This is a genomic window from uncultured Parasphingorhabdus sp. (assembly GCF_963677535.2).
In the GTDB taxonomy this organism is placed as follows: Bacteria; Pseudomonadota; Alphaproteobacteria; order Sphingomonadales; family Sphingomonadaceae; genus Parasphingorhabdus.
Map to the genome: position 1 here is coordinate 742,434 of NZ_CAXXUT010000001.1, position 113,447 is coordinate 855,880.

Annotated in this window: 112 protein-coding genes, 3 tRNA genes and 2 other RNA genes (2 of these 117 cut by a window edge); 58 read left to right on the top strand and 59 right to left on the bottom strand. The window is 58.5% G+C overall.

From position 1 onward, the window contains the following. Positions 1–144, top strand: the final stretch of a protein-coding gene (locus ACHZCJ_RS03540) for a urate hydroxylase PuuD (RefSeq protein WP_321323950.1). The gene continues 420 nt to the left of window position 1, outside the view; the window shows 144 of its 564 coding nt (coding positions 421–564); its start codon lies beyond the left edge, outside the window; it ends in the stop codon at positions 142–144. A 48-nt stretch (positions 145–192) separates the two neighbouring features. On the opposite strand, the gene pspF is transcribed toward ACHZCJ_RS03540, so the two are convergent. After that, on the bottom strand, positions 193–1,239 hold the full coding sequence (gene pspF, locus ACHZCJ_RS03545; protein ID WP_321323952.1) for a phage shock protein operon transcriptional activator: 1,047 nt from the start codon (positions 1,237–1,239) through the stop codon (positions 193–195). A 158-nt stretch (positions 1,240–1,397) separates the two neighbouring features. On the opposite strand from pspF, the gene ACHZCJ_RS03550 reads away from it, so the two are divergent. From ACHZCJ_RS03550 to ACHZCJ_RS03595, 10 genes are all read left to right on the top strand, one after another. Beyond that, positions 1,398–1,574 (top strand): hypothetical protein, encoded by a 177-nt coding sequence (locus tag ACHZCJ_RS03550; RefSeq protein ID WP_159642375.1) that lies wholly within the window; start codon positions 1,398–1,400, stop codon positions 1,572–1,574. 149 nt (positions 1,575–1,723) lie between these two features. Then, entirely contained in the window at positions 1,724–2,398 is a 675-nt protein-coding gene (gene pspA / locus ACHZCJ_RS03555; RefSeq protein ID WP_321323954.1) for a phage shock protein PspA, read from the top strand. After that, positions 2,398–2,706 (top strand): envelope stress response membrane protein PspB, encoded by a 309-nt coding sequence (pspB, locus tag ACHZCJ_RS03560; protein ID WP_100094848.1) that lies wholly within the window; start codon positions 2,398–2,400, stop codon positions 2,704–2,706. The genes pspA and pspB overlap by 1 nt, the downstream gene beginning before the upstream one ends. Beyond that, a complete protein-coding gene (gene pspC / locus ACHZCJ_RS03565; protein WP_100094849.1) occupies positions 2,703–3,086 on the top strand; it encodes an envelope stress response membrane protein PspC in 384 nt (127 codons plus the stop codon). The genes pspB and pspC overlap by 4 nt, the downstream gene beginning before the upstream one ends. 24 nt (positions 3,087–3,110) lie before the next feature. Beyond that, positions 3,111–3,410 carry a hypothetical protein gene (locus tag ACHZCJ_RS03570; RefSeq protein WP_159642371.1) on the top strand — a complete coding sequence of 100 codons (300 nt, stop codon included), beginning with the start codon at positions 3,111–3,113 and terminating at the stop codon, positions 3,408–3,410. Next, on the top strand, positions 3,410–3,739 hold the full coding sequence (locus tag ACHZCJ_RS03575; RefSeq protein WP_159642369.1) for a hypothetical protein: 330 nt from the start codon (positions 3,410–3,412) through the stop codon (positions 3,737–3,739). The genes ACHZCJ_RS03570 and ACHZCJ_RS03575 overlap by 1 nt, the downstream gene beginning before the upstream one ends. Positions 3,740–3,752: 13 nt before the next feature. Continuing rightward, positions 3,753–4,007 carry a hypothetical protein gene (locus tag ACHZCJ_RS03580; protein ID WP_159642367.1) on the top strand — a complete coding sequence of 85 codons (255 nt, stop codon included), beginning with the start codon at positions 3,753–3,755 and terminating at the stop codon, positions 4,005–4,007. Between the two features lie 32 nt (positions 4,008–4,039). Then, positions 4,040–4,300 carry a hypothetical protein gene (locus tag ACHZCJ_RS03585; protein WP_159642365.1) on the top strand — a complete coding sequence of 87 codons (261 nt, stop codon included), beginning with the start codon at positions 4,040–4,042 and terminating at the stop codon, positions 4,298–4,300. A 30-nt stretch (positions 4,301–4,330) separates the two neighbouring features. Next, positions 4,331–4,561 carry a hypothetical protein gene (locus tag ACHZCJ_RS03590; RefSeq protein WP_089134678.1) on the top strand — a complete coding sequence of 77 codons (231 nt, stop codon included), beginning with the start codon at positions 4,331–4,333 and terminating at the stop codon, positions 4,559–4,561. A 124-nt stretch (positions 4,562–4,685) separates the two neighbouring features. Next, positions 4,686–5,096, top strand: coding sequence for a SufE family protein (locus tag ACHZCJ_RS03595; protein ID WP_321323963.1), 411 nt, complete (start codon positions 4,686–4,688; stop codon positions 5,094–5,096). Between the two features lie 146 nt (positions 5,097–5,242). Here ACHZCJ_RS03595 and ACHZCJ_RS03600 read toward each other — a convergent pair whose 3' ends face one another. The 6 genes from ACHZCJ_RS03600 to ACHZCJ_RS03625 form a co-directional block, all read right to left on the bottom strand. Further along, positions 5,243–5,779 carry a J domain-containing protein gene (locus ACHZCJ_RS03600; protein WP_089132466.1) on the bottom strand — a complete coding sequence of 179 codons (537 nt, stop codon included), beginning with the start codon at positions 5,777–5,779 and terminating at the stop codon, positions 5,243–5,245. 50 nt (positions 5,780–5,829) lie between these two features. Then, on the bottom strand, positions 5,830–7,482 hold the full coding sequence (locus ACHZCJ_RS03605; protein ID WP_321323966.1) for a caspase family protein: 1,653 nt from the start codon (positions 7,480–7,482) through the stop codon (positions 5,830–5,832). A gap of 46 nt (positions 7,483–7,528) precedes the next feature. Next, positions 7,529–7,885: RNase P RNA component class A (rnpB, locus tag ACHZCJ_RS03610), an RNA gene on the bottom strand. 6 nt (positions 7,886–7,891) lie between these two features. Further along, positions 7,892–8,584, bottom strand: coding sequence for an N-acetylmuramoyl-L-alanine amidase (locus tag ACHZCJ_RS03615; protein WP_159642359.1), 693 nt, complete (start codon positions 8,582–8,584; stop codon positions 7,892–7,894). 21 nt (positions 8,585–8,605) lie between these two features. Beyond that, positions 8,606–9,247, bottom strand: coding sequence for a histidine phosphotransferase family protein (locus ACHZCJ_RS03620; protein WP_159642357.1), 642 nt, complete (start codon positions 9,245–9,247; stop codon positions 8,606–8,608). Positions 9,248–9,271: 24 nt separating this feature from the next. Next, positions 9,272–9,703 (bottom strand): Mov34/MPN/PAD-1 family protein, encoded by a 432-nt coding sequence (locus ACHZCJ_RS03625; protein WP_394700023.1) that lies wholly within the window; start codon positions 9,701–9,703, stop codon positions 9,272–9,274. 16 nt (positions 9,704–9,719) lie between these two features. On the opposite strand from ACHZCJ_RS03625, the gene ACHZCJ_RS03630 reads away from it, so the two are divergent. The 4 genes from ACHZCJ_RS03630 (at position 9,720) to ACHZCJ_RS03645 (ending at position 12,706) form a co-directional block, all read left to right on the top strand. Then, positions 9,720–10,673: an RluA family pseudouridine synthase gene (locus ACHZCJ_RS03630; protein ID WP_321324984.1), complete on the top strand. Its 954-nt coding sequence runs from the start codon at positions 9,720–9,722 to the stop codon at positions 10,671–10,673. Positions 10,674–10,747: 74 nt separating this feature from the next. Then, positions 10,748–11,659 (top strand): RNA polymerase sigma factor RpoH, encoded by a 912-nt coding sequence (gene rpoH / locus ACHZCJ_RS03635; protein ID WP_089134681.1) that lies wholly within the window; start codon positions 10,748–10,750, stop codon positions 11,657–11,659. Positions 11,660–11,744: 85 nt separating this feature from the next. Beyond that, a complete protein-coding gene (gene mtgA / locus ACHZCJ_RS03640; RefSeq protein ID WP_321323973.1) occupies positions 11,745–12,410 on the top strand; it encodes a monofunctional biosynthetic peptidoglycan transglycosylase in 666 nt (221 codons plus the stop codon). 26 nt (positions 12,411–12,436) lie between these two features. Then, positions 12,437–12,706, top strand: coding sequence for a hypothetical protein (locus tag ACHZCJ_RS03645; RefSeq protein WP_321323974.1), 270 nt, complete (start codon positions 12,437–12,439; stop codon positions 12,704–12,706). A 34-nt stretch (positions 12,707–12,740) separates the two neighbouring features. On the opposite strand, the gene clpX is transcribed toward ACHZCJ_RS03645, so the two are convergent. Together clpX and ACHZCJ_RS03655 are read right to left on the bottom strand one after the other, a co-directional pair. Then, the gene (clpX, locus tag ACHZCJ_RS03650) at positions 12,741–14,003 is read right to left on the bottom strand and encodes an ATP-dependent Clp protease ATP-binding subunit ClpX (protein ID WP_159642349.1); all 1,263 of its coding nucleotides are present in this window, start codon (positions 14,001–14,003) and stop codon (positions 12,741–12,743) included. 137 nt (positions 14,004–14,140) lie between these two features. Then, entirely contained in the window at positions 14,141–14,764 is a 624-nt protein-coding gene (locus tag ACHZCJ_RS03655; RefSeq protein ID WP_159642347.1) for an ATP-dependent Clp protease proteolytic subunit, read from the bottom strand. Between the two features lie 244 nt (positions 14,765–15,008). Between ACHZCJ_RS03655 and ACHZCJ_RS03660 the strand changes: the two genes are divergently transcribed. Next, the gene (locus ACHZCJ_RS03660; protein WP_159642345.1) at positions 15,009–15,629 is read left to right on the top strand and encodes an ATP-dependent Clp protease proteolytic subunit; all 621 of its coding nucleotides are present in this window, start codon (positions 15,009–15,011) and stop codon (positions 15,627–15,629) included. A gap of 107 nt (positions 15,630–15,736) precedes the next feature. Here the strand turns inward: ACHZCJ_RS03660 and tig are convergent, their stop codons facing one another. From tig to gatC, 5 genes are all read right to left on the bottom strand, one after another. After that, entirely contained in the window at positions 15,737–17,293 is a 1,557-nt protein-coding gene (tig, locus tag ACHZCJ_RS03665; protein ID WP_321323978.1) for a trigger factor, read from the bottom strand. A gap of 57 nt (positions 17,294–17,350) precedes the next feature. Beyond that, positions 17,351–17,435 (bottom strand) — tRNA-Leu (locus ACHZCJ_RS03670). A 91-nt stretch (positions 17,436–17,526) separates the two neighbouring features. Continuing rightward, positions 17,527–19,014, bottom strand: coding sequence for an Asp-tRNA(Asn)/Glu-tRNA(Gln) amidotransferase subunit GatB (gene gatB, locus ACHZCJ_RS03675; RefSeq protein ID WP_321323981.1), 1,488 nt, complete (start codon positions 19,012–19,014; stop codon positions 17,527–17,529). A 2-nt stretch (positions 19,015–19,016) separates the two neighbouring features. Next, positions 19,017–20,501 carry an Asp-tRNA(Asn)/Glu-tRNA(Gln) amidotransferase subunit GatA gene (gene gatA, locus ACHZCJ_RS03680; RefSeq protein WP_321323983.1) on the bottom strand — a complete coding sequence of 495 codons (1,485 nt, stop codon included), beginning with the start codon at positions 20,499–20,501 and terminating at the stop codon, positions 19,017–19,019. Then, positions 20,501–20,788: an Asp-tRNA(Asn)/Glu-tRNA(Gln) amidotransferase subunit GatC gene (gene gatC, locus ACHZCJ_RS03685; protein WP_321323985.1), complete on the bottom strand. Its 288-nt coding sequence runs from the start codon at positions 20,786–20,788 to the stop codon at positions 20,501–20,503. Before gatC ends, gatA begins: the two co-directional genes overlap by 1 nt. Positions 20,789–20,916: 128 nt before the next feature. On the opposite strand from gatC, the gene ACHZCJ_RS03690 reads away from it, so the two are divergent. From ACHZCJ_RS03690 to ACHZCJ_RS03705, 4 genes are read left to right on the top strand one after another with little or no spacing between them, the layout of a single operon-like run. Further along, complete coding sequence (locus ACHZCJ_RS03690; protein WP_321323987.1) at positions 20,917–22,041, top strand: DUF3089 domain-containing protein; 1,125 nt, start codon at positions 20,917–20,919, stop codon at positions 22,039–22,041. Continuing rightward, a complete protein-coding gene (gene ruvX, locus ACHZCJ_RS03695; RefSeq protein WP_159647886.1) occupies positions 22,038–22,502 on the top strand; it encodes a Holliday junction resolvase RuvX in 465 nt (154 codons plus the stop codon). Before ACHZCJ_RS03690 ends, ruvX begins: the two co-directional genes overlap by 4 nt. 22 nt (positions 22,503–22,524) lie before the next feature. Beyond that, positions 22,525–23,517, top strand: a complete 993-nt coding sequence (locus ACHZCJ_RS03700; protein ID WP_321323989.1) for an aspartate carbamoyltransferase catalytic subunit — start codon at positions 22,525–22,527, stop codon at positions 23,515–23,517. Next, on the top strand, positions 23,514–24,734 hold the full coding sequence (locus ACHZCJ_RS03705) for a dihydroorotase (protein ID WP_321323991.1): 1,221 nt from the start codon (positions 23,514–23,516) through the stop codon (positions 24,732–24,734). The genes ACHZCJ_RS03700 and ACHZCJ_RS03705 overlap by 4 nt, the downstream gene beginning before the upstream one ends. A gap of 30 nt (positions 24,735–24,764) precedes the next feature. On the opposite strand, the gene ACHZCJ_RS03710 is transcribed toward ACHZCJ_RS03705, so the two are convergent. Genes ACHZCJ_RS03710 through ACHZCJ_RS03720 form a run of 3 tightly spaced genes read right to left on the bottom strand, consistent with a single transcriptional unit; the run spans position 24,765 to position 27,651 of the window. Next, complete coding sequence (locus tag ACHZCJ_RS03710) at positions 24,765–26,198, bottom strand: SPOR domain-containing protein (RefSeq protein ID WP_321323993.1); 1,434 nt, start codon at positions 26,196–26,198, stop codon at positions 24,765–24,767. Between the two features lie 59 nt (positions 26,199–26,257). Beyond that, the gene (locus ACHZCJ_RS03715) at positions 26,258–26,911 is read right to left on the bottom strand and encodes a hypothetical protein (protein WP_321323995.1); all 654 of its coding nucleotides are present in this window, start codon (positions 26,909–26,911) and stop codon (positions 26,258–26,260) included. A gap of 17 nt (positions 26,912–26,928) precedes the next feature. Beyond that, complete coding sequence (locus ACHZCJ_RS03720; RefSeq protein WP_159642325.1) at positions 26,929–27,651, bottom strand: ParA family protein; 723 nt, start codon at positions 27,649–27,651, stop codon at positions 26,929–26,931. A 252-nt stretch (positions 27,652–27,903) separates the two neighbouring features. Between ACHZCJ_RS03720 and ACHZCJ_RS03725 the strand changes: the two genes are divergently transcribed. Further along, positions 27,904–28,920, top strand: coding sequence for an SPOR domain-containing protein (locus ACHZCJ_RS03725; RefSeq protein WP_321323999.1), 1,017 nt, complete (start codon positions 27,904–27,906; stop codon positions 28,918–28,920). A 7-nt stretch (positions 28,921–28,927) separates the two neighbouring features. Here the strand turns inward: ACHZCJ_RS03725 and serB are convergent, their stop codons facing one another. Further along, positions 28,928–29,809, bottom strand: a complete 882-nt coding sequence (gene serB, locus ACHZCJ_RS03730; RefSeq protein ID WP_321324001.1) for a phosphoserine phosphatase SerB — start codon at positions 29,807–29,809, stop codon at positions 28,928–28,930. Between serB and miaA the strand changes: the two genes are divergently transcribed. The 6 genes from miaA to ACHZCJ_RS03760 all read left to right on the top strand — a co-directional run bounded on the left by miaA (position 29,802) and on the right by ACHZCJ_RS03760 (position 37,232). After that, positions 29,802–30,737 carry a tRNA (adenosine(37)-N6)-dimethylallyltransferase MiaA gene (gene miaA / locus ACHZCJ_RS03735; RefSeq protein WP_321324003.1) on the top strand — a complete coding sequence of 312 codons (936 nt, stop codon included), beginning with the start codon at positions 29,802–29,804 and terminating at the stop codon, positions 30,735–30,737. The genes serB and miaA overlap by 8 nt on opposite strands. Before the next feature lie 116 nt (positions 30,738–30,853). After that, a complete protein-coding gene (locus ACHZCJ_RS03740) occupies positions 30,854–32,599 on the top strand; it encodes an acetolactate synthase 3 large subunit (RefSeq protein ID WP_159642317.1) in 1,746 nt (581 codons plus the stop codon). Further along, the gene (gene ilvN / locus ACHZCJ_RS03745; protein WP_159642315.1) at positions 32,599–33,114 is read left to right on the top strand and encodes an acetolactate synthase small subunit; all 516 of its coding nucleotides are present in this window, start codon (positions 32,599–32,601) and stop codon (positions 33,112–33,114) included. The genes ACHZCJ_RS03740 and ilvN overlap by 1 nt, the downstream gene beginning before the upstream one ends. Positions 33,115–33,200: 86 nt before the next feature. Then, positions 33,201–34,220, top strand: coding sequence for a ketol-acid reductoisomerase (ilvC, locus tag ACHZCJ_RS03750; protein WP_089132485.1), 1,020 nt, complete (start codon positions 33,201–33,203; stop codon positions 34,218–34,220). A gap of 302 nt (positions 34,221–34,522) precedes the next feature. Continuing rightward, a complete protein-coding gene (gene leuA / locus ACHZCJ_RS03755; protein WP_159642313.1) occupies positions 34,523–36,181 on the top strand; it encodes a 2-isopropylmalate synthase in 1,659 nt (552 codons plus the stop codon). Between the two features lie 79 nt (positions 36,182–36,260). Beyond that, positions 36,261–37,232 (top strand): nitronate monooxygenase family protein, encoded by a 972-nt coding sequence (locus ACHZCJ_RS03760; protein ID WP_159642311.1) that lies wholly within the window; start codon positions 36,261–36,263, stop codon positions 37,230–37,232. Positions 37,233–37,310: 78 nt separating this feature from the next. Here ACHZCJ_RS03760 and ACHZCJ_RS03765 read toward each other — a convergent pair whose 3' ends face one another. The 7 genes from ACHZCJ_RS03765 to fabD form a co-directional block, all read right to left on the bottom strand. After that, positions 37,311–38,324, bottom strand: a complete 1,014-nt coding sequence (locus tag ACHZCJ_RS03765; protein ID WP_321324010.1) for a TIGR00341 family protein — start codon at positions 38,322–38,324, stop codon at positions 37,311–37,313. A gap of 45 nt (positions 38,325–38,369) precedes the next feature. Beyond that, complete coding sequence (mltG, locus tag ACHZCJ_RS03770) at positions 38,370–39,341, bottom strand: endolytic transglycosylase MltG (protein WP_321324012.1); 972 nt, start codon at positions 39,339–39,341, stop codon at positions 38,370–38,372. A gap of 4 nt (positions 39,342–39,345) precedes the next feature. Then, positions 39,346–40,602 (bottom strand): beta-ketoacyl-ACP synthase II, encoded by a 1,257-nt coding sequence (gene fabF / locus ACHZCJ_RS03775; RefSeq protein WP_321324014.1) that lies wholly within the window; start codon positions 40,600–40,602, stop codon positions 39,346–39,348. A 171-nt stretch (positions 40,603–40,773) separates the two neighbouring features. Beyond that, entirely contained in the window at positions 40,774–41,010 is a 237-nt protein-coding gene (locus tag ACHZCJ_RS03780) for an acyl carrier protein (RefSeq protein ID WP_089132491.1), read from the bottom strand. A gap of 98 nt (positions 41,011–41,108) precedes the next feature. Continuing rightward, positions 41,109–41,645: a hypothetical protein gene (locus tag ACHZCJ_RS03785; RefSeq protein WP_159642303.1), complete on the bottom strand. Its 537-nt coding sequence runs from the start codon at positions 41,643–41,645 to the stop codon at positions 41,109–41,111. 12 nt (positions 41,646–41,657) lie between these two features. After that, complete coding sequence (gene fabG, locus ACHZCJ_RS03790) at positions 41,658–42,401, bottom strand: 3-oxoacyl-[acyl-carrier-protein] reductase (RefSeq protein WP_159642301.1); 744 nt, start codon at positions 42,399–42,401, stop codon at positions 41,658–41,660. Between the two features lie 43 nt (positions 42,402–42,444). Next, positions 42,445–43,380, bottom strand: a complete 936-nt coding sequence (fabD, locus tag ACHZCJ_RS03795; protein ID WP_321324021.1) for an ACP S-malonyltransferase — start codon at positions 43,378–43,380, stop codon at positions 42,445–42,447. Between the two features lie 200 nt (positions 43,381–43,580). On the opposite strand from fabD, the gene ACHZCJ_RS03800 reads away from it, so the two are divergent. Together ACHZCJ_RS03800 and ACHZCJ_RS03805 are read left to right on the top strand one after the other, a co-directional pair. Further along, positions 43,581–44,906, top strand: a complete 1,326-nt coding sequence (locus ACHZCJ_RS03800; RefSeq protein WP_321324023.1) for a phosphotransferase family protein — start codon at positions 43,581–43,583, stop codon at positions 44,904–44,906. Further along, the gene (locus tag ACHZCJ_RS03805; RefSeq protein ID WP_321324025.1) at positions 44,903–46,180 is read left to right on the top strand and encodes an acyl-CoA dehydrogenase family protein; all 1,278 of its coding nucleotides are present in this window, start codon (positions 44,903–44,905) and stop codon (positions 46,178–46,180) included. The genes ACHZCJ_RS03800 and ACHZCJ_RS03805 overlap by 4 nt, the downstream gene beginning before the upstream one ends. 45 nt (positions 46,181–46,225) lie before the next feature. On the opposite strand, the gene ACHZCJ_RS03810 is transcribed toward ACHZCJ_RS03805, so the two are convergent. Then, positions 46,226–48,475 carry an EAL domain-containing protein gene (locus ACHZCJ_RS03810; RefSeq protein ID WP_321324027.1) on the bottom strand — a complete coding sequence of 750 codons (2,250 nt, stop codon included), beginning with the start codon at positions 48,473–48,475 and terminating at the stop codon, positions 46,226–46,228. Positions 48,476–48,834: 359 nt separating this feature from the next. Between ACHZCJ_RS03810 and rpsF the strand changes: the two genes are divergently transcribed. The 3 genes from rpsF to rplI are packed head-to-tail and all read left to right on the top strand — an operon-like array spanning position 48,835 to position 50,091. Next, positions 48,835–49,197 (top strand): 30S ribosomal protein S6, encoded by a 363-nt coding sequence (rpsF, locus tag ACHZCJ_RS03815; protein ID WP_159642291.1) that lies wholly within the window; start codon positions 48,835–48,837, stop codon positions 49,195–49,197. Between the two features lie 20 nt (positions 49,198–49,217). Then, positions 49,218–49,442 carry a 30S ribosomal protein S18 gene (rpsR, locus tag ACHZCJ_RS03820; protein ID WP_089132498.1) on the top strand — a complete coding sequence of 75 codons (225 nt, stop codon included), beginning with the start codon at positions 49,218–49,220 and terminating at the stop codon, positions 49,440–49,442. Positions 49,443–49,452: 10 nt separating this feature from the next. After that, positions 49,453–50,091 carry a 50S ribosomal protein L9 gene (gene rplI, locus ACHZCJ_RS03825; RefSeq protein WP_159642289.1) on the top strand — a complete coding sequence of 213 codons (639 nt, stop codon included), beginning with the start codon at positions 49,453–49,455 and terminating at the stop codon, positions 50,089–50,091. Positions 50,092–50,288: 197 nt separating this feature from the next. On the opposite strand, the gene folE is transcribed toward rplI, so the two are convergent. From folE to ACHZCJ_RS03855, 6 genes are all read right to left on the bottom strand, one after another. Continuing rightward, positions 50,289–50,909: a GTP cyclohydrolase I FolE gene (folE, locus tag ACHZCJ_RS03830; RefSeq protein ID WP_236553821.1), complete on the bottom strand. Its 621-nt coding sequence runs from the start codon at positions 50,907–50,909 to the stop codon at positions 50,289–50,291. A 117-nt stretch (positions 50,910–51,026) separates the two neighbouring features. Then, positions 51,027–51,103: transfer RNA gene (locus ACHZCJ_RS03835), tRNA-Arg, on the bottom strand. A 177-nt stretch (positions 51,104–51,280) separates the two neighbouring features. Then, a complete protein-coding gene (gene ppdK, locus ACHZCJ_RS03840; protein ID WP_236553820.1) occupies positions 51,281–53,959 on the bottom strand; it encodes a pyruvate, phosphate dikinase in 2,679 nt (892 codons plus the stop codon). A 220-nt stretch (positions 53,960–54,179) separates the two neighbouring features. Next, positions 54,180–56,537, bottom strand: coding sequence for a glycine--tRNA ligase subunit beta (gene glyS, locus ACHZCJ_RS03845; RefSeq protein ID WP_321324033.1), 2,358 nt, complete (start codon positions 56,535–56,537; stop codon positions 54,180–54,182). Beyond that, a complete protein-coding gene (locus tag ACHZCJ_RS03850; RefSeq protein WP_321324035.1) occupies positions 56,537–57,451 on the bottom strand; it encodes a glycine--tRNA ligase subunit alpha in 915 nt (304 codons plus the stop codon). The genes glyS and ACHZCJ_RS03850 overlap by 1 nt, the downstream gene beginning before the upstream one ends. Positions 57,452–57,665: 214 nt before the next feature. After that, positions 57,666–59,765, bottom strand: a complete 2,100-nt coding sequence (locus ACHZCJ_RS03855; protein WP_321324037.1) for a molybdopterin oxidoreductase family protein — start codon at positions 59,763–59,765, stop codon at positions 57,666–57,668. A 159-nt stretch (positions 59,766–59,924) separates the two neighbouring features. On the opposite strand from ACHZCJ_RS03855, the gene ACHZCJ_RS03860 reads away from it, so the two are divergent. The 7 genes from ACHZCJ_RS03860 (at position 59,925) to ACHZCJ_RS03890 (ending at position 66,655) form a co-directional block, all read left to right on the top strand. Continuing rightward, on the top strand, positions 59,925–60,896 hold the full coding sequence (locus ACHZCJ_RS03860) for a TraB/GumN family protein (RefSeq protein ID WP_321324039.1): 972 nt from the start codon (positions 59,925–59,927) through the stop codon (positions 60,894–60,896). A gap of 52 nt (positions 60,897–60,948) precedes the next feature. After that, positions 60,949–61,863 carry a TraB/GumN family protein gene (locus tag ACHZCJ_RS03865; RefSeq protein WP_159642279.1) on the top strand — a complete coding sequence of 305 codons (915 nt, stop codon included), beginning with the start codon at positions 60,949–60,951 and terminating at the stop codon, positions 61,861–61,863. Positions 61,864–61,875: 12 nt separating this feature from the next. After that, positions 61,876–62,673 carry a thioesterase family protein gene (locus ACHZCJ_RS03870; RefSeq protein ID WP_321324041.1) on the top strand — a complete coding sequence of 266 codons (798 nt, stop codon included), beginning with the start codon at positions 61,876–61,878 and terminating at the stop codon, positions 62,671–62,673. A 124-nt stretch (positions 62,674–62,797) separates the two neighbouring features. Beyond that, positions 62,798–63,463, top strand: coding sequence for a 50S ribosomal protein L25/general stress protein Ctc (locus ACHZCJ_RS03875; protein ID WP_159642275.1), 666 nt, complete (start codon positions 62,798–62,800; stop codon positions 63,461–63,463). Between the two features lie 109 nt (positions 63,464–63,572). Next, a complete protein-coding gene (gene pth, locus ACHZCJ_RS03880; protein ID WP_321324044.1) occupies positions 63,573–64,142 on the top strand; it encodes an aminoacyl-tRNA hydrolase in 570 nt (189 codons plus the stop codon). 120 nt (positions 64,143–64,262) lie between these two features. Next, positions 64,263–65,363 (top strand): redox-regulated ATPase YchF, encoded by a 1,101-nt coding sequence (gene ychF, locus ACHZCJ_RS03885; protein WP_321324046.1) that lies wholly within the window; start codon positions 64,263–64,265, stop codon positions 65,361–65,363. A gap of 47 nt (positions 65,364–65,410) precedes the next feature. Continuing rightward, complete coding sequence (locus tag ACHZCJ_RS03890; RefSeq protein ID WP_321324048.1) at positions 65,411–66,655, top strand: ectonucleotide pyrophosphatase/phosphodiesterase; 1,245 nt, start codon at positions 65,411–65,413, stop codon at positions 66,653–66,655. Positions 66,656–66,676: 21 nt separating this feature from the next. Here ACHZCJ_RS03890 and ACHZCJ_RS03895 read toward each other — a convergent pair whose 3' ends face one another. After that, complete coding sequence (locus ACHZCJ_RS03895; RefSeq protein WP_321324050.1) at positions 66,677–67,147, bottom strand: hypothetical protein; 471 nt, start codon at positions 67,145–67,147, stop codon at positions 66,677–66,679. Positions 67,148–67,241: 94 nt separating this feature from the next. Continuing rightward, on the bottom strand, positions 67,242–69,047 hold the full coding sequence (mutL, locus tag ACHZCJ_RS03900; protein WP_321324052.1) for a DNA mismatch repair endonuclease MutL: 1,806 nt from the start codon (positions 69,045–69,047) through the stop codon (positions 67,242–67,244). A 151-nt stretch (positions 69,048–69,198) separates the two neighbouring features. Between mutL and ACHZCJ_RS03905 the strand changes: the two genes are divergently transcribed. The 6 genes from ACHZCJ_RS03905 (at position 69,199) to ACHZCJ_RS03930 (ending at position 74,924) form a co-directional block, all read left to right on the top strand. Beyond that, a complete protein-coding gene (locus ACHZCJ_RS03905; RefSeq protein WP_089132514.1) occupies positions 69,199–70,236 on the top strand; it encodes a rod shape-determining protein in 1,038 nt (345 codons plus the stop codon). Between the two features lie 49 nt (positions 70,237–70,285). After that, positions 70,286–71,188, top strand: coding sequence for a rod shape-determining protein MreC (mreC, locus tag ACHZCJ_RS03910; RefSeq protein ID WP_321324055.1), 903 nt, complete (start codon positions 70,286–70,288; stop codon positions 71,186–71,188). Further along, positions 71,188–71,703, top strand: coding sequence for a rod shape-determining protein MreD (gene mreD / locus ACHZCJ_RS03915; protein WP_321324057.1), 516 nt, complete (start codon positions 71,188–71,190; stop codon positions 71,701–71,703). The genes mreC and mreD overlap by 1 nt, the downstream gene beginning before the upstream one ends. After that, a complete protein-coding gene (gene mrdA, locus ACHZCJ_RS03920) occupies positions 71,700–73,676 on the top strand; it encodes a penicillin-binding protein 2 (RefSeq protein ID WP_159642259.1) in 1,977 nt (658 codons plus the stop codon). Before mreD ends, mrdA begins: the two co-directional genes overlap by 4 nt. 2 nt (positions 73,677–73,678) lie before the next feature. Then, positions 73,679–74,791, top strand: a complete 1,113-nt coding sequence (gene rodA, locus ACHZCJ_RS03925) for a rod shape-determining protein RodA (protein ID WP_321324060.1) — start codon at positions 73,679–73,681, stop codon at positions 74,789–74,791. 57 nt (positions 74,792–74,848) lie between these two features. After that, positions 74,849–74,924, top strand: a tRNA-Lys gene (locus tag ACHZCJ_RS03930). Between the two features lie 157 nt (positions 74,925–75,081). On the opposite strand, the gene ACHZCJ_RS03935 is transcribed toward ACHZCJ_RS03930, so the two are convergent. The 12 genes from ACHZCJ_RS03935 to ACHZCJ_RS03990 form a co-directional block, all read right to left on the bottom strand. Next, positions 75,082–76,494 carry a dihydrolipoyl dehydrogenase gene (locus ACHZCJ_RS03935; protein WP_321324062.1) on the bottom strand — a complete coding sequence of 471 codons (1,413 nt, stop codon included), beginning with the start codon at positions 76,492–76,494 and terminating at the stop codon, positions 75,082–75,084. A 1-nt stretch (position 76,495) separates the two neighbouring features. Further along, positions 76,496–77,875: an NAD-dependent succinate-semialdehyde dehydrogenase gene (locus ACHZCJ_RS03940; protein ID WP_321324064.1), complete on the bottom strand. Its 1,380-nt coding sequence runs from the start codon at positions 77,873–77,875 to the stop codon at positions 76,496–76,498. A 47-nt stretch (positions 77,876–77,922) separates the two neighbouring features. Further along, entirely contained in the window at positions 77,923–78,606 is a 684-nt protein-coding gene (locus tag ACHZCJ_RS03945; protein ID WP_321324066.1) for a hypothetical protein, read from the bottom strand. A 308-nt stretch (positions 78,607–78,914) separates the two neighbouring features. Next, positions 78,915–79,178, bottom strand: a complete 264-nt coding sequence (locus tag ACHZCJ_RS03950) for a DksA/TraR family C4-type zinc finger protein (RefSeq protein ID WP_321324068.1) — start codon at positions 79,176–79,178, stop codon at positions 78,915–78,917. Positions 79,179–79,438: 260 nt separating this feature from the next. Further along, the gene (locus tag ACHZCJ_RS03955; protein WP_089132522.1) at positions 79,439–79,714 is read right to left on the bottom strand and encodes an HU family DNA-binding protein; all 276 of its coding nucleotides are present in this window, start codon (positions 79,712–79,714) and stop codon (positions 79,439–79,441) included. Positions 79,715–79,954: 240 nt separating this feature from the next. Further along, the gene (gene lon, locus ACHZCJ_RS03960) at positions 79,955–82,300 is read right to left on the bottom strand and encodes an endopeptidase La (protein ID WP_394700054.1); all 2,346 of its coding nucleotides are present in this window, start codon (positions 82,298–82,300) and stop codon (positions 79,955–79,957) included. Positions 82,301–82,482: 182 nt separating this feature from the next. Continuing rightward, positions 82,483–82,818, bottom strand: coding sequence for a YbaB/EbfC family nucleoid-associated protein (locus ACHZCJ_RS03965; protein ID WP_321324072.1), 336 nt, complete (start codon positions 82,816–82,818; stop codon positions 82,483–82,485). A gap of 2 nt (positions 82,819–82,820) precedes the next feature. Continuing rightward, positions 82,821–84,536, bottom strand: a complete 1,716-nt coding sequence (locus ACHZCJ_RS03970) for a DNA polymerase III subunit gamma/tau (RefSeq protein WP_321324073.1) — start codon at positions 84,534–84,536, stop codon at positions 82,821–82,823. A gap of 151 nt (positions 84,537–84,687) precedes the next feature. Continuing rightward, positions 84,688–84,782, bottom strand: an RNA gene (gene ffs, locus ACHZCJ_RS03975) — signal recognition particle sRNA small type. Between the two features lie 37 nt (positions 84,783–84,819). Further along, positions 84,820–85,161 (bottom strand): 2Fe-2S iron-sulfur cluster-binding protein, encoded by a 342-nt coding sequence (locus tag ACHZCJ_RS03980; RefSeq protein WP_321324074.1) that lies wholly within the window; start codon positions 85,159–85,161, stop codon positions 84,820–84,822. After that, positions 85,158–86,261 carry a cysteine desulfurase family protein gene (locus ACHZCJ_RS03985; RefSeq protein ID WP_321324075.1) on the bottom strand — a complete coding sequence of 368 codons (1,104 nt, stop codon included), beginning with the start codon at positions 86,259–86,261 and terminating at the stop codon, positions 85,158–85,160. Before ACHZCJ_RS03985 ends, ACHZCJ_RS03980 begins: the two co-directional genes overlap by 4 nt. 9 nt (positions 86,262–86,270) lie before the next feature. Then, on the bottom strand, positions 86,271–87,344 hold the full coding sequence (locus ACHZCJ_RS03990) for an aminotransferase class V-fold PLP-dependent enzyme (RefSeq protein WP_321324077.1): 1,074 nt from the start codon (positions 87,342–87,344) through the stop codon (positions 86,271–86,273). 143 nt (positions 87,345–87,487) lie between these two features. On the opposite strand from ACHZCJ_RS03990, the gene ACHZCJ_RS03995 reads away from it, so the two are divergent. After that, the gene (locus ACHZCJ_RS03995) at positions 87,488–88,144 is read left to right on the top strand and encodes an alpha/beta hydrolase (RefSeq protein ID WP_089132528.1); all 657 of its coding nucleotides are present in this window, start codon (positions 87,488–87,490) and stop codon (positions 88,142–88,144) included. 8 nt (positions 88,145–88,152) lie between these two features. Here ACHZCJ_RS03995 and ACHZCJ_RS04000 read toward each other — a convergent pair whose 3' ends face one another. Then, complete coding sequence (locus ACHZCJ_RS04000; RefSeq protein ID WP_321324080.1) at positions 88,153–88,356, bottom strand: hypothetical protein; 204 nt, start codon at positions 88,354–88,356, stop codon at positions 88,153–88,155. Positions 88,357–88,529: 173 nt separating this feature from the next. On the opposite strand from ACHZCJ_RS04000, the gene ACHZCJ_RS04005 reads away from it, so the two are divergent. Further along, positions 88,530–89,291 carry a hypothetical protein gene (locus tag ACHZCJ_RS04005; protein ID WP_321324082.1) on the top strand — a complete coding sequence of 254 codons (762 nt, stop codon included), beginning with the start codon at positions 88,530–88,532 and terminating at the stop codon, positions 89,289–89,291. A gap of 7 nt (positions 89,292–89,298) precedes the next feature. On the opposite strand, the gene ACHZCJ_RS04010 is transcribed toward ACHZCJ_RS04005, so the two are convergent. Then, the gene (locus ACHZCJ_RS04010) at positions 89,299–90,894 is read right to left on the bottom strand and encodes a phosphoenolpyruvate carboxykinase (RefSeq protein ID WP_159642203.1); all 1,596 of its coding nucleotides are present in this window, start codon (positions 90,892–90,894) and stop codon (positions 89,299–89,301) included. Positions 90,895–91,132: 238 nt separating this feature from the next. Between ACHZCJ_RS04010 and ACHZCJ_RS04015 the strand changes: the two genes are divergently transcribed. The 8 genes from ACHZCJ_RS04015 to ACHZCJ_RS04050 are packed head-to-tail and all read left to right on the top strand — an operon-like array spanning position 91,133 to position 96,735. Continuing rightward, positions 91,133–91,837: a response regulator transcription factor gene (locus ACHZCJ_RS04015; RefSeq protein WP_159642201.1), complete on the top strand. Its 705-nt coding sequence runs from the start codon at positions 91,133–91,135 to the stop codon at positions 91,835–91,837. After that, on the top strand, positions 91,809–93,395 hold the full coding sequence (locus ACHZCJ_RS04020; protein WP_321324086.1) for an ATP-binding protein: 1,587 nt from the start codon (positions 91,809–91,811) through the stop codon (positions 93,393–93,395). The genes ACHZCJ_RS04015 and ACHZCJ_RS04020 overlap by 29 nt, the downstream gene beginning before the upstream one ends. Then, positions 93,392–93,847, top strand: a complete 456-nt coding sequence (locus ACHZCJ_RS04025) for an HPr kinase/phosphatase C-terminal domain-containing protein (RefSeq protein ID WP_321324088.1) — start codon at positions 93,392–93,394, stop codon at positions 93,845–93,847. The genes ACHZCJ_RS04020 and ACHZCJ_RS04025 overlap by 4 nt, the downstream gene beginning before the upstream one ends. After that, on the top strand, positions 93,844–94,779 hold the full coding sequence (rapZ, locus tag ACHZCJ_RS04030; RefSeq protein ID WP_159642197.1) for an RNase adapter RapZ: 936 nt from the start codon (positions 93,844–93,846) through the stop codon (positions 94,777–94,779). The genes ACHZCJ_RS04025 and rapZ overlap by 4 nt, the downstream gene beginning before the upstream one ends. A gap of 4 nt (positions 94,780–94,783) precedes the next feature. Further along, a complete protein-coding gene (locus ACHZCJ_RS04035) occupies positions 94,784–95,188 on the top strand; it encodes a PTS sugar transporter subunit IIA (protein ID WP_159642195.1) in 405 nt (134 codons plus the stop codon). Further along, a complete protein-coding gene (locus tag ACHZCJ_RS04040) occupies positions 95,185–95,463 on the top strand; it encodes an HPr family phosphocarrier protein (RefSeq protein WP_321324089.1) in 279 nt (92 codons plus the stop codon). The genes ACHZCJ_RS04035 and ACHZCJ_RS04040 overlap by 4 nt, the downstream gene beginning before the upstream one ends. 4 nt (positions 95,464–95,467) lie before the next feature. Continuing rightward, the gene (locus tag ACHZCJ_RS04045; protein WP_321324090.1) at positions 95,468–96,271 is read left to right on the top strand and encodes an RNA methyltransferase; all 804 of its coding nucleotides are present in this window, start codon (positions 95,468–95,470) and stop codon (positions 96,269–96,271) included. 50 nt (positions 96,272–96,321) lie between these two features. Further along, on the top strand, positions 96,322–96,735 hold the full coding sequence (locus ACHZCJ_RS04050) for a hypothetical protein (protein WP_321324093.1): 414 nt from the start codon (positions 96,322–96,324) through the stop codon (positions 96,733–96,735). Positions 96,736–96,738: 3 nt separating this feature from the next. On the opposite strand, the gene ACHZCJ_RS04055 is transcribed toward ACHZCJ_RS04050, so the two are convergent. Further along, a complete protein-coding gene (locus tag ACHZCJ_RS04055) occupies positions 96,739–97,803 on the bottom strand; it encodes a DNA recombination protein RmuC (RefSeq protein WP_321324095.1) in 1,065 nt (354 codons plus the stop codon). Positions 97,804–97,874: 71 nt separating this feature from the next. Here ACHZCJ_RS04055 and ACHZCJ_RS04060 point away from each other — a divergent pair, with 71 nt between their 5' ends. Continuing rightward, positions 97,875–98,156 (top strand): hypothetical protein, encoded by a 282-nt coding sequence (locus ACHZCJ_RS04060; protein WP_321324097.1) that lies wholly within the window; start codon positions 97,875–97,877, stop codon positions 98,154–98,156. Between the two features lie 153 nt (positions 98,157–98,309). Here the strand turns inward: ACHZCJ_RS04060 and def are convergent, their stop codons facing one another. The 3 genes from def to recR all read right to left on the bottom strand — a co-directional run bounded on the left by def (position 98,310) and on the right by recR (position 102,749). Continuing rightward, positions 98,310–98,876, bottom strand: coding sequence for a peptide deformylase (def, locus tag ACHZCJ_RS04065; protein ID WP_321324100.1), 567 nt, complete (start codon positions 98,874–98,876; stop codon positions 98,310–98,312). 220 nt (positions 98,877–99,096) lie between these two features. Further along, positions 99,097–101,826: a TonB-dependent receptor domain-containing protein gene (locus ACHZCJ_RS04070; RefSeq protein WP_321324101.1), complete on the bottom strand. Its 2,730-nt coding sequence runs from the start codon at positions 101,824–101,826 to the stop codon at positions 99,097–99,099. 320 nt (positions 101,827–102,146) lie between these two features. After that, a complete protein-coding gene (recR, locus tag ACHZCJ_RS04075; RefSeq protein ID WP_159642181.1) occupies positions 102,147–102,749 on the bottom strand; it encodes a recombination mediator RecR in 603 nt (200 codons plus the stop codon). Between the two features lie 142 nt (positions 102,750–102,891). Here recR and fmt point away from each other — a divergent pair, with 142 nt between their 5' ends. Both fmt and truA read left to right on the top strand, forming a co-directional pair. Then, on the top strand, positions 102,892–103,797 hold the full coding sequence (gene fmt / locus ACHZCJ_RS04080) for a methionyl-tRNA formyltransferase (protein WP_321324987.1): 906 nt from the start codon (positions 102,892–102,894) through the stop codon (positions 103,795–103,797). Further along, complete coding sequence (gene truA / locus ACHZCJ_RS04085; protein WP_321324104.1) at positions 103,794–104,537, top strand: tRNA pseudouridine(38-40) synthase TruA; 744 nt, start codon at positions 103,794–103,796, stop codon at positions 104,535–104,537. The genes fmt and truA overlap by 4 nt, the downstream gene beginning before the upstream one ends. An 87-nt stretch (positions 104,538–104,624) precedes the next feature. Here the strand turns inward: truA and ACHZCJ_RS04090 are convergent, their stop codons facing one another. The 7 genes in view from ACHZCJ_RS04090 to ACHZCJ_RS04120 are tightly spaced (at most 35 nt apart) and all read right to left on the bottom strand, a layout consistent with a single transcriptional unit that may run on beyond the window. Further along, a complete protein-coding gene (locus ACHZCJ_RS04090) occupies positions 104,625–106,520 on the bottom strand; it encodes an XrtA/PEP-CTERM system amidotransferase (RefSeq protein ID WP_321324106.1) in 1,896 nt (631 codons plus the stop codon). A 9-nt stretch (positions 106,521–106,529) separates the two neighbouring features. Further along, on the bottom strand, positions 106,530–108,092 hold the full coding sequence (gene xrtA, locus ACHZCJ_RS04095) for an exosortase A (protein ID WP_321324108.1): 1,563 nt from the start codon (positions 108,090–108,092) through the stop codon (positions 106,530–106,532). Then, a complete protein-coding gene (locus ACHZCJ_RS04100) occupies positions 108,089–109,315 on the bottom strand; it encodes a TIGR03087 family PEP-CTERM/XrtA system glycosyltransferase (RefSeq protein WP_394700055.1) in 1,227 nt (408 codons plus the stop codon). Before ACHZCJ_RS04100 ends, xrtA begins: the two co-directional genes overlap by 4 nt. Next, on the bottom strand, positions 109,312–110,385 hold the full coding sequence (locus ACHZCJ_RS04105) for a FemAB family XrtA/PEP-CTERM system-associated protein (RefSeq protein ID WP_321324112.1): 1,074 nt from the start codon (positions 110,383–110,385) through the stop codon (positions 109,312–109,314). The genes ACHZCJ_RS04100 and ACHZCJ_RS04105 overlap by 4 nt, the downstream gene beginning before the upstream one ends. Continuing rightward, entirely contained in the window at positions 110,382–111,278 is an 897-nt protein-coding gene (locus ACHZCJ_RS04110) for an XrtA system polysaccharide deacetylase (RefSeq protein WP_394700056.1), read from the bottom strand. The genes ACHZCJ_RS04105 and ACHZCJ_RS04110 overlap by 4 nt, the downstream gene beginning before the upstream one ends. Next, complete coding sequence (locus ACHZCJ_RS04115; protein ID WP_321324116.1) at positions 111,259–112,560, bottom strand: XrtA/PEP-CTERM system-associated ATPase; 1,302 nt, start codon at positions 112,558–112,560, stop codon at positions 111,259–111,261. The genes ACHZCJ_RS04110 and ACHZCJ_RS04115 overlap by 20 nt, the downstream gene beginning before the upstream one ends. Before the next feature lie 35 nt (positions 112,561–112,595). Then, on the bottom strand, positions 112,596–113,447 hold the 3' portion of the coding sequence (locus ACHZCJ_RS04120) for a hypothetical protein (RefSeq protein WP_321324118.1). It continues 771 nt past the right edge of the window; only the last 852 of its 1,623 coding nucleotides appear in the window; its start codon lies beyond the right edge, outside the window; the stop codon is at positions 112,596–112,598.

The window sequence follows — 113,447 nt, forward strand, 5'->3', positions numbered from 1 at the left end:
AAGCAGAAGAAAGTTCTCGGCATTGTCGAAGCGACAGCAGACGAGAAAGCCGCAGCGGGCAAGGTTGCACTGATGGCATCGCGCACCAATGTGCTGCTTTCGCTGCCGATGTTCTACACCATGGTAAACGCCAACGCCGGATAGAAATGGAAGAATTGGAAGCATGTGAAGGGGGCCCGGGAGCCCCCTTTTTCATGTGCCCAGAAGGTCGTGCCGCTTCAGCGAATGGCGCAGCTGGTCATAGGTCAGGTTGAGCGCCTTGGCCGTCTGCCGCTGATTGTAGCGCGACCTCGCCAGCGCTGCTTCCAATATCCGTTTCTCGAAGGCCTCCACTGCCGCCTTCATGTCGTCGACTCCGTCGAGGGCAAGACCGGATACTGGAGTCTCGACGCGCGCCGGCACCGCTTCTGCAACGGACTCTTCCGTCGCTTCACTTTTCCGTTTAGCCTGCATTTCTCGTGGCTTCCATGGTGACTCGAACGGATCGAACACTATATGATCGACCGGTCTGCCGTGATCATTCCACTGGTAGACGGCGCGCTCAGTCACATTGCGAAGTTCGCGGACATTGCCCGGCCATTCGTGCCGGTTCAGCGCTTCCGACGCCAGCCGTCCGAAGCCCGGCCACGACGGCCATTCCAGTTCCGCCGCCATCCGCCGACCGAAATAATCAGCCAGCACCGGAATGTCGCCTTCGCGAACGCGCAACGGTGGCAGGGTGACCACCTCGAACGATAGCCGGTCGAGCAGGTCGGCGCGGAATCTGTTGTCCTCCGCCATTTTCGGCAGGTCGGCATTGGTGGCAGCGACAATGCGGACATCAACCCGCTGCGGCCGTGACGACCCGATCCGCGTAATTTCGCCATATTCCACCGCCCGCAAGAGCCGCTCCTGCGCGCCGGTGGACAGGGTGCCCAGTTCGTCGAGAAACAGGGTGCCGCCGTCGGCCTCTTCAAACCGCCCTACCCGCGCCTTGGTGGCGCCGGTAAAAGCGCCGGCTTCATGCCCGAACAGTTCCGCCTCGATCAGCGTTTCCGGCATAGCCGCGCAATTGAGCGTTACAAATGGTCCGTCCCACCGCATACTGAGCCGATGCAGGCGTTCCGCGATCAGCTCCTTGCCGGTGCCTCGCTCGCCTACTACCAGCACCGGACGGTTAAGCGGCGCCGCGCGGCTGGCTTTTTCCACGGCGTCGAGAAAAGCGCCCGATTCGCCGACAAATTGACCTTCGCGTTCCATAGCCAAGATATAGTGGGAATTCCCACTAAATAGCAATTAATACTATGCGATCCATGCCAAGAAAAATCCTTTATCTATATATTACAGTATCTTAATGAAGTTGGCACGGCTTCTGCAATGTTGGTTTCATATACGCAACACAACTACTGGAGAACACCATGCCAGCCCTGAACAAAATGAGCCGCACCGATATTTCCGCGATTGTCTCGATCCTGCTTTTCAGCGCGGTCATATTGATTAGTGCCGTCGGCCCCGCACAGGCCGAAGGTACGATGGTGAAAAACCAGCCCGAGTCCCCCGCTGTCAGCTTCGTTAACCTAGGTTATCCGGCGTGACAGACAAAATGGCCGGGACCCCTTCTTTCCCCCTTGTCGAAGTCAGGTCCCGGCCACCTTTTGAAATTCACCAGGTTGATGTAGAGCAGGATCGGAACGAAGGTTCGAACAAGTTCAATCACAACCGCAGACCTAACCGGAGTATGTACATGGCAGGTATTTTTTCAAGAACACGCGACATCATCGCCGCCAACGTCACAGACATGCTGGACAAGGCCGAAGATCCGTCGAAGATGATCCGGATGATCATCCTCGAGATGGAGGAAACCCTGGTCGAAGTTCGCGCCTCTGCCGCGCGCACCATCGCTGACCAGAAGGAAATGCGCCGTCATATCGACAAGCTCGACCATCTGACCGAAGACTGGAGCGAGAAAGCCCAGCTCGCGCTCTCCAAGGATCGAGAAGACCTGGCCAAGGCAGCCCTCGTCGAGAAGCGCAAGGCTGCCGACATGGCCGATCAGTTGAAAGCGGAAATCCAGACCCTTGATGATTCGCTTCGGTCATCCGAAGGCGATATCGCCAAATTGCAGAAGAAACTGCAGGAAGCCCGCTCGCGCCAGAGCAGCCTGGTCAACCGGCTGGAAAGCGCAGAGAACCGCGTGAAGCTGCGCGAAATGTATAATGGTGAAAAGGTCCACGATGCCTTCTCCCGGTTTGAATATCTCGAACGCCAGGTCGATTTTGCCGAAGGCCGCGCCGACGCGCTTGGCATGGGCGGCGAACCGCAGAGCCTGGAAAACCAGATCGCGGCGCTGGAATCCAGCGACAAGGTCGATGAAGAACTGGAAGCCATGAAGGCAGCCATGAAGAAAAGGGACGCATAATGCAGGAAGAACTGATCATCATTCCCATCGTCATGGGAACATTGTTCATCGGTCTCCCCTGGTTGATTTTCCACTATGTGACCAAATGGAAAACCGCCGCGACCATCACCAATGAAGACGAACATTTGCTGGAAGAACTCCACCACATGGCCCGCCGTCTGGACGACCGGATGGAAACCATCGAACGGATCATGGCAGCGGACAACCCCGACTGGCGGCAATCCGCCCTGCCGGCTTCGAAAGCCGAACAAGCCCCAACGCTCGAAAATTTTGACGAGCTTCTGAAGAAGGAAAGGCACCCCTCATGAGCTCCTCACGCACGAAATTCTATCTCGACAAGCAGCGCGCAAAATGGAGCGGTGTCTGCGCCGGGATCGCCGACTATACCGGGATCAATGTCGCCTGGGTCCGGCTCGCAGCCATCATCGCGACCGTGACCTTCGCCTTTCCGTGGACGCTGGTCGCTTACTGGGTCGCGGCAAAAATATCCGAACCGAAACCGGTCGGCATGTATCTGAGCGATCCGGAAGACACGAAATTCTGGCAGGGCGTGCGCCAGTCACCGCGCCGCACGACCCGCGATATCAAGTCGCGCTTCCGGGAAATCGACCGCAAGCTGGCCGACATGGAACTTTACTACACCAGCAAGAACACGACTCTGTCGAACGAAATTGAAAATCTGCGCTGAACCAGCGGAATAGGGAGAAAGACTATGGATTGGGGAAGCCCCGAATTCGTTATAGCGATCATCGCCATCAGCACCGCCGGGTGGATCGTCAATAACTGGATACGTGCCAAGCACGGATATGAGCTGGAAGACGAGTGGGGAGGAAAAACCACCAGGACCAACCCTGACGAACAACGCAAGATCGAACTGCTTTCCAGTGAAAACGAAACCTTGGTCGGCAAGATCGACCGTCTGCAGGAGCGGCTGCAGGTCCTCGAACGGATCGCTACCGATCCCGCCAAGCGCACCGCTGACGAAATCGAAGCCTTGAGAGAGGAAAACTGATGGATCCCGATAAAATTGCCCTGCTCACAACTCTCGCCCCCATGATTGCAACGGTCACGGCCATAGCCGTCGGCGGCTGGGTCCTGACCACCTGGATGCGGATCAAGAACGGCTATCCGCTGGAGAACCAGTGGGGCAAATCGGTCTATCCAAAAACCGACCAGGAGGCGGTCGAACGAGTCAAGCTGCTGACCAACGAGAATGCCGAACTGCGCGCCGAAATCGGCTCGATGAAAGACCGGCTCGCCAATGTAGAGCGGATCGTCACCGACGACAGCCACCGCCTGACGCAGGAAATCGAACAATTGCGCGACAAGCGCACGAATTGAAGGGAGAGAGACAATGGAAGGAATAATTGCCCTGCTGATACCATTTGGCGCCTTTGCGGTAGCGGGATTTGCCATCTGGACCGGCCATCAGCGCAAGCTGATCAAGATGCGGGGCGAGTTTCCCGCGAGCCATGACGCCGATGCGGAGAGAATGCGCGAGGAGCTCAAATATCTGAAAGACCGCGTTGCGGTTCTGGAGCAGATCACGACCGATGGCCACAGCACGCGGCAGCTGGAAAGCGAGATTGAACAATTGCGCAGCCGCTAACGGGGCCTGCGAAACGTAGAGGGAATGAATAAATGAATCCGTTTGAAATGGTCGTTGCCATCATCATCGTCATAACGATCGGAAAAGTGCTGAGTACCCGTTATCGGGCGAAGCATGGCATTATCGAGGATCAGAACGGCAACGAGATCGCCGCCCCGAGCCAGGGCACTGGCCGCCTGCAGGAAGATGTCAAATATCTGAAAGAGCGTGTGGCGGTACTCGAGAAGATCGCCACCGACGATCGCGGCGCCCGGGAACTGGAAAACGAAATCGAGAAATTGCGGGACCGCTAGGTCGGTCCGGAAAGTGGAAGGACAAGCATGATGCAAGAACCTGCTTTTTATATGATCACTGCGGCTTTTTCGCTGATTGGACTGACGGTCGTGGCGCTGGTTGCCCTGCGGGGCTGGCGTGACTGGATCGCGCTCAAGTCCCGCGAGATCGAGCAGCGGCGCGAGGACAATCCACCAACCGCAACATCGCGGATCGAGGTTGCCGACCTCAAGGAACGTATCCGCAAGCTGGAAGCCATTGCCGCGGGGGTGGAGCTTTAGTAACGCGGTAGAAGACCCGTTTGCGCCGAGCGAAATTGAGACACGCAAGAGCTTCGCGACTTTGCTCAAGGCGGACGCTTAAAACGGGTGACCTTGGCCGCCGACCCTGCTAACCGCCCTGCCCATGAGCAAAATTGACGACCTGATCGAAGAATATGAATTTCTCGAACCCGATGACCGCTACCGCCTGCTGATCGATCTCGGGAAGCAGCTCGATCCGATGCCGGACGCGCTGAAAACCGATGCGACGCTGGTGCGCGGCTGCTCTGCCTCGGTCTGGGTCTATCCCACGCAATTGGATGACGGCCGACTACATTTTCTGGCCGACAGCAATGCCGCCATCACCAAGGGTATTATCGCACTGGTGCTGGAAACCGTGCAAAACCAGACGGCCGAGAAAATTACCGAAACGGACATAGCAGCGCTGCTGGAACCGTTTGACCTGAAGAACCAGCTCAGTTCGAACCGCACCCAGGGCATTCCCAATATGATCGCGCTGATCCAGCAGACCGCGTCGCGGTTGCGGAGCAACTAGTTCTCCTGCGGATGCAGGGATCCGTCTCCCGGTCTCGAACTTGGAGACTTTGACCGGTTCACGCGCGTTGATAGTCTGGTGGCCTAACGGAGCCCGTAATCGTCCAGACGGTAGGAGATGGTTCCCCCTTCGCGGGAGAACAGGGCCTAGACCGGTTTCCAGACGCGCCGCTCTTCGGCGATACGCAGAACGTCGAACGCAGCTTGGGCGGCCTGGAATTTCTTTGCCGCTTCTTCGTCGCCCGGATTGACGTCCGGATGATATTCCTTTGCCATCGAACGCCACGCCTTTTTCACCGTCTCGAATTCGACATCGGGGGTCAGGTCGAAAATCTCCAGCGCGGTCATTTCATCGCGCGAACGGCTGCCGTCGCCGGACCCCATCCAGCTGTAATGCTTGGCTTCCTGATAGGCATTGGCATCGCGCTGTTCATCGGCTTCGCGCTTCTTGCGCTCTTCCTTGTCAAGACCTTCGAAATAGTCCCAGCCCCGGTTATATTCAGCCGCGTGAGTCTGGCAGAAATACCAGCGCTCCGGACTGTTGGGGGATTTCGGCGCAGGACAATTGCCGGGCTCGTCACAACCGTGGCGGTCACAAATCTTGACCTGCTGCGTTTCTCGGGAGCTTTCATAGCTTCCCCAGCGGGGAAAACCCCAGTTATCGGATCGTTTTGCTTTGGGCATGATTGTGACTCTATCAAAGACTGGAGTTAACTGCCAGCTTCTTCGAGCGGCTAGTCACTGGACAAGATATTGGCGGTGACGCGGACCAGATCGGGTCGCTGCTCGAGCTCCGCCTGACTGCTCGCCAGTTTCGCCCAGTATCGCGCTTCACCCGGCGACCGGGGAATGCCCTGCCCGGAATGATGCAGCTGCGCCCATATTGCCCTTGCCCCGGCATAGCCGCCGCGGGCGGCAAGCGAACAATCCTGGGCCACCTGATCCGCACGTCCCTGCTGATAATGCAGTTCGCATATCCAGTTATTGCCTTCCACATTACCGCCATCGGCGAGCGAGCGCAGCTTTCGCAGGGACTCTTCTATCTGCTTTCCATAGATGCCGAGCGCGTAAGTTGCATAGGGATGCCCGCGATCAGATGCGTCGCGGAACAGTGCAATCGCCCGCTCTTTGTCGACAATACCGAATTTCCCCTCCCATAGGGCGAAGCCGAGGTGTGATTGCGCTTTCGCATATCCTTGCGCAGCCGCCAGCAGGTATAATTCCAGTGCGCGGCTTGCCTTGTCAGGCTGATTTTCCTGAAAATACCAGGCCAGTTCCGTCTGTCCGGCCGGGTGTCCCTGCGCCGCGGATTTTTCCAGCCAGACCAGCGCCTGTTCGAGATCCCTGCGCACGCCGATGCCCAAATGGTACATGAACCCCAAAAACGATTGCGCGAGCGGGTCTCCCACTGTCGCCAGCCGCGTCAGGTCGGCGAGACCGACCTCACCAAGAAGCTCGCCCACCAATATGGTTTCGTCTTCGATCGCCAGACGGTCCATCGGAATATTCAGTGTCGACGGGGATGAACCCACCGGCAAAGACGATGTGCTACCGGGAGTGTCCGAAGATACACCAGGTTGATTGAGATAATAATCATCAAACCAGCTGCCATAATGGAAAGGTTGTTGCGGCCCGAAATCCAGTCCTCTGGTATTGGAATAGACTTCCCGCGACACCAGCTTGAAATAGTCCGAAAGTTCGAGACCGGGAATGGCAAGCTTGTTTGCGATCGCCTTGGCGAAAGGGCTGGTCGTGGAATCCACTGGCGCCGCATCCAGTGCCGGCTTGCCTTTGGCGGTAGAGTAAAAGACAGCGCCCTGCGTCATCTCGAGCAACCCCATCGGCGACACATCGCCGTCGGGATCGTCGCTGCTCAGGTCTTTCAGGCGCACAACGGGATCCGGAGTCCGGCAGGCATCCATGAAGAACAGGTTGAACTTCCTGGCCTTCGAGGCTGCTTCCAGCATTTTCTCGAGCGGCAGGAACTCGGTATCCAGTTCGTCTCTGGAGGCGAAAGCCGGCGCATCGACCGGCACCATGAAGTTGCGACCATTATATTCAAAGCCGTGGCCGGCATAATAGACGACGGCGCTTTCGGCTCTGGATGCTTTGGATGCGAACGCCTCGGCAGCGCTGTTCAATTCTGCAATATTTGCATCGCGCACGTCGATGATCTCGAACCCTGCCTTCGCGAAGGCGGTGCAGACATGGTCTATGTCATTGACCGCATTCGCCAATATCGGCCAGTTGAGACCGTCATAGGCGCTGATCCCGATGAGCAACGCAACCCCGCGCTCACCCTGGACGACTGCACATTTCGCCTCTGCCTGGTGCTCGACACCGAACAGGCCGACAAAGACAATACAGCTGAGCAGAAATTTTTTCATGGGTCAGTTTACCACCGACCGCTTGCTGTTCAACGATCAAATTGAAAATACCAGAGGGTCTGTAAGCCGGGTTCTGTCCATCCGCCGAAACGGAATAGCCAGCCATTCATCTGGGCCATGCATTGCTGCGTGGCTCAAGCAACCAACCCGGGCAGCAAGCCGAAAAAGCCATATGCCGCCCCTATTTGGTTTTGCTCCAGGTGGGGTTTACCATGCCAGGCCTGTTGCCAGTCCCGCGGTGCGCTCTTACCGCACCCTTTCAATGTCACGTGACCGAAGTCGTCGCGACCTGCTTTCTGTTGCACTTTCCCTAGGGTTTCCCCCGCCGGACGTTATCCGGCACCTTCTAATCGTGGAGCCCGGACTTTCCTCGACAAACTGCCGCGGCTGGCCGACCCTCTGGTCCGCCCTATTTAGTGATTCCACGCTCTCTGTCCAACATTAAAGACAAAAGCAGCGAGCGGCACTCGCCATCGATCACGCCGTCGATATTTGCCGGACGGAAACGGCGCTGAAACGCAACAACGGCGGCCGTCTGGTCGGATATATCATAGCCGAACCGTTCCAGCGCCAGCATGAAGCCGCCGTCGGTCCAGGGCGGGTCGTTCAGCTTCACCGCCGGTTTTTTCAGCGCGATACCGTGGCGCGCCAGGCGGTCCCAGTCGAACAATTCGCCCGGATCCTGCTTGCGCGCCGGAGCAAGATCGCTGTGGCCGATAACATTGGAGGCGGTGATATTGTGCCGTTGCACGATCTCATGCGCAAGACGGGTGACGGCATCCATCTGCTCTTCCGGGAAGGGCACATAACCCCATTCATGCCCGGGATTGACGATTTCGATACCGATGCTGGCGCTGTTCACATCACTGATCCCGCGCCAGAAGCCGCGGCCCGCGTGCCAGGCCCGCTTCTCCTCTTCGACCATCTGGACGATCTGGCCATCCTCGGTGACCACATAATGGGCCGAAACCTTGGCTTCGGGATTGGCCAGCCAGCTGATCGCCGAAGCCGCGTCCTTCATGCCGGTATAATGCATCACAAGAATGCTTATCGGCAGCTGGCGTTCGTCAAAATTGGGAGACGGCGTCCATATCGCATCCATGAAAGGCCCTTCCATTGAAGCTCAAGCGGTGACAATAGCACCCAAAAGCAATTCTGTCGTCGATGGTGGAGAAATTCGCAAATCGCCGCCATTTTCCAACGTCAGTTCCCGGGTCATCCACGCGCCCGCGGTCCGTGCGCTGAGATCGGTCTGCGCTATCGTACCATCCAGGGCAGATCGTATTCCCTCGTCTAGCGCGATCTTGTCCCCCTCTGCCCTGATAACGACCTCGACACCGAGATCCCCATGCTCGGCACCGACATCCAGCCGTCCGCCCCGCACCAGGGATTCCTTGGCAATCAGCGCGAGATTGAGGAGAATCTTGATCGCTTTCTTGGGCAAGGCCTCGCCCTGCAAGGCCCAGCCAAGGGTGATCTTTCCCGAATCGCCGAGCAGCGATTCGATCAGCTGGCGCGCTTCTGCCGGATCGACATTGTCGCCGAAACCGCCGGCAGCACCAAAGGCGAGCCGGAAATATTTCAGCTTGTTGGCCGATACTCTGGCGCTGTCCGCGAGCAGATCCATGCAGCGATCGCGCATCACCGGGTCAGTTTCGCCTTCCAGCAATTCCAGTCCGTTGTTGAGCGCTCCGACCGGACTGAGCAAATCGTGACATATTTTCGAACACAGCAATGCTGCCAGGTCAACTTCGCTATTCGACATATAAACACGCCCTTAACTATCATTTCATTCTGCGGCTGTTTGGCCTTTTGCACCGGTGCAATCAAGTGTGATCGCGTTGAAGCGGCCATAAATATCGCCGTTTTCAACCGCATGCCATGCTGCGGCTTTCTGGCCGTTCAAAATCAACCAGATCCGGCCATCGGCTGCGGCGCACCCCGCGTCAATCGCAGAAGGCCGCACGCTGCCGCCGGGATGGGAATGATAATAGCCGGCGATGGTATCACCGCCATCGCGCTGATCCCGCTCGGCGGCGATCAATAGTGCCGGATCAATTTCGAAATGGCGCAGCGGATCGGCGGCAACATTTGGTGCTGGGCGATAGGTGCTGACCCGCCCGTCGTCACCGAATAATATTCCGCAAATTTCATGCGGTTTCCCGGCTTCGGCCAGTCGCTGGAGTTCCGCCAAGATGGCGCTTGATATAAACAGTTGCATGGCCCACATCTACGCGATGAACGCGGGGCAATCTACCATATCCGGAACCTTACCGGAATCACAGAAAAAGCAGCGTCTGGATGCCGCCCTCACAGAGGTGGTGGACGGGCTTTCGCGCGAGCGGGTGAAATCGCTGATCGCTGGCGGACATCTGCTGGTGGAAGGAACGGTCTTCACCGACCCCTCGGCCAAGAAGCTGGCCGGCAAACCATTCGCGCTCACGATACCCGAACCGATCGAAGGGCCGGCCCAGCCACAGGATATTCCTCTCGACGTCGTGTTCGAGGACCCGCATCTGATCATTGTCAACAAGCCGGCGGGGCTGGTCGTCCATCCCGCCGCCGGTCATGCTGACGGTACACTGGTCAACGCGCTGCTCCACCATTGCCGGGGCGAGCTATCAGGCATTGGCGGCGTTTCCCGGCCCGGAATTGTCCACCGGATCGACAAGGATACGTCAGGACTGATGGTCGCGGCCAAGACCGACGCCGCGCACCAGGGACTTAGTGCCCTGTTCGCCAAACATGATATCGAGCGGCGCTATCTGGCGATTGTCAACGGCCGGCCCAATCCGCCCATGGCGACGATCGAGGGAAGCATCGGCCGGAGTAACGTCAACCGCAAGAAAATGGCGGTTGTCGGAGACGATCGCGGCAAGACGGCAATGACCCATTATACGGTCAAGGAAATGCTCGACGGCGCTGCGCTGGTCGAATGTACGCTGGAAACCGGGCGCACCCACCAGGTAAGGGTTCATATGACCCATATCGGCCACAGTCTGATTGGTGACCCGCTCTATGGTGCTGGTCGAAAATCATTACTTTCCCGGCGAAAAGATATTCAATTTCGACGTCAGGCGCTGCATGCTGCTAGTCTTGGATTTGTTCACCCGATAACGGACGAAAAATTGATGTTTTCTATCGATTTTCCGGACGATATGCAGGAACTATTCATGAAGTTGCGTGTATAGGTAACACACCTTATATCGCTTTTGACCAAAGGGTGCTTGATGAGGCCCGGAGGCACAACAAAGAAGGAACGAAAATGGCTAATGGTAGCAATGTTCCGGCAAAAATCCCAGCCTTAGGGGGGGACGCAAGCCTGAACCGGTATCTCTCGGAAGTCCGCAAATTTCCTATTTTGACTCCCGAACAGGAATATATGCTGGCGAAACGCTATTCTGAGCACAAGGATCAGGAAGCCGCCGCCCAGCTCGTCACCTCGCACCTGCGGCTCGTCGCGAAAATCGCGATGGGCTTTCGCGGCTACGGCCTGCCCGTCTCGGATCTGATTTCCGAGGGCAATGTCGGGCTGATGCAGGGCGTGAAGAAATTCGAACCCGACCGCGGTTTCCGCCTCGCGACCTATGCGATGTGGTGGATTCGTGCGTCGATCCAGGAATATGTGTTGCGTAGCTGGAGCCTCGTGAAAATGGGCACCACCGCCGCACAGAAGAAGCTTTTCTTCAATCTGCGCCGGATGAAGAATAATCTCGATGCGTTTGAAGACGGTGATCTGTCGCCGGAAGATGTGCAGAAAATTTCCACCGATCTGGGCGTGGCCGAGCATGAAGTGGTCAATATGAACCGCCGTATGTCGATGGGCGGCGATGCCTCACTGAACGTGTCGCTATCGTCCGAAGATGGCGACAGCGGCCAGTGGCAGGATATATTGGAAGATGACGGCCCGCTGCACGATGAAGCGATTGCAGCCTCTCAGGAAGCCGACTTCCGTCATGAAATGCTGACCGAGGCCATGGGCTCGCTGAACGAGCGCGAGCAGCATATTTTGGCTGAACGCCGCTTGTCGGAAGATCCCAAAACGCTGGAAGACCTGAGCAAGGTCTATGAAGTCAGTCGCGAGCGCATTCGTCAGATCGAGGTTCGCGCGTTCGAAAAACTGCAGAAAGCAATGCTGCGGATTGCCGGTGAAAAACAGCTTCTTGCCGCGAACTGATCAGAAATCCTGACCAAGGCATAAAATAGCAGAGCGCCCCGAAACAGAAATTGTTTTCGGGGCGCTTTGCATTTAGGCTCCGGCTATGGGGCTGATCAAATTTCTCTTCAAGTTCATGATTTATTTCATCCTGATCACAGTCGCGTGGGTCGGGATCTATGCAATTGTGCCGCCGCCAATAACCGCAACCATGGTTCTGGATGAAAACGGCAGTACCAAGGACTGGACGAGTTTCAGCGACATCTCCCCCAATATGGCACGCGCCGTCATTGCCGCCGAGGACAGCAAATTTTGCAGCCACAACGGTTTTGACACCGAAGCAATCCAGAAGGCGATCCAGCGCAACGCCCAGGGCGGGCGGATACGGGGTGGTTCGACCATATCCCAGCAAGTCGCCAAAAACGCCTTCCTCTGGCAGGGCGGCGGGTTTTTCCGCAAGGGGCTGGAAGCCTATTTCACCTTCCTGATCGAGACGATCTGGAGCAAGCGGCGGATTATGGAAGTCTATCTCAATATCGCCGAGACCGGTATCGGCACCTATGGAGTGCAGGCGGGTGCGCAGCGCTATTTCAAAAAGGACGCGAAGGATCTGACCAAGATCGAGGCGGCGCGCATCGCGGCGGCCCTGCCCCTGCCCAAGAAACGCGCTGTCAACGGCGCCAGCGGCTTTACCCGGCGCTATGGCAACACGATTGCGGCGCGGATCAATGTGGTGCGGAACGAGAAGCTGGACGGGTGTATTTATAAATAGATCGAATGGAAGGTGCTACCTGCGTCATGGTAGTTGAAACTGCCACTCTTCTCAGTCTGGCCTTTGGGTTTGTTGTCGGCATCGTAATAACAAAGCCAAAACTGGGTTGCGCAGCACTCTTGCTAGGTCCGATTGCCATGATCGCGTATATCAGCGCGTGGCAGCAACAGAACCCCGAACTCATTCGTTCAACCAGAGGATTGGATTTTCTCTTTGTTCCATTTTGGCCAAGCGTTGGCGCACTGTGTGGTTTCACTGCCGGCTTGGTATTGAGGACCCTAGACGAAGAAAAATAGGCTAAACAAAGACGCTTCGATTATTCTGCTATTTCTACGCCGCATCTTCCTTCTTCGCCTTGGCGATCACCTTCACCGGGTCTTTTGTTCCCGCGACCACATCCTTGTCGATCACGATCTCGTCCACGCCCTCCAGATCGGGCAGGTCGAACATGGTGTCGAGCAGGATATTCTCGACAATGGACCGCAGGCCACGGGCACCGGTCTTGCGCTCGATAGCCTTGTTGGCCACCGCGACCAGCGCGTCTTCGGTAAAGGTCAATCCGACGTCTTCCAGTTCGAACAATTTGCGATATTGTTTCACCAGCGCGTTTTTCGGTTCCTGGAGGATGGTCACCAGCGCGTCGACGTCGAGATCCTCGAGTGTTGCGATTACCGGCAGACGGCCGACAAATTCAGGGATCAGACCGAATTTTAGCAGATCCTCGGGTTCGCCCTGAGCGAGCAGCTCACCGACCCGGCGTTCTTCCGGCGCCGCAACATGAGCGCCGAAGCCAATCGATTTTCCTTCGAGACGGTCACCGATGATCTTTTCCAGACCGGCGAATGCGCCGCCGCAAATGAACAGGATATTGGTAGTGTCGACCTGCAGGAATTCCTGCTGCGGATGCTTGCGGCCGCCCTGCGGCGGAACGCTGGCTGTGGTGCCCTCCATCAGCTTGAGCAGTGCCTGCTGGACGCCTTCACCCGATACATCGCGGGTGATCGACGGATTTTCCGCCTTGCGGCTGATCTTGTCGATTTCGTCGATATAGACAATGCCGCGCTGGGCCTTCTCGACATTATAGTCGGACGCCTGCAACAGTTTCAGAATGATATTCTCGACATCTTCACCGACATAGCCGGCCTCGGTCAACGTGGTCGCGTCGGCCATGGTGAAGGGCACGTCGAATGTCTTGGCCAGCGTCTGCGCCAGCAAGGTCTTGCCGCAACCGGTCGGCCCGACCAGCAGGATATTCGACTTGGCCAGCTCGATGTCGCCGGATTTCGCAGCGTGGTTGAGGCGCTTATAGTGATTGTGGACGGCAACCGAGAGAACCCGTTTCGCGCGGTTCTGGCCGATCACATAATCGTTCAGAACATCGCAGATTTCCTGCGGCGACGGCACTTCGCCGTCCTTGCGACCGGTGACGGCGCCCTTGGTCTCCTCGCGGATGATGTCGTTGCACAGCTCGACACATTCATCGCAGATAAAAACCGTCGGTCCGGCAATCAGCTTGCGGACTTCATGCTGGGATTTTCCGCAGAAGGAGCAATAAAGGGTGCTCTTCGAATCAGATCCCGTCAATTTCGTCATAAAAAGTCCTTTAAACCGGCGATTATTGTAATCTAACCGTCAAATTCCAAATTGCCACAGCTTTTTACCCGCCCTTTCGGCGTATATGCAAGCCTGTCAACCATATTGCTGATGTCTACCCGGGTGAGGCAACGCGCTTATTTGTCCCCGTCGCTTGGCACCGGGCGCTTGTCATAGACTTCGTCGACAATACCGAACGCCTTGGCCTCGTTCGCTTCCAGGAAGGTATCGCGATCCATGGCCTTTTCGATCTCTTCTACCGATTTGCCGGTATATTTCGCGTACAGCGCATTCATGCTCGACCGGATACGCAGGATTTCCTTAGCCTGGATCTCGATGTCGGAAGCCATGCCCTGGGCGCCGCCGGACGGCTGGTGGACCATGATCCGTGCGTTGGTGGTCGCCATGCGCATGCCCGGTTCACCCGCAGCCAGCAGGAAGCTGCCCATCGATGCCGCCTGACCGACACAGACCGTGCCAACGCGCGGACGGATATATTGCATCGTGTCGTGGATCGCCATGCCGGCGGTCACCACGCCACCGGGCGAATTGATGTAAAGATAGATATCTTTCTTCGGGTTTTCGGATTCCAGAAACAGCAGTTGCGCGGTGATGATCGATGCCATCCCGTCTTCGATCGGACCGGTGACAAATACGATCCGCTCGCGCAACAGCCGGGAAAAAATGTCAAAACTGCGTTCGCCACGGTTGGATTGTTCGATAACAACCGGGACTAGAGCGTCTGTGATCGGATCATGCATGTTGTAGGTCGTCCTGTTTTTATCTCTTTTGCGCTTCTCTTCAGCGTCGGCACTACATCGGGATTATCGCCGGATTGTTCAAGGGCTTTAACGATCTTGCACGAGAATGATTGCCGCCGAGAAAAAATTGCTCGCCGGCACGACGATCATTGCGCACTATCCCGGCTATCCCTACATGTTCTGCAAGGCAACGCTGATCCTTCCGTGATCGGTGCTCGTTAAATTTCCATCTGCGGAGTCAAGAATGATAACCAACAACAGCCCAATCACCCCCTTATCCAATGAAGAGGACGAGGACGAGAACAAGTCCGGTGGCCTGCCCGGAGCCATGATGACCAAGTTTCTCGAAGCCCGCACGATCATGATTTTTGGCGGCATCGACCAGAAACTGGCAGAGCGTGTGTCGACGCAGCTGCTCTATCTCGATCATGTCAATAACGATCCGATCCGCATTTTCCTGAACTCCCCGGGTGGCCACGTTGAATCCGGCGACACGATCCACGATCTGGTTCGCTATATAAGCTCACCCGTCGCGATGATCGGAACCGGCTGGGTGGCCAGCGCCGGCACGCATATCTTTCTTGGCGTTCCGAAGGAACAGCGTTTCTGCCTGCCCAATACGAGATTCTTGATCCATCAGCCATCCGGCGGCGCCGGCGGCAAGGCATCGGATATCGCAATCCAGGCACAGGAAATCGTCAAGATGCGCGAGCGTCTGGCCCGGATCATTGCCGAGGAAACCGGACAGGATGTCGAGCGGGTCCGTAAGGATATCGATCGCGATTACTGGATGAGCACCGAAGAAGCCAAGGAATATGGCATTCTCGGTACGGTGATCGACAAGGCTAGCGAGGTCATCATCTAACCAGGGCTGGCGCTCTCACTCGACAACTATATCTGGTTGATCGCAGCCCATAAAAAAGCCGGACAGGTTCACCCTGCCCGGCTTTTTTAATATCCCGATGGGATAGATTATTTCTTGGCTGGTGCCTTTTTGGCAGCCGGTTTTTTCGCGGCCGGCTTCTTGGCCGCCGGTTTTTTGGCTGGTGCCTTATCGGCAGCGGCCTTGGCCGGAGCTTTTTTCGCTGCAGCCTTCTTGGCCGGTGCCTTTTCGGCATCGTCCTTCTTGGCGGCGGTTTTTTTCGCAGCGGCTTTCTTGGCTGGCGCCTTTTTCTTGGCAGCCGGCTTCGCTTCGGCCTTGTCTTCTGCCTCGATCGCAGCTTCCAGCTCTTCACGCGTTACCTTGCGGTCGGTGATTTCGGCTTTGTCAAACAGGAAGTCGACAACCTTGTCTTCATACATCGGTGCACGAAGCTGGGCTGCAGCCATCTGGTCCTGCTGGATATACTGGACGAACCGGTCGCGGTCTTCCGGACGATATTGCTGGGCCGCCTGCTGGATCAGCATGCCCATTTCCTGCTGGCTGACTTCGACGCCATTGGCCTGGCCGATTTCCGAAAGCAGCAGTCCGAGGCGAACGCGACGGACGGCAATCTCGCGATATTCGTCCTTCTCGTCTTCCATTTCCTTGCGAGCCGCTTCCGGATCTTCTTCCTGGGCCGCTTCCTGCTCCAGCTGCTGCCAGATCTGGTTGAATTCGGCTTCGACCATACCCGGCGGCACTTCGAAATCATGATTGGCGGCGAGTTGATCCAGTAGCTTGCGCTTCATATGGGTGCGGGTCAGGCCGTTCAGTTCCTGCTCGATCTGGCCCTTCAGCAATTCGCTGAGCTGGTCGATACCTTCGAGACCCATGGATTTGGCCATTTCGTCGTCGGCTTTCGCAACCTTCGGCTTCTGCACTTCGGCAACAACCACGTCGAAAGTGGCGTCTTTGCCCTTCAGGTCTTCAACATTATAATCGTCGGGAAAGGTTACCTTGACGAGCACTTCGTCATTGGCCTTCTTGCCGATCAACTGGTCTTCAAAGCCCGGGATCAGGCGGCCGGAACCAAGTTCGATCGCCATGCCTTCGCCCTTGCCGCCTTCAAACGGCACACCGTCAACCTTGCCTTCAAAGTCGATCAGCAACTGATCGCCTTCTTTCGCCTTGTAGGATTTCGCGGCAGTTTCGAACTGCTTCTGGCTTTCCGCGAATTTCTGCAGCGCTTCGTCAACGGTTTTCTCGTCCGCTTCGACCTGAAGCCGCTCGAGTTTCAGGCCGTCGACCGATGGTGTCGGAACGTCCGGCAGAATTTCCAGATCCAGCTTCACATTCGCGTCCTTGCCGGGCTCATAGCCTTCATCAAGATCGACGTTCGGCTGCATCGCCGGACGGAGCTTGTTGTCCGCGAGGGTTTTCTCGATGCTTTCCTGGATCGAGCTGGTCAGCGCGTCCTGCATCAGCGCATCATTATGCATCTTGCGCACCAGGTTGGCCGGAACCTTGCCTTTGCGGAAACCGGGCATATTGACCTGAGGAGCAAGCTTCTTGACCTCGGCATCAACGCGTGATTCGATATCTTTCGCGGTTATCTTGATTTCATAGGCCCGTTTCAGACCTTCGTTCAGCGTTTCAACAATCTGCATGACTATCCTTTGGTGCCTTCATATTCGGTGTTATTTCGATAAATATTGCGACTAACTTGGTGCGGGCGAAGGGACTCGAACCCCCACACCCGAAGATACCAGAACCTAAATCTGGCGCGTCTACCAATTCCGCCACGCCCGCCCAGCTAAGTCGTCAAAACCCTATCGAAGTACGATTGACCCGCGCGCCTAGCCGAAAGGCGCGTTGAGGGCAAGTGGGGTTTGTGAACGAATCAACCCAGCGTCTTCTTGAGAAGTTCATTCACCACCTGCGGATTGGCCTTGCCCTGCATGGCTTTCATTGTCTGGCCGACGAAGAAGCCGAACAATTTGTCCTTGCCGTCGCGATACTGGGCGACCTTGTCTTCATTGGCGGCCATCACGTCGGCGATGACTTTCTCGATCGCGCCGGTGTCGGATTCCTGCTTGAGCCCCTGTTCCTCGACGATCTTTTTCGCGCCGTCGCCGGTTTCGAGCATGATCTCGAAGACCTGCTTGGCGATCTTGCCGGAGATGGTGCCATCGGCAACCAGACCAAGCAATTCCGCGGCCTGTGCGGGGGAAACCGGACTATTTTCAATGCTCAGACCCATGCGGTTGAGCGCCCCGAAAAGTTCGGAAGTCACCCAGTTGGCCGCGCTGCTGGCGATTTTTTCCGGCTCGTCGGTGGTTTCGAGCAGTTCCTCGAACCACAGGGCCGTTTCATGCTCTGCGGTCAGGACCGCGGCATTATAGGCGCTCAGGCCGAGGACATTCTTGTAGCGCGCGCGCTTTTCATCCGGTAGTTCCGGCAGGCTCGCCTTGCAGTCGAAGATGAAATCATCTTCCAGTTCCAGCGGCAACAGGTCGGGATCAGGGAAATAGCGATAGTCGTGCGCATCTTCCTTCGAGCGCATCGACCGCGTTTCGCCCTTGTCCGGATCGAACAGGCGGGTTTCCTGCACGACGGTACCGCCATCCTCTATGACATCGACCTGACGCTGGGCTTCATATTCGATCACCGCCTGGATGAAGCGCATCGAGTTGACATTCTTGGTCTCGGTGCGGGTGCCGAGTTCGCCGCCCGGCTTGCGCACGCTGACATTGACGTCGGCGCGCATAGAGCCCTGTTCCATATTACCGTCGCATGCCCCGACATAGCGCAGGATCGAACGCAGCTTGCGAACATAGGCCGCGGCTTCCTTGGGCGAAGTCATATCCGGCTTGGACACGATTTCCATCAAGGCTACGCCGCAGCGGTTGAGATCGACATAAGACATGGTCGGATGCTGGTCATGCATCAGCTTGCCGGCATCCTGCTCGATATGGATACGCTCGACACCAATCGCCTTGCCATGGGCGTCGGGATCTTTCTCGTCGAGCGAAATCTGGATCACGCCCTCGCCCACGATCGGATGGTAAAGCTGGGAAATCTGGTAACCCTGCGGCAGATCGGCGTAGAAATAATTCTTGCGGTCGAAGCGGGAATATTTGTTGATCTTCGCATTGATAGCAAGACCGGTGCGCACCGCCTGACGGACGCATTCGGCGTTCAGCGTCGGCAACATGCCGGGCATGGCGGCGTCGACCAGGCTGACCTGCGTATTCGGCTCAGCGCCAAATTCGGTCGAGGCCCCGGAAAAGAGCTTCGATTCGGAGGTGATCTGGGCGTGGACCTCGAGGCCGATCACGACCTCCCATTCGCCGGTTCCGCCCTGGATACGATATGTTGATTCAGTCATTTCTACCACCACTGCTCAGGCTTGGCGACGAAGCCAGCCCGTTCTTCGATCGCCAGTCCGGCGTTGAACACGCTCTGCTCGTCCAGTGCCTTGCCGATGATCTGCAGGCCGAGCGGCAATCCCTTGCCGTCAAGTCCGGCGGGCACCGACATCGCGGGCAGTCCGGCCAGCGAGCTGGGTACGGTGAACACGTCGTTCAGATACATGGCCAGCGGATCGTCGCTTTTCTCGCCCAGACCAAAGGCCGCGCTTGGCGCGGTCGGGGTCAGCAGCAGATCGCAGCTGTTCCAGGCCTTGTCGAAATCCTGCGAGATCAGCGTTCGGACCTTCTGCGCCTGCGTATAATAAGCGTCATAATAGCCGGCGCTCAGCACATAGGTGCCGATCATGATCCGGCGTTTCACCTCGTCGCCGAAACCGGCTTCGCGGGTTGCGGCATACATGTCCTGCAGCCCTACTCCGTCAGGCAGATCGCGCAATCCGTAGCGCACGCCGTCATAGCGGGAAAGGTTGGACGATGCTTCGGCCGGCGCGATGATATAATAAGCCGGCAGCGCATATTTTGTGTGCGGCAGCGAGACATCGACGATGGTCGCGCCGGCATCTTTCAGCATCTCGATGCCTTTCTGCCAGAGCGCATCGATATCGGCCGGCATATTCTCGACCCGATATTCCTTGGGAATGCCGATTTTCTTGCCCGCCAGATTGCTGCTCAGCGCCGCTTCCCAGTCGGGGACGGGCAGGTCCAGCGAAGTCGAATCCTTGGCATCGAAACCGGCCATGGATTCGAGCATGATCGCGCAATCGCGGACATCATGGGCCATCGGCCCGGCCTGGTCGAGCGAGCTGGCGAAGGCAATCGTGCCCCAGCGCGAGCAGCGTCCATAGGTCGGTTTGAAACCGGTGATGCCGGTGAAGGCGGCAGGCTGGCGAATCGAGCCACCAGTGTCGGTGCCGGTGGCGGCTGGCGCGATGCGTCCCGAAACCACCGCTGCGCTACCGCCCGAAGAACCACCCGGCGTCAGATCTCTATTGCCGCCGTCGTTGCGGCGCCAGGGCGAGATGACATTGCCGAAAGCGCTGGTCTCGTTCGACGAGCCCATGGCGAACTGGTCCAGATTGAGCTTGCCGAGCATGCCGGCGCCGGCCTTGAACAGGTTGGACGACACGGTCGATTCATATTGCGGAACGAAGCCCTTCAGGATGCCGCTGGCCGCAGTCGTCTCGACGCCCTGCGTACAGAAGAGATCCTTCATGCCGATCGGAACGCCGGCCATCTTGCCGAGGGTTTCACCGGCCGCCTTGGCCTTGTCGGTCGCTTCCGCCGCCGCCAGCGCATGGTCCGGCGTCTCGACCAGAAAGGCATTCAGTGGCTTGGCCGCGCTCACCCGCGCGATGAAAGTCTCTGCCACTTCCTTCGCGGTGAATTCGCCGTCCGCAATTCCGTTGCGGATATCAGCGATGCCCATTTCAAATATTGCGGTCATTATTCAATCACCTTCGGAACAGCAAAGAAGCCATGGTCGGCCACGGGCGCGTTGGCCAGTATCTTGTCGCGAATCTCGCCGTCAGTGACGACATCCTCGCGCAGCCGCAATTTGTTCGGGATCACCGCCGTCATCGGCTCGACCTTCGAACAATCCACTTCGCCCAGTTGCTCGACCCAACCCAATATCTGGTTCAGTTCGGGCACGAAGGCATCCGCTTCGGCTTCGGTAATCGCGATCCTCGAGAGGCTGGCGATCTTTTTGACGGTTTCCTTATCGATTGACATGACTCATTCTTTTCAGGTTCATCTTTTTTCGGGTATTTTGGATTTATATTGTGTACCGAGCGCCGCTAGCACTGGCGCGGAGCGGCTTCAAGCGGATTGAGGCAGCAGCATATAGGTTGGAGTGTCATTTGGCCCGTAAATTTCTCTATTTTGTCGCAGGCATGGTCATTCTCGTGCTCGCCGGCGCATTTGTTTATCAGGTCTATGGCGACGATCTGATGGAAGTGGCCTTTGTGCCCGACACCGAGTTCACTGCGCAGGACGTGCTTGAAAATAACGTCTATGCCGATACGTCAATGTGGCTGGCGCGGCCTGAACTGGTGGAGGGCAATCCGGCGCTGTGGCTACCGCAAGGCTATGAAGACAGCGAACCGCCGCTGTCCGAATCCGGAAAGGCTGCCGTTTTCTTCGTCCATCCGACGTCCTTCCTGAAAAAGGACCACTGGAACGCGCCGCTCAATGATCAGGAATCGCAAGATCGGGCACGCATTTTCCTGCGCGGGCAGGCCAGCGCCTTCAATGCGGTCGGCCAGGTCTGGGCCCCGCGCTATCGCCAGGCGACCCTCGGCGCGTTTCTGACCGAAAAGCCGGAAGGCCAGCGGGCGCTGGACGCAGCCTATCAGGACGTGCTGGCTGCCTTCGATTATTTTGTCGGGGAAATTCCAAGCGATCAGCCGATCATTCTGGCCGGGCACAGCCAGGGCAGTCTGCATCTGACCAATTTGCTCAAGGACCGGGTCGCGGGCACACCGCTCGCCAACCGGATTGTCGCCGCTTATGTCGTCGGCTGGCCGGTCTCGGTAGACAGCGATATTTCAGAAATGGGCCTCGATATCTGCGAAACGCCCGAACAGACCCGCTGCATCATGGCCTGGCAAAGCTTTGCCGAGCCGGCAGATTATGGCCGGATTATCAAGGTCTATGACATGACCATCGGCTTCAACGGCGAGCCGCGAAAAGATACAAAATTACTGTGCAGCAATCCGGTCAACGGCGACGTCAACTCGTCTTCTCCGGCCTCGGCCAATCTCGGCACGCTTATCCCGAACGACGATCTGAGCGAAGCAAGCGTCACCGTCGGATCGGTTCCGGCAAAATGCGATCCGCGCGGTTTTCTGCTGATCGGCGATCCGCCGGAAATCGGTCCCTATGCCCTGCCCGGCAATAATTATCATGTCTACGACTATAGCCTGTTCTGGGCCAATGTCCGGGCAGACGCGCGCCGGAGGGTAACAGCATTTCCGGCACGCTGATCTCCGATGATGTTGCGGCCTTTGCCGCTGTGTTGCCCGATGGCGGGCGGCTGCTGGGGCTGGATATCGGCACCAAGACCGTGGGCATGGCCCTGTGCGATTCGCACTGGACCTTCGCGACGCCGGCGGAAACCATCGAGCGGCGCAAATTCTCCAAGGATCTGGAACGCATCAAAACGGTCATTGCCGAACAGAATATTGTCGGACTGGTCGCTGGCCTGCCGCTCAATCTCGACGGTAGCCAGAGCCCGCAGACCCAGGCCGCACGCGCCTTTGCCCAGAACCTCAAACCACTCGGTCTGCCGATTCTCCTGTGGGACGAACGGTGGAGTACCCAGGCGGTCACCCGCGACCTGATCGCCTCCGACGTCAGCCGGAAGAAACGGGCCAAGGTGGTCGACAAAATGGCCGCTGCCTATATTTTGCAGGGCGCCATCGACAGGCTTGCCGCACTGTCATGATGGCACTATAGAACCCGCTTTAATGACATCGCAAAAAACCGCATCGTCGCAGACCTTTCCAGCCGGATCGGATGCTTTTCCTCATCGTCATCTATTGGGTATCGCCGGGCTGCAGCCCTGGGAGATATTATTCCTGCTGGAAGAGGCCAAGCAATGGGTCGATCTCAACAAGAAATCCAGCAAACATGCAGACAAGCTTGATGGCCTGACCGTCATCAATGCCTTTTTCGAGAATAGCACGAGAACGCTGCTGTCCTTTGAAATTGCCGGAAAGCGGATGGGCGCGGATGTCGTTAACATGCACGCGGCGCAATCGAGCATCAAGAAGGGCGAGACGCTGATTGATACCGCGGTTACGCTCAACGCAATGAAGGCCGATGCGATTGTCATCCGCCACGGCAGCTCCGGCGCGGTGCAGCTGATTGCCGACAAGGTTGACTGTCCGGTGCTTAACGCCGGGGACGGACGGCACGAGCATCCGACCCAGGCTTTGCTCGACGCGCTGACCATCCAGCGCCGCCGGGGAGAGATCAGCGGGCTAACCGTTACCATCTGCGGTGACGTGATGCACAGCCGGGTGGCGCGGTCCAATATCTACTGCCTGACCACATTGGGCGCCAGGGTCCGGATATGCGCACCGCCGTCCCTGCTCCCCGCCGCGCTTGACCGGTTTAACGTCGAGGTGTTTACAAATTTCGACGAAGCGCTGAAGGGCAGCGATGTGGTTATGATGCTGCGGCTGCAAAACGAACGGATGAACGGTGACTTCATTCCCAGCCCGCGCGAATATCACTATCTCTATGGCCTGACCCGCGAGCGACTGGAACTCGCCAAGACCGACGCGTTGATAATGCACCCTGGCCCGATGAACCGCGGCGTCGAAATCGACAGCGATGTTGCAGACGATCTCGAAAATTCCGCGATTACCGAGCAGGTCGAAATGGGCGTGGCCGTGCGCATGGCCTGTCTGGATATCCTGACCCGCAAATCGCGCGGTGTGGAGGGCTGGTCATGAACAGGAATTTTGGCAATGCCCGTCTGGTTCTGCCGGGCGAACAACAACCGGTAGAAGGCAGCCTGTTGGTCGAAGGAGACCGCATCTCCACGATCAATACTGGTGCTGACGATCGCTCAGACGGGGCAATCGACTGCCAGGGCAGACTCCTCGCGCCGGGCATCGTCGATCTCGGTGTTTTTGCGATCGACAAACCAGCGTTCCGTTTTGGCGGGATAACCCGGGCAGCGCTGATGCCGGATCAGGCCCCGATCCTCGATCTACCGGCGATGATCAAGCATAATGCCGTCGACGGGAAACCGGATCTCTGGTCACATCCGATCGCCGCGGCCACCAAGGGCCTTGAAGGACAGCAGCTCGCGGAAATCGGATTGATGCAGCGGTCCGGTGCGAAGGCGGTGGCAACCGGCCGGCAATGGATTGCCGACAGCGGCATCATGCTGCGCCTGCTGCAATATTGCAAATCGCTTGATCTGCCGCTGATCGTGCACAGCGAGGATGCCGGGCTCACCGGCGACGCCGTCGCGACCAATGGCGAGACCGCGACGCGTCTCGGGCTGGCCAGCGCCACGGCCGCGGCCGAATCGCTGTCAATTGCGCGGGATATCGCGCTGGTTCGCGAAACCGGTGCCCATGTGCATTTCCGTCAGGTGACCACGACCGACGGGCTCGAGCTGATCCGGGCGGCCAAATCGGAAAATCTGCCGGTATCTTGCGGGATCACCCCTGCCCATCTTCTGTTGTCTGATATCGCGATCAGCGATTTCCGGACATTTGCCCGGCTGAGCCCGCCGCTGCGGAACGAGGCGAATCGCCTCGCCTGCATCGAAGCCGTCAGAGATGGCACCATTGATGTGATTTCTTCCGGTCATGATCCGCGCGGCCCCGAGGACAAGCGCCTGCCCTTTGCCGAGGCCGCACCGGGCATGGCGGGGGCGGAAACCTTGCTGGCCCTGTCGCTCACGCTGGTTCGTGACGGCATCATCCCGATCGGACGTCTGTTCGAGCTGTTGTCCACCAATCCGGCGAAAATACTCGGGGTTGAAGCAGGCTCGCTGACACCAGGCTGTGAAGCGGATTTCATCCTGATCGACGAGGATGCGCCCTGGCGTGTCGATGCACGGAAAATGGCAGCCGCCGCCGGCAATACCCCGTTTGATGGTTTGCCGGTCCAAGGCCGGGTCACGGCCATATATAAAGGCGGCAGAGCTTATTAGCCCACCGCCTTTATCGCATGGCAGGATGATTTAGCGCGAAGCGAGTTTCTTCGGAGCCTGACTGGCCATGCGCGTTGGCACGGCCTTGCTGACGCCCTTTGCCTGGCGGACAATGCAGTTGCCGCCTTTGGCCTTGATGCCGGAACACATGGCTTCGGCCGTCTGCGCATTGCCGAATCCGACGGCTGCGAGGCGGTAGAGCGTCCGTCCTTTTACGTTGACCCGCGAACTAGCATATTGGAACGATTTCAGATCGCTGTTCCTGGCGGACAATATACCCCAGGCGCGCTTGGCGCTGGCCGCCGAGGAAAAGGCTCCGAGCTGAACCAGATGCGTCCCGGACGTCGGAATTACGGTCTGCGATACTGGCTGATAAGCTGTTTTCTGCAAAACAGGCTTGTCAGCCGGAATGTTCTGCACCGCGGCCGTCTTTACCTGCGCTGGCTGGTTGCGCTCGACGACGAGATTGGCGGGAGTCGGTTTGGCGGGCGTTGTGGCAGCGGCCGCACTGGCCACTGATTTTGCAGCCGCGCTGCTGGCTGGCAACGCCACGGAAGCCACTTTCACGTTATTTTCCTTGGCGAGGAAATCAGCCTCATTCCCGGCTTTTGGTGCAGGGCCAACAGCCGGAAGCGGAGTGTTCCGGTCAAAGCTGGCAACTTCACGGCCATAATCCTGTTTCGGAGATGAGGCGACATCGCTCGGAACAACGTTCGCACGGAGCGCCAGTTGCGCCGGCTGACCCGGATCATTGGCGACCGGGGTCACGTTCAGCACAGTGGCGATGCGGGCCTGATAGGCTTCGGGACGCGCCATCTGTGCCCATTGCATCACCCGATCATTGACCGTTTCCGGTGCAACATCCTGCATCGCCATCAGCTTGGCTTCTTTCCAGCGACCGTCCAGAGCATAGGCCAGCCCCAGATTCTGGCGGGTGCGGCCGGTAACATTGGATTCACGAATCGCCTGTTCGAGAACCGTGATCGCGGTCTTGCTGTCACCAGCCAATGCCAGCGCCAGCCCATAGTCGGAAGCCGGAATATATTGACGGTTATTGACGATAAGCGCCTTGGCCTCGGACGCTTTGCCCTGGCCCAGTTTTGCGAGGCTGAGACTCAGAATCGTACGTGCGTCCGACTTGCCGAGTTCCATGGCATCCTCGAAACTGCGTTCTGCCGAAGCCATCCGACCGGCAGACAGATAGGCCTGGCCGAGAAGCGCCCGTGTTTCCGGATCGCTACCCACGCCGGCGACCGAACGTTCGGCATAAGCAATTGCAGCTTCGAGATCACCCTTGGCCAATGCCTTTTCAGCCTTCTTGGCATATTTCGCACCGTCCTTGACGGTTGCCGGCTTGCTGGACAGGGAGGCTACCGAGCCGCCGCCAAGGGGGCCGCAGCCTGTCAACACGGTGGCAAACACCATGGAGGATGCAGCCATTTTCAAAATTACATCGCGTTTCATTTTTATGCCCTCGCAATAAAAGTCAGTCGTTTCCGTTCAATATTCTTTTCAAGCCTGATTCAGGCGGCTCCGCGCGACGGAACGCGTTCGGCCAGATCGTCCAGTTCGGGAATGGTCTTCAGATATTCGTCCACGGCCCTGGTTACCAATTGCTGAGCCGAGACATTCTTGACCGCCGTTGCCAGACGCAATTTCAGATGCCGTTCCGGATCCAGCCGCAGCGTGAATGCGGTTTTTGCCTTGCGGGTCCGGGATTTTGTCGCCGGGCGCGGCTTCTTGGCCTTGCTTTTTCCTATTCTGGCGGATTCCAGCACCGAAGGCTTTTCAGCCAGTGGTTTGGCTTCCGTCGATAGCGGCAACGCTACCGGCGCCACGCCGGGTTTTTCCGCCTCATCTTCGCTAACGCCTTCATTCGATGGCTTCACACCCAGTTTGGCAGCAATTTCTTCCTGCTGCTGCCGGACCGCGACACCCGGATTCGGGATGGCACCAGCCAGCGGATTGTGGACATGTTCAATCGGATGCGCATTATGGTCAGGGTCGACATCATAGCCCATGTCATCCCAGCCCAGATCCTCGTGGATTTCGCCACCCGAGCCAGCGCCTTGGTCGCCAAAATTCGCAAAGCCCTGCCGACGCATGGCCGGCTTTGCGCCACCTTTGCGAGCCAGCAGGCTGGACGAAAGGGATGCTAGGGGTTTTGGGTCGCTCATTTTCTCAGCCTCCCCCATCACGAACCAACAACACGGCGGCCGAAATTGCCGCCAGCCCGCTGGATGCCCGGATTGACTTTCTGTGCCATCGCGGGTGCGCTGAAAATCGTCCGGCGGAAGTTTTTCTCAAGCCGGTCGGAAATATAGGACCAGAGATGGACGACTTCCTGGGCCGAACGGCTCTTCGGATCGACTTCCATCACGGTACGGCCATCGATCATCGAGCCGGCAAAATCGGTGCGGTGATGGACGGTAATCGGTGCAACGGTGCCGTGCTGGGACAGCGCGACCGCCGCTTCAGAGGTTATCTTCGCTTTCGGAGTCGCACCATTGACGACGAAGATCAGGGGCTTGCCTGCCCGTTCACAGAGATCAACGGTGGCCCCGACAGCCCTGAGATCGTGTGGACTTGGACGGGTCGGAATGACAATCAGTTCGGCAACCGAAATCACGCTCTGGATCGCCATGGTGATTGCCGGCGGTGTATCGATGACCGCCAGTTTGAAACCCTGCTGACGCAATATCGCGAGATCCGCAGCCAGGCGCGAAACTGTGGTTTGCGCAAAGGCCGGCAACTCGGCTTCCCGCTCGTTCCACCAATCGGCCAGCGATCCTTGAGGATCGATGTCGATCAGGACGACAGGGCCAGCACCGGCCAATTGTGCCTGCACAGCCAGATGCCCGGACAATGTCGTCTTGCCGGAACCGCCCTTTTGCGAAGCCATTGCTAGAACTCGCACGCTCTTCCCCTTGTTCAATCGTGGCAATATTTGCCTGAAAATCTCTAATCTGCGGCTTTTGTGACAGAACAGGGCTAAAATAGGGTTAACAGCATCGAGGGGAATTTTGCGTTGGCGAAATTATCGGTTACATTCGTTTCGCAGGGGATTCCCGGGCCAGCTTGCCAGTTTTTACTAGACCTGAAGAGTTTCAGGGGTTTAGCAAATCATTCACGGCTGATATTGTTGAAATTTGATTATCGAGGATACTCCATGAAAAAGACCCGTAAACATTTTGCTCCTTTGCTCGGTCTGGCGTTGACCATGGCTGCCGCACCGGCGCTGGCGGATGTAAAGGACGGGGTCGATGCCTGGGGGCGTGGCGATTTTCAGACGGCTATCAACGAATGGCGCGGCCCCGCCAACCAGGGCGATGCCGATGCCCAGTTCAACATGGGACAGGCCTACAAGCTCGGCCGCGGCGTTCCGCAGGATCTGGCGCAAGCCGGGAATTGGTACAAGAAGGCTGCCGACCAGGGCCATTTGCAGGCCAATGACAATTACGGTCTGCTGTTGTTCCAGAACAATCGCCGGAGCGAAGCCCTGCCCTATCTGCAGGCTTCGGCAGAGCGCGGCGAGCCACGGGCGCAATATGTGCTGGGAACCGGTCACTTCAACGGAGATTTCGTCGAGAAGGACTGGATCAAGGCTTATGCATTGATGACCCGCGCATCAGCGCAGGAGCTGCCGCAAGCGACATCCAATCTCGCGCAGATGGATCGCTTCATCCCGGTCGAGGACCGGCGGCGCGCGGTTGAACTGGCCGGCCAGATGGAACAGGATGAAAAGCGGATCAGGACCGCCCAGATTGGCGGTCTGAGACCAACACCATCAAGCGGTCCTGTGCAGACAGCGCAATTGCCCCCGTCCCGTCCGGCTTTACCCGATCCGGTTCCGGCTCCCGGCCCGGTTACGCCTGGCGTGACTTACGCCCCTGCCCCGCAACCTGCACCGACCGCCCCTGTTGCTGCGGCAGCGCCGGTGCGCGCCACGACGACGGGCAACTGGCGGGTGCAACTTGGCGCGTTTAGCGACGAGAACAAGGCGAAAAGCCTGTGGAGCAGACTGGAGGGCAGCGTTTCGGCGCTCGCCGGACTACAGCCTTATCTGGTCAGGGCGGGCAGCATCACGCGCTTGCAGGCCGGGCCGTTCGGAACCCGTGCGCAAGCCGATTCGACCTGCGGCCAGGTCAAGGCATCGGGCAATGACTGTATCGTCAAACACCGGTAACCCCGGTCTATTGCGTGACCCACTGGTCGGCAGATATTCCCTGAATATACAGGAGCGCCGTCAGATCATTATATCTGATCGCGACATCGGCGGCCTGCGCCGCCTTGGGCTTGGCGTGATAGGCGACGCCCAGCCCAGCCCTTTGCAGCATCGGGATGTCATTGGCACCGTCACCGACGGCCAGGCAGGATTCGAGCGTTAGCCCGCCTTCCCGCGCAGCGGATTGCAGCAACTGCTCCTTGCGGGCTGAATCGACGACAGGGCCATCCAGCTGGCCGGTAAGCAGCCCGGCAGATTCGGCCAGAACATTGGCATGAAATGACCCAAATCCAATGGCTTGCGCGACGGGGCTGGCAAATTTTGTGAATCCGCCGGAGACCAGAATTGTCGTTCCGCCGTCCCGGACCATGGTCCGGACAAGGGTTTCTGCACCCGGCATGATCCGGACCCGTTCATCCAGGCAGAGCTGGATCGCCGCGACTTCCAGTCCCTTGAGCAGCGCCACTCGACCGCGTAGCGCCTCTTCGAAATCCAGTTCGCCCTGCATGGCCCGTTCGGTGATCGCCGCGATCTCGGTCTTGATGCCGGCATAGTCGGCCAGCTCGTCGATGCACTCAACCGTGATCATGGTGCTGTCCATGTCGGAAATCAGCAGTTTTTTGCGCCGGTTTTCTTCCGGCTGGACGGCGATGTCGATATCGCCTTCAACCGTCTCCAGACAGGCCCGCGCCGCACCGGGATCGCCCTCGAAGAAAATATCCAGCACCCGCCCGTCAATCAGACCGGACTGGCGCGACACAGTGGCACCGGCCCGACCGAGGCTGGCGACCGCCGATTGAATATCTCTCTCATTCAGGGATTCTTTTGCTATGAGCGTGGCGATGAACATGATTTCTCCGAAACAGAAGCAGAATGTTGCGCTGGTCATAGGCCCCACGGCCAGCGGCAAGTCCGCCTTGGCACTGGATATCGCCAAAAAGCAACCCTCGGTGATCATCAATGCCGACAGCGCCCAGGTCTATCACGATCTCACCATATTGAGCGCGCGTCCGACCGAACAGGAAATGGAGGGCATCGACCATCAGCTGTTCGGCTATATCGACGGCGTTGAAGCCTGTTCCGCTGCACGCTGGGCCCGTGACGCCAAGACGGCAATCGCCGCCGCGCATGAACGCGATCTCCTGCCGATACTGGTTGGAGGGACCGGACTTTATGTCCGGACCTTGCTCGATGGCATCGCGCCGATCCCCGGAATCCAGCCGGCTGTCCGGCAGGAAATCCGGAAAATGGAAACATTGGAAGCATATCGCGCGCTTCAGCGGCTGGATCCGCTTTCGGCCGAGCGGCTGCACGCGACCGACACAACCCGCGTCCAGCGGGCGCTGGAAGTAGTCCGCTCGACCGGAAAGGCGCTCGACCATTGGCACAAACACAAGACAGGCGGGATCGGTGACCGGATCACCTTGCATCCCTTGTTGCTGCTGCCGCCGCGGGAATGGTTGTACGAACGCTGTGACCGGCGGTTTGACGAGATGATCGAACGCGGAGCCAGAGAAGAGGTGGAGCGACTGCTGTCCCGCAATATCCCAGAAAATCTGCCGGTCATGCGGGCTATCGGGGTTGCCGAAATCGCGGCCTGGATCGCGGGTGACATCAGCCGGGCCGAAGCGGTGGAACAGGCGCAAACCGCCACCCGACGATATGCAAAACGGCAATATACCTGGTTCCGTAACCAGACCCCGTCCGATTGGCACAGGATTGAAGAGGTTTATAATATCAATATAGACCATATATTTGATATTATATTTCGCATTTAGGCCTTGACATAACATATTCAGATATGTAGCCAGCCCCGAATTGATAAGCCTTGCCTATTGTGCTGCAGTGCATCATGGCGGGCGAATATGCGTAACAGACATTGATGGAGCATGATGTGGCCGAAAAAAGCGGCGCCGATATATTGGTTGAGACCCTGCTGGATCTGGGTGTGGATACCGTATTCGGTTATCCGGGCGGCGCAGTGCTTCCCATCTATGATGCGCTCTACGAGCATCCCAAGATCAAGCATATCCTGGTTCGGCACGAACAGGCAGCCACCCATGCGGCCGAAGGCTATGCGCGCTCTACCGGGAAACCGGGCGTGGTGCTGGTCACTTCTGGGCCGGGTGCAACCAATGCCGTTACCGGAATCACCGATGCGCTGATGGACAGCATCCCGATGGTCGTCTTCACCGGACAGGTTGCAACCAATCTGATCGGTTCAGACGCGTTCCAGGAATCCGACACGGTCGGCATCACCCGGCATTGCACCAAGCATAATTATCTGGTGAAGAAACCGTCCGATCTGGCACCCGTTGTCCAGGAAGCCTTCCACATTGCCACCCAGGGCCGACCGGGTCCGGTCGTCATCGACATTCCGAAGAATGTCCAGGTCGCCGCGACCGAACATGGCAGCAATCGCGCCCGGACCAATACGCGCTATCAGCCGCAGACCGAGGGCGATTTCAAGGCAATCAACGCCGCAGCCGAAATGATCATGGCTGCGAAAGCGCCGGTCCTCTATACTGGCGGCGGGATTATCAACAGTGGGCCGAAAGCCAGCGAAACATTGCGGGAACTGGCGGAATTGCTGGGCTGTCCGGTCACGTCTACCCTGATGGGGCTGGGCGCATTTCCGGCCTCTTCGGACAAATGGCTGGGCATGCTGGGCATGCACGGAACTTTTGAAGCGAATATGGCGATGAACAAGGCCGATCTGGTGATCTGCCTTGGCGCCCGTTTCGATGACCGGATCACGGGACGGCTCGATGCCTTTTCGCCGAATAGCAAGAAAATCCACGTCGATATCGACCGGTCGTCGATCAACAAGACCGTCCGTGTCGATCTGCCGGTTATCGGCGATGTCGGCCGGGTGATGGAACAGTTGATCGCCGTGCTCAAGGGGCGCCGCTTTGCCACGCCCGAACTGGGCGAATGGTGGGCCCGGATCACCGGTTGGCGGGCAACAAACTGCCTCGACTATCCCGAAAACAAGACCGAAATCATGCCGCAGGAAGCGATCCGCAAATTGTGGGAAGCCACCCACAAGCGCGAACCGATCATCACCACCGAAGTCGGCCAGCACCAGATGTGGGCCGCCCAGCATTTCGATTTCGAATCGCCCAACAAATGGCTAACCAGTGGCGGCCTCGGCACCATGGGCTATGGCCTGCCTGCCGCGATCGGCGCGCAACTGGGCAATCCCGATGCGCTGGTCATCGATATTGCCGGCGAAGCATCGATCCAGATGAATATCCAGGAACTCGGGACCGCCACCCAATATCGGTTGCCGGTAAAGATTTTCGTCCTCAACAACGAATATATGGGCATGGTTCGCCAATGGCAGGAACTGACCTATGAAAGCCGTTATTCAAATAGTTACAGCGACAGTCTCCCGGATTTTGTGAAGCTGGCGGAAAGCTATGACTGGACCGGTATCCGGATCGAGGATCCTGCCGATCTGGAATCCGGCATCCAGAAGATGATCGAAACCGACGGACCGGTGATGGTCGATTGCCGCGTCGCCAAGCTCGCAAACTGTTTCCCGATGATCCCGTCGGGCGCTGCCCATACCGAAATGCTTCTTACCGAAGCCGATGTGAAGGGTACGATGGACGACCAAGCAAAGGCCCTTGTCTGATGCATATCCACGAAGAAGCCGTTGAACGTCATGTTCTTGCCGTTCTTGTTGACAACGAAGCGGGCATATTGGCCCGGATCGCCGGCATGTTCACCGCTCGCGGCTATAATATCGACAGCCTGACCGTGGCGGATATCAGCGAAGACCATGCGGTCAGCCGGATCACCATCGCCACCAACGGGCCACCGCATGTGATCGAGCAGATCATTGCCCAGCTTGACCGTCTGGTGCCGGTACATAGCGTTCGCGACCTCACCGAGTCCGGACCGCATGTCCAGCGCGAACTGGCGCTGGTAAAAGTCGCCGGCAAGGGCGAGAACCGCATCGAGGCTATGCGTCTGGCGGATATTTATCGCGCGCGGGTTGTCGATGCGACCACAGAAAGCTTTATCTTCGAAATTACCGGTGCTCCGGAAAAGATCGAGACGTTCGTTGGCCTGATGCGCGAGGTCGGACTGGTGGAAGTCGGTCGGACCGGCGTGGTCGCGATTGGCCGGGGACCGGAACCGGCATGAACCGCGCAAATCCTCTATAGGCCGGTTTTTCAGGCTATAGAGCCAGTCAAAATCTATTCGCAATCCTCTGAATATAAGGAAGAAAAATGAAAGTTTATTATGACGCCGACGCAGATCTCGGCCTGATCACCGGCAAGAAAATCGCGATTGTCGGCTATGGCAGCCAGGGCCATGCCCATGCCCAGAACCTGCGCGACAGCGGCGTCAAGGAAGTGGCCATTGCCCTGCGCGCCGGTTCGGCGACCGCGAAAAAGGCCGAAGATGCAGGCTTCAAGGTGATGACCAACCAGGAAGCCGCGGCATGGGCTGATATTGTGATGATCCTAGCGCCCGACGAGCATCAGGCCGCTATTTATGCCGACGACCTGCACGCCAATATGAAAGAGGGCGCCGCCCTCGCCTTCGCCCATGGCCTGAATATCCATTTCGGCCTGATCGAAGCGCGCGAAGATCTCGACGTGATCATGATTGCGCCAAAGGGCCCCGGCCACACGGTGCGCAGCGAATATCAGCGCGGCGGCGGTGTCCCCTGCCTGATCGCGATCGACCGTGACGTATCGGGCAATGCCCATGATGTAGCGCTGGCTTATGCGTCCGGCGTTGGCGGCGGCCGCTCCGGTATCATCGAAACCAATTTCCGCGAAGAATGCGAAACCGATCTGTTCGGCGAGCAAGCCGTGCTTTGCGGTGGCATCACCCATCTGATTCAGGCGGGTTTCGAAACCCTGACCGAAGCAGGCTATGCGCCGGAAATGGCGTATTTCGAGTGTCTGCACGAAACCAAGTTGATCGTCGACCTGCTCTATGAAGGCGGCATTGCCAACATGCGCTATTCGATCTCCAACACCGCGGAATATGGCGATATCACGACCGGCCCCCGGATCATTACTGCCGATACCAAGGCGGAGATGAAGCGCGTACTAGCCGACATCCAGTCAGGCCGCTTCGTCAAGGATTTCGTTCTCGACAATCGCGCCGGCCAGCCGGAACTGAAAGCGGCCCGCAAGCAGGCTGCCGCCCATCCGATCGAGGAAACCGGAGCCCAGCTTCGCGCCATGATGCCCTGGATCGGTGCCAACAAACTGGTCGACAAAGAAAAGAACTAGACCATATCGACGGTCGGGAAACGGGCGGTGGAGACTATCTCCGCCGCCTTTTTCTTTACCGCCAGGCGTGCCTCGCCAGATAAATTTATCGCCGAGGTTGCTTTTTTCATCATTCTGGATAGATAGCATTGCATGACCCGGTCCAAAGCTCTCCTGCTGCTACGACTTATACGCCCTTAGGCGTACCAATGCTGCTGCCCGCATGGCGCAGCGCCCCGCCTAAGGGACGATTTTCCAGATATTATAAGCAATCCCCGGAATTGTGCCTTGCGCGCAATTTCCAGCAGCATAAGAGTGAAAAGATGCACAAGAACCCGTCACAGAAATATCGCCCGTTTCCGCAGATCGACTTGCCCGACCGGCAATGGCCTTCGCGCACGATAGACAAGGCACCGCGCTGGCTTTCGACCGATCTGCGCGATGGCAATCAGGCGTTGATCGATCCAATGGATGCGCAGAAAAAACAGCGGTTTTTTGATCTGCTGGTCAAGATCGGTATCAAGGAAATCGAGGTCGGTTTCCCTTCCGCCGGCGCCACCGATTTCGACTTTATCAGCGGGCTCGTAAAATCCGGAAAGATACCGGATGACGTCATGGTGCAGGTCCTGACCCAATCCCGCCGCGATCTGATCGAAACCAGCTTTGCCAGCCTCGCCGGTGCGCGGGCCGCGATCGTTCACCTGTATAACGCCGTTTCCCCCGCCTGGCGCGATGTCGTGTTCCGGCTCGACAAGCAGGGCGTCAAAGATATCGCCCGCGAAGGCGCAACCATCTTGCGCGAGCAGGCCGAAAAATATCCCGACACCGACTGGCATTTCGAATATTCGCCGGAAACCTTCTCCACCGCCGAACTGGATTTCAGTCTGGAAGTGGTCGAAGCGGTAATGGAAATCATCGAACCGACCGCGGACAAACCGTTGATCCTGAACCTGCCCGCAACGGTCGAGGCCTCGACGCCCAATATCTATGCCGATCAGGTCGAATGGATGTGCAAGAATATCAGCAAGCGCGACCATGTCGTGATCAGCCTGCACACCCATAATGACCGGGGGTCGGGCATCGCCGCATCCGAACTGGGCATGATGGCCGGCGCGGATCGCGTCGAAGGCTGTCTGTTCGGCAATGGCGAGCGCACCGGCAATGTCGATCTGGTGACACTGGGTCTGAACCTCTACACCCAAGGTGTTGATCCGAATATAGATTTCTCCAATATGGACGAGATCGTCAAGACCGTCGAATATTGCAACCAGCTGCCGGTTCCGGCCCGCCATCCCTATGCTGGCGAGCTGGTGTTCACCGCTTTCTCCGGATCGCACCAGGACGCGATCAAGAAAGGCTTTGCCGCCCAGGAACAGCGCAACGACGAAATCTGGAACGTGCCCTATCTGCCGATCGATCCGCGCGATCTCGGCCGCGACTATGAAGCGGTGATCCGGGTCAACAGCCAGTCCGGCAAGGGCGGCATCGCTTGGATATTGGAGCAGGACCACGGATTGAAACTGCCGAAGCGGCTGCAGGCCAATTTCAGCCGGACGGTGCAGGAACTGGCCGACCAGACAAGCCGGGAACTGTCGTCGGAAGATATCTGGGATGCCTTCCGGAAACGCTATCACATCGACGGCAGCGGTCGCTATGAGCTGGTGGACTATGAAGAACGCAGGACTGGCACCGATCGGATTTTTATCGGAAAGATCAAGGGCCCTGATGGCGAGATATCGGTCAGCGGGCGTGGCAACGGCCTGATTTCAAGCGTCGTGGATGCTGTTTCCTCGGCTATGGGGATCCATCTGGAAATCAAGGATTATTCCGAACATGCGCTGGGATCTGGCAAGGATGCTCAGGCCGCAGCCTTTGTCGAGTGCAAATCCGATGACGGCAGAGAATTTTACGGAGTCGGCATAAACAGCGACGTTGCCCGGGCTTCGGTCGAGGCTCTGCTCAGCGCCGTGAACCGAATTTAAGCGTTCGGTTAAAATAATAGTAGAATATGCCACCGTATCGGTTATTGCGGTGGCATATTCTTTTAAATCGGGGTTCGCCATGACTTTACCAGCCATTTTCGACAATCTTCGCCTGCCGCTGATCGGTTCTCCCCTGTTCATCGTATCCGGACCGGAACTGGTCATCGCGCAGTGCAAGGCCGGTATCGTCGGCAGCTTCCCTGCCCTCAACGCCCGCCCGCAATCGATGCTCGACGAATGGCTGCACCAGATTACCGAAGAACTGGCGGCGTGGAACCGCGACAATCCGGACAAGCCGGCCGCCCCCTTCGCGGTCAACCAGATCGTGCACAAGTCGAATGACCGGCTCGACCAGGACATGGCGACCTGCGCGAAATGGAAAGTGCCGATCGTCATCACCTCGCTGGGGGCGATCGAGGATCTGAACACCGCGGTCAAGGGCTGGGGCGGAATCACGCTGCACGACATCATCAACAACCGCTTCGCCCACAAGGCGATCGAGAAAGGCGCGACCGGTCTGATCCCGGTGGCAGCCGGTGCCGGTGGCCATGCCGGAACGCTCTCTCCCTTCGCGCTGATGCAGGAAATCCGCGAATGGTTTGATGGCCCCGTCGCGCTCTCCGGCTCGATCGGCAACGGCGCTTCCATTCTGGCGGCCCAGGCCATGGGCGCTGACCTCGGCTATGCCGGTTCCGCCTTTATCGCGACCAAGGAAGCCAATGCGGACCAGGGCTACAAGGAAGGCATTGTCGAGGGTCAGGCCTCCGATATCGTCTATTCCGACCTGTTTACCGGCGTGAAGGGCAATTATCTGCGCCAGTCGATCGAAAATGCCGGCCTTGATCCGGACAATCTGCCCGAGGGCGATTACAAGACCATGAACTTCGGCTCCGGCGGCAATACCGAGAAAAAGGCCTGGAAAGACATCTGGGGCTGCGGCCAGGGCATCGGCCTGATCAACGACGTGATGAGCGTGCAGGATATGGTCGACCAGTTCACCCGCGAATATCGCGAAGCGCGCGAAAGCCTGAAAGAACGGTTCAACTATTAGGGCCGCAAAGCCCGAGGCTGGCTGAAAACCGGTCAGCCCGGGCTGGAAAGCTGTGATATTTTGTCGGAAACCGGGACCTTAGCCGGCTCCCAGGGCGATGCGTCCGCCAACCAGACCAACGAACAGCATCAGAACAAGCAGCCAGATCACGAAGATGCCGCTGGTCAGGCGCCAACTTCTTGGCGGGAGCCCCTGCACCAGAAAGGTCGCGATCCCAGCGACGTTGATGCACACGAGATTGGTGGCCAGCAAAAATAGCGCGCTCAACCCAAGAGACTCTTCACCGCTGCCGAAAAACAGGCCCGCTGCGGCAATCGGCGGCACCAGCGCTACCGCGATCATGACACCGACCAGCGACAGCGACGCACCCTGGCTGAACGCCAGAACACCCGCTGCACCACAAGCCAGCGCCAGGGCAATATCCGCCGGCTGCACGATCGTCCGGTTTCTGAGTTCGGGGACCAGCGGATCGACCTCGATGAACAGGCCGAGCACATAGGTAAACACCAGAGCGGCCGATATCCCGGTGACAAGGGTGATCATTGCCCTGCGGCCGAGCCGCCTGTCTCCCACAGTTGCTGCCATTGCCATCGCCATGGTCGGCCCCAGCAAGGGTGCAATGATCATTGCACCGATCACCACCGCTGTCTGGCCGCTCCGCATGCCGAGGGCTGCAATGAGCGCGGACAGGATCACTGTCAGCAGATAATTGGGACGCAGTTCCAGGCTGGCCTCTATATCGTCATATAATTCGTTGGTGCTGATCCGGTCGCGGGTGAAAAAAGCTTCCAACCTGGTTGGCGGCTTCCGGTTGCCGGCAGTCGGCGGCGCAATCTCCTGCAGCTCCGGAATTTCCGGCAGCACCGCCTCGACCTGCAGGACGAGAACGGAAAATCCGGCCGTCCCCCTGAAATTATCATCCAGCGTGGCGATAAGCAACTCGATCGAGCGGCTGGGCACGACGCAGGAAAATTTCTCGAGCCCGTCGGGTACCGGCTCCTGCCAGAAACGGCTGCAATGCTCCGCAATGAGAGCCTTCGCCTGCGCCACGCCGGCGTCCGGAACGATTATCTCAACCAGTCTTGCCGACATCAGCTGCTCTTTCTCCCCCCGATCTGACCGCGAGGCACCATGATATCACATTTCGCCGCGTGCGCGGCGAATAGCGAACCATTTCTCGACATTGCGATTATGCTCTTCCAGCGTCTCGGCGAAGACATGGCCGCCACGGCCGTCGGCGACAAAATAGAGCGCATCGGTCTTCGCCGGGTTCAGCACCGCTTCGATGGACAGGCGCCCCGGATTGGCAATCGGCCCCTTGGGCAGGCCAATCATCGCATAGGTATTATAATCGTTGACCTGGGCGATTTCCGATTGGCGGATGCGTCGGCCCAGCGGCTTGCCCCTGGTGATCGGATAAATGATCGTCGGGTCGGCCTGCAGCATCATATTCTTGCGGATCCGGTTGCTGTAGACACCCGCAACTGTCCGGCGCTCTTTTGCCAGCGCCGTCTCTTTCTCGACGATCGCGGCAAGGGTGATCGCTTCATGCGGCGTTTTGGCGACGCTGGCCTTGGAGCGCTTCGGCCACAGCTCGGCGATAGTATCCGTCATCGCCTTCTGCATCCGCGCCACGACGGCGGCGCGCTGCTCGCCACGCTCGAAACTGTAGCTGTCCGGCAGGATCGATCCTTCAGCCGGTACCGGAATATCGCCCTTGAGCAACTTTTCGGCCATCAGGGTTTCGTGCACGATGATCGACGGCGTGCCCTCCGGCACGGTGATCAGGCGCTGCACCGCCTTGCCACCTTGCAAAATGGACAGAATCTGCGCGTTGCTCGCGCCGGCAGGAATTTCGAATTCGCCGGCCTTGATCGGTTCGGAACCGCCCAAGATCTTGGCCCGCGTCAGGAAATCGTCAGCGGATTCTATAACCCCTTCCGATTCCAGATCCTGCGCTGCCATCGCGAGACTCGAGCCCGATTTGATCAGGACCGTGCGCTGTGCTTCCAGAGGCCCGCTGGCGTTCCAGCCATAAAGAAAGCTGCCGCCCAGCAGGACTGCAATGACCGCCGCTGCCACCAAGATCAGGCAAACGAGACGGCGCATGATTTTAGACCGCTTTCATAATGATGCTGGCGTTGGTTCCGCCAAAGCCGAAACTGTTGCTCAGCACGGCTTTCACTTCCCGCTTTTTCGCAACATGCGGCACCAGGTCCACGCCTTCGCACCCTTCGTCCGGGTCGTCGAGATTGAGCGTCGGCGGCACGATCTGGTCACGCAGGGCGAGAATGCTGAAAATGCCTTCGACAGCGCCGGCACCGCCCAGAAGATGGCCGATTGCCGATTTCGTCGAGCTCATCGACATGGTTTTGAGATCATCGCCGAACAGACGCTTTACCGCCGCCAGTTCGATCGTGTCCGCCATCGTCGAGGTACCGTGGGCATTGACATAGTCAATGTCGGCGGTCGTCAGACCCGAGCGCTTGAGCGCCATTTCCATCGAGCGATAGGCACCGGTTCCGTCCGGATGCGGTGCCGTCACATGATAGGCGTCACCGGACATGCCATAGCCCACCACTTCGCAATAGATATTCGCGCCGCGAGCCCTGGCATGTTCATATTCTTCCAGAACGACAACACCGGCGCCCTCACCCATCACGAAACCGTCGCGGTCCTTGTCATAGGGACGGGACGCAGCCGTCGGGTCATCGTTACGCTTGGTTGACAGCGCCTTGGCCTGCGCGAAGCCGGCAATGCCGATCGGACAAATGGTCGCTTCGGCGCCACCGGCCAGCATGACATCGGCATCGTCCAGCGCGATCATCCGCGCCGCGTCGCCGATGCTGTGGGCACCGGTCGAGCAGGCTGTAACCACGGCGTGATTGGGACCCATCAGGCCATATTTGATCGACACCTGACCGGAAATCAGATTGATCAGCCGTCCATGGACGAAATGCGGGCTGACCCGGCCCGGACCGCGCTCGGCCAGAATCAGCGATTCTTTCTCAATGCCCGGCAGTCCGCCGATACCGGAGCCAATCGAACAGCCGGCGCGCAATTTGGCTTCATCGGACATCTCCGTAAGTCCGGCATCCTCGAGCGCCTGCCCGGCGGCATCGATGCCATAGACGATGAATGGATCAACCTGGCGCTGGACCTTGTGGTCGACGCGCAAATTGGGATCAAATCCATATTCATGATCCGCAGGCTTTACCTCGCAGGCGATATGGCATTTCTGATCGGATGCATCAAAGCGGGTAATCTTCCCGGCGCCCGACTTGGAAGCCAATATATTGCTCCAGGTCGTTTCTACATCGCCACCCAGCGGCGTTACCAGGCCCATTCCGGTTACAACTACACGGCGCATATCATGCCTCTCCTTGCGGGCTTTCTTTGCCCAAAATCAATATCCTGCTCACAATCAAAAAACGGCCACCGAATCGGGATGTTCGTCCCGGGCCGGTGAGCCGCTTTGCGATATTTCAGCGATCATTGGCCCTGAGGCGCGCCCGTATTGCTGGCAACACCCCAAAATCAATTAGCCCTTGTTTTTGTCGATAAAATCGATGGCGTCTTTGACGGTGCCGATTTTTTCAGCCGCATCATCAGGAATTTCAACGCTGAATTCTTCTTCAAATGCCATGACCAGCTCAACAATGTCGAGGCTGTCAGCGCCCAGATCATCGATGAACGCAGCTTCTTCGGTCACTTTGTCGGCTTCAACGCCCAGATGCTCAACAACAATCTTTTTTACGCGGTCTGCAGTCTCACTCATGAGAGGTCCTTTTTGTTAGGATTGAATTTCCATTTCGTCCTAGTGCGGTGGCGCGCACCTTGCAAGAGGGCACGAACAGCTTTGTTCGGCCAGATACCCTATCGCCCCAGAATGCCGTTGCGAAAATCATCCTCGATCATTCGCAAAGTCCCGCGCCACTCCCAATAATCATGTGCCAGTCTGCGCAATTCAGGGTCTTCGGGATATCCCGCTTCGGTCAACTCCCTGTCGACCTTTCCGGAACGATAGGCTGCCTCCAGCAGGTGGCGGCCGTCCGGCGCGGCATTGTCAGTATAAAATTTGTCGAGAAACGGCATGAAGTCACCCAGATTCCGGATTTTCTCGATCAGATTCTCGTGTAACAACCAACCGTCCATCAGCGCAACGCGGAACGCATTGCGCGTTTCCAGATCCGTCCATTGATGCGCCTGCTGGCAAGGGCGAGTCGCCTCGCCCGCGGCCAGAAACGCGTCCCGCTCCCGCCCGTCCCGGGTCATGTCATAATAGATCTGTGCCTTGTCCGCCGGGATATTGCTGCTGACACAGTCGAGATTTTCAATCCGCAACAGACCGTCTGTCGGTCGGCCTTCCTGTGGCATGACCGCAATGGACAGAAGCAGCAGTCCGGAGAGCATCGGAATGAATCTCTAGCTGATCATCGCCATGCCGCCGTTCACGTGCAGCGTCTGGCCGGTAACATAGGCGGCTTCGTCGCTGGCGAGATAGACAACAGCAGCACCAATATCCTCGCCGCTGCCCATTTTTCCGGCCGGAATCTTGCGGTTGATCTCGTCTTTCTGGGCATCGGTCAGTTCATCGGTCATTGGCGACGCAATGAACCCCGGTGCCACGCAATTGACGGTGATCCCGCGCGAAGCCAATTCCTGCGCTAGCGCCTTGGACATGCCGACCAGACCGGCTTTCGAGGCGACATAATTGGCCTGGCCGGGATTGCCGGTCGCGCCGACCACCGAACTGATCGAAATGATCCGGCCGCCACGCGCCTTCATCATCGGCCGCGCTGCAGCGCGGATCAGGCGGAAAGCCGATTCCAGATTGACCCGGATCACGTCGGCGAAATCCTCGTCCGACATGCGCATCACCAGCCCGTCGCGGGTGATGCCGGCATTGTTGACCAATATGTCGAGCTTGCCGAGCTTTGCCACTGTGTCGGGTATCAGCGCGTCGACTTCATCCGGCTTGGAAAGATCGCACGGCATGACAATATGGCCTTCCCCCGGCAATTCCGGGATCATTTCCATCAGCACGAGCTTGCGGGTGCCCGAAAGCGCAACGGTAGCGCCCCGTTCGGCGAGCGATCTGGCAATCGCCGATCCGATTCCACCGGAGGCACCGGTTACCAAGGCGGTCTTTCCGCTTAAGTCAAACATTGCTAATTCCTTCAAAAATACAAATTCGGGTCATTGATCGCGGCTAGAGACTTTTCAGAAATGCCTCGATGTCATCCATGGAGACCAGGCTGACCTTTTCGGCATCCGGCGCAATGCGTCCGACCATGCCGGTCAGCACCTTGCCACCAAATTCGACAAATTGCTCGACTCCGGCTTCCGCCATATTGTCGACCGATTCCCGCCAGCGAACCGCGCCGGTCACCTGCTGGACCAGCAACTCCCGTATTTCATCCGCATCCGACACCGCAGCCGCCGTAACATTGGCAAATACCGGCACGACCGGCGGAAAAATGCTGGCTTCTGCCAGCGCCTCTTCCATTGCCTCGGCGGCAGGCGCCATCAGTGAACAGTGGAAGGGCGCGGAAACAGGCAGCAGCATACCGCGTTTGATGCCGTGCTCTTTGGCCGCAGCAATGGCCCGCTCGATAGCCCCGATATGGCCGGAAATCACAACCTGCGTGGGATCATTATCGTTGGCAACGGTGCAGATTTCACCCTGGGAAGAGGCATTGGCCAGCGCAGACGCCTTTTTGATATCGGCGCCGAGCAAGGCTGCCATACCGCCCTCGCCCACCGGCACGGCTTTCTGCATCGACTGGCCGCGCAGCTTCAGCAGTTCCGCGGTCGTCGTCAGGTCCAGCGCCCCGGCAGCACAGAGCGCGCTATATTCGCCAAGGCTGTGGCCCGCCACATATGAGCAGATCTCTCCAATTGATTTTCCGCCCTCTTTCTCCGCCACTCGCAAAGTGGCGACCGCATTGGCCATGATCGCCGGTTGCGCATTTTCCGTCAGGGTCAGTTCGTCGATCGGTCCGTCGCACATCAGCTTGAACAGATTTTGCTCGAGTGCATGATCGACTTCCTCAAACACTTCGCGAGCGGTGCTGCTCGCCTCGGCAAGCGCCTTGCCCATGCCGACGGCCTGGCTGCCCTGTCCCGGAAAAATGAATGCACGCATGATGACCCCCAGATTTTCAAATATGATTGGGGGAATTAGGCACGAATGGCCGGTCATGCAAGCGCCGCACGCATCGGCTAAAATCATTTGCGCAAATTTAATTGATCGATTAAGCCATCCCTATGACGGATGAGGCATTTCAGACAAAGCTCGAAAATTACTGCACAAAAACATTTGGCACGGACGGGAAATTAGAGCATTTGCGACGATTATCCGGCGGGGCCAGCATGGAAAGCTGGGCCTTCACTTATAGCGGAGAGGAATTTGTCCTGCGACGCCTGCCCGCCGGTCTTTCTGCCGATGATGACGATTTGCGCGGTGTTCCGCTCGAAATGCAGGCCGATATTATCGAGCTGGCCCGGACCGCAGGCGTGACCGCTCCGGAGGTGCGCGGCCGGCTGAGCCCGGAAGATGATATAGGCGAAGGCTTTATCATGACCAAGGCGGAAGGCGAAACGCTGCCGCACAAGATATTGGGTAATCCCGACTTCGCCGAAGCCGAGAGCAAGTTGACCCGGCAATGCGCGCGGGAACTGGCGGCCATTCACCGGATACCGGTGCAACCGTTCGCGGACTCGCTGGAATATTTTTCGCCAGCCGAACTGATCCGCCTGCAGAAAGACAAATATGACGAGATCGGCGGCAATATTCCGATTTACGAATATACTTTCCATTGGCTGAACCGGAACGCGCCGGATGCCAGCGACAAATATCTCGTGCACGGCGATTTCCGCATGGGCAATCTGATGATCGATCATCAGGGTGTGTCTGCAGTACTCGACTGGGAGCTCGCCCGGATCGGTGATCCGGTGCAGGATCTCGCCTATCTGTGCACACCGAGCTGGCGTTTTGGTCAATATGAGAAAGTGGCGGGCGGCTTCGACAGCGCTGAATCCCTGCTACAAGCCTATGCGGAAGCCAGTGGCACCGAAGTGGACCCGGATCGTTTCCGCTTCTGGCTCATCTATTCCACAATGTGGTGGGGCGTCACCTGTCTGGTGATGGGACAGATCTGGCGCAGCCATGGCGACCGTTCTCTGGAACGGACCGTGATTGGCCGCCGGGTATCCGAAGTCGAGATTGATCTTGCCCTGTTGTTCGAGGAGATCCTGCCCGCCGATGTCTGCACCCCGCTCGACTGGGCGGTGCCCGAAGAAAAAGCTGAAACCGGCGAAACCGGCTATGGAGAATTGCTGACAGCGCTCGGGGAATGGAACGCCCGGCATGTCCAGCCCGGCCTCCAGGGACATGACAAGTTCCAGTCGCGCGTCGCCGGCAATGCCCTCGGCATCGCCAGACGACAGGCCGAATGGGGACCGGATTTCCGGGATGCCGCAAGCGCGCGTCTGGCCGCTATCGGTTATGATCATGGACAGCTTTGCAGCGGGCTTTCAAACGGAGACATCGGAATTACGACACCAGCCGTCTGGGATCATCTGCGGCTGTCTGCGCTGGAACGCCTGTCAATCGACCAACCTAAATATGCCGGCCTGACGGTCGCGCTCAGCAAATGGAGCTCATCATGACTGCTTTCGAAATCCCGCAGGACATTGAAGATTATCTCGGCGTGCTTGATGCGTTTATCGAAGCAGAGATAAAGCCGATGGAGCGGCGCGACGACAATATCCGCTTCTTCGATCACCGGCGCGAGGATGCGCGGACCGATTGGGAAAATCAGGGCTTGCCGACCGAGGAATGGGAAGAGTTGCTCACGGAAATGCGGCAGATCGCCGATGCGGCCGGCCATTATCGCTATGCATTGCCGAAGGAATTCGGAGGTCAGGACGGCACCAACCTGGGCATGGCGCGGATCCGCGAGCATCTGGCGCATAAGGGACTTGGCCTGCACAACGACCTGCAGAATGAAAATTCGATTGTCGGCAATCTGGTCCTGCCACTCATGCTGCGTGACTTTGGCACCGAGCAGCAGAAACAGGAATATATCCCCCAGATGCTGGCCGGGAAAATGGGCTGGTGCTTCGGCCTGACCGAGGAACATCACGGCTCCGATGCCACATGGATGGACACGACCGCCGTCCGGGAAACCCGTGACGGGGTGGACGGCTGGCTGATCAACGGCAACAAGATGTGGACCACCGGTCTGCACAAGGTCTCGCATGTGATGACCTTCGCCCGGCACAGCGGCAAGGATGGCGATGCGAAGGGGATCGGTTGCTTCATCGTGCCGGTGGATGCCGAAGGCTTTGAAGTCGGTGAATATATGTGGACGTTCAACATGCCCACCGATCACCCGAAATGTTCCTACACCAATGTCTGGATTCCCGCCGATGCGGTGCTTGGCGATCTCGACACGGGCCTCGCCTGCGCCCAGCATTTCGTCCATGAGAACCGGATTCGTCAGGCAGCATCATCTCTGGGTGCAGCACAATATTGCATTGATGAATCGGTGAAATATGCCGGTGAACGCAAGCCGTTCGGCAAGCCATTGGCGGTCAATCAGGGGATCCAGTTTCCGCTCGTGGAACTGCACACCGAAGCGGCCATGTTACGCCAGCTCATCTACGCGACAGCGGCCAAGATGGACACGATGCCGAAAACCGATGTCGCCAAATATCTCTCCGCCCAGGTCAGCATGTGCAATTACCGGGCGAACCGGCTGGTCTGCGATGCTGCCGACCGGGCGATGCAGGTTCATGGCGGCATGGGCTATTCCCGCCACAAGCCGTTTGAACATATCTACCGTCACCACCGCCGCTACCGGATCACCGAAGGTGCGGAGGAAATCCAGATGCGCAAGATCGGCGGCGACATGTTCGGTTTTTTGAACAGGAAGAAATAGCGTCCGCCGCTAGCGTCCGTTCAACCATTGCGCCGGAGACGCCTGCTATTTGGGCTTGGTCCTGGTCGCGGTCCAGTCGGCAACGGTGCTGAATGCGGGGACCGAAAGCGAATCCCGGTCGATTTTCGTCGTCGGGACATATCCGGCAGGCATGTTCGGAACTTCCAGTCCGGCCTCGGCGATCAGATAGGGTGACACGCGGCGGCTAGTGCACAGACCGCCGTTGCCATCGCTGACCAGTCGGGTTTCGAATTCAATACCCTGCTGATTGCCGCTCGACCGGCAAACGGTAGCCACCGCCAACTGGCCGTCACCAAAGTCGATTACGAACTTTGTCCCGACCGGCACATTATACAGACCTTCCACCAACGCACCGGTAACCGACAGATTGCGCACGACAATCGAATAGACATGGTTCTCGTGGATCATCCGCACCTTGCGATACATGGACAGCCGTTCATTGCGATGATGGCGCGGGCCGGAGGGTTCGATCGTCCAGCTTTCACCCTCCAGATTTTCGACCAGCATCTCGTTGTTGACCGCACTGCTGTAGACATGCCCCTGGACGTGACTGACCTTCAGCTCGCTGATCAATTCGAATTCGTCGAGCGTTTCTATCCCCTCGGCTGTCGTTTCCATGCCGAGAGCATCCGCCAGCGCGACGATAGCGGCAATAATTGCCCCGTTGCGCGATCCCGGTTCCGTGGCACCACGGACGAAACTCTGGTCGATCTTGATTTTGTCGAACGGGGCCGTCTGCAAATAGCTCAATGACGAATAGCCCGTTCCGAAATCATCCAGCACAAGCCGTACCTGCCTGCGCTTGAGGGCATCGAACATCGCGCTGGTTTCGTTGCTTTCGGCCAGAAAAACGCCTTCGGTCAATTCCAGCTCGAGCCGTTCCGGTGAAAGGCCGGACGTGCGCAGCGCTTTATCGACTATGGTCGGAAAATCCTGATCGGCAAACTGGATTGCCGAAACATTTACTGCCACTCTCGTTTTTCCGGGCCATTTGGCCGCGTCTGCACAAGCCTTGTGCAGAGCCCATTCGCCCAATTGCGCGATGAGATTGGCTTCTTCGGCAATCGGAATGAACAACGCCGGAGGGATCTGGCCGCGTTCCGGGTGGTTCCAGCGCATCAGGGCTTCGAAACCCTCGACGACATTGGTCTTGGTGTTGACGATAGGCTGATAGGCGAGCCCGAGTTCATCCTTGGCCACGGCATCCCGTAAATCCTCTTCCAGCACGCGTCGGTCTTCGGCAGACTGTTGCAGGTCTTTGGAATAGAAACGGAAGCGGCCGCGGCCATTGCCTTTCGCTTCGTAGAGCGCAAGATCTGCGCTTTTGACGATATCATCGCTCGACAATCCGTCGAACGGTGCAACCGAGACCCCTATGGATGCACCGATAATACAGCGGCGGCCATCCACCGAATAGGGTTGGGAAAGACTGTCTATAATCTTTCTGGCAAGTTCACCAAGAATTCCGCGGTCATCGCAGTCAGGCAACATGACCTGGAATTCGTCACCACCCAGACGATAAACTTCGCCTTTCTCCTCGACGATTTTGAGAAGCCGTTCTGCCACCTGTTTCAGCAGGGCGTCACCTGCCGGATGGCCCAATGTATCGTTGATCTGCTTGAACCGGTCCAGATCGACCAACATCACCGCACAGGTCCGTTTCTGTATCCGGAAGGCTGCGAGCGTGGATTCAAGTTTCTTCACCATGCTGGCACGGTTCGGCAGGCCGGTCAGGGAATCGAACGTCGCCAGACGCGATGAATCTTCCGACGCCTTGCGTTGCTCGGTTATATCGTTGCCGCTGCCATAGAATCCTTGAAAATTCCCCGATTTGTCAACATGGGGTCTGCCGGAAATCGATAACCAGCGCGCTTCGGCAGAGCCATCGGTCTCTACTTCAAAACCGCTGAACTGCATTTTCTTGGTGAACATGAAAGACAGGGATCTCGAACCAGCATCGTTGCTGACCGGCTTGAGAAAGAGTGATGCAAAAGGCTTTCCGAGCAGATCTTTCGATTTGCTACCAAACAGCTCGGCGATGAACTCCGAGATATAAGTGAGATTCCCCGCAGCATCTGTCGACCAGAACCAGCCTTTCCCGGTCTGTTCAAAATTTTGCAGCAGAAGGAGAGCGTCGGTTGCTTTTATATTGCCGGAAACGACCGGCGTCTGGGCGCCGATCCGGGATCCGATTTTGCCAAGGAAGCCCCGGGAACCCGAGCGCAAGGGAGGCACTGCCAGTTCTTCATTGCCAATGGATGTCTCGAGTCCCATTCGTAATTTCTTCTCGCTTAATCAAAACAACAATTAAAAATAGGCTCGAGGTGTTGCAGATTGGTAAACGATCGAGAAATGCTGAATTTCCGGACGGGCATCAGAACGGAAACAAGCCTGCTGGCGGATGGATGGTGGCGGCAAGGATGACGAAGGCGACATTCCCTGAATATATCAGAAAGTGATTTCCCGCTGCCTGTTTACCGCAAAACCACTCTTGCAATCACCCGCCAATTCCGTCATAGGCGCCGCTTCCGCCTGATCGGGCCTGCCCTGATCAGTGGAAAATGAAGAAAGCCGGAGGGGCGTGTCTGCATGGTGCGGCGTCAGCGATCGGCGGTAAATGAAGGAATGACTGCATGCCAATGTATGAGCATGTCTTCCTCGCGCGGCAGGATCTGAGCCAGTCTCAGGTTGATGCCCTTGCGCAGGAAGCCACCAAAATTGTTGAATCGAATGAAGGCAAGGTCGTTCTGACCGAGACCTGGGGCCTGCGTACGCTCGCCTACAAGATCCAGAAGAATCGCAAAGCGCATTATGTGATGCTGCGGCTGGATGCGCCAGGCAATGTTGTCCTGGAACTGGAACGCCAGACCCGGATCAACGAAGATGTCATCCGTTTCCTGACCATCCGCGTTGACGAGCATGAAGAAGGCCCGTCCGTGATGATGCGCAAACCCGAGCGCGACCGCGAACGCAAACCGCGCCGCGACAGCAATTAAGCCAGAGAAGGAGTTAAACCATGGGACGTCCATTTTTCCGTCGCCGCAAAAGCTGCCCCTTTTCCGGCAAAAACGCAAAGCCCATCGACTATAAAGACGTGAAGACGCTGCAGGGATTCATTTCCGAACGCGGCAAGATCGTACCAAGTCGTATCACCGCAGTATCCGCCAAGAAGCAGCGCGAGCTTTCCAAAGCCATCAAACGCGCTCGCCATCTCGGCCTCCTGCCCTACCTCGTGAAATAGGAGCGAAACAATGGATATTATTTTGCTCGAACGAGTCGAAAATCTCGGCACCATCGGTGACGTCGTCACCGTGAAAAACGGTTATGCCCGTAATTTTCTGCTGCCCAACAAAAAGGCATTGCGCGCCAACGAAGCCAACAAGAAGGTTTTCGAAGCCAATCGCCAGCAGATTGAAGCGGACAATGAAGCAAAGCGCAAGGAAGCCGAAGCGGCCTCCGGCGGCATTGACGGCAAGCAGATTGTTCTGATCCGCGCATCGTCCGCCAGCGGACAGCTTTACGGTTCGGTATCGGTCCGTGACATTGTCGAAGCCCTGAACGCCGATGGCGCTCCGGTCGAGAAAAGCATGGTCATTCTTGAAAAACCGATCAAGACGCTCGGTGTTTTCGATGTCCGCATTCGTCTCCACCCGGAAGTCAATGTCACGATCCAGGCCAATGTCGCCCGCTCTGACGACGAAGCCGATCTTCAGAAAGACGGCATCGACGTGATCGCGCAGATGTTTGAAGAAGAGCAGGCTGAACTGGCGGCTGCCGCGCTTTCGCCCGATAGCGAAGATGACGGCGAAGAAGCTGCTGAAGGCGATACCGAAGCCGCTGCTGAATCAGAAGAAACGGCCGAACAGGACGATTCCGAAACCAAGGAATAGTTTTTTCAGAAGCAGATCGGGAAAGCCCGGATCCGGCAACCATCGCAAGATGGTTACCGGATCCGGGCTTTTTCTTTGCCAGCGGGACGCACCAGCCAGCTCTCCCGGCACTTTGGAAAAATTCGGATTACCCAGTCAGCCTGATCTTATATCCGGCCGGAAGCGGCTGACGACAGGACTTGTGATCGACCGTCAGCTCAATAGCCCATCAGGCTCATGACTTCCTCGCGGCTCCGCGCATCCTCCAGAAAACAGCCGAGCAGGCGGCTGGTGGTCATCGAAACGCCCGGTGTGCGAACGCCGCGTGCCGTCATGCAGCTGTGGCTTGCTTCAATCACCACCGCAACGCCATCGGGCTTGAGATTTTCCCAGATACATTCGGCGACTTCCGCGGTCAGCCGTTCCTGCACCTGCAGCCGCCGGGCAAAACCGTGCAGCACGCGGGCGAGCTTGGATATGCCGACGACCTTGTCGGTCGGCATATAGGCGATGCTGGCCTTGCCGATGATCGGGGCCATATGATGTTCGCAATGGGAGTGGAACGGGATGTCCTTGAGCAGCACCAGCTCGTCATAGCCACCGACTTCCTCGAAGGTGCGCGCCAGATGCATCGCCGGGTTTTCGGCATAGCCCTCGCAATATTCCTTCCAGGCCCGCGCCACGCGCTTGGGCGTGTCGACCAGTCCTTCGCGTTCCGGATCCTCGCCGGACCAGCGCAACAATGTCCGCACCGCTTCCTGAACCTCTTCGGGTACCGGTATTTTCTGGGCTTCGCGCGCGGCGAGCGCGTCTTCGATAGAAAGGGAATGGTCGGCCAATGGAGGTCCTTCGTTTTATCAATCACTTGCCAATAAACTAGGCGAGCTCAAGCCCCGGTGCAAGTGCACCCAGGGGCATCCATTGATAAAAGAGGATCATTCGTAAAAGAGGGAAAGTGGCGCGCCCAGGAAGATTCGAACTCCCGACCCCTTGATTCGTAGTCAAGTACTCTATCCAGCTGAGCTATGGGCGCTAACCAGATGGTGCAGATAGGGGCTGAACTCCCTGCTGGCAACCCATAAATTGCCCTTCTGCCCAACTATCTTTTCATTCCGTGACCGGCAATGGCCCGCGCCGGTTGCAGAGCCGGCTGCCCGATGGTCATAGCCGGCCGGTCGCCGCCCCGCAAAGCCTGCGGGGCGGTCCGATCTCACCGTTGCGACAGCGCCGCCTGCGCCGCGGCCAGCCTTGCGATCGGCACCCGGTAAGGCGAGGCGCTGACATAATCGAGCCCGGTTTTCTCGCAGAAAGCGATCGATGCGGGGTCGCCGCCATGTTCGCCGCAAATGCCCAGCTTGATGCCGGAGCGCGTCGCCCTGCCGCGTTCGGCCGCGATTTCGATCAGCTGCCCGACACCCTCGATATCGAGGCTGACAAAGGGATCGCGCGGGAAAATGCCCTTGTCGACATATTGCGTCAGGAAGCGCCCGGCGTCATCGCGGGAAACGCCCAGCGTCGTCTGCGTCAGGTCATTGGTACCGAAACTGAAAAACTCGCCATGTTCGGCAATTTCACCGGCCATCAGCGCGGCACGCGGCAGCTCGATCATCGTACCGACAAGATATTCGATTTCCCGCCCTTTTTCGGCAAAGACTTCTTTCGCCATCCGGTCGACCGCATCCTTCATCAGTTCCAGTTCACGCGCAGTGGCGACAAGCGGGATCATGACTTCGGGAATCGGTGCTTCACCGCTGGCTTCGGCGACCTCACAGGCTGCTTCGAAAATGGCGCGGGCCTGCATTTCGTAGATTTCGGGATAGGTGACACCGAGACGACAGCCGCGATGGCCGAGCATCGGATTGAACTCGTGCAGTTCGGCAGCCCGCTGCTTCAGCGTCTCGACCCCGACATCGGCGGCCTTGGCCACTTCCTCGAATTCGGACTGATTGTGCGGCAGGAATTCGTGCAGTGGCGGGTCAAGCAGGCGGATGGTTACGGGCAGGCCCACCATGACGTCAAAAATCTGCCGGAAGTCGTCCCGCTGTTCCGGCAGCAGCTTGGCCAGCGCCTGCCTGCGGCCCTTTTCATCGGGAGCCAGGATCATCTGGCGAACCGAGGTGATCCGCGCGGCATCGAAGAACATATGCTCGGTGCGGCAAAGGCCGATGCCCTCGGCGCCGAAGTCGCGCGCGACCTGACAATCGAGCGGCGTTTCCGCGTTGGTGCGGACGCCCAGGCGGCGGACCTTGTCGGCCCAGATCATCAGCACACCAAAGTCGCCAACCAGTTCCGGCTGGATCGTATCGACGCGGCCGGCCATGACCTGGCCGTTGCTGCCGTCGATGGTCAGCATATCGCCTTCTTTCAACTCGCGGTCACCGACCTTCATGACTTTCGTATCATTGTTGATCGAAATGGTGCCGGCGCCGGAAACACAGGGTCTTCCCATGCCTCTGGCGACCACGGCCGCATGTGACGTCATGCCGCCACGCGCGGTCAAGATGCCCTTGGCGGCGTGCATGCCGTGAATATCCTCGGGCGAGGTTTCGACCCGGACGAGAATGACATCATCGCCCATCTCGGTGCGCCGTTCGGCAGTATCGCTGTCAAACACGATCAGCCCGCTGGCCGCGCCCGGAGAGGCCGGCAGACCGGCGGTCAACACGTCACGCGTGGCGTCCGGATCGAGCGTCGGGTGGAGCAGCTGGTCAAGCGCCATCGGATCGACGCGCATCACCGCTTCTTCTTCGGTGATCAGTCCGTCATTGGCCATATCGACCGCGATCTTCAGCGCCGCCTTGGCGGTGCGCTTGCCCGAGCGGGTCTGCAACATCCACAATTTGCCGCGTTCGACGGTAAATTCGATATCCTGCATGTCGCGGTAATGGCGTTCGAGCAGATCGAATACGTCGGTCAGTTCCTTGTAGGTTTCCGGCATCGCCTCTTCCATCGACAGCGGCTTGGCACCCGCCTGCTCGCGCGCCGCTTTCGAGAGATATTGCGGCGTGCGGATCCCGGCAACGACGTCCTCGCCCTGCGCGTTGATCAGCCATTCGCCATAATAAGCGCTGTCGCCGGTCGAGGGATTGCGGGTGAAGGCAACGCCGGTAGCGCTGGTTTCGCCCATATTGCCGAAGACCATCGCCTGGACGTTGACGGCCGTGCCCCATTCGGACGGGATATCGTTGAGCCGGCGGTAGACCTTGGCGCGCTCGGCCTGCCAGCTGCCGAAAACCGCGCTGACCGCGCCCCATAGCTGGTCATTCACGTCCTGCGGGAAGGGCTTGCCCCATTGCTCCTCGACGAGCGTTTTATATTCGGCAACCAGCGCCTGCCAATGTTTCGCTTCCATCTCCGTATCGGTGAAGAAGCCATTGTCTTCCTTGGCAATTTCCAGAGCTTCCTCAAAGGCCCCATGATCGAGCTCGAGCACCACGTCGGAATACATCTGGATGAACCGGCGATAGCTGTCCCAGGCGAAGCGTTCGTCCCCGGAGGTCTTCGCCAGACCTTCGACGGTTTCGTCATTGAGACCCAGGTTGAGAACCGTGTCCATCATCCCCGGCATCGAGGCGCGGGCGCCGGAACGGACCGAGACCAGCAACGGATCGGCGGCATCGCCGAAAGACTTGCCGGTTACGGATTCGATATGGGCAACGCCCTGCGCCACTTCGTCGCGGACACTGTCCGGATATTGGCCGCCCTCGGAATAATAGCGCGTACACATTTCGGTCGAGATCGTGAAACCGGGAGGCACCGGCAGGCCGATATTCGCCATTTCCGCGAGATTGGCACCCTTGCCGCCAAGCAGGTTGCGAGCCTCTGTGGAATCACCGGGCGCGCCATCCGCGTCCATGCCACCACCGAAACGATATACATACTGGGTCATTCTTGCTTTCAACTCCATATGTTAGCCCCTCCTCTTCAGAGGAGAAGTCGGGGTAGTGCCGGGCCGTCAGCCCATTGGGAAAACGGCCTTGCGCCACCTGCCCTGTGTCCCGCCCCTGAATCCCCTCGCGGAAAAGCGAGGGGGTAGATGATAAGTTCGGGTTACCGAAAATACGCCGTCGAACTTTACAAACTTTACACTGTTATAAGCAAAATATCTTCTAACCCTCGATCTGCGAGAAATCAGCCACTTGATGGACGGCATTACGAAAGCGTGCGAGCAGGGCCAACCGGGCTTCCCGCTTTGCTTTGTCTTCGTCGTTCACGGTCACATCCTCGAAAAACTGGTCAATCGGTCCGCGCAAGGCCGCCAGCGCGGTCATTGCCTGCTCAAACTGCTCGGCCGCGATCGCGGCGGTCACGTCCGGCTGTGCCGCGTCGAGCGCGTCGATCAGGGCCTTTTCCGCTTTTTCGGGCGTGTAGGAAAGGGATTTGTGCTCCGCACTTGATGCGGAGCCCTGCCCGGAGGTCGCTTCTTCGCCTTCAGAGCTCCGCATCAAGTGCGGAGCACCAGCCCCCTCTTTCTTCAAAATATTCGAAGCCCGCTTGTAACCGGCGAGCAGGTTCACGCCATCCGTAGTTTCCACAAAGGCCTGCAAAGCCTTCACCCGGGCGAGCAAGCGCACCAGATCGTCTTCACCGCCGAGCGCAAACACCGCATCGATCAGATCGTGACGAACGCCCGCTTCGCGTTGCTGGACTTTTAGGCGGTCGGCGAAGAACGATCTTAATAGTTCCAGTGTTTCAGCTTCCTTCACCTTGGTTTGAGGTGACCACGTTGTTCCCTTGGCAGATGCATCAGCAAACTCGATACGCTCTTCAACCGTGAATTCTCTATGTCCCCAAATCCATCTTTGGCCGTCATCATCCTTTGGAGCCAGCAGATCTAGTGCTTTCAAGACTACATTAGTTAGCGAGTAACGAAGCCCATTCTCGGCTGTCAGAGATTGGATAGCTAACATTGCACGTCGAAGCGCGAATGGGTCTTTTGAACCCGTCGGCGGCATTTCGGCGGCAAAAAAACCGACCAAAGTATCCAGCTTATCCGCCAGACTCACCGCCACCGTCACCGGATCAGTCGGCACTTCGTCACCCTGCCCGACCGGCTTGTAATGATCGCGGATCGCGTTGGCGATCGCCTGCGATTTTCCTTCTTTCTCTGCATAATAGCCGCCCATCAAGCCTTGCAGCTCGGGGAACTCGCCGACCATTTCGGTGACGAGATCGGCTTTGCAGAGACGTGCGGCCTCGGACACTTCACCATGAAATGTATCGCCGGGGCTGGGCTGGTAAAAACCATTCCCTTCTAAAGAAACCAGCCACTCGGCCAACTTGGCCACACGCTCTACCTTGTCGGCAACCGTTCCCAATTTTTCGTGGAACACGATGTTGCTCAATTTTTTCGCATGATCCTCCAGCCTGGTCTTCTGGTCAAGTTCCCAGAAGAATTTGGCGTCGGAGAGCCGTGCAGCGAGGACTTTTTCATTCCCCGCGACAATCGCCTTGCCGCCATCACTGGCGTCGATATTGGCCGTGCAGACAAAATTCGGGGCCAATTTGCCCTTTCCGTCGCGGCAGATAAAATATTTCTGGTTCACCCGAGCGGTCAGCTGGATCACCTCTTCGGGGACATCCAGAAAGGCGGGATCGAAGCTGCCGAGCAACGGCACCGGCCATTCGGTCAGGCCGGCATTCTCGATTACCAGGCCTTCGTCCTCGACCAGCACCAGACCGGCGTCCGATGCTGCCTTGGCGGCACCCTCGCGAATGATATTCTGGCGCTCTTCATGGTCGACCAGAACGTGGCAGGCGCGAAGCTTTTCGGCATAGTCACCGGCGTTACCAATGGTGATGCGCCCGGATGCCGTTCCTGTCGAGCCTAGTCGAGACATGTTGGGATCGTTCTCTGCCGCCGGTCTCTCGACTTCGCTCGAGACGAACGGAGCTTTTGCATGATGAAATCTATGTCCGACAGTATCATAGCCTGACGTCAAGCCGTCAATTTCGCAGGGCACCAGCTCATCGCCCAAAAGCGCCACGATCCCGCTCAAGGGCCGCACCCAGCGCAGGCTTTCGGTCGACAGGCTGGCGTCGCCCCAGCGCATCGATTTCGGCCACGGGAAGGCCTTGATGATCGCCGGAATGGCTTCCGCCAGCACATCCCTGGTATCGCGACCCGGTTTGTTGATCACCGCGAAATAAGTCGGGCGCCCCTTGACGTCGCGCACTTCCAGCTGGTCGCGGGTTACGCCGTTCTTGCGGCAGAAACCGTCTATGGCCTGGTCCGGCGCGCCTTCGGGAGGGCCCTTGGCCTCCTCGCTCACCGCTTCGGTTTGCGCGGGCAGATCGCTGGCGATGAGGGCAAGCCGTCGTGGCGTCGAATAAACGGTAATCGCCCCGGCTTTCAGCCCTGCTTCCGCCATTTGCGCGGTGAACAACCGCTCAAGATCGGCGCGCGCCTTGGCCTGCATGCGGGCGGGAATTTCTTCGGACAATAATTCGAGAAGAAAATTAGCCATCAAAACGTACCATATCCCTCAATGTCTTCGAGGCGTTGAGGCGGGTCAATCCAACCGTTCTTAACCATATAGACTTCGCAGCTGCCTTTCGCCAGATCACGGACCCGGCCCATATAGCTGGCTCGTTCCTGGACGCTGATCACGCCGCGCGCCTGCAGCAGGTTGAACACATGGCTCGCCTTGATCGCCTGCTCATAGGCCGGGATCGGCAGGCTCCGGTCGAGGCAATTTTCGCATTCGGCCGCCGCCTTGTTGAACAGATCAAACAGGCTTTCGGTATTGGCGACTTCGAAATTCCATTCCGACATTTGCTTCTCATTTTCTAAGAAGATGTCGCCATAAGTCATTCCAGCACCATTATAATCCAGATCGTAGACGCTATCGACGCCCTGAATGTACATGGCCAGGCGTTCCAGCCCGTAGGTCAGTTCGCCGGCCACGGGCTTGCAGTCGAAACCGCCCATTTGCTGGAAATAGGTAAACTGGGTGACTTCCATGCCGTCGCACCAGACTTCCCAGCCGAGTCCCCAGGCGCCGAGAGTCGGGCTTTCCCAGTCATCCTCGACGAAACGGATATCGTGCAGCATCGGATCGATGCCAATCGCCACCAGACTGTCGAGGTAGAGCTGCTGGATATCCGGCGGCGAGGGTTTGAGCACCACCTGATATTGGTAATAATGCTGCAGCCGGTTGGGATTTTCGCCATAGCGGCCGTCGGTCGGGCGGCGGCAGGGCTGCGCGAAAGCGGCGTTCCAGGGATCGGGACCAAGCGCCCGCAAGGTGGTCGCGGGGTGAAAGGTGCCGGCGCCCATTTCCATATCATAGGGTTGCAGGATCGCGCAGCCGCGGTCACCCCAATATTGATGGAGCTTGAGGATGATCTGCTGGAAGCTGAGCGGCTTCTTATCGGACAAGATGAAGACTTTCTTCGCGGCTGCAATAATTACGCGCTGCTTTGGCGAAAGGGCGGCAGAGGGTCAAGGGAGGAATGGTCGGAATGCAGCCTTATTCGTCATCCTGAACTTGTTTCAGGACCCCTCGAGATCACGCACAGCCCTTGGAGGTCCTGAAACAAGTTCAGGATGACGGGGGATTTCTCAGGACGACGGGATTATTCCGATGACCGGATCATTCCGCCGCAACCAGCGCTTCGACCTTTTCCACCCTCACCGATACCGCGTTCAGAACGGCATTGCCGGACAGCGGATCGAACCGCTCCGTATCGGTGAGGTCATTGATCGAGACGCCGGGCTTTGCCGCCGCCACCGACAGGCCGATGCCCTCGCGACCATGGCCGAAGCCATGCGGGATCGACACCACACCCTGCATGATGCCGTCGGTGATCTCGACCGGGATCTGGATATTGTTCACCCGGCTGGAAACTGACGCCATGACGCCATCGGCCAATCCGCGCGAGGCGGCGTCATCGGGATGGATCATCAGCGTGCAGCGGTCCGGCCCCTTGAGCAGCCGTGCGCTATTGTGCAGCCAGCTGTTGTTCTGCCGGACATGGCGGCGACCGATCAGGCGGAGGCTGTCGGGCTGTTCGTTGCCCAGAGATGCGGCAAAGCGCTGCAATTCGGCAAGGAAATCCGGGTGGGCGCAATGGATCTTGCCGTCGCTGGTACGCAGCCGTCCGGCCATGCAGGGCCGCATCGGACCGAGATCGATGCCATTGGGCGCCGCCTCCACTTCTGCCAGGGTCAGGCCGGCTGGCGAGCTTTGCAACATAGTGTCGAGCACGTCGCGCGGCTCACGGATATTGGGCACATCCTGCCCGTCCTGCGCAAGAATTTCGCGCGCCAGTTCCGCGATGATTTCCCAGTCGGTCTTTTCGCGCTCCTGCAATTCGAAAATCGCCGGCGAGTAGCTGGCATAGTTGCGGATCGCCAGCGGTCCGAAGAAAAACGGATAATGATCTTTTTCCAAAGGTCCGCAGGGCGGCAATATATAGTCGGCATGGCGGCTGGTCGCGGTGACATACATGTCGAAGGAAACCATCAGGTCGAGTCGCTCCAGCGCCCGGTCAAGCTTCGCCCCGTCCGGCGCCGACAGCACCGGATTACCGGTAACCACGAACAGCGATCGGATCCGCTCGTCATCCTCGCGCAGCATTTCGTCGGCGAAGGTCACCATCGGCAGTTCGTTCATCACCGAGGGCATGACACCACGCACCGTGTCCGCCGTACGCACCGACCCCCTGCCCACCAGATTGATCGTGTCGAGCGCCGGCTCCGGCACCATTGTGCCGCCTTCCCGGTCGAGATTGCCGGAAGCGATATTGATCACCTGGATCAACCACTGGTTGAGCGTGCCATATTCGCAGACCGAAACGCCCATCCGTCCATAGATTGCCGCCGGCTGGTCGGCCGCGAGCTGGGCAGCCATATCCTGCATGGCCTCCACGGCAATCCCGCAATGGAGTGACAGCTGTTCGAGATCAAAGCCGGCCAAAGCCGGTTCTATCGCGCCCCAGCTGTCATCCAATATGGCATGAAGTCGGGACGTATCCGCCAGGCCGCCGTCAAAAATGCTTTTCAATATCCCGATCAGCAAGGCCGTATCGGTTCCCGGCTTCACGAAATGATGCTCATCGGCCAGCCTGGCGGTTTCGGTCCGGCGCGGATCGACGACAACCAGCAAGCCGTTGCGGGCGCGCAGTTCCTTCACGCGCTTCTTGAAATCGGGCACGGTCCAGATGCTGCCGTTGGACGCTGCCGGATTGCCACCGATGATCAGCAGATACTGGCTGCGGTCGATATCCGGCACCGCTGCGAGGCTGACATGGCCGTACATATGATATTGCACGACGTGATGCGGGATCTGGTCCAGGGTCGAGGCGGAATAGAGATGCTTCGCCCCGATCGCATGGCGCAGGGTGCTGATCTGGGTGCTGATGCCATAGTCATGGGCGCTGGGATTGCCCATATACATGGCGGGCTTGGCCCCCTCTCCCTTGAGCGCGAGCAGCTTCGCGGCGATTTCGGCAAAAGCCTGCTCCCAGCCAATTTCCTGCCACTGGCCGTCGACCTTTTTCACCGGCCTGTGCAACCGGTCGGGATCATTCTGCAAATCGGCAATAGCGGTTGCCTTGGGGCAGATATGCCCGCGACTCAGCACATGATCGGGATTGCCCCTGATCGAAAGAATCTCGCGCCCCTCGACCTCGACCAGTACGCCGCAATTGGCTTCGCAGATATGACAGGTGCGGGCGTGGATCGTGCTCATCGGTAGGCTCCTTGATTTAACCATCCGATTAACAGATTTGTTTCCCACTCGCCAGTGCCGCCGCGATACCGGTTAGTGATTCCGGCAATTTTTGCTGGGCATTTGCCGCCAATTGTTCAATGAAGCCGACTATAACTTATTGTCGGAGCTTCCTTATCCATGCCGCGTAACGGGCTTTTCAACCGCTTATTCCTTTCGCTCTCCATTGCACTCGCAGCCTGTTCCGCGTCTGGCGGGGATATCGCCAGCACCAGCAGCGACGCCACGCCAGCAGCCGTTGACGGCGCTGCATCTGCTGCGGAATATAGCCGCGCGATCATGCCGGATGATGCGGATCCGGCGCTCTGGGTGATCCGGGACGAGGACACGACCATCTTTTTGTTCGGCACCGTCCATATCCTGAAACCCGGCATGACCTGGTTCGACGAGGCGGTGAAGGACAGTTTCGATTCGTCGGACGAGCTGGTGATCGAAATGATCAAGCCGGACGCCGCCGCGATGATGAAAATTGTCAGCGAACTGGCAATCGACAAAAGCGGCGTTCCGCTACGCGACAAACTGAGCGCCGAAGACCGCGCCGAATATGAGGCCACCATGGTCAAGCTGGGCATGCCGGTCGCGGCGTTCGATCCGCTCGATCCGTGGTTCGCCAGCGTCAATCTCTCGCTCATACCGCTCGCGCGCAACGGTTATGACGCGGATCAGGGCGTGGAAGATGCCTTGCTGGCCCAGGCAAAGGCCCGCGCCATCCGGATCACCGGTCTTGAAACGCCCGAGCAGCAGCTGGGATTTTTCGATAATTTGCCCGAGGAGGTGCAGATCCGCTTTCTCAATTTTACCGTCGACAATATCGATGACACGGCCGAGGGCATGGAGCAGATGGTTGCGGAATGGGCCAATGCCAATATCGATGCGCTGGGCGCTTTGATGAATGCAGGGCTGGAAGACAAGATCCTCTATCAAACCCTGCTGGTCGACCGCAATCGGAACTGGGCGGAATGGGTACAAGCCCGGATGGAACAGCCAGGAACGGTCTTCCTGGCAGTCGGCGCCGGGCATCTTGCCGGAGACAGCAGTCTGCAGGCGATTCTGGCGGACATGGGATTTGTTGCGGAACGGATCGAATATTGATTAATCTGTCTCCCTGCTTTTCTTTTCCCCGCATCCACACCAGATAGGCATTATGCGCATCATAACCTCCATTCTGGCCCTGCTCGCCTCGTTGCTGCTCACCGCCTGCAACAACACGCCCGATCATGTGGCCCTGAACACCGTCAAGACGGGCACCCCCGCTCTCTGGAAAGTCAGCGGCACAAAACCCGGGCAATTGGGCACCGCCTATATGTTCGGAACGATCCATATCCTGCCCGACGATGTGCAATGGCGTACGCCAGCGCTCGAGGCTGCGATTGCGGAATCAGACCGGCTGGTGATCGAGGTGCTTGGACTGGAAGACACGCAGAATGCCGCCAAGATCTTTTCCCGACTGGCAATTTCGCCCGGACAGGCGAAACTGGACGACCGCATCAACCCCGCGCTCCACGATGATCTCGACCGGATCATCGAAGCCTCCAACCTCCCCGAACGCACGCTTAACCGGATGGAGACGTGGGCCGCGGCCCTGTCTCTGGCATCCGCGCAGACGCGAAATCTCGGGCTCGATTCAAGCGGCGGCGTCGAACAGAAGCTTACCGCCCAGTTCGAGAAAGCCGGCAAGCCGATAGAGGCGCTGGAAACCATCGAACTGCAACTGGGCTATTTTGACAAGCTGCCCGAACAGCAGCAGCGCCAGATGCTGACCAGTGTGCTGGAAGAATCGGAAGACGCGCAACTGGCTTTTGAAAAGCTGTTCAACGCCTGGATGACCGGCGATCTCGAGCATATTGTGACGCTTTCCGACACCGGGATATTAACCGATCCGAAGACCCGTGAATATCTGCTGGTGGCACGCAATCTCAACTGGGTCGACCAGCTGGACAAGCGCTTGCAAAGACCAGGAACGTCTCTGGTCGCGGTTGGTGCGGCGCATCTGGCCGGACCCGACGCGGTTCAGGCATCGCTCGCGAAACGCGGTTATAAAGTCGAAAAAATTCAATAATCAGGGCTTGGCATGACATATATATTTGATCGGGAAACCGCGCTGGTTGCGCAGGAAGAGGGACAGTTCACTATTGCGGCGAGCGATGTCTACCGCAACCCGACCGGCATGGCCTTTGGTGGCTGGGTCGCGGCGATCGCGGGGCGCGCCGTGCAAATGCATCCGGAATGCCGTGGCCCACTGGTTTCGCAACAGATCGTCTATATGACCGGAGTGGGACCAGGCGAGGTAAGCATCTCCGTAAAACTGCTGCGTGCCGGATCCTCGACCCAGTTCTGGCGTGTGGAACTTTCGCAAAACGGATCGATGACCAACGCCGCCGATATCGTCACCAGCACCCGTCGGCCCACCGACATCGACTATCAGGTGGAAATGCCGGCTACCCGGTCGCCGGAGGAATCCATCTCCCTCCCCTCGGTCAATCCGATGGCGCCCAAATGGGTCAGCCACTACGACCAGCGCATCGCAAAGGGCATCCCCTTTGCCGTCAACGAATCGCCGGAAGCCATTGTCTGGATCAGGGAAGCCGACGGCCGTCCGGTCGACCGGATCAGCCTGCTTTCCATTCTCGACACGCCTATGCCGCGGACGTTCTTTGTCACCGAACAATTCCGTCCCGGCAGCACCGTGACCATGGCCAGCTACATCTATGCCAGCGAAGAGGATCTGGCGGAAGCGGGAACCGATTATATGTTGCTGCGGGTTACCGGAGCAACGGTGCGAAACAGCGCCACCGACGGCCGGGTAGAGCTTTGGTCCAAGAATGGCATTCTGCTTGCCACAAGTTCACAAATCGGATTTTTCCGCTAGATTTTACTGGCCGTGCAAACCCCTTGCTTTTGCAATAGTCCGACCTTATAGCGCCCTGTTTCCGGCCATGTGCACCCTGGAGGCGTGGCGGAAATCTTACACAAGCTAATTTTGGAGCAACATTATGAGTGATCAGCTGACTATTTCAGCCGAGCCACGCGAACGGGCTGGCAAGGGAGCCTCCCGTGCATTGCGTCGCGAAGGCCGTGTCCCCGCCGTTATTTACGGTGACAAGAAAGAACCCATTGCAATTCATCTCGAAGAGCGGGAATTGAACAAATTGCTGGGTACCGGCCATTTCATGAACTCGCTGGTCCAGGTAGAAGTCGAAGGGAAGAAAACCCGTACTCTGCCAAAGGATGTTGCTTTTGATCCGGTCACCGACCGGCCTCTGCACGTCGACTTCTTCCGCCTTGCCAAAGGCGCGAAGGTTCAGGTCAACATTCCTGTGGTCTTCATCAATGAAGAGGAATCGCCTGGCCTGAAGCGTGGCGGCGTCATGAACGTTGTCCGTCACGAACTCGACCTGATGTGCGATGCCGATCATATTCCTGACCAGATCGAAATCGATGTGACCGGTCTGGAAATTGGTGATTCGATCCATATTTCCCATGTCACCCTGCCCGACGGCGCGGAAAGCTCGATCACCGATCGCGACTTTACCATTGCCGGCGTTACCGCACCATCCGCGCTGAAATCTTCCGATGATGAAGACGAAGCAGACGGCGAAGATGGCGAAACGGAAGTCACCGAGCAGGACGCCGACACGGCCGAGGGCGAAGACAGCTAGACCTTCCGCCATCAAACGATGTAACGAAAAACCGTTCATGCCAATCAAAACGGGCGTGGACGGTTTTTTCTTTCCGAAGGCTCGTGACGAGCAAGGAGCGCTTTAGAAAATGCAACTATGGGTCGGCCTTGGCAATCCGGGCGCGCAATATGCGATGCACCGGCACAATGTCGGTTTCATGGTGATCGACGCGCTCGAGGAAGTGCACGGTTTTCCTCCGCCCAAGCAGAAGTTCAAGGGCTGGACCATGGAGGCACGGCTGGGCGGCGAAAAGCTCGTCCTGCTCAAACCGGCGACCTTCATGAACGAAAGCGGCAACAGCGTCCGCGCGGCCATGGATTTCTACAAATTGCAGCCAGAGGATGTCACCGTCTTTTACGACGAGCTGGATCTCGAACCGTTCAAGATCAAGGTCAAGCGCGGCGGCGGTGCAGCCGGTCACAATGGCATCAGATCGATGATCGCCCATATCGGTCCGGACTTCCGCCGGGTGCGCATCGGCATCGGCCATCCCGGTACCAAGGCGCGGGTAACAGGCCATGTGCTGGGCAATTATGCCAAGGCGGAAATCGACGAGTTGGCCCATATGCTGGGCGTGATCGCCGACGAGGCCGACTGGCTGGCGAAAGGCGATGATCCGCGGTTCATGAGCGAAGTCGCGATGCGGATGCAGGAATAGCGGGCAGTATTAAATTTATCGTCACCCTGAACTTGATTCAGGGTTCAGAGCGTATATGCGCAACTTTTGAACGATTTGGCACGGGTTGCTGAATCAAGTTCGGCATGACGGAGTATTAAGATGGGTTTCAAATGCGGTATCGTTGGCTTGCCCAACGTCGGAAAATCAACGCTTTTCAACGCACTGACCGAGACGCAGGCGGCGCAGGCGGCGAACTATCCGTTCTGCACGATCGAGCCGAATGTCGGCCAGGTCGCCGTGCCCGATCCACGGCTGCAACAGATTGCGAAAATCGCCAGCAGCGCCAAGATCATCGAAACGCAGCTTGCCTTTGTGGATATCGCCGGCCTCGTCAAAGGCGCGTCGCAGGGCGAAGGTCTGGGCAACCAGTTTCTCGGCAATATCCGCGAGGTTGACGCGGTCGTCCATGTGCTGCGCTGTTTCGAGGATGACGATATCCAGCATGTCGCGAACAAGATCGATCCGATTTCCGACGCGGAAGTCGTCGAGACCGAGCTGCTGCTCTCCGATCTGGAAAGCCTGGAAAAACGCGTGCCCGCCTTCCAGAAAAAGGCGACGAGCGGCGACAAGGAAGCCAAGATTGCCGCCAATGTCCTGGGCCAGGCGCTCGAATTGCTGCGCGAAGGCAAGCCTGCGCGGCTGACCGAGCCCGAGGGCGAGGAAGAGCAGCGAATTTTTGACCAGTCGCAACTGCTGACCGCCAAGCCGGTGCTCTATGTCTGCAATGTCAGTGAAACCGACGCCGCCAAGGGCAACAACCTGAGCGCCGCTGTGTTTGAAAAAGCAAAGGCCGAAGGCGCGGAAGCGGTGATTGTTTCCGCCGCGATCGAATCCGAGCTGGTCGAAATGGAACCGGAAGACCGGGCCGAATTTCTGGCCGAGCTAGGACTCGAGGAATCCGGCCTCGCCCGGGTCATTCGCGCCGGCTACCAGCTGCTCGACCTGCAGACCTTCTTCACCGTCGGACCCAAGGAAGCCCGCGCATGGACCGTGCACAAGGGTGCCAAGGCCCCCGAAGCGGCCGGCGAAATCCACAGCGACTTCGAGCGCGGCTTCATCCGCGCCGAAACCATCGCCTTTGATGACTATGTTGCGCTGGGTGGCGAAAGCGCGGCCCGCGATGCCGGAAAACTGCGGCAGGAAGGCAAGGATTATGTCGCGAAAGACGGCGATATCTTCAATTTCAAATTCAATGTCTGAATTGTCACATTGTCCGGCTAGGAAGTGATGCTCGGAGGATCGCTATAATGTTCAAGAACCTGTTTTCGTTGATTTTGGCCGGCTTTCTGCTGGCCGGTGCCCCTGCCCAGGCAACCGTCACGCCCGAACAGGACGATTCGAGCGGCGAGAAAGTTGAGCAGCGTGATCCGGTCACCATTTTGATCTCAATCGACGGATTCCGGCCCGATTATCTCGACCGGGGCATCACCCCCAACCTGAACGCGCTGGCGGCAACCGGCATATATGGTCCGATGCGCCCCTCCTTCCCGAGCAAGACCTTCCCGAACCACTGGACGCTGGTAACCGGCAAGACGCCCGATCATCACGGCATTGTCGGCAACACGATGGAAGACGCCGCTCGGCCGGGCGAGGTTTTCAAAATGTCTACCCAGGATCCGTTCTGGTGGAACCAGGCTGAACCGGTCTGGATCACAGCGGAGAAACAGGGCATTCGGTCGGCCACCATGTTCTGGCCGGGTTCGGAAGTCGATTTCAATGGCGTCCGGCCGGCCGACTGGTGGCCGTTCAACCAGAAGCTGTCCAACGATCGCCGGATCAACGCGATTGTCGACTGGATGCGCCGGCCCGCTGATATCCGGCCCCGGCTGGTGACGCTCTATTTCGACACAGTCGATACCGCCGGCCATTATTACGGCCCCGCACCGAGCGAGAAACTGCACGCGGCGATTGCCGAAGTGGATGGCGAAATCGGCCGACTGAAACAGCAGCTGGACGATCTGGGACAGCCGGTCAATTTCGTCATTGCATCGGATCACGGCATGACCGAGACCTCTCCCGACCGGATCATCTATCTCGACCGGATCATGGCGCGCGACCAGTACAGGCTGGTCGAAAGCGGCAATTATCTGGCCATCGAACCGCTGGAAGATAACAGGGACGCGGTACGCGCGGCCTTTTTACGGCCGCACGAGCATATGCAATGCTGGGATCGCGAGAATATACCCGAAGCTCTGGGCTACGGCACCAATCCCCGTGTGCCGTCAATCTTCTGTCTGGTAGAAACCGGCTGGGTCGTGTTGCAGGATGTACCGGAATGGATGACCGGAATAGGCGGCGGTCATGGCTATGACCATCGCGATCCGGACATGATGGCTTTCTTCCTGTCCAGCGGTCCGGCGATCCGTGCCGACGGCCAGCTGCCGGTGTTCGACAATGTGAATATCTATTCGCTCGTCGCGCGACTGGCAGGCGTAAATCCTGTCGCCAGCGACGGCAGTCTCGCCCCGTTTGAGCAGTCGCTGCGGCCCTGATTTCCCGATGATCCGAGGCGATTAGGGTGCGTCGGGGCTGTCAGCCATTCTGGTATAGACCACCGCGACCGGGGCGCTGTCCGTGACACTGCAGGTTTTCGGATCGACGACCCGGTCGCCGCGAAAACCTCTCAATTCCGTGCCGGCCTCGCTCAACGTCAGTCCCATGCCAACCCATATCTGCAACGCGCATTTTTCCTGCATGGTGCGCGAGAATGGCGCGCGGTGCGCACCGTAAACCAGCGTACCGTGCATGGTTGCGGTAAAATCGATCTCCCCCGCTTCATTATTCGCCGACCGTTCGCGGTAGCGGGAGATCAGACTGGTCCCTTCCTGGGTAAAATGGAGAATATCACCGTCCGCCTGTTGCCAATAGCCATTGAGGTCATGGTCGACATTTTGCACGCCGCCGTCATCGGGACGCGCACCAGCAGCAACGCCATTGACCATCATCAGGGCGGCAATTGCGCAGACCATATGGCGATATCTCATGGCTAAGTCCCTTTCCTCCAGATACTATGTCTAGAACGATCCGTCCGGCAGACAATGATCTGTATCACATGATGCCGCTTTCACCGTATGAAGCTTATTTCCGGCCAAACAGCTTTTCCACATCTTCCAGCGCCAGTTTCACCCAGGTTGGCCGCCCGTGATTGCACTGGCCGCTATGCGGGGTCACTTCCATCTCGCGCAGCAAGGCATTCATTTCCGCCACGCTGAGCACCCGTCCGGCACGGACGGACCCGTGACAGGCCATGGTGGAAGCAACATGATCGACGCGCTCCTTGAGGCTCAGCGCCTGGTCATAGGCACCCAATTCGTCTGCCAGATCGGTGACCAGTTGCGTCACGTCACCCGAGCCCAGCATCGCCGGGGTCGCCCGGACCAGCATCGCGGTCGGTCCGAACCGCTCCAGCTCCAGCCCGAATTCCGATAGTTCGGCCGCCCGGCTCTCCAGCCGGTCGCAGGCATTTTCATCCAGTTCGACCACTTCCGCCATCAGCAGCGCCTGCGAGGCAACCGTGCCGCCTTCAACCGCCTTGCGCATCCGCTCCAGCACCAGCCGTTCATGCGCCGCATGCTGGTCGACAATCACCAGCCCGTCTTCCGCTTCGGCGACAATATAGGTTTTCGCGACCTGTCCGCGAGCGATACCCAAGGGATGGCGGGTGGCCTCCGGTACTGGCTCGGACGCCGCCTCCGCCTTGCCCATCAGTGGCGCGATATCCTCCCGCAAGTCCATCTCGGCAAAGGCAGCGCGATCATCTCGGACCGTGGCCGAGGGATAGGGTTGCTGCGCGACGTTGGCTTTGCTCTGCTGCGAGAAAATGCTGCGCTGCGGATCGGGCGCCACCGGCTCGCTCTGCCATCGCCCGAGCGCTGATTCCGCCGGGCGCTGCACGACGCGGAACCCGCCTTCGTCCAGGGCTTTTCTGAGGCCGCTGACGATCATCCCCCGGATCATCGCCGGTTCGCGAAAGCGCACTTCGGTCTTCGCCGGATGGACGTTCACATCGACCAGCTCGGGCGGCATTTCGATGAACAGGGCAACCACCGGATGCCGGTCGCGCGCCAGCATCTCGGCATAAGCGCCGCGCACCGCGCCGACCAGCAGCCGGTCCTTTACAGGGCGGCCATTGACGAACAGAAACTGGTGATCGGCAACCCCGCGATTATAGGTCGGCAGTCCGGCAACACCGGTCAGACGGATCTCTTCCCGCTGCAGATCGACGCCGACGCTGTTGGCGCGCAGATCGCGGCTGGTCAGCGCGGCAACGCGCTCCGGCCCGGTTTCTCCGGCCTGAACAGCAATCGCCTTGCGCCCCTGATGCTCCAGCGTGAAACCGATATCGGGCCGGGCCATCGCCAGTCGGCGGATGATATCGGTACAAGCGGAATATTCGCTGCGTGCGGTGCGCAGAAATTTTCGCCGGGCGGGTACATTTCCGAACAATTGCTCGACCCGCACTTTTGTACCCGGCGGGATTGCCGCGGGCCCCTCTTCTGCCAACTCGCCATGATCCACCACCCGGCACCAGCCATCCTCTCCCGCCATACGGCTTTCGATTGTCAGCCGCGCCACGCTGGCGATGGATGGCAGGGCCTCTCCGCGAAAGCCCATGGTGGTCACCAGCTCGATGGCCTCGTCGGGCAGCTTCGAGGTCGCATGGCGTTCCAGCGCCAGCGCGATATCGTCGCGGCTCATGCCACAGCCATTGTCGGAGACCTGGACCAGATCCAGACCGCCTTGCTCGAGCCGGATATTTATCTGGCTAGCTCCGGCATCGATCGCATTTTCGACCAGCTCTTTCAACGCGCTGGCTGGACGCTCGACCACCTCGCCGGCAGCGATCCTATTTATCAGGCTATTTGGGAGTCTTCTTATTGACATAATGGCGTTCCTAGCCCAAGCGACCTTAGCAAGCGACCCCTGATTTATTGGGCGATTCCCATGGTTAACTTCATGACCCGTTCAGCTTGACTATCGCTTGGTTTAATTGTCGCAGCTAGGCCTGCAACTACAAGAAATTACGGACAAAAATATGTTTGAAAATCTGTTCAAGTTCCGTTCGCAAGATTTGGCGATCGATCTCGGCACCGCGAATACTGTGGTTTATCTGCGTGGCCAGGGAATCGTGCTCAACGAGCCGTCGGTTGTCGCAATCGAAACCGTCAATGGCGTGAAAAAGGTCAAGGCCGTCGGCAATGACGCAAAGATGATGATGGGCAAGACGCCGGACAGCATCGAAGCCATCCGCCCGCTGCGCGACGGCGTGATCGCCGATATCGATGTCGCCGAGCAGATGATCAAGCATTTCATCCAGAAAGTGAACGGCAAGAGCAAGCTGTTCAGCTATCCCGAAATCGTGATCTGCGTTCCCAGCGGTTCGACCTCGGTCGAACGCCGCGCCATTCGCGATGCCGCGTCCAACGCCGGTGCCCGCCAGGTCTTTCTGATCGAGGAGCCGATGGCGGCTGCCATTGGCGCCGACATGCCGGTCACCGAACCCATCGGTTCGATGGTGGTCGACGTCGGCGGCGGAACGACGGAAGTTGCGGTCCTGTCGCTGCGCGGCCTCGCCTACACCACCTCGGTTCGCACCGGCGGTGACAAGATGGACGAAGCCATCGTCTCCTATGTCCGTCGCCATCACAATCTGCTGATCGGCGAAACCACTGCCGAGCGGATCAAGAAGGATTTCGGTGTTGCCCAGGCTCCGGCCGATGGCGTCGGTCACACGATTCATATCAAGGGCCGTGATCTGGTAAACGGCGTGCCGAAAGAAATTTCCATCAACCAGGGCCAGATTGCCGAAGCGCTGAGCGAGCCGATCGGAACAATCATCGAGGGCGTTCGCATCGCGCTGGAAAACACCGCGCCCGAACTGGCGGCCGATATTGTCGATCAAGGCATCGTCCTGACCGGCGGTGGCGCTTTGATCGCCGGCCTCGACGCAGCGCTCAGCGATGAAACGGGCTTGCCGGTTACGGTGGCCGAAGATCCCCTTGCCTGTGTTGCCATCGGCACCGGACGTGCAATGGAAGATCCGATGTTCCGGGGCGTCCTGACAACCGCCTGATATCGAATTTATGATCGAACAACGACTGGAAACGAAAGGATAAACCGATATGGCGCCGCCAAATCATCGGCGTCCAGGATTTTCCAAGCGGGCGCAATATAGCATATTCGCCAGCTATTTACTGGGCATATTGGGAGCGGTTCTGGGGCTGCTTCTTTTGCTTGTCTCCTTCATCGATCCCAGAGGTTTTTCGGCCCTGCGCACCATCGGTGCGGAAGCGATGGCGCCAGTCAGCAAGACCCTGTCCGAATTTGGCAGTCTGACCGGAAACGCCGGGGATCAGGTTTCTGCCTATTTCAATGCGGCCTCGAAAAATGCCGAGATGCAGCAGGAACTGGAGCAGAACCGGATCGAAATTCTAGAAGCACGCGCCCTCAGGCAGGAAAATGACCGGCTTAAGCGGCTGCTGAAACTGGATGAGGAAATTCCCGATTCCATTGCCATGGCCCGGCTGATCAGCTCGACCGCGTCGAGCGCCCGCCGCATCGCAACGCTGGGCGTGGGCAGCAATAATGGTCTGGAGCCAGGCCAACCCGTTCGTTCGCCGGAAGGTCTGGTGGGCCGAATATTGGAAACCGGCCCTTCTACCGCCCGCGTCCTGCTCGTCTCGGACAGCAAGAATGTGACACCGGTGCAGCGCGCCAGTGACAGCCTGCCCGCCTTTGCCACCGGCCGCGGAGACGGCACGGTCGATATCCAGCCGATCAATATCGGCACCAATCCGTTCAAGGGCGGGGATCTGCTGATCACTTCGGGTAGCGGCGGGCTCTATAGTCCGGGCATTCCGGTAGCGGTCGTCATCCGCAAGACCGAAACCGGCGCCATCGGCCGGGTCCTCGCCAATCCGGCCAAGGTTAGCCATGCCATTGTTCAGCCGATTTTTCAGGCCGAAACGGTTCGCCAGATCGAGGAAAATCCGGTGGATGATCTGGAAGAGGAATCCGGCGAATAGTGCCCCGTTCCCGTCAATCCCGGATTGGCCGCCAACCCTCGCAGCTGCGGATCAAGCTGATACCGCCAGTAACCGTTGTGCTTGGCTCGATGATCACCGCGCTACCGATCATCACCGATTATCCGATCCTGCCGCCGATGGGTTTGCTTGTGATATTGGCCTGGCGGCTGATCCGTCCAGGCTACTGGGCAGTCTGGGCTGGCTTCCCGCTCGGTCTTGTCGACGATATTTTCAGCGGTCAGCCGCTTGGCAGCGCAGCATTTCTCTGGTCGGTCATCTTCATCCTGCTTGAGACGCTCGACCGGAAAGCGGTGCGCCGTGATTATTGGCAGGACTGGCTTATTGCCTCCACAGCCCTCGCAATTGTGCTAATATGCGGCATGCTGATCGTCGACTTCCAATCCAATCTGCTGCGGTTCGACTTGCTGATGCCGCAAATATTGCTGTCGGTCCTGCTCTATCCGTTCGTGGCCCGGCTGATCGGAGCCATCGATAACTGGCGGGTGGCATCATGAAACCGCCAAAAACGATCAGCAGCGCCATGCAGGAACTGACTTTCACCCGGCGTGCGACGGTGATCGGCGGATTGCAGATCGGCGTCGGCGTGCTGCTGGCATCGCGCATGGCCTATATTTCGGTGGCCGAGAACGAGCGCTACAAGCTGCTGTCGGAAAGCAACCGGGTCAATCTCACGCTCGTCCCGCCGCGCCGGGGCTGGCTGATCGACCGCAGCGGCAAACCGATTGCCAATAACAAGACCGATTTCCGTATCGATATCATTCCCGACCGGCTGCGCGACAAGGAAAAGACCGTGGCCACGCTGGCGAACCTGCTGTCGCTCGATCCGGAAGAGCTGGAGCGGATCAACCGGGAACTGGAACAGGCCGGCAGCTTCCAGCCGGTCCAGGTGGCAACCGGTCTGGATTCAGAGCAATATGCCGCGGTCAGCGTCCGGCTTCCCGACCTGCCTGGCGTATCGCCGCGGCAAGGCTTCTCCCGCAACTATCCCAGCGGCCCGGCGATCGGACATCTGGTTGGCTATGTCGGCATCGCCTCGGCGGAAGATTACAAGGAAAATCCGGACCCGATCTTGATCACGCCTGGTTACAAGATCGGCAAGGACGGTCTGGAAAAGATGTTCGAGGACCATCTGCAGGGCAAGCCCGGCGCGAAAAGGGTCGAGGTGACGGCGCGCGGCAAGATCGTACGGGAGCTCAATACCCGTCCCGACGTTCCCGGCAAGCCGCTGCAACTGACCCTCGATATCGACCTGCAGGAATATGCGGCCCGGCGGCTGGGCCCGGAATCGGGTTCGGTTGTGGTCATCGACTGCCTCACCGGCGACATTCTGACGATGACCTCGATGCCGTCCTTCGACCCGAACAGCTTCTCCGACGGTATCGGTGTCACCGAATATGGCATGTTGCGGGACGACGATCATGTGCCGCTGCTCGACAAGTCGCTGAAAAGCCTGTTCCCGCCAGGATCGACGGTCAAGCCGATGGTTGGCCTGTCCTTTCTGGAAGCCGGTCTCGATCCCGATGAGACGGTCAACTGCAATGGCGGACTGCAGGTCGGCAACCGGCGCTTTCGCTGCTGGAAGCGAAGTGGTCACGGACGGGTCGACATGGCCAAGGGCATTTACCAGAGTTGTGACGTCTATTTCTATTATTTCGCCCAGAAGATCGGCATCAATCCGATCGCGCTGATGGCCAACCGGCTCGGCCTCGGACAGAAATATCCCTTGCCGGTCGCCAGCCAGTTTTACGGCACGGTTCCCGATCCGGCTTGGCTGCGCAAGAAGCACAAGCGCGAATGGCAGGCCTATGACACGGTCAACACCACGATCGGACAGGGTTACATGCTGGTCAATCCGACCCAGCTCGCGGTCATGGCGTCACGCATCGCAACCGGAAAGAATATCGTCCCGCGCCTGATCATGGACGAAAAGAAGCCCGCGATCCCGACGCTCAACCTCGACCCCGAGCATCTTCTCTATGTGCAGAAGGCGATGAGCGATGTGGTCAACGGACCGGGCACGGCCGGACGGGCCCGCTTGCCGCTCGATGATGTCAAAATGGCCGGCAAGACCGGCACCGCCCAGGTGGTCAATCTCGACTTTGGCCGCGGCGGCCGGGACGTCGCCTGGAAATATCGCGACCACGGCCTGTTCGTCTGCTTCGCTCCCTATGATAATCCGCGCTATGCGGCCGCGGTGGTCATCGAACATGGCGGCGGCTCAGGAGCCGCCTATCCCGTTGCAAGAGACGTGCTGACCTTCCTCTATGACCGCCAGAAAGCAATGGATGTGCTGACAGGGATGGAGAAATCCTGGGGCGGCACAATCCAGGAACGGATGGACAGGAAAATGGAAGCCTATCGCGCCCGGAAAGCGCTCGAGAAGGCGATGGCGGACAATCCCGCCGCCGCCGCCAGCACGGACGCTGCAGCAAGCGATTCCGAAACCGGTTCCGGTTCGGGAGAATAAGGGTGAGTGATTTCATCCCGGCGCCGATAGCGCAGCTTCCCTGGAAAACGATCTTGCTGCTGTTCGTTCTGGCCAGCTTCGGCTTCATCGTCCTCTATTCCGCAGCCGGCGGCAGCCTGACCCCCTGGGCGGGCCTGCACATGGTCCGTTTCACCCTGTTCGCCGGCATGGCCATCGTGCTCTCCCGTTTCCGGGAATCCTTCTGGAAAGCCATGGCTTTCCCGATCTATATCGTCGTTGTCCTCATGCTGGTCGGGGTTGAACTGATCGGGGCGGTCGGGGGCGGCAGCCAGCGCTGGCTCAACCTCGGCTTCATCCGGCTGCAGCCTTCGGAGCTGATGAAAGTTGCCATCATATTGGCGGTCGCCCGCTTCTATGACCTGCTGCCGCCCGCCCAGATCAGGACATGGGGTGCGATCTGGCCGTTGTTCGCATTGCTCGCCCCGCCCTGCGCCCTGATCCTGATGCAACCTGATCTGGGCACGACGATCACCGTGGTCACCGGAGCGCTGACCATTGCCTTTCTCGCCGGCCTGCCCCTGCGCCTCTTCATCGGTGGCGCGGCAGCGGTCGCGGTGCTGGCTCCGCTTGCCTATTTCTTTGCACTGGAAGATTATCAGCAGCGGCGCGTGACCACCTTTCTCAACCCGGAAAATGACCCGCTCGGCTCCGGCTACCATATCAGCCAGTCGAAAATCGCGATCGGATCCGGCGGTCTGTTCGGCAAGGGCTTTCTGAACGGCACCCAGAGCCATCTCGATTATCTGCCGGAGGGGCATACCGATTTCGTTTTCGCCACCATGGCCGAGGAATGGGGCCTGATGGGTGGCATAGTGGTGCTCTTCTGCTTCTTTCTGCTGTTCCGATGGGGCCTAGGCGTCGCGATGAAGGCGAAAACCCGTTTTTCCCAACTCACCGCTGCTGGCATGACGGTGACAATTTTCTTCTATGTCGCGATCAACCTGATGATGGTGATGGGACTGGCGCCAGTGGTCGGCATTCCCCTGCCGTTCATGAGTCACGGCGGGTCGTCCATGATGACGATCATGATCTGCGTCGGCATCCTGATGTCGATCGAACGCAATCCGGGCAAAAGCGGCAACGCTTTTGGATGAAAATAACAAACCAACCGGTTGCGTTCCGGAAATACGGCCCTATATAGCCCCTGTAGTGGACGCTTAGCTCAGTTGGTAGAGCAGCTGACTCTTAATCAGCGGGTCGTGGGTTCGAACCCCTCAGCGTCTACCATTTTCTCCGACTAAAAAACCATCCGGCGGTTGGCTTTCCGGCATCGGCATGCATCGCCGACGCGGCCGCTCCCAATTCACAGCCCCTCCTGATTTCCAGGCGCAGTCGCTTGCGACCCTGCAACGTTCGGGCAGGACCGGCAACCACCGACGCGCCCTCATACGCCAGCCGGGTCGCCGCGATCCTGATTTTGCGGCAAGTCGATCGGCGTCGCCGCGCAAATCGTTCTCAACGCCTGTTTCAGCCCTTCCTCGATCGTAGGATGGTAATAAGGCATCTCCAGCAACTGGCTGGCCGTCTGACCCTGCTGGATCGCCCAGGCCAGCATATGCGCGAGATGCTCGCTGGCGGGCGTGCACAGGTCAGCGCCAATCAGCCGGCCATCCGGCGCGGCTGCATAGAGCGTGAGTACGCCCTGGTTGCAGCCTTCCACCCGCGCCCTGCCCTGATCGCTGAAATCGGCGGTTCCGGTGATCACGCCATCCTCTTCCGACTGGCCGATCCGCGCCACGGGCGGACTGGTGAAGGTGATGCTGAATGGCGGAAAGCGATCGGCTTGCACTGATGCCGGATAGGCGACCGCATTGCGTCCGGCAATCGCGCCGTCCTGCGAGGCTTCGTGCAACAGGGGAAGATCGTCGGCGACATCGCCGGCCAGAAATATCCGGCTGTCACCGCATTGCATCGTGTTGCGGTCATGAAGCGGCACACCATTGTCGTCGAGTTCCAGCCCGGCCGCGGCAAGACCGAGACTGTCGAGATTGGGCGGCCTGCCAGTGGCGACCAGAACATGGTCGAAATCCGCATCTCCCGACGCCGCACCGCTCCAGGAAAGATGGGCGCCGTCGTCCGTGGGCTCCGCCTCCAGGTCCACGCCCAGTTGCAGGGCCAGATCAGACTCGATGATCCGTTTCAGTGCGGCGTGCACCTTGTCGCAGCGAATCCCGCCGAGCCGGTCATTGCGGTCGAACAGAGTTACTTCGACGCCCAGACGGGCCATTGCCTGGGCCAGTTCGAGACCAATGGGGCCGGAACCGACCACCGCCAGGCGCCGTGGCAAATCCTCCAGATCGAAAATATTCTCGTTGGTAAGCAAACAACGACCCAGTTTCGCGAACTGTTGGGGAACGAAGGGCCTCGAACCGGTTGCGATAATGATGTTCCGCGCCTCGATCTGGCGGCCATCGTCCAGTTCGAGACTGTCGGGCGCGATAAAACTGGCTCTGCCGCGCAAGCGGATGCGCGCCGGGATATCGGCGATACTTTCCCGCGTCAGTCTGGCAAAGCGGTCGCGCTCGTCGCGCACCCTCTGCATCACGGCCTTACCATCGACGTCGATGCCCGACACCGTGATGCCGAACATGGCGGTGGAACGCGCTGCATGGGCGGCATGAGAGGCCGCAATCAGAAGCTTTGACGGCATGCAGCCGACATTGGCGCAGGTCGTACCGTTGAAATGAGGGTCGATCAGCAAGGTGCTGGCCCCGTTGGCACGGGCCGCCCGTTCCGCCGCCAGACCGGCCGTACCGGCCCCGATAACGGCTACATCACATCTGAGCATCCGGGTCATATCAGGCGCCAATCGTGATCGACTTGGCGTTGGCAAACTCCTTCAGCCCAACCTCGCCATGTTCGCGACCATAGCCACTATCCTTGACGCCACCAAAGGGCATATCCGGAGAGGCAATGCTGTAGGTGTTGATATTCACCATTCCGGTATCGAACCGGCTTGCCGCCATCTTGACGGCGCGATCGACGTCCTTGCTGAAGATTCCGCCGCCCAGCCCGTAGCGACTGTCATTGGCGATACGCATGGCGTCCTCATCGTCTTTCGCCTTGATAATCGAGGCGACGGGGCCGAAAATCTCGTCGTCATAGGCCGGCTGACCCGGTGCAACATCGACCAGCGCCGTGGCGGGATAGAACCAGCCTTTGCGATCCGGGACAGAACCGCCGGCGATGATTCTGGCACCGTTGGCGACGCTTTCCTCGACCTGGGAATGGACCTGGTCGCGCTGACTGCGCGAGACCATCGGGCCAAGTTGGGTTTCATCCTCGTTCGGGTCGCCCATTGCCACATTGTTGAATGCAGTGGCATAGCCCTCGACGAAGGCATCATAATTTTTCTCGGTTACGATAAAGCGTTTCGCATTCACGCAGGTCTGGCCGTTATTGAAAAGCCGGCCCTGCACACAGGCCTTTATCGCGAGATCGAGATCGGCATCGTCAAACAGCATATAGGCATCATTGGAACCGAGTTCGAGCACCGTCTTCTTGGAAACCGAAGCGGCCCGCTGGGCCACAGCGCGGCCGGCCTTGTCACTACCGGTCAGGGTAACGCCGCGAACCAGATCATGTTCGATAATCTTGTCGGACTGGTCATGGCTGATCAAAAGCACGCCAAACAGGTCCTTCGGCAGACCTGCTGCTTCATAGATATCGCGCAGCATCAGCCCGCTGCCCGTGCAATTGGCCGAATGTTTCAGCAGCACGCCATTGCCCACCATGAGGGCGGAAATGGAATAGCGGATTGCCTGATAGCAGGGGAAATTCCAGGGCTGGATACCGTAGATCACGCCGAGTGGGGAATAGGTTACGATGCCGCGCCCTCCCGCTGCGTCTCTTTTTTCGTCAGCGAGCATCTCGGGGCCATTTTTGGCGGTATAGTCACAGATCTTCGCACACAATTCGATTTCCTCGCGTGCATCGCTCAGCAATTTCCCCATTTCGTTGGTCATAAGCCGGGCAAATTCGTCCTTCGACTGGCGCAGTTGCTCGCCGATTGCGGCGATCACGCCGGCCCGCTCATCGAGGCTTTTCAGACGCCAGTCGAGAAAGGCATTATGCGCCTTCTCGACCACGCCCATGGCTTCCTCATCCGACATCAGCGGATAGGTCGCGAGGGTTTCTTCGGTAAGCGGGTTTACAGTTTCAATGCTTTTGTCGGTCATGGGGGATCCTTTATCATTGTGATTATGCTGTCGGGGATTGGCGAGGATTATCCGTAGGTCTTGCGGTGCCCGTCCAACGTGGCGGAGGCATGATCCAGCGCGCTGGCAATTGCGTCGGCAAAGCTTTGACCGTCGCAATGCATGATGCCGCTGTGGGCGGCGCAGACGATGCTGCTATCGGCCCAGTCCCGGCCCAGATTCTCGGCCCAGCGGATGAAGTCATCGGCCGCGCCAGAGCGCTTTTCCAGACCATCCGCGAGCTTGGGGTGAAACCGCAGTTTCGGTCCCGGAACAATCTTCTGGACCAGCGACGGAAGATCGATGATCATCAGTGTATCGTCGACATGGACTATGCCGCTGTCGCGGTGCCGTACGATGACCGACCCCACATGCACGCTCTCATCACCGGAAATGAAGTCGACACCACAAGGGATTGAAAAATCGAGAATATTCGAGAATTGCTGCTGCGTTGCCTCGTCCTCGACCAGATCCGCATCCCAGGGCAGATCCGGCTGCTGTTGGTGATGACGGCGAGTGCCAATCAGACGCGCATGGGGCAGCAGTTCCTGAATATACTGGCAGTGGATGGTATGAAACGGGTGGACGTTGAGCACTGCCTCGATCAACGCGCCACCATCGGTGAGCGCCAGCAGTTCGTCCCGATCCTGCCGATCCGGCGCGTAAGCATCGAGCAGGATGAATTTTCCACCGGGTTGCCGCAGCAGGGACATATGGGTCCCGATATTGATGACATGCGCGATCTTGAAATCACCGCGGATATTCCAGAAATTTTCACTCAGATGGTCGATTGTCTGGCTCCTAGAGAAATTCTATCGGGGGTTTGCTGGACAACCCCCTGGAGCGGGTTCGGTTCCGGCCGGTATCATAATGATGGAAAAAACAGCGTTGCGAAACATGGGCGATAGCGCGCCGCCATGACGTCAATGCTGAATAGTGAAAACGAAAGAGAGTGATCTTCGGGCACGGGAGTTCCGCACCCGCCGTGACACGATTTCGGCAGCGCGGGAAACCACCCCGCTTAGCGCAACTGACTGTCTTTGCTACCCCGCCGGTTAATCCCGGAACTGCGCCGGTCGCTATCGCGCTCTGATTGACAAGTCACGCATGTCCGCGTCCCAGGCAAGGCACGGCGGCGGGCTTCGGGAATTTCGTCACCGCATTCGATACAATAGGGCGCGGCCCTTCCCGATGGCATATCCGCCCGGGCACGCTTTACCGCGTCGGCGATCGTATCGTCAATCTGGTCCTGTACAGCGCCATCGCGCGCCCAGCCGCCTGCCATTGAAAACTCCAGCGTTTGCTATTTGTATATTTCAAGAACGGCTGAACGGGGAAAAGGTTGCCGGTCGCGGACCGGACCGGAATGCACCAAGCCGCTCGTGCCGGGTCGGGACGACGGACGTCCGAGGTCCGGGGTCCGGGGTCCGCCGGATTTCCTTTGCTGCCCATATAGAAAAAGGCGGACCCTTTTCGAGGTCCGCCTGATGTATCTAGAACAAAGCGCGAGAAAAATGGGGGGCGATACTCTGCCCCCCGGTTTGCTTATTTGTTAACAGCGTCTTTCAAACCCTTGCCGGCTTTGAATTTTGCCTGTGTCGATGCCGGAATCTGCATCGGTTCACCGGTACGCGGGTTGCGGCCGGTGGAAGCTTTGCGCTTCGAGGTTGAAAATGTGCCGAAGCCAACGAGACGAACTTCGCCGCCGCCGGACAATGCACTGCTGATGGAATCAAATACTGCGTCTACCGCTTTGCCGGCATCGCTTTTGCTGAGGCCGCTCTGATCGGCGACGTTACTGATAAGGTCCTGTTTATTCATTATGGGAATCCCCCCTTCTCTAATGGCAATTCAATTTGAATCGCGCTGTGGTCTGGCCGCAGTAATGCGAAATTATCCGGAAGTGTCAAAGAAAAATCGCTGTTTTCTGCGCCAAAGGGCAAATTTTTACGCCAAATGACGGGAAATGAGACGAACGGTTGAGATGCGGTAGCTGTTTCGGATATTCTGCTACCGCATTTCACCTATGTTTCAAAAGTGCGACTCGCTGATGAAAAACTGTCAGTGTCTTGCCGTCGATGCGGTTTCATCGGTAACCGGAGCTGTGGCGTGACTCGCAAGCTCGTCAGCATCGCTCCATTCGATCGGCTCCACGGTCTCGGCCAGCGCCTCGGCCAACACTTCGTCGACATGCTTCAGCGGAATGATGTTGAGTTTCGAAGTAATATTCTCCGGAATCTCGACCAGATCTTTCTCGTTTTCCGCCGGAATCAATACCGTGGTGATACCGCCGCGCAGAGCTGCAAGCAGCTTTTCCTTCAGTCCGCCAATCGGCAGCACCCGGCCGCGCAAAGTGACTTCGCCGGTCATCGCGACATCGCGACGCACCGGAATGCCGGTCAGCGTCGAGACGATGGCGGTAACGATACCGACACCGGCAGACGGACCATCTTTCGGCACCGCGCCTTCGGGCAAATGAATATGGATATCCTTGCGGCTAAAGATGCTCGGCTTGATACCGTATGACGGTGCCCGCGCTTTCACAAAGGAAAGCGCCGTCTGGATCGACTCGTTCATCACATCGCCCAGCGTACCGGTGGTCTTGATCTGCCCCTTGCCCGATACGGTGACCGATTCAATCGACAGCAGCTCGCCGCCAACTTCGGTCCAGGCAAGACCGGTGACCGCGCCGACCTGGTTTTCCTCTTCACCAATGCCATGCCGATATTTTCTGACACCGGCATATTCGGACAGATTGTCGGGCGTGATTTCGACGCTCTTGTACTCGCCCTCGAGAATCCGGCGCAGCGCCTTGCGCGCCAGCTTGGCAATTTCCCGCTCGAGAGTCCGGACGCCCGCTTCCCGCGTATAATAGCGGATCAGGTCGCGCAACGCGTCCTCGCGCAAGGCAAATTCGCCCTCTTTCAGGCCATGCGCCTCGATCTGCTTTTCAACCAGATGGCGTTTCGCAATCTCGACCTTCTCGTCTTCCGTATAGCCTTCGAGGCGGATGATCTCCATCCGGTCGAGCAGAGGCTGCGGCAGGTTGAGCGAATTGGCGGTGGTCACGAACATGACATCCGACAGGTCGATATCGATTTCGAGATAGTGATCCTGGAATTTGTCATTCTGTTCCGGATCCAGCACTTCGAGCAGGGCCGACGCGGGATCGCCGCGGAAATCCTGACCGAGCTTGTCGATCTCGTCGAGAAGGAACAGCGGGTTGGACGTTCCGGCTTTCTTCAGATTGGATACGATCTTGCCCGGAAGCGAACCGATATAGGTCCGGCGATGGCCGCGGATTTCCGCTTCGTCGCGCACACCGCCCAAAGACTGGCGGACAAATTCGCGACCCGTGGCCCGCGCAATCGAACGGCCAAGCGAGGTCTTGCCGACGCCCGGAGGGCCGACGAGGCACAGGATCGGGCCTTTCAGCTTGTTGGTACGGGACTGAACCGCAAGATATTCGAGGATGCGTTCCTTGACTTTTTCCAGTGCGAAATGGTCATCGTCGAGGACCTTTTCCGCCTGCTTCAGATCCTTCTTGAGCCGCGATTTCTTGCCCCAGGGCAGTCCGAGCAACACATCAAGATAGTTGCGCGTCACCGTGGCTTCGGCCGACATCGGCTGCATGCCCTTGAGCTTTTTCAGTTCGGTGGTCGCCTTGGCTTTCGCTTCCTTGGAAAGCTTCAGTTCCTTGATCTTCTTGCTGAGCTCGGCCAGCTCGTCGCCTTCGCCATCCTCGCCGTCGCCCAGTTCCTTCTGGATCGCCTTCATCTGCTCGTTGAGATAATATTCGCGCTGGGTCTTCTCCATCTGGCGCTTGACCCGGCCGCGGATTTTCTTCTCGACCTGCAATACGCCGAGTTCGCCTTCCATGAAGGCAAAGACCATTTCCAGCCGTTTGACGGGATCGCTTTCCATCAACAGGCTCTGCTTGTCCGAGACCTTGACGTTGATATTGGCGGCCACGGCATCGGCCAGACGCGCCGCATCGTCAATCTCACCCAATTGCACGACGGTTTCCGCCGGCATTTTCTTGTTGAGCTTGGAATAATTTTCAAACTGGTCGACCACGGACCGCATCAGCGCCGAGGCTTCGGTGCCTTCGGCTTCCTGCTCCTCCAGCAGATCGATCTCGGCCAGCACATAGCCTTCCGGCTTTTCCTCCAGAGTGACATGTCTCGCACGCTGTTTGCCTTCGACCAGCACCCTTACGGTGCCGTCGGGCAGTTTCAGCAATTGCAATACGGTTGCGACCACTCCGAGATCATAGAGCTGGTCGCGGACGGGATCGTCTTCCGCCGGATCGAGCTGTGCGACGAGGAAGATTTCCTTGTTCGAATCCATCGCTTTTTCGAGCGCGACGACCGATTTGTCGCGACCGACAAAAAGCGGCACGATCATATTCGGAAAAACCACGATGTCGCGCAACGGCAACAGCGGCAGTGATTTGGATTCAGGGACAGGATTCGGTTCGTTCACGGACATTATTACTCCAACTTGATGCGCTGCAACAGCGCCTTTGACCTCTATATGGGGCCTGTTGGAGACACTTCAAGCGCAATGCCTCCGATCACGAGGACAGCCTAAAAGGGCAGTTTGAAACCGGGAGGCAACTGCATGCCGCTGGTCATCTTGCCCATTTCCTCGCTGCTCAGGGCGTCCGCACGATTACGGGCGTCGTTGAACGCGGCTGCGACGAGATCTTCCAGCATCTGCTTTTCATCGGCTTTCATCAGGCTGTCGTCGATTGACACCGACAATATCCGGCCTTTGGCTGTGGCCTTCACCTTTACCAGTCCGCCACCGGCCTGACCTTCAACTTCAAGACTATCCAGCTTCTTCTGGGCGTCCTCCATCTGGGTCTGGACCTGCTGCGCGGCTTCCTGCGCGGCTTTCATCATTTCTTCCATCGATTTCATGGCTAAGCGCTCCTTGATTCTTGTGGGCGAGGATCGTCGTCCTCCAGCAATATGGCATCGGGAAAGGCTTCAAAAGCAGCTTTCACCATCGGGGCATCAAGGATCGCCTGGCGTTCGGCATCCCTGATCTGCTGCTCCTGTTCAACCAGACTGGGCTGCGCCTCACCCTGCCCTTCGACGATGGTCCACTCCCGACCGGTCTGTTCCTTCAGCGCGTCGGCAATTTTCCGGATGTCGGCATCGGCAATAGGACGCGCCGGCTGATAGACGATATTGGGCGGGTCGAGCGAGATCAGCCGCATATCGGCGATCAATATGCTTTCCAGCACAGCCGAAACCCGGCCGACCGCGGTGATGACATCGGCAAATTCGGTCGGCAGCGCGCTGGTCTGGGGCGTCGGCGACGAAACCGGCGCAGCGGCGATCTGCGCGACGGGTTCGGCCACTGGCGGTGCCGACTGTTGTTCTGGCGGTGAAGCGGGAGCCGCCGGAGCGCCCTGTTCAAGCATTCTCGCCAGCTTCCCCGGATCGGGCATATCCGCGGCGCAAAGCACGCGGAGCAAAGCCATCTCGCAGGCTTCGCGCGGCAGATGCGCCTGCTGGACTTCCTGATAGCCCTTGAGCAGCAACTGCCACAGCCGGTGCAGGACCGGATAGGAAAGCTGTTCCGACCAGTCGGCAAATTGCTGCCGCGCCTCTTCCGACAAAGTCGGATCACTGGCTCGGCCGACCTTGAACAGGGTCACCTGATGCGAAAGCGACAGCAGCCCGTTCATCAGCGACAGCGGCTCGACGCCGATTTTATACTGTTCGGCAATCGCATCGAGCAAGGCTGCGGAATCGCCCTCGAGCAATCTGGCGAAAAGCCGCCGAACGGCGCCCCGATCTGACAGCCCCAGCATATCGCGAATCTGGACAGCCTTGACCTCGCCATCGCCATCCATATCCGCATGGGCAATTGCCTGATCGAGAATCGACAGGCCGTCGCGGACGGACCCCTCGGCCGCCTGCGCGATCAGATCGAGCGCTTCCTGCTCTGCCGTCACGCCTTCCTTGCCGACTATCATGCCAAAATGCGCAGACAGTTGATCCGGGCTGATCCGCTTCAGGTCGAAACGCTGGCAGCGGGAGAGGACCGTGATCGGAACCTTGTTGACCTCGGTGGTCGCGAAAATGAATTTCACATGCGCCGGCGGTTCTTCCAGCGTCTTCAACAGCGCGTTGAAGGCATTTTTCGACAGCATGTGCACTTCGTCGATGATATAGATCTTGTAGCGCGCGGAGACCGAGGAATAGCGCACCGCCTCGATAATCTCGCGAACATCGTCGACGCCGGTATGGCTTGCGGCATCCATCTCGATGACGTCGATAAAGCTGCCCTCGGCGATACTGCGGCACGGTTCGCACTGGCCGCATGGATCGATCGTCGGGCCACCCTGCCCGTCCTCGCCGATGCAGTTCAGCGCCTTGGCAATCAGCCGCGCGGTCGATGTCTTGCCGACGCCGCGCACACCGGTCATCAGAAAGGCATGGGCCAGACGGTCGCGCTTGATCGCGTTGCCCAGCGTCTGCACCATCGCATCCTGGCCGATCAGTTCGGAAAATTTCGAAGGCCGATATTTGCGCGCCAGAACCCGATAGGGTTGCGCCGTGCCGGGGGCCGGCTGCTCCGGCGCATCGACACCGCCAGCCGCAAATATATCTTGTGAATCGGACATGAAGGAACAGTTTAGGCGAGAGGCTCCGGCTTGTCGAAGGCTATTCGCGGTGAATTTCGACTCTGCCCGAAAACAGGCGGAAAACTGGCTGGGCCTTTGATTTCAGGGCTGTATGAAGGCTGGAACGGACGCCAAGACATGGTACCGTTGTAAAGTAGGAGCCGGGCGACCCGCAGAAAAATCGTTGCGGCTGCTTCCTTCCGGACCTGACCGGGTTGGCGACGACTGCGTCCACCCGACTCCCGCTGCGCATATGGTGGGACTCGGGTAAAAATGCAAGCCGTTAGATGATCTGCATATTATGGCTTTCGCCGGGCATCTGCACGGTCAGGCCATCAAGCTCGGGGGTCAGGGTGATCTGGCAGGCCAGCCGGCTGGTCCGGCGCGCGCCCGCGGCCAGATCGAGCATATCCTCTTCCATTTCCGACGCCGGGGGCAATCGGTCAAAATCGGCAGTATTGACGATCACATGGCAGGTCGAGCAGGCCATTTGCCCTTCGCAAGTCCCCTCCAGCGGCTGGTCATGGATTTGCGCAACGGTGAGCAGATTGTCGCCATCCGAGGCCTCGACCGAAAGCGTTGACTCTTCGTCAGCGCTGACGAAATGGACCTTGACCTTGCTCATGATAGCTGTTTCTCCGCTGCTTGATTGATCAGGCCGGCGGCCCGCTCGACATCTTCAACATCGTTATAGCGCCCGAACCCCAGACGAATCGATGATTTAATTTGAGCCGGTTCCAGTCCGAGCGCCGCCAGCACATGGCTGGGCCGCCCGGAACCGCTGGCGCAGGCAGAACCGGCGGAAAAGGCCACGCCGCGCACATCGGACATCAGCCGGGCGACATCCAGGCCCGCCCGACTGATATTGAGGTTGCCAGCATAGCGCCGGTCGAGCGAACCGTTCACGGTCCAGTCGCCGAACAGGCTGCGCGCTCTTTCGGCAAGGCTGACAATATGCTCCCTATCCTGTTCCCGGCGCTCTGCGCATAATTTCGCCGCTGCGCCCAGCCCCGCGCAAAGAGCGGGGGACAGCGTGCCCGACCGTACACCTTGTTCCTGCCCGCCACCATGGATCATGGCAGGAATATCGATACCTTCACGCACCCAGAGCGCGCCAACGCCTTTCGGACCATAGATTTTATGTCCCGAAAGCGCGATCATATCGGCCTGCTGCGGTATATCGATCCGGCCAAAGCCCTGCGCCGCATCGCAGAGCATCAGCGCCCCGGCCCGGTGTGCCATTGCTGCAATCTCGTCGACCGGCTGGATGACCCCTATCTCGTTATTGACCAGCATCGCGCCCACCAGCGCTGTTTGCGGCCCCAAACATGCTTCCAGTTCTTCCAATCGCAACAGCCCCTGCGCGTCGACAGGAAGCAGGTTAGGCTCGAAGCCCTGGGTGCTATACCAAAGCGCGGTGTCGCGCACGGCGGCATGCTCGGTGTCAACAACCGCGATTCCGGTGCGCCCCTGCTGCGTCCGGACCGCTCCCATCGCCAGATTGATCGCCTCGGTCGCGCTGCCGGTGAATATTACCCGCCCACCGGGGGGACATAAAGCGGCAATCCGATCGCGGGCAAGCTCGACCGCCGCTGCTGCCTTGCGACCCATGATATGGGGGCTGTGCGGGTTGCCGAAATTGTCCTTCAGCCAGGGCAGCATCGCGTCAAAAACCTCGGGTGCGAGCGGCGTGGTGGCCTGATTATCGAGATAGACGGGATTCATCGGCCGGGCTCAGCTTCGCCGGGATTCTGCAAAGATCGACTTCCACTTGTCGATGAAGGCATAGATATGCGCCCGGCTGGTATCCCGACCGATACTGACCCGGATTACCTCGCGCGCGATCTGCGGGTCGGTGCCCATGGCTTCGAGCACATGGCTGGTTTTGAGCGTACCCGAAGAACAGGCGCTGCCGGCGGAGACCGAGAATCCCGCCATGTCAAACTTGATCAGCTGCGTATTGGCGGCCACGCCGGGCATATGGTAGCTGGCAATCGTCGCGATGCGCGGTGCCTTGTCCGCAATTACCGAGCCGCCCTCTTTCCGGATCGCGTCATCAAGATGCTGGCGCAATTCCGAGGCCCGTCCGGCCCAGTTTGCCGGAGTCTCCAACGCCGCGGTCATGCCCATGATATAGGGCAGGTTCTGGGTACCGGAGCGATAACCCTGTTCCTGTCCGCCATCCGCCTCGAGCAAGCGCAGATCCCGTACCAGCAAGGCACCGACCCCTGGCGGTCCACCGAATTTATGGCCCGCCACGACGATCAAATCGGCATCCGGCAACGGCATTTTTCCGATCGATTGGGAGCAATCGGCGAGGAGATAGCAGCCCCGGTCGCGCACCACCTTGGCCAGCGCGTCCAGGTCCTGGATGACACCGGTTTCGTTATTAACCGACTGGATCGCCACCATTGCCGGTTCATCGACGCTTTTCAGCAGATGATTGAGGTTCGCCGGCACCACCAGCCCGTTGCTGTCAACCGGGATCGCCTTGGCATTTTGCGCGAAACGGAGGACCACATCATGCTCAACCGGTGAAATATATTGGATCACCGGTTTCGATCTGGTCAGCGCGATCCGGATCGCCTCGCTGGCGCCGCTGGTGAAGATGACATCGCCATCCCAACCCAGCGCATCGCTGAAACGTCGACGGGCATTTTCCAGCATTGCTTGGGCCGCACGGCCGTCCGCATGGGGAGAGGATGGATTGGCCCAATGTTCAAACCCTTCGGCGCAGGCTTTTCTGGCCGCATCGAGCATCGGCGCGGTCGCGGCATAATCGAGATAGATACGTTTGGTTTCGGTCACGATCTTGGCAAAAACTCTCTGGCTTGCGGGATTGAGTTGCGGATTTGTTCACTCTCCCTATATAGACGCTGCATCCAGCGCAAAAGCTATTCTGACTTGTCGCGCTCTGGAACCGACAATCTAGACCGAAGAATCGAAAACCCATGCCTGACGTAATTTTTACCGGACCCGAAGGCCGCCTCGAAGGCCGCTTCAGCCCAGGACCCCGTGACCGCGCGCCGGTTGCGATGATTTTGCATCCCCATCCGCAAGCGGGCGGGACGATGAACGACCGGATCACCCAGGCGATGTACAAGACATTCGTCAAGCGCGGCTTTGCCACCCTGCGGTTCAATTTCCGCGGCGTTGGCCGCTCCCAGGGCACATTCGATAACGGCATTGGCGAATTGTCCGATGCGGCGGCAGCTTTGGACTGGGTCCAGAGCTTCCATCCCGAAGCGCAGACCACCTGGATCGCCGGCTATAGTTTCGGTGCCTGGATCGGCATGCAGCTTCTGATGCGCCGTCCGGAAATCCGGGGTTTCATTTCGGTATCGCCGCCAGCCAATATGTACGATTTCAACTTCCTCGCACCCTGCCCGTCCTCGGGTATCATCATCCAGGGTGTGAACGACGAGGTTGTGACGCCAAGCGCGGTGCAGAAGCTGGTCGACAAACTGCGGACGCAAAAGCATATCACGATCCATCATGACGAGATCCCGCGCGCCAACCATTTTTATGAAAATGAAATGGATTTGCTGATGGGTTCGGTCGACAATTATCTCGACATGCGCCTCGCGCCGGATTCGCCGATCAAGTAGAACGCCAGCTAGTCGCCCGTTTGCGACGATCGAGGCTGATTATTCTCGGGTGTGGGAATCAACCAGATTCCGACATTGGCAAACATTACCCCGGCGGCCACCAGCATGAGCAAGCCCTGCTTCTTATTGGCGCCCTTGTACAATATATAGACTCCGCCAGCCAGCAATGCGGTACCGGCAAGCATGAGTATCGACAGGATCAGATCGGACATGCACAGGCGATTACCGCTGTGGCAGTGGGCTGACAATCAAATCTTTTGCTGATTGCCCCGGGCGATTGCGCGGGCAAGCGCCGGTTTCCCGGCAGCATTGCCACGCCGCAGCCGATGCTGTAGAACAGAAAAGGAACAGTAGGACAGGACCAACCCGGAACGGAACTGGCAACATGATCCCCGACCCTCCTCTGCTGATCATCGCTCCGGTGGCGGACGATACCGATTTGACCCAATTGCCTTGGTGCGCGGCGGCACGCGAGAGGCTGTCGGTCAACCGGAGCAAGTTCGAAAATCTGGAAATGGCAGAAGTGGTATTCGACGCCATGACCTTCCTTGTGTCTCGCCGGACGGCTGCGGAAACTGGGAGGCTATTGGCGAGTAAGGGCAGCGCAAGCCCGCAAGGCAATCCGCCCTGCCCTGACACCCCCTCCCTCGGAATCGCGCTGAGCGACAATCTGGAGAGCGCCCGGCACCTGCCGGCGGTCAACCATCGCCTGCTGCTGCTCGGCAAATGGATCGGCGAGAGCGTATCGGCGAACGCGGCGGCCTGGTTGCCATCCGGCGGACTTAGCGATTTTCCGGATTATTGTACCAGCGTCGAGCGGCTGCTGGCTGGCGGTCCCTTCCCCGCCGCGTTCCAGACATGGATCTCGAGAGCACCCGACGGCCATTTCCTGACCCGGGGACTCGGATATTTTGCCGGACAGGAAATCCGCCTGACTGCTCCGGCCGGCTATGATCTTGACGCAATCAGCGCGCGATTGGTGCCTGTCATCGACAATATCGCAACGCGTGGCAGAATAAATCGTCCGGCACGGATCGAGGGCATGGTTCAGGGAGAGATGCTGGCATTCACCCCCAGTGATGATCTTGGCCGGGTCGATATTGTAATCGAGAAGTCTCCTGTCACAGGCGACCCGGCCAAGATATAACCGGTGGCTAGGCGGCGGTCGGTGCCGCTTCCCGAACATTCTGGTCGACATGATCGGCAAATTGCTCGAAATTGTCGATGAACAATTTGACCAGCTTCTGTGCGGTTTCGTCATAGGCGCTTCCGTCAGCCCAGGTCGAACGCGGATCGAGGATCGCGCTGTCGACACCGGATACCGCGACCGGCACTTCGAAACCGAAATTCTCGTCGATCCGGAATTCGCCGTCGTTCAGGCTGCCGTCCAGAGCAGCATTCAGCAAAGCGCGGGTTGCCTTGATCGGCATCCGGTTGCCTTCGCCATATTTGCCGCCGGTCCAGCCGGTGTTGACGAGCCAGCAGCGCACACCGCCCTTGGCGATGCGCTCTTTCAGAAGATTGCCGTAAACCGAAGGATGACGCGGCATGAACGGTGCACCGAAACAGGTCGAGAACGTCGCTTCCGGTTCGGTTACGCCGATTTCCGTGCCGGCAACCTTGGCGGTATAGCCGGAGAGAAAATGGTACATGGCCTGTTCTGGCGTCAGCCGCGAGATCGGAGGCAGCACGCCGAACGCATCGGCCGTCAGCATGATGATATTTTTGGGAACCGGCCCCATATTTTCTTCCGACGCATTCGGAATGAAGTCGATCGGATAGGCACCGCGGGTATTTTCCGCCTTGCTGTTGTCGTCGAGATCGAGCTCGCGGGTTTCCGGGTCCATCACGACATTTTCCAGCACAGTACCGAACCGGCGGGTGGTTGCGTAAATTTCCGGCTCCGCTTCTTCGGAGAGACGGATCATCTTGGCATAGCAGCCGCCCTCGAAATTGAAGACCGCCGTATCCGACCAGCCATGTTCGTCATCGCCGATCAGAACCCGGCTGGCATCAGCCGAAAGCGTTGTCTTGCCGGTGCCCGAGAGACCGAAGAAAATCGCAGTATCGCCTTCCGGACCGATATTGGCCGAACAGTGCATCGGCATGACCGAATCCAGCGGCAGCAGATAGTTGAGCAGGCCGAACACCGACTTCTTCATTTCGCCGGCATAGGCCGTGCCGCCGATCAGGATCAGCTTCTCGGTCAGATTGACCGCGATGACCGTCTCGCTGCGCGTGCCGTGGCGCGCAGGATCAGCCTTGAAGCTTGGCAGGTCGATGATCGTATATTCCGGATCGAAAGCGGCCAGTTCGTCGGCTGTGGGCCGGACCAGCATGGTGCGGATGAACAGATTGTGCCAGGCGAGCTCGTTGATCACCCGGACGTTCACCCGATGCTCCGGCTGCGAACCGCCAAACAGATCCTGCACGAACAAAGTGTCTTTTTCTGACAGTGCGGCGAGGAAATCTTCCTTCAGCGCGGCAAAATGCGCCGGCGTCATGCCGACATTGGTCTTGCCCCACCAGACGCTGTCTTCGGTTTCGCCATCGCGGACGATGAACTTGTCATTGGCCGAACGACCGGTGTGCTTGCCGGTTTCGACAACCAGGGGACCGTCCTTGGCCAGATGCCCTTCACCACGGGAAACGGCAGCTTCCACCAATGCCGGTGCACCAAGATTCCAGTGCTGTTCGCCTGAATTGGTAAAACCCTGATCTTTTAACGTTACAGACGAAACTTTTGGCACTGATAATCCCCTATGGCTTGAAACAGGTTGAGGTAACGCCGACCCGGCGAATTTGAAATGGCGCTTACTGGACCCTGCCGAGTCGGTCAAATTTCTTCCCGCGACCTGACAAATTTTGAGGCATTCCGGCCAGTCCGCGACTCAGATATGTCAATATCGCTACCGACAAGCTATCTTGTAACCTACTATCCCATCCACTAGGTCACATCCAGCACAAGTGGCAAAGGAACGCGAAATAATGGCAGCCAATATTGCTCTTGTCGATGACGACCGCAATATCTTGACGTCCGTCTCGATCGCCCTGCAGGCCGAAGGCTTTGTAACCCGCGTATATTCGGACAGCGAGGCTGCCCTGCATGCGATATTGGAGAATCCGCCGGATCTCGCGGTCTTTGATATCAAAATGCCGAAGATGGACGGTTTGGAACTGCTCAGACGGGTCCGCGAAAAGTCGAACGTGCCGGTGATCTTTCTCACCTCCAAGGACGAGGAGCTGGACGAAGCGCTCGGCCTTGCAATGGGTGCTGACGACTATATCAAAAAGCCCTTTTCCCAACGGCTATTGATCGCACGCGTCCGATCGATCTTGCGACGGACGGATTTCCTGAAATCGGTTGACGAAGGTGCAGATGAAGAAGCCGCCGAGCCGCTGGTTCGCGGCAACCTGGAGATGGACCCGGCCCGCCATCTGGTCCGCTGGAAAGATCAGAATGTCACGCTGACGGTAACCGAATTCATGATTCTCGAGACACTGGCGCACCGGCCCGGTGTGGTTAAAAGCCGCAACCAGCTGATGGACGCGGCCTATCAGGATGATGTCTATGTCGATGACCGGACGATCGACAGTCATATCAAGCGATTGCGGCGCAAATTCCGCGAAGTCGATCCCGAATTTGACGCAATAGATACGCTATATGGAGCCGGTTATCGCTACACCGAATAGAGACGGGCAGGCGAATGACCGCGGCCTCTCGCTCCGCTGGTCGGCCAGGCTATCGCTGACAACCCGAATCCTCGTGGTCAATGTTCTGGCGATCGCGTTGCTTGCGGGCGGACTGTTCTATCTCAACAATTATCGCGACCGTTTGACCGAAGAACGACTCGTCCAGGCCCGAATGCAGCTGACCATCGTCGCCGACGCCCTGTCGGCGGTCGAGCCCGAGTATAAGAATCCGCTGATCCTTCAATTCTCCAGTCATCTCCATGCCCGCTTGCGGCTTTATGGGCCCGATGGCTCAAAGATCGTCGACAGCTTTACGCTGGCAGAACCGAACTATGCATTTATCGATCCGGAGACCGAACCGTTCCGCAAGGATTTGGCCCGGCTGCTGGACCGCACGATCGAGAGTCTGGTGTTCAGCGCGCCGATCCCGGAATTCAGCGAACCGGATGATGACATCGCCGGCGCATGGCCCGAACTGGTCGCTGCCTCCGGGAGCACCGAAGCGGTCAGCTCCGTCCACCTCGCACCAGACCGCACGCCGGTAATAGCGGCAGGAAAATCGCTGCCCGACGGGACCGGGACGATCCTGCTCACCGCAAATGCCCGCGATATCACGCGGATTGTCAGGGCCGAACGGTCCAGCGTGCTGCTGGTGATACTGGTGGCGGCGACGGTGTCGATATTGTTATCACTGTTTCTCGCCCGGACCATCGTTCAGCCGATCAGGAAGCTGGCCCATGCAGCCTTGCGCGTGCGCATGGGGCGATCCGACGAAATCGCCATCCCGCGCATGCCGGACCGGCGCGATGAAATTGGCCAGTTGAGCCGCGCGCTTTCCGATATGAGCAGCGCCTTGCGCTATCGCATCAATGCGACCGAGGCCTTCGCCGCCGACGTGAGTCACGAAATCAAAAACCCCCTCGCCTCGCTGCGTTCGGCGCTGGAGGGGCTGGAGCGGGTCAAGGATCCTGATCTGCAAAAACAGCTTCTCGACGTGGCCAATGACGATGTCCAGCGGATCGACCGGCTGATCAACGATATTTCCGATGCGTCCCGGGTCGATGCCGAACTGGCGCGGGCCAAGTTCGAACCGATTGATATCGGGAGCATGCTGGAACAGTTGCTCGCGGCGCGCGAACAGCGGACGTCCAATCTGGGCGTGCATATCGCTTTTGCCCGCCCGGCCAAGGATGTTGCCAGGGTGATGGGCGATGGTGGCCGTCTCGAGCGCGTATTCAGTAATCTTCTCGACAATGCGGTCTCCTTTTCGCCCGATGGCGGTCTGGTGGAGATATTGGCAACCCCCGACGGGGACGAGATTGTCATCCATGTCGCCGATCAGGGGCCGGGCGTTGATCCGGACCAGCGCGAACAGATTTTCCAGCGTTTTCATTCCGACCGCCCCGACGGCGAAGCCTTTGGCAAGCATAGCGGCCTCGGACTGGCGATCGCGAAAACGATTGTGGAAGGCCATCAGGGCACTATCCGGATATTGGATCGGCCGGGTGGACAATCAGGCGCCTGCTTTGAAGTCCGGCTGCCCAAGGCCAGAGGATGAAGGATAGCAATCAGAGCGAAGACCCGATGACGGTGCACGCGACTGCCGTTGCTCTTGCCGGCGCCGGTCTTCTGATTCGCGGCAAATCCGGTGCGGGAAAATCCGATCTCGCCCTGCGCCTGATCGACCGGGGCGCAACCCTGATTAGCGACGATCAGGTCGTGATCAGGCGCGAAGATCAAAAACTGTTGCTCGAGCCGCCGGCTCGGCTCGCCGGAAAGCTGGAAGTGCGTTCGCTCGGCATATGCGAGTATGACCATGTTTCCGGTGTCGGGCTAAAACTGGTCATCGACCTGCAGGACCAGGTGGAACGATATCCGATGGACAGACAGATCGTGATTTTGCTGGGCATGGAATTTCCATGCTGTACATTGGATGCTATGGAAGCGAGCGCAGCGATAAAGGCCGAACTGGCCATGCGACGCATAATGCAGGGCGCGAAAATATCATGAGCGAAAAACTCGTCAAACCGGTTCTGCTGGTCACCGGCCTGTCCGGCGCGGGCAAGTCAACCGCATTGAATACGCTGGAAGACATCGGCTGGGAAACGATCGACAATTTTCCGTTTCGCCTAGTCGAGCGCTTGTTGAAAACACCACCGTCCAGTTCCCGCGGGGACAGCGATCCGCCGCTGGCGATCGGATTCGACAGCCGGACCAGGGGATTTGAACCGGACAAGCTGGTCGAAAGCGTCAAACGCCTGCAGAACAAACAGGATTACCAGATCAGCACATTATATCTCGACTGTGCCGGCGGGGAACTGGAGCGGCGGTACAGCGAAACCAGAAGGCGGCATCCGCTGGCGCTCGATCGTCCGGCAAAGCAGGGCATCGCGCTCGAACGGACCATGCTTGCTCCGTTCCGCAGCTGGGCCGATCATGTAATCGACACCACCGACCTGACCGCCAATGACCTGCAGCGCGAGATCCGCCAGCAGTTCACCCTCGACAAGGATGCGGTCACCACGATCACCCTCACCAGCTTCGGCTTTTCCCGCGGTGTGCCCAATAATATCGACCTGCTGTTCGATGTCCGTTTTCTGGCCAATCCGTTCTGGGATCCGGCCCTCAAGCTGAAAACCGGACTGGACGCCGATGTCGCCGAATATATCGGCAAGGACCCCGCCTATCCCGAGGCGATTGACAAGATACTCGATCTCCTCGCATTCCTGCTGCCGCGCTATCAGGAGGCGGGCAAGGCCTATGTCAACATCGGTATCGGCTGCACCGGTGGACGCCACAGATCGGTACATGTTGCCGAGCGCCTGAGCAAAGACTTGCGTGCCAGCGGGTTTTCGCCCAATGTCCTGCATCGCAATTTGGCATCAAGGCCGATAGAAGCGCTCGAATCAATGCAGAAATCAAACGGAAACAGGGGAATTTAATCAAGTGATTGGATTGGTCCTCGTCACACATGGGCATCTTGCCACCGAGTTTGTCATCGCCATGGAACATGTGGTCGGCGCGCAAAAGGCGATCGCCGCCATTGGCATCGGTGCGCGCGACGACATGGAAGAACGGCGCCAAGAAATTGCCGACAGCGTCGCCAAGGTGGATTCCGGCGACGGAGTCATCATCCTGACCGACCTGTTCGGCGGAACACCTTCCAACCTCGCCATATCGCTCATGGAGAAGGGCAAGGTCGAAGTTATCGCCGGCGTGAATTTGCCGATGCTGATTCGCCTCGATGGCGCGCGCAAGTGCATGGACATCGTGTCCGCCATCGCCGCGGCCAAGGAGGCGGGTAGAAAATATATCAGCGTGGCTTCGGAAATATTGGGAAGCGATGCGTGAGCGAAGTCCGTAAAACTGTAGAGATTACAAACAATCGCGGCCTGCATGCCCGGGCGAGCGCAAAATTTGTAACCTATGTCAGCAAATTGCCGGAAGACCTCGACGTCCGGGTTGCCAAGGACGGCACCGAAGTGACAGGCACGTCGATCATGGGGTTGATGATGCTGGGCGCGGCCAAAGGCGACCATGTCGAGATCATAGTATCCGGCGACCAGGCAGAAAGCGCGCTGGAAAAACTGGCGGGCCTGATCTTTGACGGTTTCGGCGAAGACTGAAACCATGCGCCACCAGATTACCGGTTTTTCCAATCCGACCATCAAGCGGTTGCGAAGCCTGCGCGAGAAAAAGCATCGCAAGCGCGAGGGATTATTCCTCGCGGAAGGGCTCAGAATTCTGACAGAAGCACTGGAAAGCGGCAGAACCCCGAAAATACTCGTCGTGGTGGAAGATGTCGAACTGCATCCGCTGGCGCAAAAAATCGAAGCCGCGACGGTGGCCGCTGGCGGTGATGTGATCGAAACCAGCGAAGCCATTATCGCCAAGCTTTCCGGCAAATCAAACCCGCAATCGATCATCGGCATCTATCCGGACCATCCGGTTGCGCTGGCGGAACTGGACCGATCAGACTCAAATATCTGGCTGGTGGCGCAGGCGCTGCGCGACCCCGGCAATCTCGGGACGATATTGCGCACGGGAGACGCGGTGGGCGCGGGCGGGCTGATCCTGATCGACGATTGCGTTGATCCCTTTTCGGTCGAAGCGGTACGGGCGAGCATGGGCGCGGTTTTCACCCAGCAGATCACCCAGGCGCGCTGGCCCGATTTTTTGAGTTGGCTCCGTGAAGCTCCCGGCGAACTGGTCGGGACGAGCCTCAACACCGACAAGGACTATCAGTCCGTGCAATATCGATCGCCCACCTTCCTGCTGATCGGCAACGAGGCACAGGGTCTGCCGGAAGACTATGAAGCCGCCTGCGACACGCTGGTCAAGATGCCGATGATGGGCAAGGCCGACAGTCTCAACGCGGCAGTCGCTGCCTCGGTCATGGCCTATGAGGTGCTGAACCAGAACCGCCAGAGATAATTTGGCGTCTTCCGCCTCTCTGTGTTAGCTTGCGCGCGGAGGGGAAAAACATGAAAAAAATAGCAATATTGTCATCGCTCGCCGTGCTGGCACTTTCAGCCTGCGACGCACCTGCGGAAGAACCGCCAGTGGCCGAGGAAAAACTGGGTGACTATAACGCCATCGGCACCGAACCGGGCTGGACCGTCGATATCAAGGGAGAGGATATCGCGCTCACCTCCCAGGACGGGAAGGATTTCACGCTTGCTGTCCAGCGGATGAAGAAAACCGATGACGGCTGGGAGATCAAGGGCTTTTCCGACCTGCACAATATCAATATCTATATTACGACCGGTGCGGAATGCAGCGACGGCATGAGCGATCGCGTCTACGCCGATACGGTGAAGGTCGAAGCCAGCGAACATGGCACGCTGACCGGATGCGGTGGCGCCTTTACCGAGAGCGATGCAGGCCCTGCGGCCTAGAACCTATTCTGCGGTTTTCTGGCCGGGATCCCGGTCGTCCTCGATCAGTTTCTCGGCCACCGCTTCGCTATAGCGCGGCAGCGCCTCGATCTCGGGCACGGGGTCCAGTTCCTTCTTGCCCGTTTCGATCTGCAGCTCGGCAAACTTGCGACCGGTTGCCATGACATTGCGTTCGAAGCTGCCAACGAATTTATTATAATTGCCGACGGCGCTGCCGAGCCCCGAGCCCATGCGTTTGAGATGTTCGCCGGCGGTTGCCAGACGGTCATACATTTCCTTGCCCAGCTGGCCGATCTGCTTGGCTTCGGCTGCCATCTTCTCCTGGCGCCAGACACCGGCCACGGTGCGCGCAATCGCGACCAGATTGGTCGGCGTGGCCAGCAACACCTTCTTCTCGAAGGCATGGTCCCACAAGGCCGGTTCATGTTCGAGCGCGGCGGCGAGAAAATGCTCGCCGGGCACGAACATGATCACATAGTCCGGCGCTTCCTCAAACTGGTCCCAATAGGCCTTTTTCGACAGGCCATCGATATGCGCTTTCATCGAATTGCAATGACGCGCCATAGCGAAGCTGCGCGCTGCTTCATCATCCGCTTCGAACGCGTCCTGATAGTCGTTGAGCGAAACCTTGGCATCGATCACCAGCTTGCGTCCGCCGGGCACATTGATCACCGCATCGGGACGCAGACGGCCTTCATCTGTATCAATGCTCTGCTCGGTAACAAAATCGGTATGTTCGGACAGGCCACAGGTCTCGAGCACATTTTTCAGCTGTTGCTCGCCCCAGCGGCCACGTGATTTCGGCGCGTTGCGGAGGCTGTTGACGAGGCGCGCCGCTTCCTGCTGCACCCTGTCCTGCCCCTGCCGCACCTGTTCGATAGTGGCGGTAATTCCGGCATAGGATTCGGTCCGTTCCTTCTCGATCTTACTGATCGAGGCTTCATAGGTTGCCAGCCGTTCGTGCACCGGCTGCAGCAATTTGGCGATCTTCTCGCCACCCTTTTCACTGGCCTGGTCAAAGCGCTGGTCGGCGCGTTCGAGAAATTGCCGCTGGGCGGTTTCCAGCATTTTCGAGCCAATTTCGGAAAATTGCGCCGACAGCGCTCTTTCGCCTCGATCAGCTGCCGCATCTGCTTTTCATGATTGCGTGCGTCCGCCTGCAGCGCCGCCAGTTCGGTTCGCGCCGCGTCGCGTTCGTCACGTACCCCGTCCAGCGTTATCCGCAAGGCATCGGTGGCCTGTGCCGCTTCCTTGGCCGACTGCATCGCCTCTCTGGTCGCCTGCGCGGCATCTTTGGCGGGCTTGCCGCCGATAAACCAGCCGAGCGCCAGACCGCCCAGAAGAGCAATGACGATAGCGAAAATGACAATGACAGGGTCCAAAATGACTCTCTTTCCGATAAGAACGAAAAGGGAACCTAGGAGTGTTTCTCACAATAGGCAATACTCGTCGTGCCGTCTCTGCCGGAGCAGCTACAGCCCCTCACCTTCCAGTGCCATGGTCATGCGAAGGGGCCCTGAAACACGTTCAGGCTTGCAATGTTGCAACTGCATGAGACAGGAGGTTCGAGCCTATCAGGCCGCGATGCCATGTTCCTTGCGCAGCTTGGCAAGTTTCTTCAGCACCATCTGCCGCTTCAGCCGCGAGAGATGGTCAATGAACAAAATGCCCTCGAGATGATCCATCTCGTGTTGCAGACAGGTCGCGAGCATACCGTCGATCTGTTCTTCATATTGCTTGCCCTCGACATCCTGCCAGCGCGCGGTAATGGTCGCGGGCCGTTCGACATCGGCATATTGGTCAGGCACCGAAAGGCAGCCTTCCTGATAGACGTTCAGATCCTCGGACGGATCGAGAATTTCCGGATTGATGAACACGCGCGGATCATTGATCACGCCATGGTCATGGTCGCAATGTTCGCCATGTTCATGCTCATGCGGCGCCGGTTCCTGCAGATCAATCACCAGCACCCGCTTGGGCACACCGACCTGGATCGCGGCCAGACCGATGCCCGGCGCGTCATACATGGTGTCGAACATGTCCTTGACCAGCGTTTTCAGTTCGTCGTCAAACACGGTCACGGGTTCGGACACAATTTTCAGGCGCGGATCAGGCACCTCTAGGATCGGTAATATAGCCATGTCCCAAATTTAGGGATTCTGCCGGGATTCGTCAAGCTGCGAGGAATCGGGCTCTTGTTTCCGCGGCTATTCGACATCCGGGGGAAAAACGGATCGCATCGCGAGACAGCGCCGCAATCTGCCACCGGATAGCCGGCAATTCCAAGGCAAACAACAAAAAGGGCGTGCGGTTCATCGACCGAACCGCACGCCCTCCATTGGTCAGTTCCCAGGCTCTGGCCTAGAACTGCCCCCGCAAGGTGATACCATAGGTTCTTGGTTCGGCAAGAAACGCCGAATAGGTCTGCTGCGAAGCGACGAAGGGCGTGTTGAACGCAACCTGCGAATAGTCGACATCGAACAGATTCTGGACCCAGCCCTCGATTGCCCATCTGTCATCCGGGCCGCGAACGCCGAGGCGGGCATTGACCAGCGTGAAACCGTCCTGTTCCTTGCCGTATAGCAGGTCGGACCCGGTGTTATAATCGCTGGTCGTCCGGACGTTGACATAGAACAGGCCGGTCAGCCCGCTATTGCCGATGGGTGGCGTATAGGACAGCGACGCCGTGGCGGTGAGTTCAGGCGCGTTCGACAAATTGTCGCCGGGCAGCAGCCGCAAAGCCGGATCCAGCGCAGTACCATCATCTCGGCCGACCAGATCATTCTCATAGCTGGTATCGGTATAGGTCAGACCCATGGTGACATTGACATGCCGGACCGGGTCGATCGATGCTTCCAGTTCCACGCCCTGTGCGACAACGCCATATTTGACATCATCTGCACTGCAATTGCCGGTTGTACCGTCGGCATCAGTGTCTGCACCGTTCAGATCCGTGCTGCAGGCATTGATGTTCTGGACGAGAAAGACCGAACCGTTGAACGTGTTGAGCTGAAAATTGTCAAACTGCTGACGGAAGGCAGCAACGCTCAGCGAAAACTCCCGGCTCGTATATTTCGCACCAATTTCAAATGCATCCACCGTCTCCTGGTCAAACTGGAGATTGGCGGTGTCGCCGGTCAATGCGGGATTGCCAAGCGTCGAGCTGGTCAGCGCAGACCGGTCGAGGTTGAAGCCGCCAGCCTTGTAACCACGCGAGTAGCTGCCGTAAATCAGCAGATCGTCGGTCGGCTTGTAGGACAGGATCGCGGTACCGGTAAATTCGCTTTCGCTCCGGCTGTCGCTCAGCGTAACCCCGTCCAGCTCGGCGGTGGAATTGCCCTGACAGGACAGCCCGATCAGGCCGCCGGCCAATCCGGCCAACGGTCCGGAAAGCAGCGGCGTGAACAGCGAACGCTGGATCGGGCACATCGTATTGTCGTTGGAGAAGGCGGCGTTAAAATCCTTGGTCTCGTTGGTATAGCGCAGCCCAAGTGTCAGATCGAGATTGTCGGTGACATGGAAGATATTATGCGTGAAGAACGCAAAATTCTCGCTCTTCTGATTATAGACATCGAGCACAGTTCCCTTGTCATTGATCTGCGCCAGATTATCCAGACCGGCGAAAATCAGCGGCGTGGCAGCACCGAATGCCCCCGCTCCTCCATTTGCAGCCTGCAATGCAGCCCTGCCCCCGGCGCTCAGACAACCTGTGCTGGTCGGCGACGCAAGGGCGGGATTGACCGCATTGACGATCCGACAGGGCGCGAACGCTCCATATTGCGAACCGAAGCGGAGATTATCCCGCGTTTCAAGCTTTTCATTCGCGTAAAATCCACCGATCAGCCAGTCGAGCTTGTCGTCAAAGGCCGAGCCTTGCAACCGCAGTTCCTGGGTGAAGGTCTTGAACTCCCGGGCTCCGGCATTTTTGTTCGGCTCGCGGTACAGGATATCGATCTGCGTGTAGTCCGTGTCGGAAGCCTGGAAGTTTGAATATTCGCGATATCCGGTAATCGATGTCAGGTTCAGCGCGCCCAGTTCCGCATTGACCTCGATCGAAGCGCCAAAATCTTCCGTTTCGCCAGCATAGGACCGACCGGGCGTGACGTATATATCACGGTTAAACGTGCTCTGATTCAGAGCGTTGCTGTTCTGTCCCAGAGCCAGCAGCACCGGAATGATCGGGTTGGACGCATCGGTCAGAGCCGGTGCTCCGGGTGATGGCAGCGTGAAAGGGTCGAGACCTGCGCTCACCCGCGCCTGCTGGGCAAATTCCGGCTGGACAAAAGTCGCTGCACAGCAGGACTCGTCTTTCTTGGAATAGTCGCCAATCACGCGCACGGTCAGACCGTCATTGGGTTCGAACAACAACTGGCCACGGACGAGATAGCGGTCCTTGTTGTTGACATCGGTCCCGTTCACCACATCGTTGTAAAAACCGTCACGCTTTAGATAAACGCCATCGATGCGGGCGGCGATCGTATCGCTCAATGGACCGTTTATGCCGCCTTCCAGACGGATCTGGTCATAATTACCGTAGGTGGCGGACGCATGTCCGGAGAACCGGAATTCGGGCGCCGCCGTGGTGATGCTGATCATCCCGGCGGACGAATTGCGTCCGCCCAGCGTACCTTGTGGTCCCCGCAGCACCTCGATCCGCTCAATCGGACCCAGTTCACTCAGCGCATTACCGCTACGCGAACGATAAACGCCATCAACGAATACAGCCACCGAACTTTCCAAACCGGGATTGTCACCCACGGTACCGATGCCGCGAATTCGGGCGGAACCATTGGCCTCGTTACCGGTCGATGAAACCAGCAACGATGGCGCCAGCTGGTTGAGCTCGCGGATATCGCTGGTACCGCTTTGCTGCAATTGCTCCGCGCCGATGGCGGAAACGGCGATCGGAACATCGGACAGAACCTGTGCCCGGCCCTGCGCGGTGACCACAATCACATTGTCATCATAATTGCCCTGATCACTCCCGCTGGCCTGATCGGTCGATTCGGGTTGCGTCTGCGCATATACGGGGGCGGTTGCGATTGCCGCCACCGCGAACGCGCAGGCAGACAGCTTCAATGCTGGTTTCATGACATGCTCTCCTGAAAACTTCTTTTTATACTATCGCTTATGATAGCCATCGATTTTACATATGATAGCCAAATCGGCGGGCGTTGCGTCAATTTTCCGGCAACTGTTGCTTTATTGTCGATTTGACGCGTCTTGCGAAAGAATGAGACCGTGGCGCGAATAGCCGGTTTCTACGGCTGCAAAGCCGGACTGGCGCAAAATACGCTCCATAGAGGCTTGATCCAAAAGCCGTTTATTCTCGCTCACCCGATAATCGCAACCGGGAGTTTCGGCGAGGAAACAGGCTTTCCCCCGCCTGCTGCAAACGGATCGAAAGAAATCTAGTCGCTATGCACCGGCCTTCGGGACCGCAACGCTTGCGCCAAAGTGCCTTCGTCGAGATAATCCAGTTCGCCACCCACCGGTATGCCGTGCGACAACTGGCTGAGCCGGATCGGATAATTTTCCAGCCGCTCGGCAATATAATGGGCGGTGGTCTGCCCCTCGAGCGTGGCGTTCATCGCCAGCACCACCTCATCCACACCCCCGGCCTCGACCCGACGGATCAGGGTATCGATCCCGATGTCTTCCGGCCGCACACCGTCAAGCGCCGACAATTTCCCGCCGAGCACATGGAATTTTCCGGGGAAAAGCCGCGATCTGTCCAGCGCCCATAGGTCGGAAACCTCCTCGACCACGCAGATGGATTTGTCGTCGCGTCGCGGATCGCTGCAAATCTGGCAGGGATCCAGAGTGTCGACATTGCCGCAAATCGTGCAGGTCACCAGCTGCTGATCAACCCGTTCCATCGCCGCCAGAATCGGCTTCATCGCCGTTTCCGGACGTTTCAGCAGATACAGAACCGCGCGGCGCGCCGAGCGCGGGCCCAGACCGGGAAGCTTGGCGAGGGCCTGAACCAGATTTTCGATCTCTTGCGATGCCATGGCATAGTCATTAGGAGCAGCCGCACAAAACTGCCAAGCAGAAAATGCCTGCCCTGCAACACCGCGAGCCGATCTCGTCGTGGTCGAGCCGGAAGCGGATCACTTATTTGGAAGATAGTTTATGACGTCCGGCAATAAATCCCTGCGCATCGCCTTCATGGGGACCCCCGATTTTGCCGTACCGGCGCTGCAGGCATTGCACGAAGCGGGGCACGAGATTGCCGCCGTCTACTCGCAGCCTCCGCGCCGCGCCGGACGCGGCAAGAAGCTGTCCCCCTCCCCCGTCCAGCGTCTGGCGGAAGATCTGGGGATCGAAGTGCGGACGCCGGTGTCGCTGAAAAGCGAAGAAGAACAGGCCGCCTTTGCCGCGCTTGATCTGGATGTCGCTGTTGTTGCTGCTTACGGCCTCATCCTGCCGCAGGCGATACTGGACGCGCCGAAAATGGGCTGCCTCAATATCCACGGCTCGCTGCTTCCCCGCTGGCGCGGTGCAGCGCCGGTGCAGCGTGCCATTCTGGCGGGCGATGAAAAAACCGGAATCACCATCATGCAGATGGAAGCGGGTCTGGACACCGGACCGATGCTGCTGAAATCGACAACCCCGGTCGATGGCAAGACGGCCGGTGAACTGACCGGGGAACTGGCGAGAACCGGCGCGGAGTTGATGGTGCAATATCTGGCGTCGCCGGCTGATTATCCTGCCGAAGTGCAAGATGATGATCTGGCTACCTATGCGAGGAAGATCGAGAAACCGGAAGCGCGTCTGGACTTGGCACAGTCTGCCGCACAGGTCGAACGCCAGATCAGGGCCTTCACGCCTGTTCCCGGCGCCTTTTTTGAATATGAGGCAAATCGCTACAAGATTCTCGCGGCGCAGGTCCGCGATGCCGCAGGTACGCCAGGCGAAACTCTGGACAATCAATTGCTCATCGGCTGCGGTACCGGATCGATCCAGCCGGAAGTCATCCAGAAAGCGGGCAAACCGGCGATGGACCTCAAGGCCTTTCTCAACGGTACGAAAATCCCGAAGGGGACCAAATTGCAATGACCCGCTTCGCGATCACACTGGAATATGACGGCCGCCCGTTCATGGGCTGGCAGCATCAGGATCACGGCCCCAGCGTCCAGCAGGCGGTCGAACAGGCGATCCACAAGATCACCGGTCAGGACGTGCGTGTTTTTGCAGCCGGCAGAACCGACGCGGGCGTCCACGCGCTGGCGATGCGCGCGCATTTCGATCTGGATACAAAGCTGACACCCTTCCGGCTGAGCGAAGGCATCAATGCCGGCCTGCGCCCCCATCCGGTGGCGGTGCTGGCCTGCGACATTGTCGACGAGGAATGGCACGCCCGCTTCGCCTGCGAGGGCAGGCGCTATCTCTACAAGATTACCAACCGCCGCGCGCCGCTGACCTTCGACCGCGGGCTGAGCTGGCAGGTTGCCCCGGCACTCGACAGCGACGCCATGCACAACGCGGCGCAGGCGCTGACCGGCCAGCACGACTTCACCACATTCCGCTCGGTCCATTGCCAGGCGCAAAGCCCGGTCAAGACGCTCGACAGCATATCGGTCAGCCGCTTCGGCGAGGAAATTGAAGTCGAGGTCGCCGCCCGCTCCTTCCTGCATCATCAGGTTCGCTCGATCGTCGGTTGTCTGAAACTGGTCGGCACGGGCAAATGGACCACGGTGGATCTGAAAAACGCGCTGAAAGCGAGAGACCGCAATGCGCTCGGCTTCAACGCCCCGCCCGATGGTCTCTATTTTGTCGAAGCCATCTATCCGGAATGACCGTGCCCCAGCGCAGGCAGGGGCCCATCTCGGACCGGAGCAAACGGACGCACTGGCGAGAGATGGATTCCTGCCTACGCAGGAATACTATAGACCAAACAACCGCGACAGCGACCTGTCGAGCATCAGCAGTTGCCACAGCAAGCGGCTGTTGTCCGAGCGTCCGGTAATATGGTCATCGGCAATCCTGCCCATCGCCTCGCTGTCGAACCAGCCGGTCCGTGCCAGATTGCCACCACTGGCTATGTCGCGCGCCGTGTCGGCCAGCGGACCGCGAAACCATTGCGCGATCGGGGTCACAAAGCCCATTTTCGGCCGATAGAGAATATCGTTCGGAAGATAATGTTCCATCGATTTTTTCAGCAGATATTTGCCCTGCCCCTTGCGCACCCGCAAATTGGTCGGCAGCCTAGCGGCAAATTCCATCAGCCGGTAGTCGAGTAACGGTTCGCGCGCTTCCAGTCCGACCGCCATGCTGGTCCGGTCGACCTTGGTCAATATATCGCCCGGCAGCCACATTTTCATATCGGCATATTGCGCCTGGTCGAGTCCGTTCTGCGCCGGTGCCTTGTCCATCAGGTCGATCATCCGCTGTTCGGCCTGATAGTTGCCCAGGTCGCTGCGCATGCGGTCGGAATAAAGCAGCTGTCTTGCCGATGGCGTGGTCACGCCAACCGCCTCGGCATAGCCTTCCGGCCCGGTCCGGGCCAGCGAGAGCAAAGTCGACTTGGCGCGAAACGGACGCGGGGCCCAGTCGGCCTTGGGATAGACCGATCCCAGCCAGCCAAAGGCCGGTCCGCGAAAAGATTGTGGCAACAGCCCCCTCACCCGCTCTTCGGCATGGTGAAACACATGGCGGCGATAGCCTGCCATTGCCTCGTCGGCACCATCTCCGGACAGCGCCACCGTGACGGTCTCGCGCGCCAGTTCGCACACCCGGTAGGTGGGCAAAGCAGAGGCATCGGCAAAGGGTTCGTCGAAATGGTCGGCGAGCGTATCGATCAGGCCGAAATCATCCGCCGCCACAATGCGTTTGCGATGATCGGTCCGGAATCGTTCCGCGACCTGTCGGGCATAGCCGGTCTCGTCGAGCGACTGCTGGTCGAAACCGATCGAACAGGTCTTGACCGGCCGCCGGCTGTGCTCCGCCATCAGCGCGACCACGGCGCTGCTGTCAACCCCGCCGGACAGAAAGGCGCCCAGCGGCACATCCGCAACCATCCGCGAGCCTACGGCCTGTTTGAGCAGGTTCACCAGCTCCTCTTCCAGCGCACTTGCCGAAGCCTTGTGTCGCTGGCTGAAATCCATATCCCAATATTGCACCGGTGCTGGTTCCGGCCTGCCCTGCTCGAGCAAAAGATAATGCCCGGCAGGCAGCTTCTTCACGCCCTTCAGAAGCGAAGTCTGGTCCGGGACATAGCCAAAGGCGAGATAGTCATCGACCGCTCGCAAATTGGGCTCGCGGCGCAGCAAGGGATTGGCGAGCAAGGCTTTCAGTTCCGAACCGAACAACAGGCTGCCGTCGGAAACCCGCGCGTAGAACAACGGCTTCACGCCAAGCCGGTCGCGGGCCAGAAACAATTGGCGGCTGCGCTGGTCGTAGAGCGCGAAAACAAACATGCCGTTCAGCCGCTTCAGGCACTCGACGCCCCATTGCCGCCAGGCATAGAGGATGACCTCGCTGTCACTACTGGTCGCAAACTGGTGGCCCAGCCCCTCCAGCTCGGCCCGAACCTCGCGGAAGTTGTATATCTCACCGTTGAAACTGAGCACCTGCGCTTCGTCGGCCGTCAGCATCGGCTGCGCGCCGCCTTCCAGATCGATGATCGACAGTCTGCGATGGCCAAGCCCGACGCCCGGCGCGGTCCAGATACCCGATCCGTCCGGGCCGCGATGGGCGATGCTGTCGGTCATCTTGCGCAGCCGATCGGGATCGACCGGTTTCGCCGTCTCCAAATGAAATATACCTGCAATGCCGCACATAGATGCGCCCTAGCGCAGCCCCGCCATCGCGTCAGCCACTTTGTCGACCGGCCCCAGATCATCGAGAAATGCGTTGATCGCAATCATTGGTGATTGTTCGCGCTTCGTGTCGGAAGAGAGCAGTATCGCAACGGCCTGCTGAGGGCCGCCGAACAGCTTGCTCTTCACCGTCTCGATCTTCACCACCGAGCCACTGCCGGTGAGCTTGCCACCAATGCGGTAAAAGCTGACAACGTCGCGCACCACCGGTCCCGGTGCGATCAGCTCGACCGCAGACGCGCCCGCGGGCGCAGCTAGAGCGCGGTTGCGCGACCATCCGGTCTCCGGAACAAGCGCGCCCTGTCCATAGCCGACAATCTCGCGTCCCTCTTCCTGACGATCATAAACCGCTACAGAGAGATCGACGTGCATGCCGGTCGAGACGTTACGGTAGCGTCCGAGCAGCTGGTGACTGGCGCCGTCAAAGCGGGGTTGCCAGGGGTAGAGCGGTTGATAATCGACCCTCTCCCAACCCGCCACGTTCGGCAAGCTGATGCTATCCGGCACAACCGAATCCTGCGCTTCCAGTACCGATATCCAGAGCACTGGCGCCAGCACGACAACCCCCATTGCCGCCATCGCCTGCACCGGTTTCATCGGTTTTTGCGCGCGTACCGGGACATTCCGATGGCTGGCCAAGGCATCACCATCAATCATCGAGTCGTCGATCTTGCGATCATAGAAGGGCCAGCCGATCGCCATCAGCAGGATCAGCACGAAAGCAAAAAAGAACCAGCCGTAAAAAATGTGATCGAAGCCGACCGCGAAGTCGAGCGATGTATGATGGGCAATATAGATGGTGCCGAAAGCACGGACTCCATTGGCAAGGATCGGCACGATGAACGCGGCGATCATGAACAGGATACGGCGGCTCCAACTCTGGAAACAGACGTTGCTGACCAGCGCGCCATAAGCGATCATCGCGATCAGGAACTCGATGCCGGAGCAGGCCTCGGCCACTCTGAAATAGCCGGTCGGTGTCGATATGAAAATACCGTCGATAAAGGCCGGGATGTCAGCCCAGCCGAGAATGGCCATCGACAGCTTTGCGGTGACCATCTGCAGGAAGGGCACGAACTCTTCGCCGAAAGGTACAAGGAAAAAACTGAAAGCCATCGGGAATATGAGTCCGCGCGCCACGGTCGGGCCAAGCAGTGTGACAACAGCCCCCTGCAGCATCATCAATAACCCGAGGTGACGGGCAAGAGCGACGCCTGCCGCCTCTCCCATCAACCATCCGAACGCTGCGATGCCGGTCAGGAGCAGGCCCGGCAGCCAGATTTTCGGCCTCAGCTTTGCCAGTTCCTCCCGCCGCTGCTGCACCAGCCAATAGAGAATCGGCACGATCAGCAGGCAATGATTATAGGTCGATATGGTCCACCATGTACGGACCATATCGACGGCATCACGCCAGAAGATGACCAATATGGCCAGGCTGGCAAAGGCCAGAAATCTCAGATGCGTGGACCAGAGCGAAGCGGGCACCACGGGCGCTTTGCGGCTTTCGAAATGATCGGCCAATGCGGTCGTCATGCGGCGACCCCTGCCGTCACCGCAGTGGGCAGGCCACATAGGGCTGGCAGGTCTGCAAGCTGCCTCTTCCATGAATAACGCGCATGAATCAGCTGCTTCGCCCGTTCTCCCAGCTGTCTGGCCTCGCCGGAATTCTGCAACAAGCCGCACACCAGCGATGCTTCTTCATCCACCGACCGTGCGATCAGAAAATGCTCGCCGTCGATCGCGTCAATGCCCTCCGCCGCACAGCCGGATGCCACCACCGGCTTCGCCATCGCCATCGCCTCGAGGACCTTGTTCTGGATACCCCGCGCGATTCTGAGCGGTGCAACCACGACTTCAGCAGCAACAATCCAGCTGCGGATATCATCGACCGCACCGACCACGATTGTACCGTTCTTGCCGTCAAGTTGCCTGACCTTGTCGGCCGGCGCCCGCCCGGCAATGGCAAAGCGCGCCTCCGGAAAGCGAGAGAGAATGGCCGGCATGACCTGCCTACTGAAACTCTGGACCGCCTGCACATTCGGCTGATAGTCCATCTGGCCGGTGAAAAGGATCATCGGGCCGCCATGGCCGAGATCAGCCGGATGCACGTCTGGCGCATCGTAAAATTCCAGATCGATCCCGTTGCCCATCGCTCCCACGCGGTCATCGCCCAGACCCGAACGCTGACGGAAGAGGTGAGCCTCGGCTTCGCTGACAAACAGAGCATGGTCAGCGCGTCCGGCAATCTCTTTCTCGAACCCGCTCAGCAATCGCCCTTCCCGACGGTTGATCCAGGCCATCGGGCCCGTACCTTCTTCCGCGTAGCTTTCAAATTTCGCGCTGTCGACATCGCCAAAGTCCATCACCACCCGGCCGGCAAAATCGATCGGAATATATTGCGCCATCTGGCCGGAAAATACGAAGATACAGTCAATCGGGCGCGTCCCGATCACCCGCGCGACGAAGGCGCGGATTTCGGCATTGTCAAAACAGGTCAGTGAAACCGGCTTGCCGGACAATATCGCCTCCACCCCACCAAGCCATTGCGGCTTGGTTCGCAAGACAATCTTGCTGGATGCCAGTTCCGACTTGCGCTCCCAGCCGGCCTGCTTTTCCCCCTCGTCTTCGGCAAAGCAGGCGACATGAACCGGCGCGCGATCCATCAACTTCTGCAGGAAATGGTGTGACCGGATCTTGTCGCCGCGGTTCGGCGGCCACGGGACCCGATGAGCAAGAAACAATATCTCGCCCATCAGCCCAGGCCCCTGGCGATAAGAGGCCCGACCCGGTTGGCAAACCACAGAGGCAACCGCTGCCACAGCGCGACCTGCATCCGGTATTTGGGACTCATTGGGTTGACATCGCGAGCTTCCACACCATCGGCGGTGCGCGTTGCATAAGAGAGCGGGCGCGGTTCAAACCCCCAGTTTTTCTTGAACGAAAAGGCGCCGGTGCCATATTTTGAGCGACCGAAGTCGAACGATGTACATCCCCGTTCGCGGGCATGGTTCATCAGTTCATAATACATGATCTCATTGGCCCGGACCCGCCGCGCATCCCATGTCCCGCCGCCCCAGTAGGGCATCACTGTTCCGCGATGATAAAGGCTAAGGACACTGGCCACCGGAGCCCCGTCGCAGAGCACTGTCAGAATATCGGCATCCGTGCCGAAGGCGTCGAGTACGGCATCGAACAGCGCCTGCGGAAATACCGGTGTACCGAGATTGCGAACGCTTTCGGCATAGACGGCATAATGGTCGTCCCGGTCCTGCCGCGTTGTCCCTGTGCGCACGGTCAGGTCGTTCTTCAGCCCCTTGCGGATCTCGGCACGCTGTTTCCGGGGGATGGCAAGCAACTGGCTTTCCGCATCATCAGCCAGTTCCGTTACAAAGCCGGCATAGACATCTTCTTTACACTGCCACGGTCCGTCCGGCACAGGGCCGCCGCGCAGCTCGACGCTGGGGAAACTGCCGCGCCTGGCAAGCCGCCACGCTTCCTCGGCGAGCAGCTGGACTGCCTGATCATTGTCCGCGAGAATACCGCCGCCAACCGCGAAACCGGACGACGTCAGGGCCCGGCCGAACAGCGCCGAATGAATTAGATTGAGCGGCAGGATACCCCGCAGCTGCCCGCCGCTGTCTTCGGCGAGCAGATAGCGCCACTCATGACCGCAAGACTTGCTGACCGCCTGCAACCATGCCGGTCGGTGAAAGGGTGTGCCTTCCGGGGCCGCGTGCACAAAGGCGTCGATCCGGGCCAGTTCATTGGCGTCGTCCCGTTCCAAAATCCGGATTGACAAGGATGCTGGTTTGAAGGCCATGTTCATCCCATCCGCTCCGCTTCCAGTGCCGCCAGCTCGTCGATCCTGCCCCAGCTAAAATCCCGTCCGGCCCGCAGCAGCTTGGCGCGCATTGAGCCCAGATTGGTATAATGACGGAATTTCGATCGTAGCGGGGCGTCGGCAACGCGGGGCTGATCGGGATCGATTTCCCACGGATGGAAGTAGAAAATCGCTCCATGCCCGTCATCGCGCTGCATCTTCCTGATCGACCGCTCATATAATGCATAAGGCAAGAGCCGGAAAAACCCGCCTCCGCCAGCAGCGAAGCGACGGCTGCCGACCGCAACCGTGGTCACCGGCAATTCCATCAGATCGGACTGATCGACCGGCTTCCAGGCAAAGCGGGGCGATTCCGACCAGCCATAATGATCGTGGGAAATGGGTGCGACGCTGGAAGAATAGATATAGCCTTCTTCGGCCAGTATCTCGTGCGCCCAGGGTGTCCGCTGGTCGATCGAGAAACTGGGAGCTCGATAGCCGATGACCTGCTGGCCCGAACTGTCTTCGAGAATCTTGCGACTGCGGTCCAGATCGGCCCGGAACTGTTCCGGTGAAAGGTTGAACACACGCGCATGATCATAGCCGTGACTGGCGATTTCGTGACCGGCATCGGCAATCGTCTGCATCAGCGCGGGATAGCGCTCTGCGACCCAGCCAAGAATGAAAAAAGTGGCCTTGATGCTGGCTTCGTCGAACAGCGCCAGCACCGCATGGCTGTTGCGTTCTACGCGGTGCTCCAGCTGATCCCAGTCGGCGCGATCAATGACCGTCTCGAAGGCTCCCACCTGAAACCAGTCCTCGATATCCACCGACATGGCATTGAGCAAAGCATCCGCTTCTCTCGCCTTGGCGAACGATTCAGGCCGCACGTCCCGCATTGACATAGCTTTCCTTGCTCCGGACATCGTTCTCGACCCATTCTACCAGCAACGTCAAGACGCGGTGCAGATTAGCTTCCTGATCATTCATCCGCGCTTCCATCAGCGACAGCTGTTTCGCCAGTGCATCGAGGCGCTGGATCATCGCTTTGTCCGCAACCTCTGAATCCGCAACCTCTGAAACAGCCGGAGCCGCAGTTGGTGCTGCCGATTTCGGTTCCGGTGCCGCCTGGACTTCTGCGGTTTTCGGCGGCGCGGTCGGCGATGCTTCGGGAGCCCTGAAATTGACCACTTCGTGCTCCTGTGCCGGTGCAGGTGCAGGTGCAGCGGCAGGTACGGGAGCGGGAGCAGATTGCGGAGCCGGATTTTTGGCCACCGCATCAGCGCTCGCGTCCTGGGCCTTCCGGGGTTTTTCCCACAACGGATTTTTCGGCGCGGCTGGTGCCGTTGGTGGCGCGGCAATTTCCACATCTTCACCTTTCAGGTCGGCAAGAACCCGCTCGACCATCGGCTGGTCGATCATCTCCGCATGCTCGATTGATCCCATCAACAGGATACGACTCATCAATGCGTTTATTTTGCGCGGTACACCATTGGTCTCGGAGTAAAGCAGGCGGAATACGCTCGATGTAATCTTCGGCCGTCCCGACCAGCCGCATTTGGACAGCCGGTGCGTGACATAAGGTTCGATCTCTTCGGCATCCATCGGTTCGAGATGATGGTGCGCGATCACCCGCTGGCGCAATTGCTCCAGCTGGTTGGAATTCTGCAGCATATCGCGGAATTCTGGCTGGCCGAGCAGGAATATCTGCAGCAAAGCCTGGCCACCCAGCTGAAAATTGGACAGCATCCGGAGTTCCTCCAGCGCGCCGGCAGGAAGGTTTTGCGATTCATCGACGATCAGCAAGCACCGGCGCCCGGCACGCGCTTCGGCGTGCAGAAACTCTTCAAACGCACTCAGCAACTGGGCCTTGTCCATATGATCGGTGTTGATATCGAAATGATTGGCAGCAACCCGTACGATATCCTCGCTGTCCAGCTTGGTCGTGACAATATTGGCCGCGGTCAGACGCGCCTTGTCGATCGTCGCCATCAGATGGCTGACCAAAGTTGTCTTGCCCGCACCGACATCGCCAGTGATGACGATAAAGCCCTCGCCCTGCGCAAGGCCGTAGCCCAGATAGGACAATGCCTTGCGGTGTGTCAGGCTTTCAAAATAGAAATGCGGATCGGGGGTCAGCTGAAAAGGCCGGCCGTTCAATCCATAGAATGTGTCATACATGCGCGTGTCTCCGGTCAACGGCGGTGATGAATTGGTTAAAAATCATATCTGAGTCCCAGAAGAGCGGAAGCGGTAAGCTCGCTGTCGAACCCGTCTTGCTGATAGCTGTCGAGACCGACTGCCGCTGTGCCCTGCAGGCGGGGCAATATCTGGCGATAATAAGCCGCATTGGCTCCCACGCCCAGAACATTGGGCGCATTGGCGAAGCCGCTGTCGAGCAGATTGGCGTAAACATTGGCATCGAAGCTGGAATAGCGGTCGAGGTCGCGACCGATGGTCAGGTTGGCATAATAATTCTGGTCAACCAGACCGTCTATGGCCGAGACCGAGCCCAGCTGCGAGGCAAAATAGCGACGGCGCGCATAGCCGACTCCGAGGCCGGTATTCCATCCGCCGTGATTGTAGGTAAGCTGCCCGTTGATACCTCGCGCGCGGAACGAAGAAGACGCAGCGGATTGCAGCACATCATTGAAGCACAGGCTGCTCGTCTGGCCGAAGGCACAGCCGTTCAGTTCACCACTGAGCGGGTTGCGGGTGCTGGTAAAGCTGGTGCCCAGGCTCGACAGGTTGTCGTTGAGCAGATTGCCGAATCCCGAAACCGTGTCATAGACCGAGATATTCAGCGCTGTATTCTGGTTGGGCTGATAGGCAAAATTGCCGTAATAGGTTTCGCTGCCATAGCGCTGACCGACCCGTGCCTCGAGCGAGGTGCGCCGGCTTGGCCGCCACAGCACACCGACGTCCCAATATATCCCGTCCTGATCATAGGACAGCAATCGCGGCGAGCTTGTATCGGTGACAAGGCGTCCGTCATCGCCGATGATCGGAACACCGTCGGTATCCCGCACAGCATCCCGTTCCGAAATTTCGATATCTTCATAGCCAAT

Coding starts and splice junctions, on each gene's coding strand:
- ACHZCJ_RS04060 (WP_321324097.1), top strand. CDS start 97,875: ATGATTGCGTGCGTCCGCCTGCAGCGCCGCCAGTTCGGTTCGCGCCGC.
- ilvN (WP_159642315.1), top strand. CDS start 32,599: ATGCATATCCACGAAGAAGCCGTTGAACGTCATGTTCTTGCCGTTCTT.
- mltG (WP_321324012.1), bottom strand. CDS start 39,341: ATGCGCCGTCTCGTTTGCCTGATCTTGGTGGCAGCGGCGGTCATTGCA.
- ACHZCJ_RS04090 (WP_321324106.1), bottom strand. CDS start 106,520: ATGTGCGGCATTGCAGGTATATTTCATTTGGAGACGGCGAAACCGGTC.
- ACHZCJ_RS03945 (WP_321324066.1), bottom strand. CDS start 78,606: ATGTCCCTGCTGCGGCAACCCGGTGGAAAATTCATCCTGCTCGATGCT.
- ACHZCJ_RS03550 (WP_159642375.1), top strand. CDS start 1,398: ATGCCAGCCCTGAACAAAATGAGCCGCACCGATATTTCCGCGATTGTC.
- gatC (WP_321323985.1), bottom strand. CDS start 20,788: ATGTCAATCGATAAGGAAACCGTCAAAAAGATCGCCAGCCTCTCGAGG.
- ACHZCJ_RS03765 (WP_321324010.1), bottom strand. CDS start 38,324: ATGTCGGCAAGACTGGTTGAGATAATCGTTCCGGACGCCGGCGTGGCG.
- serB (WP_321324001.1), bottom strand. CDS start 29,809: ATGTTCATCGCCACGCTCATAGCAAAAGAATCCCTGAATGAGAGAGAT.
- lon (WP_394700054.1), bottom strand. CDS start 82,300: ATGATCGTGCCGCTTTTTGTCGGTCGCGACAAATCGGTCGTCGCGCTC.
- glyS (WP_321324033.1), bottom strand. CDS start 56,537: ATGGCTAATTTTCTTCTCGAATTATTGTCCGAAGAAATTCCCGCCCGC.
- fabG (WP_159642301.1), bottom strand. CDS start 42,401: ATGTTTGACTTAAGCGGAAAGACCGCCTTGGTAACCGGTGCCTCCGGT.
- ACHZCJ_RS03655 (WP_159642347.1), bottom strand. CDS start 14,764: ATGCATGATCCGATCACAGACGCTCTAGTCCCGGTTGTTATCGAACAA.
- ACHZCJ_RS03615 (WP_159642359.1), bottom strand. CDS start 8,584: ATGGATGCGATATGGACGCCGTCTCCCAATTTTGACGAACGCCAGCTG.
- ACHZCJ_RS03625 (WP_394700023.1), bottom strand. CDS start 9,703: ATGCAACTGTTTATATCAAGCGCCATCTTGGCGGAACTCCAGCGACTG.
- ACHZCJ_RS03585 (WP_159642365.1), top strand. CDS start 4,040: ATGAATCCGTTTGAAATGGTCGTTGCCATCATCATCGTCATAACGATC.
- pspA (WP_321323954.1), top strand. CDS start 1,724: ATGGCAGGTATTTTTTCAAGAACACGCGACATCATCGCCGCCAACGTC.
- miaA (WP_321324003.1), top strand. CDS start 29,802: ATGAACATGATTTCTCCGAAACAGAAGCAGAATGTTGCGCTGGTCATA.
- ACHZCJ_RS03935 (WP_321324062.1), bottom strand. CDS start 76,494: ATGACCCGGATGCTCAGATGTGATGTAGCCGTTATCGGGGCCGGTACG.
- ACHZCJ_RS03710 (WP_321323993.1), bottom strand. CDS start 26,198: ATGAAACGCGATGTAATTTTGAAAATGGCTGCATCCTCCATGGTGTTT.
- mutL (WP_321324052.1), bottom strand. CDS start 69,047: ATGTCAATAAGAAGACTCCCAAATAGCCTGATAAATAGGATCGCTGCC.
- rapZ (WP_159642197.1), top strand. CDS start 93,844: ATGAGCGAAAAACTCGTCAAACCGGTTCTGCTGGTCACCGGCCTGTCC.
- ACHZCJ_RS03780 (WP_089132491.1), bottom strand. CDS start 41,010: ATGAGTGAGACTGCAGACCGCGTAAAAAAGATTGTTGTTGAGCATCTG.
- ACHZCJ_RS03855 (WP_321324037.1), bottom strand. CDS start 59,765: ATGAGCACGATCCACGCCCGCACCTGTCATATCTGCGAAGCCAATTGC.
- ACHZCJ_RS04045 (WP_321324090.1), top strand. CDS start 95,468: ATGCGCCACCAGATTACCGGTTTTTCCAATCCGACCATCAAGCGGTTG.
- ACHZCJ_RS03875 (WP_159642275.1), top strand. CDS start 62,798: ATGAGTGATCAGCTGACTATTTCAGCCGAGCCACGCGAACGGGCTGGC.
- ACHZCJ_RS03570 (WP_159642371.1), top strand. CDS start 3,111: ATGGATTGGGGAAGCCCCGAATTCGTTATAGCGATCATCGCCATCAGC.
- ACHZCJ_RS04105 (WP_321324112.1), bottom strand. CDS start 110,385: ATGAACATGGCCTTCAAACCAGCATCCTTGTCAATCCGGATTTTGGAA.
- pth (WP_321324044.1), top strand. CDS start 63,573: ATGCAACTATGGGTCGGCCTTGGCAATCCGGGCGCGCAATATGCGATG.
- ACHZCJ_RS03595 (WP_321323963.1), top strand. CDS start 4,686: ATGAGCAAAATTGACGACCTGATCGAAGAATATGAATTTCTCGAACCC.
- pspB (WP_100094848.1), top strand. CDS start 2,398: ATGCAGGAAGAACTGATCATCATTCCCATCGTCATGGGAACATTGTTC.
- tig (WP_321323978.1), bottom strand. CDS start 17,293: ATGCAGATTGTTGAAACGCTGAACGAAGGTCTGAAACGGGCCTATGAA.
- ACHZCJ_RS03700 (WP_321323989.1), top strand. CDS start 22,525: ATGACATCGCAAAAAACCGCATCGTCGCAGACCTTTCCAGCCGGATCG.
- ACHZCJ_RS03810 (WP_321324027.1), bottom strand. CDS start 48,475: ATGGGACTCGAGACATCCATTGGCAATGAAGAACTGGCAGTGCCTCCC.
- ACHZCJ_RS03805 (WP_321324025.1), top strand. CDS start 44,903: ATGACTGCTTTCGAAATCCCGCAGGACATTGAAGATTATCTCGGCGTG.
- rpoH (WP_089134681.1), top strand. CDS start 10,748: ATGGCTAATGGTAGCAATGTTCCGGCAAAAATCCCAGCCTTAGGGGGG.
- ACHZCJ_RS03575 (WP_159642369.1), top strand. CDS start 3,410: ATGGATCCCGATAAAATTGCCCTGCTCACAACTCTCGCCCCCATGATT.
- ACHZCJ_RS03865 (WP_159642279.1), top strand. CDS start 60,949: ATGCGCATCATAACCTCCATTCTGGCCCTGCTCGCCTCGTTGCTGCTC.
- ACHZCJ_RS03940 (WP_321324064.1), bottom strand. CDS start 77,875: ATGACCGACAAAAGCATTGAAACTGTAAACCCGCTTACCGAAGAAACC.
- clpX (WP_159642349.1), bottom strand. CDS start 14,003: ATGACGAAATTGACGGGATCTGATTCGAAGAGCACCCTTTATTGCTCC.
- ACHZCJ_RS04005 (WP_321324082.1), top strand. CDS start 88,530: ATGATCCCCGACCCTCCTCTGCTGATCATCGCTCCGGTGGCGGACGAT.
- ACHZCJ_RS04050 (WP_321324093.1), top strand. CDS start 96,322: ATGAAAAAAATAGCAATATTGTCATCGCTCGCCGTGCTGGCACTTTCA.
- fabD (WP_321324021.1), bottom strand. CDS start 43,380: ATGCGTGCATTCATTTTTCCGGGACAGGGCAGCCAGGCCGTCGGCATG.
- gatA (WP_321323983.1), bottom strand. CDS start 20,501: ATGACCGCAATATTTGAAATGGGCATCGCTGATATCCGCAACGGAATT.
- ACHZCJ_RS03590 (WP_089134678.1), top strand. CDS start 4,331: ATGCAAGAACCTGCTTTTTATATGATCACTGCGGCTTTTTCGCTGATT.
- ACHZCJ_RS03950 (WP_321324068.1), bottom strand. CDS start 79,178: ATGGCAGGCGGCTGGGCGCGCGATGGCGCTGTACAGGACCAGATTGAC.
- leuA (WP_159642313.1), top strand. CDS start 34,523: ATGCACAAGAACCCGTCACAGAAATATCGCCCGTTTCCGCAGATCGAC.
- ACHZCJ_RS03620 (WP_159642357.1), bottom strand. CDS start 9,247: ATGTCGAATAGCGAAGTTGACCTGGCAGCATTGCTGTGTTCGAAAATA.
- ACHZCJ_RS04110 (WP_394700056.1), bottom strand. CDS start 111,278: ATGCGGGACGTGCGGCCTGAATCGTTCGCCAAGGCGAGAGAAGCGGAT.
- ACHZCJ_RS03580 (WP_159642367.1), top strand. CDS start 3,753: ATGGAAGGAATAATTGCCCTGCTGATACCATTTGGCGCCTTTGCGGTA.
- ychF (WP_321324046.1), top strand. CDS start 64,263: ATGGGTTTCAAATGCGGTATCGTTGGCTTGCCCAACGTCGGAAAATCA.
- ppdK (WP_236553820.1), bottom strand. CDS start 53,959: ATGACCCAGTATGTATATCGTTTCGGTGGTGGCATGGACGCGGATGGC.
- mtgA (WP_321323973.1), top strand. CDS start 11,745: ATGGGGCTGATCAAATTTCTCTTCAAGTTCATGATTTATTTCATCCTG.
- ACHZCJ_RS03995 (WP_089132528.1), top strand. CDS start 87,488: ATGCCTGACGTAATTTTTACCGGACCCGAAGGCCGCCTCGAAGGCCGC.
- ACHZCJ_RS03645 (WP_321323974.1), top strand. CDS start 12,437: ATGGTAGTTGAAACTGCCACTCTTCTCAGTCTGGCCTTTGGGTTTGTT.
- ACHZCJ_RS03955 (WP_089132522.1), bottom strand. CDS start 79,714: ATGAATAAACAGGACCTTATCAGTAACGTCGCCGATCAGAGCGGCCTC.
- ACHZCJ_RS03905 (WP_089132514.1), top strand. CDS start 69,199: ATGTTTGAAAATCTGTTCAAGTTCCGTTCGCAAGATTTGGCGATCGAT.
- ACHZCJ_RS03660 (WP_159642345.1), top strand. CDS start 15,009: ATGATAACCAACAACAGCCCAATCACCCCCTTATCCAATGAAGAGGAC.
- ACHZCJ_RS04015 (WP_159642201.1), top strand. CDS start 91,133: ATGGCAGCCAATATTGCTCTTGTCGATGACGACCGCAATATCTTGACG.
- ACHZCJ_RS03725 (WP_321323999.1), top strand. CDS start 27,904: ATGAAAAAGACCCGTAAACATTTTGCTCCTTTGCTCGGTCTGGCGTTG.
- ACHZCJ_RS03760 (WP_159642311.1), top strand. CDS start 36,261: ATGACTTTACCAGCCATTTTCGACAATCTTCGCCTGCCGCTGATCGGT.
- ACHZCJ_RS03890 (WP_321324048.1), top strand. CDS start 65,411: ATGTTCAAGAACCTGTTTTCGTTGATTTTGGCCGGCTTTCTGCTGGCC.
- pspF (WP_321323952.1), bottom strand. CDS start 1,239: ATGGAACGCGAAGGTCAATTTGTCGGCGAATCGGGCGCTTTTCTCGAC.
- ACHZCJ_RS03785 (WP_159642303.1), bottom strand. CDS start 41,645: ATGCTCTCCGGACTGCTGCTTCTGTCCATTGCGGTCATGCCACAGGAA.
- ACHZCJ_RS03895 (WP_321324050.1), bottom strand. CDS start 67,147: ATGAGATATCGCCATATGGTCTGCGCAATTGCCGCCCTGATGATGGTC.
- ilvC (WP_089132485.1), top strand. CDS start 33,201: ATGAAAGTTTATTATGACGCCGACGCAGATCTCGGCCTGATCACCGGC.
- rplI (WP_159642289.1), top strand. CDS start 49,453: ATGGATATTATTTTGCTCGAACGAGTCGAAAATCTCGGCACCATCGGT.
- rpsR (WP_089132498.1), top strand. CDS start 49,218: ATGGGACGTCCATTTTTCCGTCGCCGCAAAAGCTGCCCCTTTTCCGGC.
- rpsF (WP_159642291.1), top strand. CDS start 48,835: ATGCCAATGTATGAGCATGTCTTCCTCGCGCGGCAGGATCTGAGCCAG.
- def (WP_321324100.1), bottom strand. CDS start 98,876: ATGGCTATATTACCGATCCTAGAGGTGCCTGATCCGCGCCTGAAAATT.
- ACHZCJ_RS03980 (WP_321324074.1), bottom strand. CDS start 85,161: ATGAGCAAGGTCAAGGTCCATTTCGTCAGCGCTGACGAAGAGTCAACG.
- ACHZCJ_RS04055 (WP_321324095.1), bottom strand. CDS start 97,803: ATGCTGGAAACCGCCCAGCGGCAATTTCTCGAACGCGCCGACCAGCGC.
- ACHZCJ_RS03860 (WP_321324039.1), top strand. CDS start 59,925: ATGCCGCGTAACGGGCTTTTCAACCGCTTATTCCTTTCGCTCTCCATT.
- ACHZCJ_RS03985 (WP_321324075.1), bottom strand. CDS start 86,261: ATGAATCCCGTCTATCTCGATAATCAGGCCACCACGCCGCTCGCACCC.
- ACHZCJ_RS04070 (WP_321324101.1), bottom strand. CDS start 101,826: ATGAAACCAGCATTGAAGCTGTCTGCCTGCGCGTTCGCGGTGGCGGCA.
- ACHZCJ_RS04025 (WP_321324088.1), top strand. CDS start 93,392: ATGAAGGATAGCAATCAGAGCGAAGACCCGATGACGGTGCACGCGACT.
- ACHZCJ_RS03970 (WP_321324073.1), bottom strand. CDS start 84,536: ATGTCCGATTCACAAGATATATTTGCGGCTGGCGGTGTCGATGCGCCG.
- ACHZCJ_RS03870 (WP_321324041.1), top strand. CDS start 61,876: ATGACATATATATTTGATCGGGAAACCGCGCTGGTTGCGCAGGAAGAG.
- pspC (WP_100094849.1), top strand. CDS start 2,703: ATGAGCTCCTCACGCACGAAATTCTATCTCGACAAGCAGCGCGCAAAA.
- recR (WP_159642181.1), bottom strand. CDS start 102,749: ATGGCATCGCAAGAGATCGAAAATCTGGTTCAGGCCCTCGCCAAGCTT.
- ACHZCJ_RS04020 (WP_321324086.1), top strand. CDS start 91,809: ATGGAGCCGGTTATCGCTACACCGAATAGAGACGGGCAGGCGAATGAC.
- ACHZCJ_RS03630 (WP_321324984.1), top strand. CDS start 9,720: ATGAACGCGGGGCAATCTACCATATCCGGAACCTTACCGGAATCACAG.
- mrdA (WP_159642259.1), top strand. CDS start 71,700: ATGAAACCGCCAAAAACGATCAGCAGCGCCATGCAGGAACTGACTTTC.
- truA (WP_321324104.1), top strand. CDS start 103,794: ATGACCCGCTTCGCGATCACACTGGAATATGACGGCCGCCCGTTCATG.
- ACHZCJ_RS03605 (WP_321323966.1), bottom strand. CDS start 7,482: ATGAAAAAATTTCTGCTCAGCTGTATTGTCTTTGTCGGCCTGTTCGGT.
- ACHZCJ_RS03705 (WP_321323991.1), top strand. CDS start 23,514: ATGAACAGGAATTTTGGCAATGCCCGTCTGGTTCTGCCGGGCGAACAA.
- mreC (WP_321324055.1), top strand. CDS start 70,286: ATGGCGCCGCCAAATCATCGGCGTCCAGGATTTTCCAAGCGGGCGCAA.
- ACHZCJ_RS03600 (WP_089132466.1), bottom strand. CDS start 5,779: ATGCCCAAAGCAAAACGATCCGATAACTGGGGTTTTCCCCGCTGGGGA.
- gatB (WP_321323981.1), bottom strand. CDS start 19,014: ATGACTGAATCAACATATCGTATCCAGGGCGGAACCGGCGAATGGGAG.
- ACHZCJ_RS03965 (WP_321324072.1), bottom strand. CDS start 82,818: ATGAAATCGATGGAAGAAATGATGAAAGCCGCGCAGGAAGCCGCGCAG.
- ACHZCJ_RS04000 (WP_321324080.1), bottom strand. CDS start 88,356: ATGTCCGATCTGATCCTGTCGATACTCATGCTTGCCGGTACCGCATTG.
- ACHZCJ_RS03715 (WP_321323995.1), bottom strand. CDS start 26,911: ATGAGCGACCCAAAACCCCTAGCATCCCTTTCGTCCAGCCTGCTGGCT.
- fabF (WP_321324014.1), bottom strand. CDS start 40,602: ATGCGCCGTGTAGTTGTAACCGGAATGGGCCTGGTAACGCCGCTGGGT.
- ACHZCJ_RS04115 (WP_321324116.1), bottom strand. CDS start 112,560: ATGTATGACACATTCTATGGATTGAACGGCCGGCCTTTTCAGCTGACC.
- xrtA (WP_321324108.1), bottom strand. CDS start 108,092: ATGACGACCGCATTGGCCGATCATTTCGAAAGCCGCAAAGCGCCCGTG.